At 69.1% G+C, this 115,343-nt stretch carries 100 protein-coding genes, 1 tRNA gene and 1 riboswitch (2 of these 102 running past the window's edge); of the genes, 41 read left to right on the top strand and 60 right to left on the bottom strand.

Annotated features, from left to right (window positions below):
* From egtD to ACIHAO_RS25140, 5 genes are all read right to left on the bottom strand, one after another.
* A protein-coding gene (gene egtD / locus ACIHAO_RS25120; RefSeq protein ID WP_396561662.1) for an L-histidine N(alpha)-methyltransferase crosses the window boundary here: on the bottom strand, positions 1-479 show its 5' end (the start). The gene continues 499 nt to the left of window position 1, outside the view; the window shows 479 of its 978 coding nt (coding positions 1-479); its start codon is at positions 477-479; its stop codon lies off the left edge, out of view.
* A complete protein-coding gene (gene egtC / locus ACIHAO_RS25125; protein WP_396561664.1) occupies positions 476-1,258 on the bottom strand; it encodes an ergothioneine biosynthesis protein EgtC in 783 nt (260 codons plus the stop codon). Before egtC ends, egtD begins: the two co-directional genes overlap by 4 nt.
* A gap of 5 nt (positions 1,259-1,263) precedes the next feature.
* Positions 1,264-2,613 (bottom strand): ergothioneine biosynthesis protein EgtB, encoded by a 1,350-nt coding sequence (gene egtB, locus ACIHAO_RS25130; protein ID WP_396561666.1) that lies wholly within the window; start codon positions 2,611-2,613, stop codon positions 1,264-1,266.
* Positions 2,610-3,872: a glutamate-cysteine ligase family protein gene (locus ACIHAO_RS25135; protein ID WP_396561668.1), complete on the bottom strand. Its 1,263-nt coding sequence runs from the start codon at positions 3,870-3,872 to the stop codon at positions 2,610-2,612. The genes egtB and ACIHAO_RS25135 overlap by 4 nt, the downstream gene beginning before the upstream one ends.
* A gap of 129 nt (positions 3,873-4,001) precedes the next feature.
* Positions 4,002-4,925, bottom strand: a complete 924-nt coding sequence (locus ACIHAO_RS25140) for a LysR family transcriptional regulator (protein WP_396561670.1) — start codon at positions 4,923-4,925, stop codon at positions 4,002-4,004.
* A gap of 162 nt (positions 4,926-5,087) precedes the next feature.
* Here ACIHAO_RS25140 and ACIHAO_RS25145 point away from each other — a divergent pair, with 162 nt between their 5' ends.
* Positions 5,088-6,278 (top strand): Glu/Leu/Phe/Val dehydrogenase dimerization domain-containing protein, encoded by a 1,191-nt coding sequence (locus ACIHAO_RS25145; protein WP_396561672.1) that lies wholly within the window; start codon positions 5,088-5,090, stop codon positions 6,276-6,278.
* A gap of 67 nt (positions 6,279-6,345) precedes the next feature.
* On the opposite strand, the gene pip is transcribed toward ACIHAO_RS25145, so the two are convergent.
* The 5 genes from pip to ACIHAO_RS25170 all read right to left on the bottom strand — a co-directional run bounded on the left by pip (position 6,346) and on the right by ACIHAO_RS25170 (position 10,555).
* The gene (gene pip, locus ACIHAO_RS25150) at positions 6,346-7,293 is read right to left on the bottom strand and encodes a prolyl aminopeptidase (RefSeq protein ID WP_396561674.1); all 948 of its coding nucleotides are present in this window, start codon (positions 7,291-7,293) and stop codon (positions 6,346-6,348) included.
* A 141-nt stretch (positions 7,294-7,434) separates the two neighbouring features.
* A complete protein-coding gene (locus ACIHAO_RS25155) occupies positions 7,435-8,166 on the bottom strand; it encodes an ESX secretion-associated protein EspG (RefSeq protein WP_396561864.1) in 732 nt (243 codons plus the stop codon).
* Between the two features lie 24 nt (positions 8,167-8,190).
* A complete protein-coding gene (locus tag ACIHAO_RS25160; protein WP_396561676.1) occupies positions 8,191-9,531 on the bottom strand; it encodes a hypothetical protein in 1,341 nt (446 codons plus the stop codon).
* Positions 9,528-10,154: a DUF3558 domain-containing protein gene (locus ACIHAO_RS25165; protein ID WP_396561678.1), complete on the bottom strand. Its 627-nt coding sequence runs from the start codon at positions 10,152-10,154 to the stop codon at positions 9,528-9,530. Before ACIHAO_RS25165 ends, ACIHAO_RS25160 begins: the two co-directional genes overlap by 4 nt.
* Positions 10,155-10,156: 2 nt before the next feature.
* Positions 10,157-10,555, bottom strand: coding sequence for a hypothetical protein (locus ACIHAO_RS25170; protein WP_396561680.1), 399 nt, complete (start codon positions 10,553-10,555; stop codon positions 10,157-10,159).
* 201 nt (positions 10,556-10,756) lie between these two features.
* Between ACIHAO_RS25170 and ACIHAO_RS25175 the strand changes: the two genes are divergently transcribed.
* The 5 genes from ACIHAO_RS25175 (at position 10,757) to ACIHAO_RS25195 (ending at position 15,585) form a co-directional block, all read left to right on the top strand.
* Positions 10,757-11,353, top strand: coding sequence for a TetR/AcrR family transcriptional regulator (locus tag ACIHAO_RS25175; RefSeq protein ID WP_125678272.1), 597 nt, complete (start codon positions 10,757-10,759; stop codon positions 11,351-11,353).
* 157 nt (positions 11,354-11,510) lie between these two features.
* Positions 11,511-12,857 carry a hemolysin family protein gene (locus ACIHAO_RS25180; protein WP_396561683.1) on the top strand — a complete coding sequence of 449 codons (1,347 nt, stop codon included), beginning with the start codon at positions 11,511-11,513 and terminating at the stop codon, positions 12,855-12,857.
* On the top strand, positions 12,854-13,897 hold the full coding sequence (locus ACIHAO_RS25185; RefSeq protein WP_396561685.1) for a hemolysin family protein: 1,044 nt from the start codon (positions 12,854-12,856) through the stop codon (positions 13,895-13,897). The genes ACIHAO_RS25180 and ACIHAO_RS25185 overlap by 4 nt, the downstream gene beginning before the upstream one ends.
* A complete protein-coding gene (locus ACIHAO_RS25190; RefSeq protein WP_396561687.1) occupies positions 13,894-14,805 on the top strand; it encodes a 3-methyladenine DNA glycosylase in 912 nt (303 codons plus the stop codon). Before ACIHAO_RS25185 ends, ACIHAO_RS25190 begins: the two co-directional genes overlap by 4 nt.
* A 93-nt stretch (positions 14,806-14,898) precedes the next feature.
* A complete protein-coding gene (locus ACIHAO_RS25195; protein WP_396561689.1) occupies positions 14,899-15,585 on the top strand; it encodes a hypothetical protein in 687 nt (228 codons plus the stop codon).
* A gap of 340 nt (positions 15,586-15,925) precedes the next feature.
* Here ACIHAO_RS25195 and ACIHAO_RS25200 read toward each other — a convergent pair whose 3' ends face one another.
* On the bottom strand, positions 15,926-16,750 hold the full coding sequence (locus tag ACIHAO_RS25200) for an aldo/keto reductase (protein WP_396561691.1): 825 nt from the start codon (positions 16,748-16,750) through the stop codon (positions 15,926-15,928).
* Positions 16,751-16,798: 48 nt separating this feature from the next.
* Complete coding sequence (locus ACIHAO_RS25205; RefSeq protein WP_396561866.1) at positions 16,799-17,626, bottom strand: helix-turn-helix domain-containing protein; 828 nt, start codon at positions 17,624-17,626, stop codon at positions 16,799-16,801.
* Between the two features lie 114 nt (positions 17,627-17,740).
* Here ACIHAO_RS25205 and ACIHAO_RS25210 point away from each other — a divergent pair, with 114 nt between their 5' ends.
* Complete coding sequence (locus tag ACIHAO_RS25210) at positions 17,741-18,103, top strand: nuclear transport factor 2 family protein (RefSeq protein WP_396561693.1); 363 nt, start codon at positions 17,741-17,743, stop codon at positions 18,101-18,103.
* 3 nt (positions 18,104-18,106) lie between these two features.
* Here ACIHAO_RS25210 and gcvP read toward each other — a convergent pair whose 3' ends face one another.
* Positions 18,107-20,986: an aminomethyl-transferring glycine dehydrogenase gene (gene gcvP / locus ACIHAO_RS25215; RefSeq protein WP_396561695.1), complete on the bottom strand. Its 2,880-nt coding sequence runs from the start codon at positions 20,984-20,986 to the stop codon at positions 18,107-18,109.
* A gap of 171 nt (positions 20,987-21,157) precedes the next feature.
* Positions 21,158-21,259: riboswitch (glycine riboswitch) on the bottom strand.
* 46 nt (positions 21,260-21,305) lie between these two features.
* Complete coding sequence (locus tag ACIHAO_RS25220) at positions 21,306-21,887, bottom strand: MerR family transcriptional regulator (protein WP_125794182.1); 582 nt, start codon at positions 21,885-21,887, stop codon at positions 21,306-21,308.
* A 297-nt stretch (positions 21,888-22,184) separates the two neighbouring features.
* Here ACIHAO_RS25220 and ACIHAO_RS25225 point away from each other — a divergent pair, with 297 nt between their 5' ends.
* Positions 22,185-22,799 carry a TetR/AcrR family transcriptional regulator gene (locus ACIHAO_RS25225; protein ID WP_396561697.1) on the top strand — a complete coding sequence of 205 codons (615 nt, stop codon included), beginning with the start codon at positions 22,185-22,187 and terminating at the stop codon, positions 22,797-22,799.
* A gap of 92 nt (positions 22,800-22,891) precedes the next feature.
* Here the strand turns inward: ACIHAO_RS25225 and ACIHAO_RS25230 are convergent, their stop codons facing one another.
* From ACIHAO_RS25230 to ACIHAO_RS25260, 7 genes are all read right to left on the bottom strand, one after another.
* Positions 22,892-23,365: a bifunctional nuclease family protein gene (locus ACIHAO_RS25230; RefSeq protein WP_005150031.1), complete on the bottom strand. Its 474-nt coding sequence runs from the start codon at positions 23,363-23,365 to the stop codon at positions 22,892-22,894.
* 221 nt (positions 23,366-23,586) lie between these two features.
* The gene (locus ACIHAO_RS25235; protein WP_192744475.1) at positions 23,587-24,357 is read right to left on the bottom strand and encodes a MerR family transcriptional regulator; all 771 of its coding nucleotides are present in this window, start codon (positions 24,355-24,357) and stop codon (positions 23,587-23,589) included.
* Positions 24,354-24,821, bottom strand: a complete 468-nt coding sequence (garA, locus tag ACIHAO_RS25240) for a glycogen accumulation regulator GarA (RefSeq protein WP_005150023.1) — start codon at positions 24,819-24,821, stop codon at positions 24,354-24,356. The genes ACIHAO_RS25235 and garA overlap by 4 nt, the downstream gene beginning before the upstream one ends.
* Positions 24,822-24,946: 125 nt before the next feature.
* Positions 24,947-25,330: a glycine cleavage system protein GcvH gene (gcvH, locus tag ACIHAO_RS25245; protein ID WP_396561701.1), complete on the bottom strand. Its 384-nt coding sequence runs from the start codon at positions 25,328-25,330 to the stop codon at positions 24,947-24,949.
* Between the two features lie 63 nt (positions 25,331-25,393).
* Positions 25,394-26,029, bottom strand: a complete 636-nt coding sequence (locus tag ACIHAO_RS25250) for a CDP-alcohol phosphatidyltransferase family protein (RefSeq protein ID WP_396561703.1) — start codon at positions 26,027-26,029, stop codon at positions 25,394-25,396.
* 75 nt (positions 26,030-26,104) lie between these two features.
* Entirely contained in the window at positions 26,105-26,389 is a 285-nt protein-coding gene (locus ACIHAO_RS25255) for a hypothetical protein (RefSeq protein ID WP_396561705.1), read from the bottom strand.
* 238 nt (positions 26,390-26,627) lie between these two features.
* Positions 26,628-26,996: a hypothetical protein gene (locus ACIHAO_RS25260; RefSeq protein WP_396561707.1), complete on the bottom strand. Its 369-nt coding sequence runs from the start codon at positions 26,994-26,996 to the stop codon at positions 26,628-26,630.
* Between ACIHAO_RS25260 and ACIHAO_RS25265 the strand changes: the two genes are divergently transcribed.
* Together ACIHAO_RS25265 and ACIHAO_RS25270 are read left to right on the top strand one after the other, a co-directional pair.
* Complete coding sequence (locus ACIHAO_RS25265) at positions 26,989-27,207, top strand: hypothetical protein (RefSeq protein ID WP_396561709.1); 219 nt, start codon at positions 26,989-26,991, stop codon at positions 27,205-27,207. The two genes, ACIHAO_RS25260 and ACIHAO_RS25265, sit on opposite strands and share 8 nt — an antisense overlap.
* Before the next feature lie 23 nt (positions 27,208-27,230).
* Positions 27,231-27,608, top strand: a complete 378-nt coding sequence (locus ACIHAO_RS25270) for a hypothetical protein (RefSeq protein WP_396561711.1) — start codon at positions 27,231-27,233, stop codon at positions 27,606-27,608.
* Positions 27,609-27,923: 315 nt separating this feature from the next.
* Here the strand turns inward: ACIHAO_RS25270 and ACIHAO_RS25275 are convergent, their stop codons facing one another.
* Together ACIHAO_RS25275 and ACIHAO_RS25280 are read right to left on the bottom strand one after the other, a co-directional pair.
* On the bottom strand, positions 27,924-28,106 hold the full coding sequence (locus ACIHAO_RS25275) for a hypothetical protein (RefSeq protein ID WP_396561713.1): 183 nt from the start codon (positions 28,104-28,106) through the stop codon (positions 27,924-27,926).
* Positions 28,107-28,232: 126 nt separating this feature from the next.
* On the bottom strand, positions 28,233-29,168 hold the full coding sequence (locus ACIHAO_RS25280) for a hypothetical protein (protein ID WP_396561715.1): 936 nt from the start codon (positions 29,166-29,168) through the stop codon (positions 28,233-28,235).
* A gap of 109 nt (positions 29,169-29,277) precedes the next feature.
* Here ACIHAO_RS25280 and ACIHAO_RS25285 point away from each other — a divergent pair, with 109 nt between their 5' ends.
* From ACIHAO_RS25285 to ACIHAO_RS25300, 4 genes are read left to right on the top strand one after another with little or no spacing between them, the layout of a single operon-like run.
* Positions 29,278-30,246, top strand: a complete 969-nt coding sequence (locus ACIHAO_RS25285; protein ID WP_396561717.1) for an adenylate cyclase — start codon at positions 29,278-29,280, stop codon at positions 30,244-30,246.
* Positions 30,247-30,248: 2 nt separating this feature from the next.
* Positions 30,249-31,223 carry a hypothetical protein gene (locus tag ACIHAO_RS25290; protein ID WP_396561719.1) on the top strand — a complete coding sequence of 325 codons (975 nt, stop codon included), beginning with the start codon at positions 30,249-30,251 and terminating at the stop codon, positions 31,221-31,223.
* Positions 31,220-32,413, top strand: coding sequence for an adenylosuccinate synthetase (locus ACIHAO_RS25295; RefSeq protein WP_396561721.1), 1,194 nt, complete (start codon positions 31,220-31,222; stop codon positions 32,411-32,413). Before ACIHAO_RS25290 ends, ACIHAO_RS25295 begins: the two co-directional genes overlap by 4 nt.
* Positions 32,410-33,042, top strand: coding sequence for an NUDIX domain-containing protein (locus tag ACIHAO_RS25300; protein WP_125678304.1), 633 nt, complete (start codon positions 32,410-32,412; stop codon positions 33,040-33,042). The genes ACIHAO_RS25295 and ACIHAO_RS25300 overlap by 4 nt, the downstream gene beginning before the upstream one ends.
* Positions 33,043-33,047: 5 nt before the next feature.
* On the opposite strand, the gene ACIHAO_RS25305 is transcribed toward ACIHAO_RS25300, so the two are convergent.
* The 3 genes from ACIHAO_RS25305 to ACIHAO_RS25315 form a co-directional block, all read right to left on the bottom strand.
* Positions 33,048-33,806, bottom strand: a complete 759-nt coding sequence (locus tag ACIHAO_RS25305; protein WP_396561723.1) for a D-Ala-D-Ala carboxypeptidase family metallohydrolase — start codon at positions 33,804-33,806, stop codon at positions 33,048-33,050.
* Between the two features lie 215 nt (positions 33,807-34,021).
* Positions 34,022-35,725: an AMP-binding protein gene (locus ACIHAO_RS25310; RefSeq protein ID WP_396561725.1), complete on the bottom strand. Its 1,704-nt coding sequence runs from the start codon at positions 35,723-35,725 to the stop codon at positions 34,022-34,024.
* Between the two features lie 37 nt (positions 35,726-35,762).
* Positions 35,763-36,605: a crotonase/enoyl-CoA hydratase family protein gene (locus tag ACIHAO_RS25315; protein WP_396561727.1), complete on the bottom strand. Its 843-nt coding sequence runs from the start codon at positions 36,603-36,605 to the stop codon at positions 35,763-35,765.
* Positions 36,606-36,734: 129 nt separating this feature from the next.
* Between ACIHAO_RS25315 and ACIHAO_RS25320 the strand changes: the two genes are divergently transcribed.
* Together ACIHAO_RS25320 and ACIHAO_RS25325 are read left to right on the top strand one after the other, a co-directional pair.
* Positions 36,735-37,622, top strand: a complete 888-nt coding sequence (locus tag ACIHAO_RS25320) for an alpha/beta fold hydrolase (RefSeq protein WP_396561729.1) — start codon at positions 36,735-36,737, stop codon at positions 37,620-37,622.
* A complete protein-coding gene (locus tag ACIHAO_RS25325) occupies positions 37,612-38,172 on the top strand; it encodes a GNAT family N-acetyltransferase (RefSeq protein ID WP_396561731.1) in 561 nt (186 codons plus the stop codon). The genes ACIHAO_RS25320 and ACIHAO_RS25325 overlap by 11 nt, the downstream gene beginning before the upstream one ends.
* Here the strand turns inward: ACIHAO_RS25325 and cobA are convergent.
* From cobA to rpmB, 6 genes are all read right to left on the bottom strand, one after another.
* On the bottom strand, positions 38,160-39,377 hold the full coding sequence (gene cobA / locus ACIHAO_RS25330; protein WP_396561733.1) for a uroporphyrinogen-III C-methyltransferase: 1,218 nt from the start codon (positions 39,375-39,377) through the stop codon (positions 38,160-38,162). The two genes, ACIHAO_RS25325 and cobA, sit on opposite strands and share 13 nt — an antisense overlap.
* 54 nt (positions 39,378-39,431) lie before the next feature.
* Entirely contained in the window at positions 39,432-39,839 is a 408-nt protein-coding gene (locus tag ACIHAO_RS25335) for an ankyrin repeat domain-containing protein (RefSeq protein ID WP_396561735.1), read from the bottom strand.
* 64 nt (positions 39,840-39,903) lie between these two features.
* On the bottom strand, positions 39,904-40,152 hold the full coding sequence (gene rpsR / locus ACIHAO_RS25340) for a 30S ribosomal protein S18 (protein ID WP_396561737.1): 249 nt from the start codon (positions 40,150-40,152) through the stop codon (positions 39,904-39,906).
* Positions 40,149-40,454, bottom strand: a complete 306-nt coding sequence (gene rpsN, locus ACIHAO_RS25345; protein WP_125784181.1) for a 30S ribosomal protein S14 — start codon at positions 40,452-40,454, stop codon at positions 40,149-40,151. Before rpsN ends, rpsR begins: the two co-directional genes overlap by 4 nt.
* The gene (gene rpmG, locus ACIHAO_RS25350) at positions 40,454-40,621 is read right to left on the bottom strand and encodes a 50S ribosomal protein L33 (protein WP_005149953.1); all 168 of its coding nucleotides are present in this window, start codon (positions 40,619-40,621) and stop codon (positions 40,454-40,456) included. Before rpmG ends, rpsN begins: the two co-directional genes overlap by 1 nt.
* Positions 40,621-40,857, bottom strand: a complete 237-nt coding sequence (rpmB, locus tag ACIHAO_RS25355; protein WP_005149951.1) for a 50S ribosomal protein L28 — start codon at positions 40,855-40,857, stop codon at positions 40,621-40,623. The genes rpmG and rpmB overlap by 1 nt, the downstream gene beginning before the upstream one ends.
* An 84-nt stretch (positions 40,858-40,941) precedes the next feature.
* Between rpmB and mrf the strand changes: the two genes are divergently transcribed.
* From mrf to ACIHAO_RS25375, 4 genes are read left to right on the top strand one after another with little or no spacing between them, the layout of a single operon-like run.
* Positions 40,942-42,195, top strand: a complete 1,254-nt coding sequence (gene mrf, locus ACIHAO_RS25360) for a ribosome hibernation factor-recruiting GTPase MRF (protein WP_125800753.1) — start codon at positions 40,942-40,944, stop codon at positions 42,193-42,195.
* Positions 42,192-42,449: a type B 50S ribosomal protein L31 gene (locus ACIHAO_RS25365; RefSeq protein ID WP_007032638.1), complete on the top strand. Its 258-nt coding sequence runs from the start codon at positions 42,192-42,194 to the stop codon at positions 42,447-42,449. Before mrf ends, ACIHAO_RS25365 begins: the two co-directional genes overlap by 4 nt.
* Positions 42,449-42,622 (top strand): 50S ribosomal protein L32, encoded by a 174-nt coding sequence (gene rpmF / locus ACIHAO_RS25370; protein WP_396561741.1) that lies wholly within the window; start codon positions 42,449-42,451, stop codon positions 42,620-42,622. Before ACIHAO_RS25365 ends, rpmF begins: the two co-directional genes overlap by 1 nt.
* Complete coding sequence (locus ACIHAO_RS25375) at positions 42,619-43,719, top strand: GTP-binding protein (RefSeq protein ID WP_396561743.1); 1,101 nt, start codon at positions 42,619-42,621, stop codon at positions 43,717-43,719. The genes rpmF and ACIHAO_RS25375 overlap by 4 nt, the downstream gene beginning before the upstream one ends.
* A 298-nt stretch (positions 43,720-44,017) precedes the next feature.
* Here ACIHAO_RS25375 and ACIHAO_RS25380 read toward each other — a convergent pair whose 3' ends face one another.
* The 13 genes from ACIHAO_RS25380 to ACIHAO_RS25440 all read right to left on the bottom strand — a co-directional run bounded on the left by ACIHAO_RS25380 (position 44,018) and on the right by ACIHAO_RS25440 (position 56,564).
* Complete coding sequence (locus ACIHAO_RS25380; protein WP_396561873.1) at positions 44,018-44,167, bottom strand: hypothetical protein; 150 nt, start codon at positions 44,165-44,167, stop codon at positions 44,018-44,020.
* A 53-nt stretch (positions 44,168-44,220) separates the two neighbouring features.
* Positions 44,221-45,072: an LLM class flavin-dependent oxidoreductase gene (locus ACIHAO_RS25385; protein ID WP_396561745.1), complete on the bottom strand. Its 852-nt coding sequence runs from the start codon at positions 45,070-45,072 to the stop codon at positions 44,221-44,223.
* Positions 45,073-45,122: 50 nt separating this feature from the next.
* Positions 45,123-46,544, bottom strand: a complete 1,422-nt coding sequence (locus tag ACIHAO_RS25390) for a class I adenylate-forming enzyme family protein (RefSeq protein ID WP_396561747.1) — start codon at positions 46,542-46,544, stop codon at positions 45,123-45,125.
* Between the two features lie 21 nt (positions 46,545-46,565).
* Complete coding sequence (locus ACIHAO_RS25395) at positions 46,566-47,258, bottom strand: DUF899 domain-containing protein (RefSeq protein WP_396561749.1); 693 nt, start codon at positions 47,256-47,258, stop codon at positions 46,566-46,568.
* On the bottom strand, positions 47,255-47,704 hold the full coding sequence (locus tag ACIHAO_RS25400; RefSeq protein ID WP_396561751.1) for an SRPBCC domain-containing protein: 450 nt from the start codon (positions 47,702-47,704) through the stop codon (positions 47,255-47,257). Before ACIHAO_RS25400 ends, ACIHAO_RS25395 begins: the two co-directional genes overlap by 4 nt.
* Entirely contained in the window at positions 47,701-48,036 is a 336-nt protein-coding gene (locus ACIHAO_RS25405; RefSeq protein WP_125784199.1) for a helix-turn-helix transcriptional regulator, read from the bottom strand. Before ACIHAO_RS25405 ends, ACIHAO_RS25400 begins: the two co-directional genes overlap by 4 nt.
* On the bottom strand, positions 48,026-48,457 hold the full coding sequence (locus ACIHAO_RS25410) for an SRPBCC domain-containing protein (RefSeq protein ID WP_396561753.1): 432 nt from the start codon (positions 48,455-48,457) through the stop codon (positions 48,026-48,028). The genes ACIHAO_RS25405 and ACIHAO_RS25410 overlap by 11 nt, the downstream gene beginning before the upstream one ends.
* Before the next feature lie 75 nt (positions 48,458-48,532).
* Positions 48,533-49,933 carry a pyridoxal phosphate-dependent decarboxylase family protein gene (locus ACIHAO_RS25415; RefSeq protein WP_396561755.1) on the bottom strand — a complete coding sequence of 467 codons (1,401 nt, stop codon included), beginning with the start codon at positions 49,931-49,933 and terminating at the stop codon, positions 48,533-48,535.
* Positions 49,930-51,234: an MFS transporter gene (locus ACIHAO_RS25420; RefSeq protein ID WP_396561757.1), complete on the bottom strand. Its 1,305-nt coding sequence runs from the start codon at positions 51,232-51,234 to the stop codon at positions 49,930-49,932. Before ACIHAO_RS25420 ends, ACIHAO_RS25415 begins: the two co-directional genes overlap by 4 nt.
* A gap of 34 nt (positions 51,235-51,268) precedes the next feature.
* A complete protein-coding gene (locus ACIHAO_RS25425) occupies positions 51,269-52,228 on the bottom strand; it encodes a sphingomyelin phosphodiesterase (protein ID WP_396561759.1) in 960 nt (319 codons plus the stop codon).
* Positions 52,229-52,245: 17 nt separating this feature from the next.
* Positions 52,246-54,261, bottom strand: coding sequence for a neutral/alkaline ceramidase (locus tag ACIHAO_RS25430; protein WP_396561761.1), 2,016 nt, complete (start codon positions 54,259-54,261; stop codon positions 52,246-52,248).
* Between the two features lie 192 nt (positions 54,262-54,453).
* Positions 54,454-55,479 (bottom strand): LLM class F420-dependent oxidoreductase, encoded by a 1,026-nt coding sequence (locus ACIHAO_RS25435; protein WP_396561763.1) that lies wholly within the window; start codon positions 55,477-55,479, stop codon positions 54,454-54,456.
* A 164-nt stretch (positions 55,480-55,643) separates the two neighbouring features.
* Positions 55,644-56,564 carry an oxygenase MpaB family protein gene (locus ACIHAO_RS25440; protein WP_396561765.1) on the bottom strand — a complete coding sequence of 307 codons (921 nt, stop codon included), beginning with the start codon at positions 56,562-56,564 and terminating at the stop codon, positions 55,644-55,646.
* Positions 56,565-56,654: 90 nt separating this feature from the next.
* Here ACIHAO_RS25440 and ACIHAO_RS25445 point away from each other — a divergent pair, with 90 nt between their 5' ends.
* A complete protein-coding gene (locus tag ACIHAO_RS25445; RefSeq protein ID WP_396561767.1) occupies positions 56,655-57,248 on the top strand; it encodes a TetR/AcrR family transcriptional regulator in 594 nt (197 codons plus the stop codon).
* On the opposite strand, the gene dmpG is transcribed toward ACIHAO_RS25445, so the two are convergent.
* Positions 57,239-58,273, bottom strand: a complete 1,035-nt coding sequence (gene dmpG / locus ACIHAO_RS25450; RefSeq protein ID WP_396561769.1) for a 4-hydroxy-2-oxovalerate aldolase — start codon at positions 58,271-58,273, stop codon at positions 57,239-57,241. The genes ACIHAO_RS25445 and dmpG overlap by 10 nt on opposite strands.
* Complete coding sequence (locus tag ACIHAO_RS25455) at positions 58,270-59,172, bottom strand: acetaldehyde dehydrogenase (acetylating) (protein WP_038514145.1); 903 nt, start codon at positions 59,170-59,172, stop codon at positions 58,270-58,272. Before ACIHAO_RS25455 ends, dmpG begins: the two co-directional genes overlap by 4 nt.
* Before the next feature lie 41 nt (positions 59,173-59,213).
* On the opposite strand from ACIHAO_RS25455, the gene ACIHAO_RS25460 reads away from it, so the two are divergent.
* Entirely contained in the window at positions 59,214-59,981 is a 768-nt protein-coding gene (locus ACIHAO_RS25460; protein WP_125678361.1) for an IclR family transcriptional regulator, read from the top strand.
* A gap of 3 nt (positions 59,982-59,984) precedes the next feature.
* On the opposite strand, the gene ACIHAO_RS25465 is transcribed toward ACIHAO_RS25460, so the two are convergent.
* From ACIHAO_RS25465 to ACIHAO_RS25475, 3 genes are all read right to left on the bottom strand, one after another.
* Entirely contained in the window at positions 59,985-61,088 is a 1,104-nt protein-coding gene (locus ACIHAO_RS25465) for an LLM class flavin-dependent oxidoreductase (protein WP_396561772.1), read from the bottom strand.
* An 89-nt stretch (positions 61,089-61,177) separates the two neighbouring features.
* Complete coding sequence (locus ACIHAO_RS25470) at positions 61,178-61,888, bottom strand: MBL fold metallo-hydrolase (RefSeq protein ID WP_396561774.1); 711 nt, start codon at positions 61,886-61,888, stop codon at positions 61,178-61,180.
* Positions 61,889-61,905: 17 nt separating this feature from the next.
* On the bottom strand, positions 61,906-62,430 hold the full coding sequence (locus ACIHAO_RS25475) for a DinB family protein (RefSeq protein ID WP_396561776.1): 525 nt from the start codon (positions 62,428-62,430) through the stop codon (positions 61,906-61,908).
* A 134-nt stretch (positions 62,431-62,564) separates the two neighbouring features.
* On the opposite strand from ACIHAO_RS25475, the gene ACIHAO_RS25480 reads away from it, so the two are divergent.
* On the top strand, positions 62,565-63,416 hold the full coding sequence (locus ACIHAO_RS25480; RefSeq protein ID WP_396561778.1) for a hypothetical protein: 852 nt from the start codon (positions 62,565-62,567) through the stop codon (positions 63,414-63,416).
* Here ACIHAO_RS25480 and ACIHAO_RS25485 read toward each other — a convergent pair.
* Complete coding sequence (locus ACIHAO_RS25485; RefSeq protein WP_396561780.1) at positions 63,397-64,434, bottom strand: FecCD family ABC transporter permease; 1,038 nt, start codon at positions 64,432-64,434, stop codon at positions 63,397-63,399. The two genes, ACIHAO_RS25480 and ACIHAO_RS25485, sit on opposite strands and share 20 nt — an antisense overlap.
* 23 nt (positions 64,435-64,457) lie before the next feature.
* On the bottom strand, positions 64,458-65,504 hold the full coding sequence (locus tag ACIHAO_RS25490; RefSeq protein ID WP_396561782.1) for a FecCD family ABC transporter permease: 1,047 nt from the start codon (positions 65,502-65,504) through the stop codon (positions 64,458-64,460).
* Positions 65,505-65,608: 104 nt separating this feature from the next.
* Here ACIHAO_RS25490 and ACIHAO_RS25495 point away from each other — a divergent pair, with 104 nt between their 5' ends.
* The 3 genes from ACIHAO_RS25495 (at position 65,609) to ACIHAO_RS25505 (ending at position 70,247) form a co-directional block, all read left to right on the top strand.
* Complete coding sequence (locus tag ACIHAO_RS25495) at positions 65,609-67,294, top strand: ABC transporter ATP-binding protein (protein ID WP_396561784.1); 1,686 nt, start codon at positions 65,609-65,611, stop codon at positions 67,292-67,294.
* A complete protein-coding gene (locus ACIHAO_RS25500) occupies positions 67,291-69,048 on the top strand; it encodes an ABC transporter ATP-binding protein (protein WP_396561787.1) in 1,758 nt (585 codons plus the stop codon). The genes ACIHAO_RS25495 and ACIHAO_RS25500 overlap by 4 nt, the downstream gene beginning before the upstream one ends.
* 113 nt (positions 69,049-69,161) lie before the next feature.
* Complete coding sequence (locus ACIHAO_RS25505) at positions 69,162-70,247, top strand: ABC transporter substrate-binding protein (RefSeq protein WP_396561789.1); 1,086 nt, start codon at positions 69,162-69,164, stop codon at positions 70,245-70,247.
* A 102-nt stretch (positions 70,248-70,349) separates the two neighbouring features.
* Here ACIHAO_RS25505 and ACIHAO_RS25510 read toward each other — a convergent pair whose 3' ends face one another.
* From ACIHAO_RS25510 to ACIHAO_RS25525, 4 genes are all read right to left on the bottom strand, one after another.
* On the bottom strand, positions 70,350-71,381 hold the full coding sequence (locus ACIHAO_RS25510) for a metallophosphoesterase family protein (protein WP_396561791.1): 1,032 nt from the start codon (positions 71,379-71,381) through the stop codon (positions 70,350-70,352).
* A gap of 121 nt (positions 71,382-71,502) precedes the next feature.
* Positions 71,503-71,712, bottom strand: coding sequence for an MbtH family protein (locus ACIHAO_RS25515; RefSeq protein WP_007029404.1), 210 nt, complete (start codon positions 71,710-71,712; stop codon positions 71,503-71,505).
* Positions 71,709-93,935: a non-ribosomal peptide synthase/polyketide synthase gene (locus ACIHAO_RS25520; RefSeq protein ID WP_396561793.1), complete on the bottom strand. Its 22,227-nt coding sequence runs from the start codon at positions 93,933-93,935 to the stop codon at positions 71,709-71,711. The genes ACIHAO_RS25515 and ACIHAO_RS25520 overlap by 4 nt, the downstream gene beginning before the upstream one ends.
* Positions 93,936-93,983: 48 nt before the next feature.
* A complete protein-coding gene (locus ACIHAO_RS25525; RefSeq protein WP_396561795.1) occupies positions 93,984-95,327 on the bottom strand; it encodes a lysine N(6)-hydroxylase/L-ornithine N(5)-oxygenase family protein in 1,344 nt (447 codons plus the stop codon).
* Between the two features lie 137 nt (positions 95,328-95,464).
* On the opposite strand from ACIHAO_RS25525, the gene ACIHAO_RS25530 reads away from it, so the two are divergent.
* From ACIHAO_RS25530 to ACIHAO_RS25560, 7 genes are all read left to right on the top strand, one after another.
* The gene (locus tag ACIHAO_RS25530) at positions 95,465-96,412 is read left to right on the top strand and encodes a methionyl-tRNA formyltransferase (protein WP_125784236.1); all 948 of its coding nucleotides are present in this window, start codon (positions 95,465-95,467) and stop codon (positions 96,410-96,412) included.
* A 100-nt stretch (positions 96,413-96,512) separates the two neighbouring features.
* Positions 96,513-97,475, top strand: a complete 963-nt coding sequence (locus ACIHAO_RS25535) for an RNA polymerase subunit sigma-70 (protein WP_396561798.1) — start codon at positions 96,513-96,515, stop codon at positions 97,473-97,475.
* A 4-nt stretch (positions 97,476-97,479) separates the two neighbouring features.
* Positions 97,480-97,917, top strand: a complete 438-nt coding sequence (locus ACIHAO_RS25540; RefSeq protein ID WP_396561800.1) for a PPOX class F420-dependent oxidoreductase — start codon at positions 97,480-97,482, stop codon at positions 97,915-97,917.
* Between the two features lie 186 nt (positions 97,918-98,103).
* Positions 98,104-100,209, top strand: a complete 2,106-nt coding sequence (locus ACIHAO_RS25545; RefSeq protein WP_396561802.1) for an alpha-galactosidase — start codon at positions 98,104-98,106, stop codon at positions 100,207-100,209.
* Between the two features lie 125 nt (positions 100,210-100,334).
* On the top strand, positions 100,335-101,603 hold the full coding sequence (locus ACIHAO_RS25550; RefSeq protein ID WP_396561804.1) for an extracellular solute-binding protein: 1,269 nt from the start codon (positions 100,335-100,337) through the stop codon (positions 101,601-101,603).
* Between the two features lie 7 nt (positions 101,604-101,610).
* Entirely contained in the window at positions 101,611-102,498 is an 888-nt protein-coding gene (locus tag ACIHAO_RS25555; protein WP_396561806.1) for a carbohydrate ABC transporter permease, read from the top strand.
* On the top strand, positions 102,495-103,325 hold the full coding sequence (locus ACIHAO_RS25560) for a carbohydrate ABC transporter permease (protein ID WP_125784247.1): 831 nt from the start codon (positions 102,495-102,497) through the stop codon (positions 103,323-103,325). Before ACIHAO_RS25555 ends, ACIHAO_RS25560 begins: the two co-directional genes overlap by 4 nt.
* Before the next feature lie 52 nt (positions 103,326-103,377).
* On the opposite strand, the gene ACIHAO_RS25565 is transcribed toward ACIHAO_RS25560, so the two are convergent.
* Positions 103,378-105,015 (bottom strand): ABC-F family ATP-binding cassette domain-containing protein, encoded by a 1,638-nt coding sequence (locus ACIHAO_RS25565; RefSeq protein ID WP_396561808.1) that lies wholly within the window; start codon positions 105,013-105,015, stop codon positions 103,378-103,380.
* 147 nt (positions 105,016-105,162) lie between these two features.
* On the opposite strand from ACIHAO_RS25565, the gene ACIHAO_RS25570 reads away from it, so the two are divergent.
* Both ACIHAO_RS25570 and ACIHAO_RS25575 read left to right on the top strand, forming a co-directional pair.
* On the top strand, positions 105,163-106,053 hold the full coding sequence (locus ACIHAO_RS25570) for a PaaX family transcriptional regulator C-terminal domain-containing protein (protein ID WP_396561810.1): 891 nt from the start codon (positions 105,163-105,165) through the stop codon (positions 106,051-106,053).
* 35 nt (positions 106,054-106,088) lie between these two features.
* Positions 106,089-106,868 (top strand): enoyl-CoA hydratase/isomerase family protein, encoded by a 780-nt coding sequence (locus tag ACIHAO_RS25575; protein ID WP_396561812.1) that lies wholly within the window; start codon positions 106,089-106,091, stop codon positions 106,866-106,868.
* 4 nt (positions 106,869-106,872) lie between these two features.
* Here the strand turns inward: ACIHAO_RS25575 and ACIHAO_RS25580 are convergent, their stop codons facing one another.
* Both ACIHAO_RS25580 and ACIHAO_RS25585 read right to left on the bottom strand, forming a co-directional pair.
* Entirely contained in the window at positions 106,873-107,778 is a 906-nt protein-coding gene (locus ACIHAO_RS25580; RefSeq protein ID WP_396561814.1) for a CU044_5270 family protein, read from the bottom strand.
* Positions 107,771-108,373 (bottom strand): RNA polymerase sigma factor, encoded by a 603-nt coding sequence (locus ACIHAO_RS25585; protein WP_396561816.1) that lies wholly within the window; start codon positions 108,371-108,373, stop codon positions 107,771-107,773. Before ACIHAO_RS25585 ends, ACIHAO_RS25580 begins: the two co-directional genes overlap by 8 nt.
* Before the next feature lie 221 nt (positions 108,374-108,594).
* Between ACIHAO_RS25585 and ACIHAO_RS25590 the strand changes: the two genes are divergently transcribed.
* The 6 genes from ACIHAO_RS25590 to ACIHAO_RS25615 all read left to right on the top strand — a co-directional run bounded on the left by ACIHAO_RS25590 (position 108,595) and on the right by ACIHAO_RS25615 (position 114,470).
* On the top strand, positions 108,595-110,811 hold the full coding sequence (locus ACIHAO_RS25590) for a glycosyl hydrolase family 18 protein (protein ID WP_396561868.1): 2,217 nt from the start codon (positions 108,595-108,597) through the stop codon (positions 110,809-110,811).
* A gap of 179 nt (positions 110,812-110,990) precedes the next feature.
* A complete protein-coding gene (locus tag ACIHAO_RS25595; protein WP_396561818.1) occupies positions 110,991-112,160 on the top strand; it encodes an alginate lyase family protein in 1,170 nt (389 codons plus the stop codon).
* Positions 112,161-112,299: 139 nt separating this feature from the next.
* Positions 112,300-112,373 (top strand) — tRNA-Pro (locus ACIHAO_RS25600).
* Positions 112,374-112,447: 74 nt separating this feature from the next.
* The gene (locus tag ACIHAO_RS25605; protein WP_396561820.1) at positions 112,448-112,924 is read left to right on the top strand and encodes a GNAT family N-acetyltransferase; all 477 of its coding nucleotides are present in this window, start codon (positions 112,448-112,450) and stop codon (positions 112,922-112,924) included.
* Between the two features lie 92 nt (positions 112,925-113,016).
* Positions 113,017-113,157, top strand: coding sequence for a hypothetical protein (locus tag ACIHAO_RS25610; RefSeq protein WP_396561822.1), 141 nt, complete (start codon positions 113,017-113,019; stop codon positions 113,155-113,157).
* Between the two features lie 233 nt (positions 113,158-113,390).
* Complete coding sequence (locus ACIHAO_RS25615) at positions 113,391-114,470, top strand: sugar ABC transporter substrate-binding protein (RefSeq protein WP_396561824.1); 1,080 nt, start codon at positions 113,391-113,393, stop codon at positions 114,468-114,470.
* A gap of 117 nt (positions 114,471-114,587) precedes the next feature.
* Here the strand turns inward: ACIHAO_RS25615 and ACIHAO_RS25620 are convergent, their stop codons facing one another.
* A protein-coding gene (locus ACIHAO_RS25620) for a hypothetical protein (protein ID WP_396561826.1) crosses the window boundary here: on the bottom strand, positions 114,588-115,343 show its 3' portion. It continues 21 nt past the right edge of the window; only the last 756 of its 777 coding nucleotides appear in the window; its start codon lies off the right edge, out of view; it ends in the stop codon at positions 114,588-114,590.

The following is a 115,343-nucleotide window of genomic DNA, read 5'->3' on the forward strand; positions in this document are numbered from 1 at the left end:
AAGACCACCAGCCGCGGCCGGTCACCCGGCAGCAGGTCGAGATGCCGCGTGAAGTCGCCGACCACGCCACGGACTTCGAGGGACGGGTAGTCGGCCGTGATGGCTTCCGCGGCTTCGGCGAGCGCGGTTTCGGAGACGTCGAGCGGGACGAACTCCTTCAAGGTGCCGTGGTTCGTCAGCGCGTCGAGCAGGAGCCTGGTCTTCTCACTCGATCCGGAGCCGAGTTCGACCAGGGTGTGCGCGCCCGAGCTTTCGGCTATCTCACCACCGCGCGCGGCGAGCACCTCCCGTTCGCTGCGGGTCGGGTAGTACTCGGGAAGGGCGGTGATCTTCTCGAACAGTTCGCTGCCGCGCGCGTCGTAGAACCATTTGGGCGACAGCCATTTCTGGTCCGCTTCCAGGCCGGCGCGGACGTCCGCGCGCAGCTGCTCGGTGATGTCCGATTCGCTGTGGTGTACGTCGAGGTCGACTTCGGTCATCGTGCCTCAGGGCTCCGATCGGCTTCGAGGGCGGCGTTTTCTTGAAGGGCGATGATGTCCACGCCCGCGCCGGTCACCCGGACGGCGTGGTGGTCGGGAACGGGAATCCAGCCGGGATCGTCGTCACACGGTTCCGACGCGACGAGCACACCGTCGCCGGTGTCCAGATAGCACAGGGAATGCGTCCACGCGGTACCGATGAGCGTCCGGCCGTCGGTCAGCAGGAGGTTGAGCCGTGAACCCGGCCCCGCCTCCTCGACCACTTCGGTCAGCCAGGTGACGGCCGCGAGCGGGTCTTCACCCGCCTCGAGCCGCTCACGCAGCAAAGCCCACAGCAGTACCGAATCCGTGGTCGCCTCCAGGGTCAGCAGGCGGGTGATCGGTAGTTTCGCGGCGAGCTCGGCCACCGAATCCGGCCAGCCCCTCACCAGCCCGTTGTGGCTGAAGAGGTAGCCGCCGCCGGTGAACGGCGCGTTCGCCGCCTCGACGACGGGCATCCCCGTCGTACCGTTCCGGACCGCGGCCATGAAGGCGTGCGACCGGACCGATCCGGCCAGCGCGGGCAGGTCACCGTCCGTCCACAAGGGAGCGGACCGGCGCAGCCGCAGCGGTTCGGGACCTTCGGCGTACCAGCCGAGGCCGTACCCGTCCGCGTTGACGGAGCCGCCGCCCCGCATGTCATCGGGGGCGTAGGACTGCACGAGCAGTGAATGAGGGGCGTGAAAGAGCGTCTCGGCGGGCGAACGCGGCTCGCCGAGATACGCGAGGTGACGGCACATGCCGCTCAGGCCACCTCGCTCGGCCGCGCGTCCCGGGCACAGCGGAACCCGGAGAAGATCTGCCGCCGGATCGGGTGATCCCAGTTGCGGAACGTGCCGCGGATGGCCGCCGCGTCCGTGCCGAACGAGCCACCGCGCAGGACCCGGTAGTCCCCGCCGAAGAACACCTCCGAATACTCCTTGTACGGGAACGCGGAGAATCCCGGATACGCCTCGAACCCGCTGCTGGTCCACTCCCAGACGTCGCCGATCAGCTGGTGCACACCCAGCGGCGAGGCCCCCGCCGGATATGCGCCTGCCTCCGCGGGCCGCAGGTGCCGCTGCCCGAGGTTGGCGTGGTCGGGGCCGGGTTCCTCGTCGCCCCAGGGGAACCGGCGCGAACGGCCGGTCACCGGGTCGAACCGGGCGGCCTTCTCCCACTCCGGTTCCGTCGGCAGCCGCCGTCCGGCCCAGGCGGCGTACGCCTCGGCCTCGTGGAAGGAGACGTGGACGACGGGTTCCGCCGCGGGCGCTTTCTCGTAGACGCCGAACCGCGTCCGCCACCAGCCGTCCTGTTCCCGCTTCCAGAAGCGAGGCGCGTCGATGCCGTGCTCGCTGCGGTACGCCCAGCCTCGTTGACTCCACCACTTCGGGTCTTGGTAGCCCCCGGAGTCGAGGAACTCGGCGTACGCCCCGCAGGTGACCGGAGTGGTGTCGATGAAGAACGCCTCCACCGCGACCTCGTGCGCGGGGCGCTCGTTGTCCAGCGCCCACGGTTCGGCTGAGGTGCCCATGGTGAAAGCGCCACCGGGCACGAACACCTCCGCGGGCAACGGCCCCGACCTCGACGGTGGCGGGGCGGGCGCGTGCAGCACCGGATCACCCTTGCGAAGCTGGTGCGTGGCCAGCATCGTCTCGTCGTGCTGCTGCTCGTGCTGGGTGATCATGCCGAAGGCGAAAGCGTCCTCGGTGAGCCGCCTGCCTTGCAGTGGAACGGTTTCCAGGATGTCGAAGGACTTCTCCCTGACCTCGCGGACGTATTTGCGGGCTTCCTCCGGGCCCAGCAGCGGCAGCGCCGGACGATCCGCGCGGGCGTGCTGGAACGCGTCGTAGATGTCGTCGATGTCGGGCCGGAGCGCCTCGCGGCCGCCGACGTCGCGCACCAGCCAGAGTTCCTCCTGGCTGCCGATGTGCGCGAGGTCCCAGACCAGCGGCGACATCAGTTTCGAATGCTGGCGGACCAGCTCTTCGTCATCGACGTCCGTCAACGCGACACTGCGCTCGCGGGCCCTGGTGAGCGCCTCGGCCGCGTGGGCCCGCAGGTCTTGCGGGCTCAGCGCGCGAAGCGGGTTGGTCTCGGTGCTTTCCACGCTCATGACTGGTGGCTCCTCGAACCGCGCACGAGGGACTGCACGCCCTCGCTGATCTCTGTGATGGTCTCCGGCGGCAGACCGGTCACGCCGAGTTCGGCACAGCCGAGGTCCACCACCTCGCTCGCCACGGCGGCGATCGCCCGGTCGGCAAGGCCGAACCGGGCCGCGCATTCCCATCGGCCCGCGACCGGTTCGCACAGTTCGAGCACTCTGTCCACTGTGGACGGGCGGGCGAGAAGTGCGGCCAGCAGCGCCACCGGATGCAGCCACTTGGCGGCGGGCTGGGCGTCCAGGTAGCGGATCTCCAGATACCCCTGTGGGCGGACCGGGGTGAAGAAGGTCGTCAGGTGATAGGCGAGGTCGTCCTCGGTCGGCCTGCCGAGACGGGCCGCTTCGCCCCGTCCGTCGATCCAGTCGGCGAAGGTCAGGGAATCCGGCGCGTCCCAGTGGCCGTCACGGCCGGGCAGGACCATCAGCGGGGTGTCCAGGATCCTGCGTGCCCACTCCCCCGCCGGATCCATCGTCGGCTCCGCCGAGCGGGTGCGGACGTTTTCCGTTTCCATCACGGCCAGCCAGCGCGCGGACGCGTGGCCGGTGTCGCGTCCGGCATGGACCCGGGAGTTGGCGAAGGTGGCCAGCAAGGGCGGACCCAGCGCGTGGACGGCGGCCCACCGGTCGGCGAGGTCGCCTGCTTCACCGGTGTCCACGCAGACCTGCAGGCCGGCGGTGCTGCACATCATCGTCGCGCCCCCGGTGCCCATGGGGGCGAAGCGGCGTTCCATCGCGGCGTAGCGCGGTGTGCCCAGTTTGCGGACAGGGGCGCGATGCCTGTCTATCCCGGAATCACCCAGGCACAGGCCTCGGGCGGCGAGAAGATTTTCGAGGTGGGCCAGATCGGCCGAGACGACGGCGTCCAGGTGGCGCAGCGTGGTCTGTGGTTGAGCGGAGATCTCCACCTGACATCCGGGCTCGAGGCTCAGCGGCGAACCTGCCGGAAGCGGGAGGGCGGGGCTGTCGGGGCTCAGTGTCCGCGGGGTGTGCGGGCCGAGCGCGGTGGCGAGATCGTCGGGGTCGAGAGGCCGGGCGGGCTCGTCGGCGTAGTGCACGGTGAATTCCAGCTCCACGCCGAGAAGTCTCGGTGGCCCGTGCTTGAAGCACACGGAAGCCACATACGCCTCGCCCTCGGCGCGGTCCGAGAGGACCTTCGCCGTCGCGTTCGACGCGCTCCCGGACTTCTCGGGGAAATCATGAACAGTAGTCATCTTTCCGCCGTCCAGTCGGTTGTCCGATCAGTGAGAAAACCTTGACTTCGGACGCTACACGCGAGGTCCGACAAAATCAGTCCGGTTCTCGCCGGGCAGGATCGGCGGCCCAGCTCAGGACGGGATGAATCAGGGCAAAGCGGGCTCGGTGCCCAGGCCCAGCGCCGCGGCCGCGGCGCGGACCGCCTCGATCACCAGCTGCAAGGCGGGCCGCCGTTTCGAAGTCGTCCGGTAGGCGATCGAAACCGTCCGGAGCAACGGTGTCGTCAACGCGACGACGTCGATCCCCGGCGGCCGGAGGCGGAGCCCGAGATCCGAAACGAGGGTCACCCCGAGTCCGGCGCGGACCATCGCCATCGCCGTGGACTGTTCTTCGACCTCGTGGTTGATCTTGGGTTCGAACCCGTGGCGATGGCAGGCGGTGCGCACGGCACGGCCGAAGTGGCTCTTCGGGCTGGCGAGGATCCACGGATGTTCGGCCAGTTCGAGCAGGGACGCGCTGCCGGTGGGAACGGCGCCGGCGGGCACCGCGGCGTGCAGCCGTTCGACCGCGATCACCGCGCGTTCCAGACCCGCGTCCCATGGCATCGGCGCGTCGGAGTAGTCGATCACGAACGACAGGTCCAGCTCGCCGTCCCGCACCGCGTCGGCGGTGTCCTCGGGCGCCAGCTCGCGGGTCCGGACCTGGATCCCCGGATGCTCGCCCGCGAGCGCGGTCAGCGCGTGCGGCAGCAGGCCCGAAGCGACCGACGCCCACACCCCGGCCATGAGCCGGACGGAAACGGTCTCCTGCGCCTCTTCCAGCGCCAGCGTCGCCCGCTCGACCGAACTCAAGATCTCCTCGGCGTGCTCGGTGAGCAGCAACCCCAGTTCCGTCAGCTGCACCCGCCTGCCGAACCGTTCGAACAGCTTCGCGCCCACGTCCCGCTCCAACTGCGCCAACTGCTGCGACACCGCCGAAGCGGTGTAATGCAGCGAAGCAGCGGCCGCCGTGACTGTGCCGCGCCTGCTCAACTCGCGGAGCATCCTCAGGCGGTGCAACGAAAGCTCCATGAGCCCAACGTAATCGGGTGCGGTCGTGCATGCCGGGTGACGCGTTACACCAGTTTCTCTGCACGTCATCGTTCAGATTCGGTAAATGGACGCCCGTGCCCGGCAGGGCGCACCCTCGGAAGTGGCGCAGGACGACCCCGAATCCCCGAAGGAGGTGGCCGCATGGCCGCGAGGAACGCCGAACCGCTGATGAGGCTGATCTGGACCGACCCCGTCACCGGTGCCACCGGCTACCTCGTTGTGCACACCCTGGTCTCCGGTATCGCGACCGGCGGGACCCGGATGCGCGCGGGCTGCACGATGTCCGAGGTCGAGGACCTGGCGAGGGGGATGGCGAACAAGACCGCGACCTTCGGCCTGCCGGTCGGCGGGGCCAAGGGCGGCATCGACTTCGATCCGAAGGACGAACGCGCTTTCGGTGTGCTGGAACGGTTCTGCTCGTTCCTGCGGCCGTGGATCGACAACCACTGGGTGACCGCCGAGGATCTCGGCGTCCCGCAGCACCTGATCGACGAGGTGTTCGCGAAACTGGGGCTGGAGCAGTCGTACCACGCCGCGATCCGTCGTTCGGCCGATCCGGCGCACACCCTTCGCCGCGTTCAGGCCGGGTTGAACACCCCGGTCCCCGGCGGACTCCTGCTCGGCGACGTGATCGGCGGCTACGGTGTCGCACAGTCCTGTCTTGGCGTCGCCGACGCGTGGGAGTGGCCGGTCGCGAAGACCACGGTCGCCGTCCAGGGCATCGGCACGATGGGCGGGGGCGCGGCCTGGTACCTGCACGAAGCCGGCATGACCGTCGTCGCGGTCGCCGACGCCGCCGGGACGCTGTACCGGCCCGGAGGCCTCGACATCCCGGCGCTGCTGGAGCTGCGCGACTCCTACGGCGAGATCGACCGCGGCCGGCTCCCCGCCGACGTCCAACTGCTCCCCCGTGAAGAGATCGTGTCGACGGAGGCCGACATCTTCGTCCCGGCGGCGATCTCCTACGCGCTGCGTGCCGGGAACCAGGGCCTGGTCAAGGCGAAGGTCGTCATCGAGGCGGCCAACGCGGCGACCACACCCGACGCCGAAGCCGGTCTGGCGGCCCGTGGCATCCCGGTGATCCCGGACTTCGTCGCCAACGCCGGCGCGGCCGCGTGGGCCTGGTGGCTGTTGCTCGGCGAGGTCGGCGCCGATCCCGCCGACTCGTTCCTGCGGCTGCGCACCGAAATGCGGGCGAAGGTGGCGCTGCTGCTGAGTTCCTGGAACCTCGACCGGATCGCCCCGCGCACCACCGGCCTGCGGCTCGCCGAAACCACCCGTTCGGACGCCTTCGCCACCCCTGAAGCCACCCCTGCCCTGGTGATCCCCTGACAATGCGCGTGAAGGCCCCTTCCCTCGGCTGAGCCGAGGGAAGGGGCCTTCACGCGCGATCAGCGACTCAGGAGGCGAAGCGGTCCGTCGCGCCGACGAGGACCTCGCGCATCGGCTCGTCCTGGGTGCTGTGGCCGACCTCGTCGACGACCACCAGCTCACTGCCCGGCCACGCGTGCGCCAGTTCCCACGGGGTACCGACGAGATTGCTCAAGTCGAGGCTCCCTTCGGCGAGCACGGCTGGGATGTGGGCCAGTTTCCCGGCCTCCCGCAGGACAACACCTTCGTCCAAAAAGGACCCTTGGCTCCAGTAGTGCGTCACCAGCCTCGCGAACGCGAGCCGGAACTCCGGCGTCTCGAAGCTCTTGTACGGCGGGGAAGTCGGGATGATCGCGTCCTCCCAGGTACACCAGTCGGCCGCCGCCTTGCCGTGCACCGCCGGATCCGGGTCCATCAGCAACTTGAGATACGCCGCGGCCAGGTCGCCGTCGCGGTCCTCTTCGGGGACGCCGTCGCGGAACTTGGCCCAGGCTTCGGGGAAGACGCCGCCGAGGCCGCGGGTGAGCAGGTCGGTCTCGCTCCGGCGCCCGGTGGCCAAGCCCATGAGGACCATCTCCGAGACCCGGTCCGGATACCGTTCGGCGTAGACCAGCGCGAGCACCGAACCCCAGGAACCGCCGAAGAGCAGCCACTTCTCGATGCCCAGATGCTCGCGAAGCCGTTCCATGTCGGCGAGCAGGTGGTCGGTGGTGTTGGCGGAGAGGTCGGCCTCGGGCTCGCCCGCGTGTGGCGTGCTCCGGCCGCAGCCACGCTGGTCGAACAGCACGACGCGGTACTTGGCCGGGTCGAAGTAGCGGCGCAGACCGGCGCTGCAGCCCGTCCCCGGGCCGCCGTGCAGCGTGACGGCGGGTTTGCCGCCGGGATTTCCGCAGACCTCCCAGTACACGAGGTGCCCGTCGCCGACGTCGAGCATCCCGTGGTCGTACGGTTCGATTTCCGGATACAGCCGTGTCACTTCTCGTCCTCCCAGACCCCGCCCGGAATACAACAGTGCTGTCACAATAACCGGGTCCGGTGCCTGGGGGCGCGTGCTTTGAGTACATGAAGGCCCCCTTCCTTGCGTCTGGCGCGAGGAAGGGGGCCTTCATGTACTTGCCTAGCCGGGCAGGGTCCCGGAGACGTGCCGGAGCGCGTCGGCCAGTTCCGGCGGACCGGCCGGTCCGATGTGGACCACCGCGTCCTTGCCTTGCCCGATCGTGTAGCTGAGGTACCGGCCCCAGTCGGTGTCGGCGAAGTGGAGCGGATCCTCGACCGCGACGTGCCTGCCGACTTCGTCCCGTTTGCCGACGTAAAGCTCGCCGCTTCCCTCGACCGGCCGCTGCACCAGGCTCACGATGTCCGCGACCACCGGCGGCAGCGAATGCGTGTCCGGATTGCGCCGTGCCGCCTCTTCGAGCTCGTACGCGCGGACCGTGCGAAGCCTGCCGCCACCCGCGGGAACGGGCGGCAACTGCTCGATCAGCGTTTCGGGCAGCCGACGGCGGTCGATCTCCTGGAGTCCGACCCAGTCGCCGGACGCCACCGCCAGGACCGCTTGCAGTCCCAGCGAGGCGGCGAGAACGCCGTAGGTCTCGCCGCCGGTGTTCACCCAGCCGTAGTACTCGATGGCCGGTTTCGTGAGCACCGGAAGCCAGTCCAGGAAGTCGACCGACGCGCGGCCGCTCGAATCCAGCAGCCCGGCCTGCGCCAACGCCGCTTGCACTCGCTTGTCCGCCTCCGCGCGGGCCGTCCTGGACAGCCAGCGCGGCTCGGGGCGCAGCGTGATGTGCAGGTCGCCGACGCGTTCGCGTTCGGCGAGCACCGCCAAGGCTTCGACCGGGACGTCCACCCGGCCTGTTCTGACGGTCATCCGCTACTCGCCGATGACCGGCGGACTGGTCCGCTGGTCGGTGCCGAAGATCGCGTCGGGGTCGGCCTCGATCAGGTAGTCGGGACGCTGGTGCTCGTCGTCCTCGTCACCGTCGGCACGCCTGCCGCCTGCCCCCATCGGGCCCATCTGACCGGCGCCACCGCGGCCGGCGCCACCACGACCACCGGCCACGTCGGCGCCACCCAAGCCGCCGAGACCGCCCATGCCGGAGCCCCTGCCCGCGCCAAGTCCGCCGGAACCCGGTCCACCGGGACCACCCGCGCGGCCACCGGTGCCACCCTCGCCACCGAGGAGCCTGCCCGCCGCGCTGTTGGGCCCGGGAACGTTGCGTCCGCTGGTGCCGCCGGGCGGGTTCTGCCCGGGGCCACCGCCCGGGTTGTAGTTCTGGCCCGGCCCGTTCGGGAGGCCGATGACGTTGTCCGGGTCACCGGGTCCGCGGCCGGGGTTCCTGCCCGGGATCTCGGTCGTCGGCCCCGGCTTGCCCCGGCCGCCACCTGACGGCAGCGTCGTGTCCCCGGTACCCGGCTTCCGCGTCGGCGTCGTGATGTTGGTGTCGCCGCCCGGCTTGTCCCTCGGGTTCACCGGACGATCGTCGGTCGAGCCCGGCTTGGTCTGGTTCTGATCGGTGCCCGGCTTGTTCTGGTTCTGGTTGGTGCCGTTGTCGTCCGTGCCGCTGGTGTCGGTGCCGTCGTTGTCGTCCCCGCCGCCGTTCCTGCCGGGCTTCACCGGGATGACCGGCGGCGGCTTGATCGGGGGCGGACCGTCATCGACCTTGATGCTGACGTTCGCACCGTCGTTCTTCAGCACGCCGTAATCGGTGGGCAGGCTGGAACTCGTGCTGCTGGTGACCGAGTCGTACTGGTCCATCACGCGGACGTTGTTCTGGTTCGCCGCCTCGTGCTTCGCGACGCCCTCTTGGTAGTTCTTGATGTCGTTGTTGACCATGAACGGCCCGGCGAACGGAATCGCGCCCTTCAGGCCGGTGGTCCAGGGGTTGGGCTTGTCCGGCTTCGGCGGCACGGGGACGACGGACGACCCCGAATCGTCGAAGCTGTCGGCCTGCATGGTGACCGAAGCCTTCGTGGTGAACAGCGGGTCCGCCGTCTCCTTGAAAGCTTGCTCGAGCGGGCCGGCCCCGGCGTTCGCGGCGTCGGCGCCGGACCCCGTCCAGGAGGACGCCATCCGCGTCTGCAGCGATTTGATGGCCATACCGCGCTCGACATACGCGTCGGAAAGCTCCGCGACACGATCGGCCGCGCTACGCAGGTTGCGGGTGTCGCCCTGAGTGAAGTTCTCGTAGATCTGTTTGCCGTCCACCCTCATGCCCCCTTGAGTGTCTTGATCACGGCCGACGCGAATTTCCGCGCGGTTCCGCACGAATCCTGTTCGTTGTCAAAGCCTTTGGCGAGGGTGCTGATCGTCAGATCGTCGGCGACGCCCACCGCAAGATCGCAGTTACCGCTCGCTCGCCGGTCCTGCAGGCCGAAATAGACGGTCGGATAGCCATCGACGTCAGGGCCGGGCTCCAGGAACCGCAACTGCCCGGCATTCTTCGCCTTGTGCAGACCGGCAAGACCGCCCATGCCCTTTTCACGGTTACCGCTGCCGAGGATGAGCTGCAGACCGTCCGCCTTGCCTCGAATATGCCAGCTGCAAGCGGGGTTGCTGGTGTCGTTGCTCGCCTCGCCGGGTTCTGTGAACCCCAGTTCCGCGGCAGCGGCCGGTGGAAGCAGCTTGCAGGCGTCACCGACGTACGCCGAGGCGTCCAGCGGATCCGCCACCTTCGGGACGTTCGGGTCCTCCGGCGCGGTCGACGAAGCCGACGACGGCACCGTTCCCGGGGTCGGCGTCGGCGTACCTGGTGTCTCCCCCGTGCAACCGGCGACCGCGACGGAAACGAGCACGAGCACCGCCACCGCGGCGCGATTCCTCAACACGTTCGGCATCCTCAGGTCGTGCGCATGGTGTTGGCCGCGTCGGTCGCCATGGTCTTCGAACGCGCGAGCTCGAGCTTGGCGATGTAGCCCTCGATGTAGGCCTTCATCGAGTCGTTCTGCTTCTGCAGGGACAGCAGGGAGTCGATACCGGAGTTCACATAGCTTGAGCTGGCTTCGTCCTGCCCCGGCGGCATCAGGTCTTGCATGATCCGCTCGATCTTGTCGCCGTCTTTCACGACCTTCTCCAGCTCGTCCTGCCACAGCCCGATGACGGTCTTCAGCTCCTCGGGGCTCATCTCGAACCCGCCGCCACCGCCGCCGCCACCGCCGTAAACGGTCGGCTCCTTCGGCGTGGTGAGGTCACCCCAGACGGCCTTGATCGCGCTCGCGGCGTCTTCGATGATGTTCACGCCCGCACCTTCCCCTCAGCATTCACGCACCGTGACGGACAAAGCGTAGCCAAGCGACGGACGGCGTGTCAGCCGATCCGGCCGAGTAGTCGGACGTGTTGCGAAACCGTCCGGTTCCCCGGCCGGCCGGGGAACCCGCGAACTGGTCACAGTACGTACGTACGGATTGCTTAACCGGGTTCCCGGTGACAGGATTCCAGGATGCCACGGGTCAGCCAGGATCACCTCGACGCACGCCGGCGCCAGATCCTCGACGGCTCCCGCGTGTGCTTCGCACGTTATGGCTACGAGGGTGCCACCGTCCGGCGGTTGGAGGAAGCCACCGGCCTTTCCCGCGGTGCGATCTTCCACCATTTCCGCGACAAGGAGTCCCTCTTCCTCGCTTTGGCGGAGGACGACGCGGTCCGCATGGCCGACATCGTCGCCGAGCAGGGTCTCGTCCAGGTGATGCGTGAGCTGCTGACGAACCGCAGCGAGCATCCCGCCGACTGGCTCGGCACGCGGCTGGAGGTCTCCCGGCGGCTGCGCACCGACCCCGAGTTCCGTGCCCGCTGGGCCGAGCGGTCCCATCAGCTGACCGCCGCGACCCGGCGCCGTCTGCTGCGCCAGCGCGACGCCGGGATCCTGCGCGACGACGTCGACGTCGACGTCCTGACCGCGTATCTCGAGCTCGTCCTCGAAGGACTCGTCTCGCACCTCGCGATGGGCCAGCCGGGTGACGATCTCGGTCCGGTGCTCGACCTGGTGGAGGAGAGCGTGCGGCGGCACCGCGCCCACGCGGCCGGGGGAACGCGTTAAGATTGTCCTATCGCCGCAGTACAGCGGCGGTATTCGTTGGTTTCGATCGAGGAGTGACTCTTTTCGTGCGCGACGCGCAGTCACCTGGTGACAGTATCGAGCCGGGTGGCACACCCGGCTGTTCCGCGGACTTTCCCGCCGACCCCGTCGGCAGGAAATGATGGAAGTCCTGCTCGCCGTTCTCGGCATTCTCCTGTTCCTCCTGCTGACGGTCGGCACCGGCCTCGCCGTCGCGGCCGAGTTCTCCCTCACCGCGCTCGAGCGCAGCACGGTCGACGCGAACGTCCGCCAGGTCGGCGACCGGCGCGCGCACACCGTGCAGAAGGCGCACCGCACGCTCTCGTTCCAGCTCTCCGGCGCGCAGGTGGCGATCACCATCACCACCCTGATCACCGGTTATCTCGCGGAACCGGTGATCGGTGACCTGCTGCATCCGCTGTTCACCGCCGTCGGCTTCTCCGAAGGCGTGGCGAACGGCGTGTCGCTGGCCGTCGCGCTGATCCTGGCGACGTCGCTGTCGATGATCCTCGGCGAAATGATGCCGAAGAACCTCGCGATCGCCCGGCCGCTGCAGACCGCGCGGGCCGTCGCGGGGTACCACTCGCGGTTCTCGTCTCTGTTCCGCTGGCTCATCACGCTGATGAACAACAGCGCCAACTTCCTCGTCCGCAAGTTCGGCGTCGAGCCGCAGGAAGAACTGCGCTCGGCCCGTTCTCCGCAGGAGCTGGGCTCGATCGTGCGCTCCAGCGCGGAAAGCGGCACGCTCGACACGTCGACCGCCGAACTGCTGGACAAGTCGCTGCGCTTCGGCGAGCGGACGGCGGACGAGCTGATGACCCCGCGCGTGCAGCTCGAGTCGCTGACCGTGGACGACACGATCTCCGATCTCATCGAGATCTCGCGCCGCACCGGCTTCTCGCGTTTCCCGGTCTACACCGAGGATCTCGACGACGTGCAGGGTGCGGTGCACATCAAGCAGGCGTTCACCGTCCCGGCCGCCCAGCGTGCCACGGTGCGGATCGGTTCGGTCATGCGGCCGATCCCGACAGTGCCCGAATCCCTGCCGGGCGACTCGCTGCTCAACCGGTTGCGTGATTCCCGGTTCCAGCTCGCGATCGTCGTCGACGAATACGGCGGCACCGCGGGGTTGGTGACGCTGGAGGACGTGGTCGAGGAGATCATCGGCGACGTCCGCGATGAGCACGACGAGCGAGAAGCGCCGTCCTCGCAGCAGGTCGGCACCGACAACTGGCTCGTTTCGGGACAGCTTCGCGCCGACGAGGTCACCGACGAGACCGGATTCCGGATGCCCGACGGCGACTACGAGACCATCGCCGGCCTGATCCTCGAGCGGCTCGGCCGGATCCCCTCCCCCGGCGACGCCACCGAGCTCGACGCCTGGCGGCTCACGGTGACCAAAATGGACCGTCTCCGCATCGCCGAGGTCGAAGTCCGCCGGGTCAGCGAGACCGCCACCTCCGCCGAGCAGGAGCCCGCCCGATGAGCGACTGGTTCAACATCTTCCTCGTCGTGGTCCTGCTGCTGGCCAACGCGTTCTTCGTCGGTGCCGAATTCGCGCTGATCTCTTCGCGGCGCGACAGGCTGGAAGCCTTGCTGGAGCAGGGAAAGACGCGTGCCCGGATCGTCATCAACGCGAGCAAGAACGTCTCGCTGATGCTCGCGGGCGCGCAGCTCGGCATCACGATCTGCTCGCTGCTGCTGGGGCGGCTCGGTGAGCCCGCCATCGCACACCAGCTGGCCGGATTCTTCGAACTGTTCGGGATTCCGGAGGTGCTGCTGCACCCGATCTCGTTCGCGATCGCGCTGGCGTTCATCACCGTCCTGCACGTCCTCGTCGGCGAGATGGTGCCGAAGAACCTGGCGATCGCCGAGCCCGAACGGCTGGCGCTGTGGCTGGTCCCGATCCACGTGGCCTGGGTGAAGCTCGCCAACCCGTTCATCTGGCTGCTGAACTTCGTGGCGAACTCGCTGCTGCGGCTGTTCAAGGTCGAGCCGAAGGACGAGCTCGAAACCGCCTACACCTCCGACGAACTCGCCGAACTGCTCAGCGAGTCGCGGCGCGAAGGACTGTTGGAGCACTCCGAGCACCAGCGGCTGAGCAAGACGCTCTCTTCGGTGGAGAAGACCGTGGCGGACGTCCTGGTCCCGACTGCGCAACTGACCACGCTGCCCTGCTCGCCCACGCTGGGCGACGTCGAGCGCGCGGTGTCCTCCACCGGGTTCTCGCGCTTCCCGGTGTGCACCGACGACGGGACGCTGACCGGCTACATCCACGTGAAGGACATTCTCGACCTCGTGGGCGAGGACCCAGGCACCGTGGTGCCGCCGGACAAGACGCGGACGCTGACCGAACTGCACGCCGACGCCCGGCTGGACGAGGCGCTTTCGGCGATGCGCAAGGAAGGCAGTCACCTGGCGCGGGCGCTGAGCCCGGCGGGGGCCACCGTGGGCGTCGTCACGCTGGAGGACCTCGTCGAGGAATACGTGGGAACTGTCCGCGACGGTACCCACGTCATGTCATGACCGGTCCGATCGTTCTTCCCGAGCCCGTCTGGCGGGCTCGGGAAGACGGCCACGTCACGCGGATGCGGCGCTGGACGACACCGCACCAGCGCCGCCGCTCCCGGGGCGAAAAGCATCCGGTGCTCGACTTCCTCTTCACCTACTACTCGCACCGGCCCGGGCATGTCGAGCGCTGGCAGCCGGGCGCGGGTGTCCTGCTCGAAGGCGCGTCCGCGCGCCGGTTCCTGGAGCGGAAGGGTTATCTGGAGACGCCGGACGGAGTCATGCTCGATCCGGCGGGCTTCACCGATGGCCGGGCCAAGACCGCCGAATTCGTCCTCGGACTGCTTTCCGCGACGGCGTCCCGCTCGCCGAGACTCAGTTGTTTCGGGCTTCACGAATGGGCAATGGTTTACCGGGAATCGGCGGATGAGGTTCGTCACTCACAACTTCCGCTCCGGCTCGGTTCGGCGGGAACGGACGGCGTCGTCGAGTCGCTGGAGATCCGGTGCGGACATTTCGACGCTTTTCGGTTCTTCACCGAACCCGCCCGGCCGCGCAACACGCTGCGGCCGGAGCGGGAGAACCAGATCGAGTTCGAGCAGCCGGGCTGCCTGCACGCCAACATGGACCTGTTCAAGTGGGCGTACAAACTCGACCCGTTCGTGCCCGCCGAGCTGGTCGGGGACTGCTTCGAACTGGCGGCGGACATCCGTGAGCTGGACATGCGGGCCAGCCCGTACGATCTGGCGTCGTTCGGGTACTCGCCCGTGCGGATCGAGACCCCGGAGGGCCGGGCCGAGTACGCCCGCGCGCAGGCCGGTTTCGCCCGCCGGGCCGCGCCGCTGCGTGAGCACCTGATAGCGCATTGCCAACGGCTCCTGACCGAGTTAAAGAAGGCGCCCGCGACACGCGGAAAACAACTGTGAGTTGCCGCATTCCCCGTAACATCCTCCCCTGTTAGAGTGATAACGGTTTGATTGCATACGCAGCGCGAGCGCGCACGTTTCGAAAGGACAACGATGGGGCGACACAGCGTGGCCGAAGAGCCGGTGCCGCATCCCCTCGACCCGCCGAAGCGGCCCCAGGGTCGCGGTGAGGCGACCGGTTCGCACCGGATCGTCGGGAAGAAGGCCCCGCGGCGGCGGATCGCCAAGTGGCCCATCGCCTGCCTGGTCCTCCTGGTCCTGGTCGCGATCGGCGTCTTCGGCTGGAACTGGGCGGACGGGGAGCTCAACACCCGCGCCGAAGCCCAGGCCAAGGCCTGCAGCGCCGGCGACACCCCGATGCGGGTCATCGTCACCCCCAGCATCGAGAAGCCGGTCCGGGCGGCGGCCGAGCGGTGGAACAACGCCGCGACCGTGGTCCGCGACCACTGTGTGATCATCCAGATCGACGCGCTGTCCTCCGCGTCCGTGCTCGACGGCCTCGTCGGACGGACGAACCTGGACGCGATCGGCGGTCTCCCCGCCGCCTGGATCCCCGAGTCCACCTACTGGGTGACCGAGCTGAACACCGCCAAGCCCGAACTGGTCGGTTCGCCCGCCCAGTCGGTCGCGACGGCGCGTTCGGCCGATTACCCGCTCGTCGGGCTCGCCGGGAAGAACATCGACGAGGTCCAGATGCGTGCCTCACAGACGTTCCGGCAGTTCCTGCAGCAGCCCGCCCAGCAGGCCGACTTCGCCGCCGCGGGAATCAAGGCCACCTGAGCCTCGGACTTACGGGAAAGGCCCCTTCACCGCTCGGGAAGGGGCCTTTCCCGTATCTCAGGTCTCGTGAATGGTAGGGACAGTTAGAGCCAAGGGTGGCTTAGGTACCTGCGTGGATTCCGGCTCCGGTTGATGCCAGGCCCGGTCCGTGAAGGCCTCCTTGAGGGACTCTGGGTCCCTCAAGGAGGCCTTCACGGACTCGATCGTCACCACATTCGCCCCACAGGCACCACCAGCCACAGCGGCTGCGCGTGAAGGCCCCTTCCCTCGGCTCAGCCGAAGAAACTCGGCCTTCACACGTTGCCGAGGGCAAGGGCACCGGTACCGAGCCGGTCAAGCCTCACGAGCCGAACGTGTCCGGGTCGGGGCCGGTGCGGGTGCCGTCGTCGAATTCGGCGAGGGCCGCGAGGTCGTCTTCGGCCAGTTCGAAGTCGAAAATGGCGAAGTTCTCACGGATCCGGGACGGGGTCACGGATTTCGGGATGGCCACGGTGCCGAGCTGGAGGTGCCAGCGCAGCACCAGCTGCGCCGGGCTCTTGCCGTATTTGGCCGCGAGGGCGGTCAGCGTCGGGTCCGAGAGCAGCGAACCCTGCGCGAGCGGGCTCCACGCCTCGGTGACGATGCCGTGCTCGGCGTGGAATTCCCGCAGCGCCTTCTGCTGGAGCTTGGGGTGCAGCTCGACCTGGTTGACCGCGGGCACGATCCCGGTCTCGTCGAACAGCCGCCGCAGGTGCGGGACGTGGAAGTTCGACACCCCGATGGCCCGTGTCCGGCCGTCCTCGTACAGCTTTTCCAACGCCCGCCAGGTTTCGACGTACTTCCCGCGGGACGGCATCGGCCAGTGGATCAGGTACAGGTCGACGCGGTCCAGGCCGAGCTCCGCGAGACTCGCGTCGAACGCCCGGAGCGCCTCGTCGTAGCCGTGGCCCGGATTCGGCAGCTTCGTGGTGATGAACAGTTCGTCGCGCGGTACCCCGGCGGAGCGGATCGCTTCGCCGACACCGGCTTCGTTCCCGTACGACGCGGCGGTGTCGATGCTGCGGTACCCGGCCTCGATGGCGGTCCGGACGACCTTGGCCGTGTCGCCGGCGGGTACCTGCCAGACGCCGAAACCGAGTTGGGGGATGGCTACCTCGTTGTTCAGGACGACGGAAGGCACGGCCATGGAAGGGGAATCCTCACTGGGGTCTGCGGCAGGACTTCTCGCCCCGCATCATTCCACCCCGCGCGCGGCATACGCGCGCAAATACTCCGCCGTGTCCGCGTCGGCGGGGAAGAAGGATTCGATCACCAGCTCGGCGACCGTGATGTCCAACGGTGTCCCGAACGTGGAGACCGTGCTGAAGAAGGTGAGTTCGCTGCCCTCGTGCCGCAGCCGCAACGGGACGAAGATGTCGCCCGGTCCGGGGACCTCGACTTCGGGGACGGGATCCGCGCACGGATAGGTGAGCAGTTCCTCGAGCAGATCGGTGAGGACCGGATCAGCCGTCTGGGTCACCTGACGCCGCAGCCTGCCCAGCAGATGAGCGCGCCACTCCCCCAGGTTCAGCACGTGCGGCGCCATCCCCTCCGGATGCAGCGTCACGCGCAGGACGTTGACCGGTGGCGTCAGCAAGGCGGGCGAGACCAGGCCGGTCATGATCGAGATGCTCGAGTTGGCGTCGACCAGGTTCCACCAGCGGTCGGCGACGGCGGCCGGATACGGCTCGTGTCCGGTCATCAGCTGCCGGACCGCCTTGCGGACCGCCGCCATTTCCGGGGCGCCGAGACCGCTTTCGGCGTACGCGGGGGCGTAACCCGCGGCCAGTAACAGCTGATTGCGTTCCCGCAAGGGCACCTCCAGATGTTCGCCGAGCCGCAGCACCATGTCGCGGCTGGGCTTGGAGCGGCCGGTCTCCACGAAGCTCAGGTGCCGGGTGGAGATGTCCGCCGAGATGGCGAGATCCAGCTGGCTGATCCGGCGGCGGTCGCGCCATTCGCGGAGGAGTTCGCCGACGGGGCGGCCCGCGCGGCTCACGGTCACTGTGGTCGTCACGATCACGAACCTACGGCCACGCACGACGGGCCGCCATTACCTCCCGCGTAATCGACGGGCCCCACCCGCAGCCGACATTGTTGCGGCATCGGACAACCCCCGAGAAAACGAGGAGACACCATGTCGGACATCCAGCGCGTCGCCGAGCAGTACATCGCCGTGTGGAACGAGACCGACGCGGACAAGCGCCGCGCGCTCATCGCCGAAGTGTTCACCGAGGACACCACCTACACCGACCCGCTCGGCGCCGTCACCGGCCACGACGGTGTCGACGGCTTCATCACCGGCGCGCAGGCGCAGTTCGCGGGTCTGAGGTTCAGCCTGCCGTCCGCTCCCGACGCGCACCACGACATCGCACGGTTCCAGTGGTACCTCGCGCCGGAAGGCGCGGAAGAACCGCTGGCGATCGGCTTCGATGTCATCACCGTCGAGGACGGGCGGATCAAGCAGGTGCTGGGCTTTCTCGACAAGATGCCCGGTTAAGGCTCAGGCGAAGGCCTCCGGTGGCGGGCAGGAGCAGACGAGGTTGCGGTCGCCCGCGGCCCCGTCGATCCGCCGCACCGGAGGCCAGATCTTCGCGGCGGTGAAACCGGCGGGGAAAACCGCGATCTCCCTGCTGTACGGGCGATCCCACTCACCCGCGAGACAGCGTGCGGTGTGCGGGGCGTTGCGCAGCGGGCTTTCGGCCACCGGCCACTCCCCCGCGGCGACCTTCTCGATCTCGCCGCGGATCGCGATCATCGCGTCGCAGAACCGGTCGAGTTCGCCGAGGTCTTCGCTCTCGGTGGGCTCGACCATGAGCGTTCCCGCGACAGGGAACGACATCGTCGGCGCGTGGAGGCCGTAGTCGGCCAGCCGTTTGGCCACGTCGTCGACCGTGACGCCGGTCCGTTTGGTGATCGCGCGGAGATCGAGGATGCATTCGTGCGCCACGAGTCCCTCGTGCCCGGAGTACAGCACCGGATAGTGCCCGGCGAGACGTTTCGCGACGTAGTTGGCGTTCGCGACCGCGGTCAGGGTCGCCCGCCGCAGACCGTCGGCTCCCATCATCCGGACGTAGGCCCAGGAGATCGGCAGGATCGACGCGCTCCCCCACGGCGCGGCACTGATCGGGCCCACACCGGTGGCCGGGCCCGCCTCCGGTTGCAGCGGGTGGTTCGGCAGGTACGGCGCCAGATGCGCGCGGACGCCGATCGGCCCGATACCCGGCCCGCCGCCACCGTGCGGGATGCAGAAGGTCTTGTGCAGGTTGAGATGGGAGACGTCGGCGCCGAACTTCCCGTACTGCGCCACCCCGATCAGCGCGTTCAGGTTCGCGCCGTCGACGTACACCTGGCCGCCCGCGTCGTGCACCAGCGCGCAGACCTCGCGGACGGTGTCCTCGTAGACACCGTGCGTCGAGGGGTAGGTGATCATGATCGCGGCGAGGTCGTCCGCGTGCTCGTCCACAGTGGACCTGAGGTGGCCGAGGTCGATGTTGCCCTCGTCGTCGCATTTCACGACGACCACGCGCATTCCCGCCATGACCGCGCTGGCCGCGTTCGTCCCGTGCGCGCTGGACGGGATCAGGCAGACGTCACGTGCCGCGTTCCCGCGTTCGCGGTGGTAGGCGCGGATCGCCAGCAGCCCGGCGAACTCGCCCTGGCTTCCGGCGTTCGGCTGCAGGGAGACCGCGTCGTAGCCGGTGATGCCGGCGAGCCACTGCTCCAGATCCTTCACGACGGTGAGCAGCCCTGCCGCGTCCCCGGCGGGCGCGAACGGGTGCAGACCGGCGAACTCGGGCCAGGTGATCGGCTCCATTTCGGCCGTGGCGTTGAGTTTCATCGTGCAGGAGCCGAGCGGGATCATGCTCCTGTCGAGCGCGACGTCCTTGTCGGACAACGCCCTCAGGTACCGGAGCAGCGCCGTCTCCGAGCGGTGCGCGTGGAAGACCGGATGCGTCAGGTACGCGCTGGTGCGGCGCAGATCCGGCGGGAAGCCGTCGGCGGTGTCCGCGTCGAGCGAGTCCACATCGGACACCGCGACCCCGAACGCCTTCCACACCAGGGAAAGGTGCTCACGGGTCGTCGTCTCGTCGCAGGCGATGGCGACGTGGTCCGCGTCCGCGAGCCGTAGGTTGACCCCGAGTTCCCTGGCGGTGGCGACGATCCCGGTCGCGCGGCCGGGGACGGCGACCATGACGGTGTCGAAGAACTCGCAGTGCACGACGTCGACACCGCTTTCGGCGAGTCCCGCCGCGAGCACGGTGGCCATCCGGTGCGCGCGGTTCGCGATGGCACGCAAGCCTTCGGGGCCGTGGTACACCGCGTACATCGAGGCGATCACCGCCAGCAGCACCTGGGCGGTGCAGATGTTGCTCGTCGCCTTCTCGCGGCGGATGTGCTGCTCGCGGGTCTGCAACGCGAGCCGGTACGCGGGCGCGCCGTCGGCGTCCTTCGACACCCCGACCAGCCTGCCGGGCAGCTGCCGTTCGAGCCCTTGCCGGACGGCGAGGTACGCCGCGTGTGGCCCGCCGAAGCCCATCGGGACGCCGAACCGCTGCGTGGACCCGACCGCGACGTCGGCGCCGAGCTCACCGGGCGACCGCAGCAGCGTCAGTGCCAGCGGATCCGCGGCCATCACCACCGCCGCGCCCAGCGCCTTGGCCTCGGCGATGGTGTGGTCCCATTCGCGGACGACGCCCGACGCGCCCGGATAGGACAGCAGCACGCCGAAGAAGTCGCCGCCGAGCCCCAGCCCGGTGATGCCCTGGGACAGATCCGCGGTCACCAGCTCGATGCCGAGCGGTTCGGCGCGGGTGCGCAGGACCTCGATCGTCTGCGGAAGGGTGTCCTCGTCGACGACGAACCGGGCCGATTTCGCCTTGCCCGCCCGGCGGACCAGCGTCATCGCCTCCGCCGCGGCGGTCGCCTCGTCCAGCATCGACGCGTTGGCGATCGGCAGGCCGGTCAGATCGGCGACCATGGTCTGGAAGTTGAGCAGCGCTTCGAGGCGGCCCTGCGAGATCTCCGGCTGATACGGCGTATACGCGGTGTACCAGGCCGGGCTCTCCAGCACGTTCCGGCGGATCACCGGCGGGGTCACGGTGTCGTGGTAGCCGAGGCCGATCATCTGGACCATCGGCCGGTTGCGCGCGGCCAGCGCGCGGAGTTCGGCGAGCGCGCCGGTCTCGGTGGCGGGCGGCGGGAGCTCCAGCGGTGTCGCGGATTCCCGCAGTGACGCGGGAACGGCCCGCTCGGCGAGCTCGTCCAGCGAGGCGACTCCGACGACGTCGAGGATGCGCGCGAGCTCTTCGGTGCCGGGGCCGATGTGCCGGTCCGCGAAGGGGGTTCCGGATTCGAGAGCGGCCAGTGAAACAGGCTCCATCGGGGACCTCCCAAGACGCGGGGGTGGGGCCGGGACGGATTGTCCTGGCCCTCCCCACTCTGTCCGTACCCCCGTGGGGGCGCCTGAGAGTTTCGCCCGAGTGTTGAGCCGGGCTTGCACCGTCGGCGGGGCCGCCAGGCTGTGACCTGGCGAACCACTTTCCAGAGGCGTCTCTTCCGCGCGGTCCAGGGTGCCTGAGAGGTTCCGGGGAGGACTTGCTCCTTCGGCGCCGAGCTCAACGGTTATCGGCTCGGTCTCTCCCGCGCGGATTCGTCGACCGCGGAAGTGAGCCTACCCTGCCGCCCCCGCGGCTTCATGATCAGCCGGTGCGACGTGCGTTACGGCGCTGCGTGAGCTCGTCCGGCGTGACCGTTTCGATCACGCCGCCGTCGGCCCGCTCGGCCTGGAACTCGTGGATGGTGCCGCTGATCTCCTGCATCGCACCGCTGACGGCGATGCCGAAAACGCCCTGGCCACCTTGCAGTAAATCGACGATCTCTTCGGGCGAGGTGCACTCGTAGACGGTGGTGCCGTCGGAGAACAGGGTGACCCTGGCGAGGTCGCGGACACCGCGCAGGCGCAAGTGGTCGACGGCGACGCGGATGTTCTGGAGCGAGACGCCGGTGTCCAGCAGCCGCTTGACGACCTTCAGGACGAGGATGTCCTTGAACGAGTAGAGCCGCTGCGAACCGGAACCGTGCGCGGTGCGGATGCTCGGCGCGACCAGCTTCGTCCTGGCCCAGTAGTCGAGCTGCCGGTAGGTGATCCCGGCGATCTGGCAGGCTGCGGGACCGCGGTAACCGACGAGTTCGTCCGGGAGGGAAGAGTCGGGGAACAGCTCGCCCTGCTCGCCGTCAGCGACCGGAACGAGCGGCTCTTGAGGGCTACCAGCCTCGACCACGCCATGCCTCCCCTCGCCCGACCTGGCGGCCGGCGAACAAAGCCGCGCGGACCCACGTGAGCCCGCACCGGAGTTCATCGTCAAGACGAATGCCCCAGACATCCGAATCACACCTTGGCGATTCACCCTCATTGACGGTAAGCGCGTCCGGCAAACCGGTCAACGCGACGCGCGGTCGGCCTCAAGCTCTTCTTGAGGCTTGTCGAGCACCGTCCCCCGTTCGGCCGCACGCTTGCCACTTTTACTCAGCCGTGTTAATTTTTACTCATGCAAGTAACTCCCTCCACCCAAAGTGCCATGCAAGAGGTTCAGGCGGAGCTGGGGCTGTCGGTCACCGAGGCGGCCCGGCGGGCCCAGATCATCGGGGCCACGATCGCGACGATCTCCGACCTCGGCTACCACAAGACGTCGTTCGCGAAGATCAAGGAGCGCGCCGGGCTCTCCAGCACCCGGATCATCTCGTACCACTTCACCAACAAGGCAGGCCTGATGCAGGCCGTGGTCACCACCGCGACCGGGATGAAGGACAAGTTCCTCGAAGAGCGGATCCAGGGCACGACCGACCGGGCCGGGCTGCTGCGCGGTTACATCGAGTCGGAGATCGCGTTCCTCGGCTCGTACCCGGAACTGGTGCGGGTCATGGTCGAGATGGCTTCGAGCGGCTCGGACGCCGAAGGCTGGTTCATGTCGGCGCCGATCGTCGAGGAGTTCCGGACCGGCCGGCTCGAACGCCAGCTGCGGCAGGGCCAGCGGGAAGGCGCTTTCGGCGAGTTCGCGCCGGACGTGATGGCGCTGTCGATCGCGCAGGCCATCGACGGTGTCGCGGCGAAGTTCGCGGCCGACCGGAAGCTGGACCTGGAGCGGTACGGGCGGGAGCTGGCGGACCTGTTCGTCAAAGCGACCGCCGCTTGACCGCCGCGAACCGCATTCAGAGGACTAAACGCACGCACGACGAAGGGGCGGCGCCAGTGGCGCCGCCCCTTCGTACGAGATCCAGGATGTGCTCAGGTGTCCGCGCCGCGGAAGTCCTCCGGCGAGACCGAGTCGAGGAACTCGCGGAACTTCTCGACCTCGTCCTCCTGCTCGTCGGGGATGATGAGACCCGCTTCCTCCAGCACCGCGTCGACGGCGTGGATCGGGACCCCCACCCGCAGCGCCAGCGCCACCGAATCACTCGGCCGCGCCGAAACCCGGATGTCCCCGTCGAAGACCAGTTCCGCGAAGAACGTGCCTTCCTTCAAGTCGGTGATGACGACCTGCTCCAGTTCACGGCCCAGCGCCCCGATGACCTCCTTGAGCAGGTCATGGGTGAGCGGACGGGCCGGGCGGACTCCCTGCTGCTCCAAGGCGATGGCGGTGGCCTCGACCGAGCCGATCCAGATCGGCAGGTAACGCTCGCCTTCGGTTTCCCGTAGCAACAAGATCGGCTGATTCGCGGGTAGCTCCACCCGCACGCCGACGACGCGCATCTCGCTCATCGGGCTTCGCCTCCCTCTCGTGCGCACGGGCTGCAACGCTTGTCTCGACGACCAAGCGACGGCAATCCCGACGCTACCCGTCTTCCGAGCGCTGTGCTCGCTGTCTCCGACATTCTCGGTTCGCCCGTGGCAAACCCAACTCTCACGGTACGGCATAGGGTGCCGAACATTCAGTCATTGACAAGTGGCCTCACAACGGCTCCCGGCCCCCCTGGAGCGGTTCAACCGCCTGTGACTGCCCGTATTCCGGCCTTCACCAAGAGCGTGTGCAACGCCACGGTCAACGCGGCGAGCTCCCGGACGACCTCGTCGCCCCTCGCCTGGGCGTCCTCGTCACGATGCCGATACACCGGGGTCACGATCTGCTCCAGCAGGCCGACCTCGCGGTCGGCCGCGGCCCGGAAGGCACGCAGATGTCTCGGCTCTATACCGAATTCGGTCATCGCTTTCACGGTCTTCGCCACGAGGACCGCGTCGGGATCGAAGAAGCCCGCCGCGCCTGGGCGGACGAGACCGTATTGTCGCAGCTCAGCCAGGGTGGCGGCGTCGATGCCCGCCTGGCGGAGCAGATCTTCCTCGGTCAGCCTGATCTCTCGATCGGTCTCGAAATCCCCGGGGGACGGCAGTCCGCCGTTCTCCCCCGGGGCGTCGAGTGAAACGAGTTTCCGCGGCAGCCGCGGCATCGCCGCGGTGTGCTCGGCGGACGCGGCGCCCTGATCCGCCGCGTCGAGCTGTTCCTTGATGACCTTCAGCGGGAGGTAGTGATCCCGTTGGGCGGACAGGACGAATCGCAGGCGCTCCACGTCCGCCGGAGCGAACTGCCGGTACCCCGACGGGGTCCGGCCCGGCTGGACCAGACCCTCCGCCTCGAGGAACCGGATCTTGGAGATGGTGACATCGGGGAAGTCGCCGCGCAGCTGTGCCAGCACGGCCCCGATGCTCAACCCATCGCGCTGCGACGCATCCCGATCAGGCCGCCCGGCCGCCGTCACCGTGCCCCCTGGCCCCCGTGACCCGGGCCGGTCAGGAAGACCAGGCGGAACTTGCCGATCTGGACCTCGTCGCCACCGGCGAGGACGGCCTGGTCGACCGGCTCGCGGTTGACGTAGGTGCCGTTGAGGCTGCCGACGTCGATGACGACGAACTCGCCACCCTCACGGCGGAACTCGGCGTGCCGCCGGGAGACCGTGACGTCGTCGAGGAAGATGTCGCTGTCCGGGTGCCGTCCCGCACTGGTGGTGTCGCGGTCCAGCAGGAAGCGCGAACCCGCGTTCGGGCCCCGCTTGACGACCAGGAGCGCGGAACCCGCGGGCAGCGCGTCCACACCCTGGACAGGGGCCTCGGCAGCCGGAGGAGCCTCAGTGCCTTCGACGTCGGCCAGGAAGTCGGCCCGGAAGACAGAAGTCCGCTCCGGAGACTGCTCCGGGGGAACGCCGGGCCCGTCGTTCGTGCTCACCTGAGCTCTCCTAACGCATGTGTGTTGCCACTACTCAAGAACGTGTGGAGGTCAAACGTACCGTGCCTGATCGAATCTCCGGCCCGCGGCTCCCCCTACTCTTCCCGAAGGGCCGCGGCCTGCGGCTATTCCTTGATCAGCGCCTGGTACGCCTCGGCCTCCAGCAGGGATTCCACCGAGCTCGCGTCGTCGAGACGGAGCTCGATCAGCCAGCCCTCGCCGTAGGGGTCGCTGTTGATCAGCTCGGGCGACTCGGTCACCGCGTCGTTGACCGCGACCACCTCGCCGTCGAGCGGGGCGAACAGCTCGGAAACGCTCTTGGTCGACTCGACCTCGCCGAACGTGTCCCCCGAGCCGAGCTGCTTGCCGACCTCGGGGAGTTCGACGAACACCACGTCACCGAGCTGGTCCTGGGCGTACTCCGTGATGCCCACGCGCACGAGCCCGCCGTCGCGCACGGAGACCCACTCGTGCTCCTCGGTGTACCGCAGTTCTTCTGGAGTGGACAACGCCGCTCCCCTTTCTCAAGCCCTCACTCGAAACCGACGCGCGCAGTTTCGCATCCCGCCGGGTCACGCGCCCGCCGCCTCCCGCAACTCGCCGGGTTCGGCCGTTCGCAGTGCCCGCACGGTCTGGATGACGTACAAGACGCCCGAATAGACGTACAGGACCGCGCCCCACGCCGTGAAGGCGTATCCGATCGGCCGGGCGAACGCGGCGATGTCGGATCCGCCCTGGGTGAGCAGCAGGAACGGGAAGGCGTACATCAAGACGAAAGTGGCGCCCTTGCCGATGTAGGTGACCTCCGGCGGGGCGAAGCCGCGGTGCCGGAGCAGCAGCACGCAGACGCCCAGCACGGCCTCGCGGACGACCAGCGGGACCACCAGCCACCAGGGGACGATGTCGCGGATCAGGAACGCGATGAGGGTCGCGAGGATGTAGAGCCGGTCTGCGGCGGGGTCGAGCAGCTGGCCGAGCCGGGACATCTGGTTGAGCCAGCGGGCGAGTTTGCCGTCGAGCCAGTCGGTGAGCGCGCTGAACACGAGCAACGCGAGCGCCCAGCCGTCCTCCTTCGGGCCGAGGAGCAGCCAAAGGAAGACCGGCACCCCGGCGAGCCGGAGGATCGAAAGCATGTTGGGAACGTTCAGGGCCTGCCGCAAGAGGGAAGGCTCTTCGCTGGTCACGCTCGGTTCGGGGGGCGTACTCACCCGCTCAGCCTAGGCTGCGTCTCTCAAAGCGTGCTTTCGGATCTCCGCAGCCGGGCCGCGGCATCAGCTGGTCACTCACCCAGCCGTATCAGCGGCCCGCCTCCGCACATCCGAGGCCTCCGGCCGAAAAGAAACCCGAGTATGTGTCCAGCCGCGGCGTTGCAGGTCCGCGCTGGTCAGCGCCACGGGCCTGCCCCGGTGATCGGTGCCGACCCACCGGTTGTGGCCGGCGGAGCTTTCGAGAACGTACGGGCGGCCGCCACACCAGACGACGGTGCACGGTGCCGTCGGTGGCAGCTCCGTGCTCGCCGGTGCGGTGGCCTGGGGTGACGCGGGGTCGGTCTGTTCGTCGGTCTTCATCACTCTCACGGTTTCGTGACGGGGACTGGGACACGCCGGAGCGCTACCTGTGTTTTCGGCAGAACGGGGCCGCGCGTTAACGGATCCGGCGTGGATTCGTCCGATCGGTTCGCAACGACAGCGGGGTGTTGTCGCGCTGTGAACGGCATGTTAATCGTCCACAATGGACAGTGATTGAGCGGTCCGCGCGTACCGCGGCACCCGAGGTCGCGATAGCCTCCCGCGAATCGAACGTGGCTCAATGCCACGGCTTCGGGCCCGGCCGGGTCAGAATGGGCCGGCCACGACCGGCCGACGAAAGGATCGCCTTGCCCGTCTCGACGACCACGGGAACGTGGCGGCGCCTGTTCGCGGCCTGCGCCGTCGCCGGAACGCTCGCCGCCTGTTCGGGCGACGATCCGCCACCGCCTGTCACCTCGATGTCGGTCTCGCCGCCCTCGCTCCCCGCGAGTGTGTCCAGCGTGCCGGTCCCGCCGATCCCGTCGCAGACCGCGCCGAGTCCCTCCGCTGCCCCGAATCCCGCCACCAGACCGAAACCCGCTGAACCGGTACAGGGTTCGTGCGGCACCGTCACCGCGGCCAGCGGGCTGACCCTGCAGGTGCTCAACGGGCCCGGGGTCTCCTGCGCGGACGCGACCGGGATCGTCGGCTCGTTCCACAAGAGGATCGCCGGACGCCAGTCCGCGGGCTCGGACGAACCCGTCAGCGAGACCGTGGACGGCTGGCTGTGCGTCTCCGGTGCTCCCGCCGCGCAAGGCGGCACCAGTTGCGGCAAGGGCGATCAGAACGTGTTCGCCGCCGTCGTCCCCGTCGAATGAACCATCCCCGAGAAGAAGGGCCCATGAAGAGCCTCGCCGTACTTCCCGCCGCGTTCGCCGTCGTCCTGCTGAGCGGTTGCGGAGCCGATCCGGCTCCCGCCGCCGCGCCGGCGCCGTCCTCCCCCGCCGCCACCTCGGCGCCCGCCGGGACGCCCTGTGGCGAGGTCGCCGGGCTCCAAGGCGCGAAGAACAAGGTGGTCGCACACGGGAAGACCGACTGCGCCGAAGCGATTCAGGTGCTCACGGACTACTTCACCAAGCTGACCCCCGCCGAAGCCGCGTCGCCGCAGGGGCCCGGTCCCGTGGTGATCGGTGCCTGGACGTGCGGGAGCGGACCGAACGATCCGGTGACGAGTTGCTCGACCGAGGACGAGCGCCAGATCGAAGCGACCCGCTCCTGAGCCTCAGTCGCCCCAGATGATCGGGGTCTTGCGGTAGACGTCCTTCGGCGTGTCCGATGCGGCGAAGGACGCCTACACCCTTGGTCTGCGGTGCGAGCCCGTTCGTCCCGGGGGCGGGCGGGTGGAGCGGTAGCGAGAAGGGGTTTTCGCTACGGCGGGACTGTTGCTGAGACCCATGGTCGAGATGCGTCGCGAAAGCCACTTTCGCGACGCCTGGGGTCGCGAAAGTGGCTTTCGCGGCACGGTCGCCCCACGGCCGCGAGTGAAACCCCGCGACCCGACACCTTTGCGTTACCTCCCAACAGAACGCTCTTATCACTCACGACCGGACCAACCCGCGCGACGCCGCTTGCCGACGTCCAACCGGTACAGGACGACGCCCACGATCACCATGCCGGCGAGAAAAAGACCCAGCGCACCGCCTGCCGAGACCTTCCAGATCAACGGCGATCGCGTCCGGTAGGCGAATCCGTCACCGACGAAGACCCTGTCCCCCACCGAAATCTCCTCACCCAGGATCCGGCCGCCTCCGGAAGATCAGCAGAAAAGGGAGAACGGTCGAAAGCACCGAGGAAAGAACTCCGGGCTTCCGCGCGTTTTCCGGCACTGGCGCCCTCTCGTCGATCATTGGAGCTTCAGCAGGACTTCCCGTTCGAGCTTGCCGACGAGAAGGTACTCGGGCCGGTATCCGGGCGGGACCACGAAACAGACGAGACCCGTGGTGCCGTCGAAAGCGCCGGGAGCGCCCGCGCAGTCCTTGACCCGTTCCGGCGCACCGTGTTCGTCGGCCGACAACTCCAGCGGCGTGTCGCCGAGGCGGGACGCCTCGATCCGCAGAGTGAGAACGTGGAATCCGCTCAACCACGCCTCGGCTCCCTCGGGCGGTCCGGGCCTGCTGTCGAGCACACGCACGGCCGCCTCTCCGGAGACGGCGGTCTGTCCACGGGCGAACACCGGCGGCGGTCCCCATAGGTCGCGCCGGAGTTCCCAGAAATTCGGGACCGGGTCGGCCGCCTCGCCGTAGGCCGTCCCGCCGAACCCGACCGGCGTCAGCACGACGAACGCGGCGAAGGCCAGCCCGGCGAGGAACGGCGGCACCTTCCGCGCGATCCCCGGTCTCGCCACTTTGACCAGCACGACGGCCGCGAGCACCAGGAGTGCCCAGCCGAGGGACATCGCCGTGATCTTCTCCCACGGATGGTGGGCTTCCACGACGTCGGCGGCCCCTCGCACGGACAGTACCCGGTCCGTCACCGACGAAAGCCGGGCGACCACCGGATCAGCGAGGCCGAACGTGTCCCGTGTCGGCAGTTCGATCGTGCGGCCGTCTTCGGCGATCGCCAGGACGTCGTAGCCGGTACGCGGGCCGTGCTGTCCTTCGCTGGTCGTGGAGTTCCACTCGGAGATCACCGCGCGCACGTTGTAGGTGCCGGCCAGCCCTTCGACGGTCCACCGCCCGGCGAAGGCCGCGACGGTTCCCCAGACGATCCCGCTCACGAACGCGGTGATCATCGTGTTCGCGCGCTGCCTGTCTTTCCGATCCGGTTCGCGGACGACCACCAACACCCCCTTTTCGGCTCTCCCAGCTTATTGGCCGAAGTCGCCGCACGGCACGGGATTTGTACCTACCCCCTTGCGAACCGAAGTAAGAGTCGTCTAGACTCAAACTATGCTCACCAGGGAAGACGCCGTAGCGATGATCGAGAACACGGTCGACGCGGCCGCTCTGTTCGCCCGCCATCGCTACCGCGAACTGGCGGCCGTGCTCCACCCCGACCGCAACCCCGGAGACGACCGCACCCACCGGGCCGCCGCCACCCTCAACCACCTCCACGACGAGTGGAAACGCGCCCGGCGCCAGACGGTCACCACCGCGACCTCGGCGTACACCCTCACCGAGCCGCACGCGGTGGGCAGTGTCGCGACGACCTACCGGACCACCGGCCCTCATCTGGTCAAACTCGTCCGCGACCCGGCGCTCAACCCGCTGATCCACGCCGAGTGGGCGGCGTTGCGCACGCTCGACGGCTTCACCGAACGGCACCGATGGCTGCGCCCCTACTACCCGCGACTGCTCGACACCTCGGGTCCGGTGGCGCGCGGTGACCGCGCCTTCAGCGTCCTGGATCCGCTCGTCGACGGCTTCGTCACCCTCGCCGACATCGGGAAAGCCTTCCCCGGCGGGCTCGACGGCCGCGACTACGCCTGGATGCACCGGCGCCTGCTGCGCGCCGTGGCGGGCGCGCACCGCGCGGGTGTCGTCCACGGCCACCTCACCGCGGACAACGTGCTCGTCCATCCGGGACAGCACGGGATCGTCCTCGCCGGCTGGTCCTTCGCCGTCGAAGACGGTGTGCTCCCGCTGGCGACGGACAAGTCCGTCCGGTACCCACCGGAAGTCCACAAAGGACTTCCGGTGACCGCGGCGACGGACGTCCACATGCTCCACCACATGATGCTGGAACTACTGGCACCGAACGAGACCCGCCAACGCGAATTCGCGACGTGGTGCACCCAGGACGTCCCGGCGCAACGACCCGAAGCCGCCGATCTGCTCGACGAGTACGACGAACTGCTCGACGACCTGTACGGCCCCCGCACCTTCCGACCCTTCACCATCCCCGAGACAGGAGCCTGACCATGGGACACGGACACTGGGACGACAACGCCTACGCCGCCGCGAGGACCTTCCGCGCGGCCAAGGGCGAGGACGATTTCGGCTACACCGCCGATCTCCGCTCCAAACCCGCGAAAGAGTGGAAGGTCGCGCCCGCGCTCGACCCGCTGAACGCCGTCCGGGAATGCCGGGATTCGGCCGACCACACCGATTCGACGCCGATCGCGGTGCTGTTCGACGTCACCGGCTCGATGCGCCGGGTGCCGCGGATCATGCAGGGCAAGCTCGGCAAACTGCACGGTCTGCTCAAGCGCCGGGGTTACCTGGCCGACCCGCAGGTGCTGTTCGGTGCGATCGGCGACGCCGACAGCGACCGGGTCCCGTTGCAGATCGGGCAGTTCGAATCGGACAACCGGATGGACGAGCAGCTGCGCACGATCTTCCTCGAAGGCGGTGGCGGCGGGCAGAAGAGCGAATCCTACGAACTGGCCGCCTACTTCATGGCCAGGCACGTCATCACCGACGCTTGGCAGAACCGCGGCCGCAAGGGCTATCTGTTCATCATCGGCGACGAGCTGAACAAGCCCGCGCTGGAGGCCCGCCACATCCGTCACGTGATCGGGGACGACGTGCGGGAGGACATCGACCCGGCGTCGGTGTACCGGGAGCTGGCCCGTAAGTGGAACGTCTACTTCGTGCTGCCGAACCAGTCGTCGTACTACAACGACCCGCAGATCGGCGAGCACTGGAGCGGTCTGCTCGGCCAGAACTTCCTCAAGCTCGACGACCCCGGCGCGGTATGCGAACTGATCGCGGCCACCATCGGGCTGGAGGAACGGGTCGTCGACGTCGACCGGGCGCTCGCCGACCTCGCGGACGTCGGCTCGGTCGCCGAAAGCAAGGCGGTCGGCAAGGCGCTGGCGAAACTGGGCACCAAATCGGTCGTCACCTCGGCGGTGCCCGACGCCGACGGCCCGAGCGACGTGGTGCTGCGATGAGTCTGCTGGACGGCCACGTGGTGGTGGTCGGGCTCGGCTTCGGCGACGAAGGCAAGGGCGCCGTGGTCGACGCCCTGTGCGCCGCCCGGCCCACCACCGCCGTCGTCCGCTTCAACGGGGGCGCGCAGGCCGCGCACAACGTCGTCGCGGACGGGCGGCACCACACCTTCAGCCAGTTCGGGGCGGGCACGTTCGCCGGCGTGCCCACCCATCTGTCGCGGTTCGTGCTGGTCGAGCCGTTCGCGCTGGCCGCCGAAGCACGGCGGCTCGAAGCGGCGGGCGTCCGGAATCCGCTTTCGCTGCTGAGCGTGGACGGGAGTGCCTTGCTCACGACCCCGTTCCACGTCCACGCCAACCGGGCCAGGGAGGAGGCCCGGGGCGCGAACCGGCACGGCTCGTGCGGGAAGGGGATCGGCGAGACCGTCTGGTACTCGCTGCTCGCGGGGGCCGCGCCGGGCGAGGTGGTGGAGAACCAGGAGGTGATCGGGACGCCGGGGGAAGCGCCCACGGTCGCCGACTGCGCCAGCCCATCGGTGTTGCGGCGCAAACTGGACGCGCTCGCGCGGTTCTACGCACCGCTCGCCACGCCACCGCACACCGTGGACGAACTGGTGGCGCTGTACCGCGATTTCGCGGACGCGGTGCGGATCACCGACGGCGGCGAGACAGGGCGGCTCGCGGACTCCGGACGGCTGGTTTTCGAGGGAGCGCAGGGGGTTCTCCTCGACCAGCACCACGGTTTCCACCCGCATACGACCTGGTCGACCACCACCCCGCACAACGCCCGCGCCTTGCTGGCCGGGCGCCCGCACGCGGTACTGGGTGTCACGCGTACCTATCTCACCCGGCACGGCGCGGGGCCGCTGCCGACCGAATCCGCCGCCGTGCTCGCCCGTTTTCCGGAGGCGCACAACGAAACCGGCGACTTCCAGGGCGCGTGGCGGGCGGGCCATCTCGACGCGGCCCTGCTCGATTACGCGATCGCGGCCTGCGACGGCGTGGACGCGCTCGCGGTGACCCACCTCGACGCGACCGGGCTGAAGGTCGTCCCCGAGGACGGCTCCCCCGCCGTCGACCTGGCGGATCCGCTGGCGTGGTTCAGCGAGCGACTGCCGGTGGCCGTCGCCGGGTACGCCCCGGACAGGGCCGGTTACCGGGTCACCGAGGCAAGGTCGACAATCAACGCGTGATCGAGTCGACGCCGGTGTCCGTTGACGTGCTCGTGGTGCGGTTCGCGCCCGGCACCAGGAAAGTGCTGCTGGGAATCGCGCCGCGAGCCGCCGAGCCGTTCGCGGGGGAACTCGCGCTGCCCGGGGTGCTGCTCGGGCTCGGGGAACGGCTGAGGGAAGCGGCGCACCGGGCGGTGGTCGGCAAACTCGGCCTGCCGTCCGACGCGCTCTCGGCGACGGGACAGCTCGCCACCTTCGACGAGCCGAACCGTGACCCCCGCGGTCCCACGCTTTCCATCGCCTTGTGGGCCACGGTGGATCCCGCGCTCGACGAGCCGGGGAACGTGGTGTGGGCTCCGCTGGACGAAGTCCCGCCGCTGGCGTTCGACCACGACCGGATCGTGGCGGACTGCCGCCCCATGCTGGCCGAACGGCTGTGGCGGGACGTCGCGTTCACCGCCGGGCTGCTTGGCCCGATCTTCACGACGGCCCAGGCGCTGGACGCGACCGAAGCGCTGACCGGGGACCGCCCCTATCCGGCCAATCTCGGCCGGACCATGGAGCGGGTCCCCGGGCTGCGGCGCACCACCGAACACGCGGCCGCCCTCCCCAAGGGAGGACGGCCGCCGTCGTTGTGGCGCTGGGAGTGACGAGGTCAGATCCCGCAGGAGGACGCCGACCAGAACCGGGTGGACCGGTGCGCCACGTGCGTGTGATCGTTGTGCCCGGGGTAGCCCGGGCCGAGGATCTCACTGAACCCGTGGTTGCGGGCCTGCTTCGCCAGCCCGCAGAAACCCTGCGAACCCGCCCCGAGGTCGACCGCGTCGCCGTAGAGGTGACGGCTGTTGGTCGCCCCGCCGACGGCGTTGTTGCAGGCGACGCTGCGGAAGCCGCCGTTGACGTCGATCGGCCGGTCGCCCATGGCGTGCCGCATCGCCTGCAGCTTCCACATCGAGACCAGCGCGTTGGCCTTCGCCGTCGCCGCTGAGACGTTGCCGCCCGACCAGTCGGAGTTGCACCGGTTCAGTTCGGCGTAGGTGAAGTTGACCGGCGTGCAGTCGTCGTCCTGCAACGCGTAGAGCTTGGTGAACGTGGCCGATCCGGCGATGCCGTCCGCGCCCAGCCCGTACGCCTGCTGGAAACGGGTGACCGCGGCCTTGGTGCCCGCGCCGAACTGGCCGTCGATGGCGAGCACGCCACCGTAACCGGGATATCCGGCGACCCGGATCTGCAGTTGCCGGACGTCCTCACCGGACGCGCCCTCGGACAACGTGCGTCCCCAGGAATAACAGGCGTCGGCGACGGACACTTCGCCCGCCGCCACCGGACCTGGATCGGCGGCCGCCGGGGTGGCGACCGCGGTACCGAGCCCGGCCACGAGGGCGAGCATCGGCAGGAGGAAACGAATGCGCATGACAGGAACACCTTTCAAGACAGGGAAGGTGAGACCCGTGACCCCCACGGGTTGTCAACGATTCACTGCACCGGATGCTAACGCGGTTCCGGTTACCGCACTGTGGGTCGTTCGACCCACACGCCTGCCGAAGTCCGTGAAGGCCTCCTTGAGGGACTCTGGGTCCCTCAAGGAGGCCTTCACGGACAGGGAACGCACTTCAAGGCAGCGGGCGGTCAGCCCTTCAGCTGCGGGAAGTCCTCTTCGCGGAACTCGCCCGCCGGCCGTTCGGCGGCGTCGTTCTCGCGTCCCCGGAGTTCGACGCGGCGAATCTTGCCGGAGATCGTCTTCGGCAGCTCGGCGAACTCCAGCCGCCGGATGCGCTTGTACGGAGCCAAATGTTCCCGGCAGAAGGCCAGGATGGACAGCGCGGTGCCGGCCGTGGGCTGGTGTCCGTTGGTGAGGACGACGTACGCCTTCGGCACCGCGAGCCGGATCGGGTCGGGCGCGGGGACGACGGCCGCTTCGGCGACTGCTTCGTGTTCCAGCAGGACACTTTCCAGTTCGAACGGGGAGATCCGGTAGTCCGAAGCCTTGAAGACGTCGTCTGTCCGGCCCACGTAGGTGATGTAGCCGCGTTCGTCGATCGAGCCGACGTCCCCGGTGTGGTAGAAGCCGTTCGCGAACGCCGCGGCGGACCGTTCCTCATCTTCCGCGTAGCCGGCCATCAACCCGACCGGTCGCTTCTCGAGGTCGAGACAGATCTCGCCCTCCTGCGCCCGTTCGCCGGTGACGGGGTCCACGAGCGCCACGGTGAATCCCGGCAGCGGACGGCCCATCGAGCCCGGCACGACCTCCTGCCCCGGGGTGTTGGCGATCTGGACACTGCTCTCCGTCTGCCCGAAACCGTCGCGAATCGTGACGCCCCAAGCCTTCTCGACCTGGTCGATCACTTCGGGGTTCAGCGGTTCGCCCGCGCCGACCACCTTGCGCGGCGGCGTCTTCAGCACGGACAAGTCAGCTTGGATGAGCATCCGCCACACCGTCGGCGGGGCGCAGAAGCTGGTGATACCGCACCGGTCCATCTGCGCCATCAAGGAGACCGCGTCGAACCGCGCGTAGTTGTAGAGGAACACCGTCGCCTCGGCGTTCCACGGCGCGAAAACGTTGCTCCACGCGTGTTTCGCCCAGCCAGGCGAAGAGATGTTGAGGTGGACGTCGCCCGGTTCGAGCCCGATCCAGTACATTGTGGACAGATGGCCGACCGGATACGAGACCTGCGTGTGCTGCACCAGTTTCGGCTTCGCGGTGGTCCCCGACGTGAAGTACAGCAGGAGCGGGTCTTCCGCCGCCGTCGGGCCGTCGGGCGTGAAAGTGTCCGCTTCCTCGTAGGCATCCACAAAGGACTGCCAGCCCTCGACCGGTTCACCTACGGCGATGCGCGTGTAGTCGCCCTCGACGTTCTCGAACTTGTGCGCGTCGACGGACCGGATCACCACATGTTTCGCGGCGCCCCGCTCGACCCGGTCGGTGAGATCCGCCGGGCCGAGCAGGGTCGAAGCCGGGATGATGACCGCGCCCAGTTTGATCGCGGCGAGGATCGTCTGCCACAGCTCGCCCTGGTTGCCGAGCATCAGGATCAGCCGGTCGCCCCTGGCCACGCCGAGCGAACGCAGCCAGTTCGCGACCTGGTCGGACCGCCGCGCCATTTCCGGATAGGTCCAGCGGTTCTCGATGCCGTCCTCTTCGACGATCCACAACGCGTAGCGGTCCTGGTTGGCCGGGTCGGCCGCGACGACGTCGAACCAGTCCAGCGCCCAGTTGAACTCGGCGGGCTGGGGCCAGGTGAAGTCCCGATAGGCGGTTTCGTAGTCCTCGCGATGGGCCTGCAGATAGTCCCGTGCCTCGCGGAACGTGCGGTATGCCTCCGAAGCGCTCACGATCGTCCTCCTGGTCCTGATTGGCCGCCGGTTCTTTCTACTCTCCCTTGAACTCGGGCGCGCGGCGCTCGAGGAAGGCCTGGACGGCCTCGCCGAGGTCCTTGCTGGGCAGGAACGCCGCGTTCCAGGCCGAGACGTAGCGCAGGCCGTCCGCGACCTGGCGTTCGGTGTTGGCCGACAGGACGTTCTTGGTGCCCTGCACGACCAGCGGCGGGTTCGCGGCGATCTCGGCCGCCAGCTTGCGGGCTTCCGCCAGCAGGGTGTCCTGATCGGCGTAGACGTCGTTGACCAGGCCGATCTTCTCCGCACGGGCGGCGTCGACGTCCTTGCCGGTCAGGGCCAGTTCGCGCAGGTGCCCCTCGCCGATGATCGGCGCGAGCCGCTGCAGGCTGCCGAGGTCGGCCACGATCGCGACCTTGACCTCGCGCACGCTGAACTTCGCGTCGGCGCTCGCCAGGCGGATGTCCGCGGCCGCGATCACGTCGACACCGCCGCCGATGCACCAGCCGGAAATGGCCGCGATGACCGGTTTGCGGCATTCCGCGATCGAGGACACGCTGGCCTGGAGGGTCTTGACCTCGTCGAGGAACTTCGTGCGCGGACCGGCCAGCGCGTCGCCGCCGAGCATTTCGCCCCAGCTGGGCATCATGGCGGGCAGGTCGAGCCCATAGGAGAAGTGCTTGCCGCTTCCGGTCAGGACGACCGCCCTGACCTGCGGGTCCGCGTCGAGCGCACGGAAGACGATCGGCAGCTCTCGCCAGAAATCGGGGCCCATCGCGTTGCCCTTGGACGGACCGAGCAGCGTCACTTCGGCGACGTGCCCGTCGATGTCCACCTTGAGCGAAACGAGATCGGGAAGACTGTCAGCTGTAGCGGTCATGAGGTCATCTTGACTCATGTGATTGACAAGCTGCCAACGGCCACTGTGCCACGGTGGCCACGAGATGCTTTCCTAATACCGACGAGTACTACCGGTGAGTACCCGACGATCGACGAAGGACGGTGGGACATGAGCCCGGCCAGCAGCGCCACCGCGGTCGCCGACCTGCCCGCTCCGAGCACCGCGCGCGGGCGCGAACGATCCTCCCGCCCGATCGAGCTGTCGGGATCCTTCACCCATGAGGGTCACCGGCTCGCCTACACCGAGTTCGGCTCCGGCGACCGGGTGGTCGTACTCACCCACGGCATCATGCTGACGAGGCGGATGCACGCCCCGCTCGCCCGCAGGCTGGCCAGGGCCGGTTTCCGCGCGGTGACCCTCGACTTGCTCGGTCACGGCGACTCGGACCGGCCCACCGACTCGTGGCTGTACTCGATGCCCGCGTTCGCGGAGCAGACCGTCGCGCTGCTCGACCATCTGGAGATCGACGCCGCCGTCATCGGCGGGACGTCGCTGGGCGCCAACGTCGCGCTCGAAGTGGGCGTCGCCGCGCCGGACCGCGCGCTCGGGCTGGTCGTCGAGATGCCCGTGCTGGACAACGCGATCGTCGCGGGGCTGATCACGTTCGCACCGCTGCTCATGGCCGCCCGGTTCCTGCCGGTGACCGTGCAGGGGGTGGCGCTGGCGGCGAAACTCGTGCCGCACGGCAACCAGTGGGTCGACGTCGTCACCGACACGCTGTCCCAGGAGCCCGCGCCGATGGCCGCGCTCCTGCATGGCGTGCTCTTCGGCCGGATCGCGCCGCCCAAGTCGATCCGGCGGAAGATCGAGACCCCGGCGCTGGTCATCGGGCACGAGCGCGACCCGATTCATCCCTTCGGCGACGCCGACACGCTGGCCGCGGACATGCCCGCGGCCGAGTTCGTCCAGGCCCGCAGCCCGGTCGAGTTGCGTTTCGACCCGACCCGCCTGACCGAGGCCATCGTGGACTTCTCCGCGCGCTGCCATGACCGCTGAGCCGGCGCCGACCCGGGACGCGGCCGCCGAAGAACTGCGGACCGGGCGGCTGTTCCTGAGCCGCCCCGGCCCCGAAGACCTCGACGCGATCTTCGCCCTCCACACCGATCCGGAGGCTTGTGCGCACAATCCCTCGGACATGCTGGAGACGCGGAAAGACGCGGAACTGCTGCTGCTCCGCTGGTCGCACCAGTGGAACCGGTACGGCTTCGGGTACTGGACAGTCAGGTCGCACGGGTCACCGGAGGTGCTGGGGTTCTGCGGGGTGAAGATCGTCGGCTTCAGGCGCCAGGCGGTCCTGAACCTCTTCTACCGGTTCTTCCCCTCTTCCTGGGGTGCCGGGTTCGCCAGCGAGGCCGCCGCCGAGGCGGTGGCCTGGGCCCGCGTCCACCGGCCGGACGACCTCGTGATCGCCCGTGTCCGGCCGGAGAACGTGGCGTCGCAGCGGGTGGCGCTGCGGGCCGGCCTCGTCCGGGCGGAGCATCTCGACTCGTCCGGCGACGACGGGACCGACTGGTTCTACGTCTCGAACCCCGGCTACGAAGGCTGAGCCAGCCCCGCCACCGGGCCGAAGACGATCACCGCGGGCGGCCGGACCCCGGCCGCGGCGGCGTCGTCGACCACTTTGTCCAAAGTGGAGCGAAGTACCCGCTGCGTGCGCATGGTGCCGTCCTCGACGATCGCCACCGGCGTGTCGCCGGGCCGCCCCGCCTGGAGCGCCTTCGCGAACTGCGGGAGCCGCTCGACGCCCATCATCAACACGATCGTGCCACGCATCCGCGCCAGCAGATCCCAGTCCACCAGCGACTTCTCGTCGTCCGGCGCGACGTGGCCGGACACCACGACGACCTCGTGGGCGACGCCGCGGTGGGTCACCGGGACGTCCGCCGCGGCGGGCACGGAGAACGCGCTCGTGATGCCGGGGACCATCGTCACCGGGATGCCCGCTTCGGCGCAGGCGAGGACCTCTTCGAAGCCGCGGCCGAAGAGGTACGGGTCGCCGCCCTTGAGCCGCACGACGAACTTGCCGGCCTTGGCCCGGTCGATCAGCGTGGAATTGATCACGTCTTGGCTGGCGGCGCGGCCGTACGGGATCTTCGCGGCGTCGACGATCTCGACGTGGGGCGCGAGTTCGTCGAGCAGTTCGCGCGGAGCCAGCCTGTCGGCGACGACGACGTCGGCCCTGGCGAGGAGACGGCGGCCGCGGACGGTGATCAGTTCCGGGTCACCCGGGCCACCGCCCACGAGGGCGACGCCGGGCAGCTCGTCGTGGGCGTCCGGCACGCGGCCGTCGGCGACGGTGCCGGCGCGGAGGCCGTCGAGGATGCTGTCCCGTACGGTGGCCGACCGCAGCGGCTCACCACCGGAAAGAACGCCGACCAGCAGGCCGCCGTGCCTGCCCGAAGCCGGGGTGACCGCGCTGCCGAGGTCGCCGTCGTCGGCGCGGACGCAGAACACCCGCGCGCGTTCCGCCTCGGCACAGACGGCGGCGTTGACCTCGGGGTCGTTCGTGCACGCCAGCGCGTACCAGGCGTCGGCGAGGTCGCCCTCCGTGTAGCGGCGCTCATGCCAGACGATCTCCCCGGCGTCGGCCATGGCGCTCACCGACGGCGTGGTGTGCGGTGAGACCAGTTCGACCCGCGCGCCGGCGCCGATCAACCGCGGCAGGCGGCGCTGGGCGACCGTCCCCCCACCGATCATCACGACACGACGGCCGGCCAGGTCGAGGCCGGAGAGGTAATGCGGGTCATCCATGCGGGGCAGTGTAAGGATTCAGTGGCCCGGACCGCGATCCGAGTGAGAACCGCCTCAGCTCTCCAGCAGCGCCAGCAGCTCGGTGTTGCCGAACATCCTGGCCGCGTCGATCGCCGACGGCTCCCCCGCCGTCGCGTCCGCGCCGCCCTTGAGGAGGGCCTTCACGACCTCGGGTTCGTTCTTGAAGACCGCGCCGGCGAGCGGGCTCTGGCCACGATCGTTCTCGCGGTTCGGATCGGCGCCGCGTTCGATCAACGCCGCGACGGTCTCCGCGTGACCGTGATAGGCGGCGAGCATGACCAGCGTGTCACCCCGGTCGTTGGTCAGGTTCGCCGAAACGCCCGCGTCGACGTACGCGGCGAGCTCCGCGGTCGCGCCCGCACGGGCGAAGCCGAAGACCTTCGCCCACAGCTCCAGCAGTTCGGGATCGAATTCCTCGGCCTGTCCGGGGTTCTCCGTCATGGACCCGATTCTCCCACAACGGTCGCGGTCCGGGCGGTGTGTCGCACCGCCCGGACCGGTGGCGTCAGCGCCCCGCGTTGGGGTAGGGCAGCAACGCCATCTCGCGGGCGTTCTTGATCGCCGTGGCGACCTGTTTCTGCTGCTGGGGCGTCAGCCCGGTGACGCGGCGGGCGCGGATCTTGCCGCGGTCGGAGATGAACTTCCGCAGCAGATCGACGTCCTTCCAGTCGACCTCGGTGATCTTGTTGGCGCGCAACAGGTTCATCTTGCGCTTGAAGGGGCGGTCGCGGTTCGGCTTGCCCATCGCGCTCACCAGCTCGACTTCGTGACGCCGGGCAGTTCGCCGTTGTGTGCCATCTGCCGCATCCGGACCCGCGAGAGCCCGAATTTCCGCAGGTAGCCACGCGGGCGGCCGTCGGCGGTGTCACGATTGCGGATCCGGGTCGCGCTGGCGTCGCGCGGCATCGCCTGCAGGGCCGACACGGCCGCCGCCTTCTCCTCGGGCGACGCGGAGGGCGAGGCGATGGTGGCCTTCAGCTCGCGACGGCGTTCGACGTAGCGCGCGGCGATCACCTTGCGCTGGTCGTTCTTGGCGATCTTCGACTTCTTGGCCATCAGCGCTCCTCCTTGAACTCGACGTGCTTGCGCGCGACCGGGTCGTATTTGCGCAGCACCATGCGGTCCGGGTCGTTCCGGCGGTTCTTCTTGGTGACGTAGGTGTAGCCGGTGCCGGCGGTCGAGCGGAGCTTGATGATCGGCCGGATGTCGGTGCTCTTGGCCATCAGAGCTTCACCCCTTTCGCGCGGAGCTCGGCGACGACGGCCTCGATCCCCCGCTTGTCGATGGTCTTCATGCCCTTCACCGAGACCCGCAGCCGGACCCAGCGTCCTTCGCTCGGCACGAAGTACCGCTTGGCCTGCAGGTTCGGCTCCCAGCGCCGGGACGTGCGCCGATGCGAATGCGACACCTGCTTTCCGTAACCCGGTTTGCGGCCGGTGACCTGGCACACGGCGGACATATACCCTCCCAAGTTGATATCGGTTGTCGTTTTCATTTACTCTACACAGCCGAACCCGAACGCCCTCGACGCCCCGGAGCTTCAGTGACCGACAACCCCCGCGTGCCCCTCGTCCTGATCAGTGGCCTCGCACCGGGACCGAACGCCGACCTCGCCGAGCGGCTGCGCCTCGCCGAACCCGGCACCGCCGTCGTGCACCACGACCTGAGGCAGATTCACTCCGGCGTGGTCAAGCGGCGGATCCGGCTCGGCGACCGCGACCAGTTGACCGTCCTCGAACTCGCGCACGGCTGCGTCTCGTGCACCTTGCGCGAAGACCTGCTGCCGTTGCTGCGCAAGCTCTCCCGGATGCCGCAGGTGCGGCGGATCGTGGTGCGGCTCGACGAGGCCATGGAGCCCGAGCCGGTCAGCTGGGCACTGCACAACGTCCTCGTCGGCGAACGGCCGGTGATCGAGGACGTCGATCTCCGCGCCGTGCTGACCGTCGTCGACTGCACGGGCTGGCTGGCCGACAGCACCGGCGACGACACGCTGGCCGAACGGAACCTGCGGGCCAGCCCCGAGGACGAGCGCACCGTCGCCCAGGTAGCGCTCTCCCAGGTCGAGTTCGCCGACCTGCTGGTCCTCGCCGGAGCGGCGACGGACGCCTGGTCCGCGGCGAAGGCCTCGGCAGTGCTCGACCGGGTCGCGCCGTCGATCCCACGCGTCGAGCTGTCCACTGTGGACGGGAAGACCGTGCTCGACGCCGTCCCCTCCGACGCCCGGCGCGGCGAGGTCACCGACATGCACGGACCGCTGCTGCGCGGCGAGCCGCCGTTGCACACCGACTGCGGCATCGGGCTGCTCACCTTCACCTCGCAGCGCCCGTTCCACCCGGAGCGCCTCCACGACGCGATCGACGTCCTGCTCGACGGCGTCGTCCGCACCCGGGGACGGCTCTGGGTGGCGAGCCAGCCGGACATGGCGCTGTGGATCGAGTCCGCGGGCGGCGGTCTCGGTGTCGGGCACGCCGGGGCGTGGCTCGCCGCCCCCGGCGGACCGGACTGGGCGGACGTCTCCCCCGAGCGGCGCACCCTCGCCTCCCTGCGCTGGGACCCGCTGTTCGGCGACCGCGCGCAGGAACTGGTCGTCGTCACCGATCAGGCCACCCCCGAGGAGATCGAGTCCGCCCTGAACGGGGCGTTGCTGACCGAAGAGGAACTCGCCGCCGGGGAGCAGGAATGGCTCAGCTACCCCGATCCGTTCGGCGAGTGGCACGAAGAACCGTGTGAGGACACGGAAACCGACCCTGAGAAGCACGACGTGAACGTGTCGAACCGAAAGGACGAAACGCAGTGAAACCGGGAATCCACCCCGACTACCACCCTGTGGTGTTCAAGGACCTCTCCACCGGGGACGCCTTCCTGACGCGCTCCACCGCCACCTCGGACCAGACCATCGAGTGGAGCGACGGCAACACCTATCCGGTGGTGAACGTCGAGATCAGCTCGTGGTCGCATCCGTTCTGGACCGGCAACCAGCGGATCATGGACAGCGCGGGCCAGGTGGAGAAGTTCCACCGCCGGTACGGACGCCGCGGAGGGTCGAAGTAATGGCCGTCCCGAAGCGGAAGATGTCGCGTAGCAACACCCGGTCCCGGCGTTCGCAATGGAAGGCGGCCGTGCCCGATCTGGTACCGATCAAGGTGAACGGTGAAACGAAGCTCGTGCCGCGCAAGCTGATGAAGCACTTCTTTAATGAACACGGCCATCAAGGTGGGGCGTGACGACGCCCGTCACGGTGCTGTCCGGATTCCTCGGTGCGGGCAAGACGACCGTGCTCAACCACGTCCTCGCCAACCGCGACGGGCTGCGGGTGGCGGTGATCGTGAACGACATGAGCGAGGTCAACATCGACGCCGCGCTGGTGCGGGACGGGAACAGCCTGTCCCGCACCGAGGAACGGCTCGTCGAGATGACCAACGGCTGCATCTGCTGCACCCTGCGCGACGACCTGCTGGAAGAGGTCTCGCGGCTGTGCGAGGACGGCCGGTTCGACTACCTGCTCATCGAATCGAGCGGCATCTCCGAGCCGATGCCGGTGGCGGCGACGTTCTCGTTCGCGCGTGAGGACGGCGCCACTCTGCTGGACTCGGCGCGGCTCGACACGATGGTGACCGTGGTCGACGCCGTGAACTTCGAGCGGGAACTGGCGGCCGGCGACGCGCTGATCGAACGCGGGCTGGACCAGTACGACGGGGACGAGCGGACGGTCAGCGACCTGCTGATGGACCAGATCGAGTTCGCGGACGTCCTCCTGCTGAACAAGGCGGACCTGGTCCCGGCCGGCTCCCTCGACCGGCTGACGGCGGTGCTGCGGCGGCTCAACCCGGCTGCCGAGGTCGCCGTCTCGACACACGGCAGGGTCCCGCTCGACCGGCTGCTCGGCACCGGGCGCTACGACGTCGAGCGGGCACAGGAAGCACCCGGCTGGGTGGCCGAACTCAACGGGGATCACGTTCCGGAGACGGAGGAGTACGGGATCTCCAGCGTGGTCTTCCGCGCCGAGGCCGCTTTCGATCCGGAGCGGCTGTGGGACTTCGTCGGGCGGCTCGATTCCGGGGAGTTCGGAACGGTCCTGCGGTCGAAGGGGTTCTTCTCGCTGGCGTCGCGGCCCGGGGTGACCGGGCTGTGGTCGCAGGCGGGTTCGGTCGCCCGGTTCGAGCCGCAGGGTGTCGAGGAGGCGCCGCGGCAGGAACTGGTGTTCATCGGGGTGGGACTGGAGGAGGACGCCCTGCTGGACTCGCTCCGGTCGTGCCTGGCCGCCGGTTCGACCGGCGCGGATCCGTTCCCGGAGTGGGAAGAAGCGGTGCACGTCCACTGAGGTAGCGGCCGTAGGCCGAGTGTCCACAAGGGACGCTTCCAGCGACCGGATGCCCGGTTTAGGCACGTATGCACGGTTCTAAAGGGGTTGTGAGTGGTAAAGAGGGTTAGAACGCTCTTTACCACTCACGACCCCCCTCGACAAGTCAGGCAAAGTGCCCAAATCTGGCGCGTCGATCGCGAGAAGTGTCCCTTGTGGATGGTCGAGGACGCCCGTCAGGTCTTGACGAGACTGCTCACCGCTCACGACCACCTCATCTTCGCACTTCCGCCACTGTGGCGGGCAAGCCAGCGCGAGGTCAGTGGTCGTCGTAGTGGTCCCCGTGCGCGGCGTGCCGGTGGCCGTCGTGCAGGTAGTCGACGTGGTCGCCGTGCGGCACCGCGACGTGGCCACAGCCCTCACCGTGTGCGTGCGTATGGCCGGCGTGTTCGGTGTGGGCGGCGGTCATGATCGGGTCCTTCCTGATCGAAAATGCCTGATCAGGCGGACCGTAGCACCGGTCTACCGGCCCAGCAGCGCTCTCACTCGACCGAGTGTCCGCACCTGGTCGGCCCAGCGCGGGCCCGTCAGCCCGACGACGACGTGGGCCGCTCCCGCCGCACGGTAAGCCGACAGCCGTTCGGCGACGGCCTCGGCGGAACCGGTCAGCGGCAGGGAGAGCGCCTGGTCGAGCGGCATCCCGTAGGCGTCGCCGATCCCCTTCGCCAGGTCCTCAACCGGCGGCAGGTCGGCGTCCCCGCCCAGCGCGCCGGTGGCGCCGACCGCGATCACCGGATCCGCGACGCCGAGATCGATCAGCCGTCGCCGTCCGGCGGCGACGGCTTCCGGCGGCAGGAGGGAAGGGAACCACCCGGTGCCGTGTTCGGCGACCCGCTGGAGCACGAGCCTGCCCCGGTTGCCGACCCAGATCGGCGGGACCGCCGCCGGCGGCGCCAGTTCGACGGCGGCGTCGCCGATCCGCACCTCTTTGCCTGCCAGCAGTTCCGGCAGCAGGCGGAGTGCCTCGTCGGTGCGCGGGCCGCGGTCGGCGAACGGCATCCCGGCCGCCGCGAACTGGGCTTCTCCCCCGCCCGAGCCGATGCCGAGGATGAGCCGTTCGCCCGACACCTGCTGCAACGAGGCGATCTGCTTGGCCGCCCACGCCAACGGCCGCATCGCCGGGACGAACACGCTCAGCCCGATCCGGATCCGGGTCGTGACCGCGGCGGCGACCGCCAGCCCGACCGTGCTGTCCAGTGAGGGACGTCCGGTCATCAGGTGATCGCCGAGGAACACACTGTCGAGGCCGGCGTCCTCGGCCTGCCGGGCGGAGACACGGAGATCGCCGGCCGGGAGGATCACACCCAGTTTCATGAACCCATCGTGCGACCTCCACTTGACTGGAGGTCAAGTGCTCTTCACGGTCAGGCGATGTGGCGGCGGTGCCCGGCCCAGAACGGCTCCCGGAGCGCCCGCTTGTCGACCTTGCCGATCGCCGTCAGCGGCAGCGCGTCGGCGAAGTCCACATCGGACGGTACGAAATGTTCCCGCCCGAAGAACTCCCTGGCCTGTGCCCGGACTTCTTCGGCCGACAGCGCTCCTGAAGCGACCGGCACCACCACGGCGTGGACCCGCTCGCCCTCGCCTCCGTCGCCCGGCACCCCGAACACGGCCACGGAACGGATCAGCGGATGCCGCGCGAGCGCGTTCTCGACCACGGTCGAGTACACCTTGGTGCCGTGCTCGCCGGTGATGATGACGTCGTTCGCCCGGTCCAGCAGGTAGAGGTATCCCTCGTCGTCGAACCGCCCGAGGTCACCGGTCCGCAGCCAGCCGTCCCCGATCGGCGCCGACCCGTGGTAACCGACCATCATGGCCAGTCCACGCACCAGGACCTCACCGTCGTCGATCCTGGCTTCCATGCCCGGCACGATCCGGCCCACGGACTCGAGCCGTTCCGGCCGCCCGCCGAGTTCCGCCGCGGAGATGCTCGCGATCATCGGCGCCTCGGTGAGCCCGTATCCCTGTCCGACGACGGGTCCGAACACCTCGAGCGCCTGAGCCAGCCGTCTCGGCGGAAGCGGGGCGGCACCCAGCGAAAGCTGGCGCACACTGCTGACGTCGGTCGACGTCATGGCCGGATGGTCGAGCACCGCGGCCAGGCGCGCGGGGGTGAGGGACAACGTGGTGATCCGGTGTTCCGCGATCGCGTCCAGCACCGTGCCCGCGTCGAAGCCCCGCAGCAGCACGACACTTTCCCGCCGCAGGATCGCGCCGAGCACGGTGGCGTTGCCGGTCATATGCGTCATCGGCGCGATCAGCAGCGTGCGTCCCAGCCCCGCCGGATCCGGCGCGAAGATATGGGCCATCCCGTCGTAGATCCCGCTGTGCCGGATGAGTTTCGGCGCCCCGGTGGTACCCCCGGTGGGAAAGATGGCGGTGACCGACTCCGGCAGGTCCGCCGGATCGGTACCGTCGCGGTCCACCAGGTCGTCGAGCGTGATCACCCGCGTGTCACCGGCGGGCCAGTCCGACGGCTGCTCGGTCACCAGGGTCGTGACCCCGGCCGCCTCGACCGCGGCGAGACGATCCGGCGAACTCGCCGACGCCGCGACGAGCAGCACCGTCGAACCCCGCAGCTGCGCGGCGATCTGCAGGAGGACGGTTTCCGGCCGGTTGCCGGCGTCGATGGCGACCACCCCGTGCTCCGGCAGCCCCGCGTACATCCGGCGTACCAGGTCGAGCGCCTGCCCGTAGCCCGTCTCCAGGCCGTCCTGACTGAACAGCACCTCGTCGCCCCCCGAACGCAGCGCGTCCAGCACCCGGGTCAGGAACAGACTCTCCACCGGCCGGACCCTAACCCAGGGTCAAGATCCCGAGCAGCACCCGCCGCCGGACGAAGCGGAATCCTCGTATGCGTCGTGCCAGTTCCACCACTCGTAAGGCGGCGTCTGCGGATAGCCCTCCGGCGAGTCCTCCCACTCCTCCTGCCGCCCCAGCGCGGTGATGTCGAGGTAGCTCCACGTGCCACCCATCGCTTCGTCGCCGCGGGCGTCGACGAAGTAGGTGCGGAACACCTGGTCGCCTTCGCGGATGAAGGCGTTGGTGCCGTGCCATTCGCCGACCCCGAAGTCGACGTCGAAGTCGCTGGTGATCGTGTACCACGGCATCGTCCAGCCCATCCGCGCCTTCAGCCGCGCGATGTCCGGTTGCGTGCCCCGCGAGGCGAAGGCCAAGGTGGTGTCGCGGGCGTTCAGGTGCGCGACGTGCGCGACCTGATCGGCGATCAGTGAGCAGCCTTTGCAGGCGTGGTCGGGAAAACCCTCCACCCCGGGATCGAAGAAGGCCCGGTAGACGATCAGCTGGCGGCGTCCTTCGAACAGGTCGAGCAGGTTCACCGTCCCGGACGGACCGTCGAACTCGTACGGCTTCTCGATCGCGACCCACGGCATCCGCCGCCGCTCGGCCGCCAGTGCGTCACGGGCGCGGGTCAGTTCCTTTTCCTTCACCAGCAGACGAAGCCGCGCCTCTTCCCATTCCGCCGGCGAGACGATGTTCATCCCGCCAGCTCCGCGGGCAGGACGCTTCGCCGGTTCGGCTGCCCCTCGCCGGTCGTGATCAGCTCGCGCAGGCTGGTGCCGGCGTAGAAGGTCCATGCCTTGTGGCAGACGTCGAAGCATTCGTACTCCGGGACCAGCCCGTGATGGGTGAAGCGCGCTTCGGTCTTGCCGTCCTTCTCGGCGATCTCGAACGTGATCGTGGTGCCGACCCATTCCGACTTGTCGCGTGTGAAGTCGAAGTGGTTCTCGAGGACCAGCCAGGACACCTTGCGGCCCGGCACGGACTCCGTGATCCGCATCCGGCAGCGGTGGAGCTCCTCGTAGTGGTACTCGAACTCGTCGCCGGCGTGCACGATCTCCTCCGACCACCACCCGCGGACGTCGTTGAAGGCGTCGAAGACCTGTTGCGGCGTCTGGTCCACGGTGAAACTCGTCGTGAAGCTCATGATGTTCCCTCCAAATGGTCTTTGAGTGCCGCCAGCGGCCCGTCCCAATCGCGGGCGAGCGCGGCGAGGAATTGCTGGGCGACCTGCATCGGCGCCGAATGCAGCCGATAGCGGACGCGGCGCCGCTCCCCCTGCTCCGGGATCACCAGCCCGGCGTCGGTGAGCAGTGCGAGGTGCTTGGCGATGGCCTGCCGCGTGATCGGCAGCCGGTCGGCGAGGTCGGTCGCCGTGGCCGGGCCGCCCGAGGCGAGGACGGCCAGAATGCTCCGCCTGCTCGGGTCGGCCAGTGCGACGAAGACCTGTTCGGCGATCGCTTCGGTGTCAGACGGCATCGAGGTATTCGATCAGTTCACCCAGTTCGGCCGCCCACCCCTTCGTGTTCCCTTCGAACGCGACACGGTGAGCGTCGTCCGGCAGCTGGGAGAAGCCGGACTCGACGACGGTGAGCCGGGTACCGGCACCGGCCGGTTCGAGGGTGAACTCGACGTAGGTGCGGCGAGGGTCGTCGTCGGGGAGGCCGTAGATGTTCCAGGTGAAGCCGAAGATCTCCGGCTCTTCGACGCGCTCGACGCGCATCTCCGCCTTGTGCCCCTCGTCCCATTTCATCTCTGCCTCACCACCCGGCCGCAGGTCGATGCTCGCCTGGTTCCCGAACCAGGTGCCCAGCCCCTCGGCCGTGGTCAGCGCGGCCCAGACCTTCGCGGGCGGATGGGCGATTTCGACGGTGCGTTCGATCCGGTCGGGGAATCCCACGACGGCCTCCTCAAGTAGCAATCAATCGGTTGCTATAACTTTGTATAGCAACCGGCCGATTGCGTCAAGGGCGGATCAGGAAGCGGTGTACAGCGCGCCGAGGAACTCCAGCAGCAGCCGCTCGCGTAATGGACCGGGCGCGGTGGCCAGCAAGGCGTTGATGACCGCCATCCGGGTGGGCAGGCCCGCGTCGCCGCCGAGACCCGCGGCCGCCAGCAGCCCGGCGAACTGTTCCGGCGTCAACGTCGCGGGGTCCAGCGCGGCGACGAACTCGGCCACCTGTGGGTCGACGACGACCGGCCCGGCCTTCCGGGCGGCCACGACCGCGGCGCCCAGGTCGGCCAGGAAGTCCTTCTCACTCCCCCAGTTCGCGGCCGTCACGGTCAGGTGCAGGTTCGCGGGCGACGACTCGTGGGCGAACTGCGGCTGGACGTACCAGCCGCGCTCCCGCATCTCGTCCGCGACGGTGAACAGGTCGAATCCGGCGCCGTCCGCCACGGTGAACGCGAGCAGGGTCGACACCGGATCACCGAGGACGCGCAATCCATCGAGTGTCTCGATCCCGGCGCGGATCTCCACGGCCGCGGCGCGTGCCGCCGAAGCCAGCTTCGCGTAACCCTCGTCGCCGACGTGCCGCACGACCGCCCACGCCGCGGCGAGCGGACCACCGGACCGCGTGCTCTGCAGCGTGGTGTTCAGCATCGTGTAGCCGGGCCAGTCGGCGCTGGCGAAGTACTGCGGCCGGCGCAGGTCGGCGTTGGCGTGCAGCAGAACCGACACGCCTTTCGGACAGTAGGCGTATTTGTGCAGATCGACAGAGACACTGGTGACGCCGGGAACGTCGAACCCGAACGGGCCGAGCCCCAGGTACGGCAGCACCCAGCCGCCGATGCAGGCGTCGACGTGGAACCGGACGCCGTCGAGCGGTGCGGCGATCTCCGGGATCGGGTCCAGGACGCCGTGGGCGTACGACGGAGCACTCGCGACGACGAGGACCGTGCTGTCGTCGACGGCGGCGGCCATCGCCTCGGGAACGGCACGGAAGGTGACCGGGTCGACCGGCACCGAAACCACGCGGACACCGAAGAAATGCGCCGCCTTGTGGAACGCGGCATGCGCGGTCGTGGGCAGCACGATGCTCGGCGAAGACACGTCCGGACGTGCGTCGCGGGCGGCCAGTACCGCGAGCATGCACGACTCCGTGCCGCCCGAGGTCACCGAGCCGACCGTCGCCGCCGTACCGCCCAGCAGACGCGCGGCGGCGCCGACGAGGTCGTTCTCCATCCGCAGCAGGCTGGGGAAAGCGGTCGGATCCAGCCCGTTGGCCGACGAGGCCAGCGCGTGCGCCGCCGCGCCGAGTTCGTCCACTTCGGACAGACCGCTGTCGTAGACGTACGCGAGCGTCCGGCCTCCGTGCGTGGGCAGGTCGCCCGCGCGCAGTTCCCGGAGCTCCTTCAGGACGTCCTCGGCGGTCACGACCGGCGCTCCAGCACCGACCTGCGCAGCAGCGGGATGCCCAGCACGATCAGCACGGCCGGGAGGATCGACGCGCCGAGCAGGATCGCCGTGAGCGCGCTGTCCGGCTGCGCGGCCTTGGCGTCGAGGCTGGACTGGTACCCGCCGAACTGCAGCACGAGCCCCCACAGGCCCGGTCCGAGGGCGAGCCCCAGCGTCTCCGACGCCGTCCAGACGCCGGCCGCGACCCCGGCCCTGGTCTCGCCGGTCCGCTCCTCCTCGTCGCTGATCAGATCCGGCAGGATCGCCAGCGGGAACACCGAAATCCCCGCGTAGCCGACACCGCAGAAGGCGACGAACACCATCGTGACGGCGAACGGGAACACCTCGGCGCCGAGGAGCCCGAGCAGGCCGATGCCGAACGCGGCGGTGGCGATCCGGAACCCGGCCAGCTTCCCGAGGCTCGCCCCGAGTCGCGGCCACAGCGGCATGGTGAGCAGTGCCGGGCCGACGAAACCGACGAACAGGACCGTCGCGTAGCCCGAGCTGCCGAGGATCCGCTCAGCGAAGTACGGGATCGCCGCCAGCACCGTGCCGATGCCGAGCGCCTGGATGAAGTACACCCCGAGCAGCCAGCGGAACGGCCGCCACTGCGCGAGCGTCCGGAGCAGTTCACGCGGGCTCACCGTGTTCGGCCGGAGCGCACCGACGGGGGCGCCCTTCAGCCCGAAGTACACGCCGAGTGTCGCGAGCAGGATGACCACGGCGATGAACAGGCCCATGACCCGGTAGCCGGCGACACCGCCGATGAGCTCGGTGATCGCGGGCGCGCCGCCGCCGGAGACCAGGATGGCGACCGCGAGGAACCCGATTCGGACGCTGGTCAGCTTCGTGCGCTCTTCGGCCGAGTCCGTCAGCTCGGCGGGCAGCGCGTTGAACGGCACCTGGAAGAACGCGTACGCGGTGGCGCACAACAGGAACACGACGATCACGTAGATCGCGTCGGGTACCGGGCCACCGAGGCCCGGGTGCGCGAACAGGGCCGCGAAGAGAATCGAGACGCCGATGCCGCCGTAGAGCAGGAACCGGCGCCGGCTGCCGGTGCGGACCATGTCCGCGTCCGACAGCCTTCCCGCGATCGGGTTGAAGAGCACGTCCCACGCCTTGGGAACGAACACGATCAAGCCGGCCACGCCCGCCGCGACGCCCATCGTGTCGGTGAGGTACTTGAGCAGGAGCAGGCCGGGAACGGTGCCGAAAGCGCCGGTGACGAACGAGCCGAGCGAGTAGCGGTACCTCGTCCGTGCTGGCAGCGTGGCCATGATCCTCCTCGAGGCGATTCTCCCGATGAAGGCCTCAGTATTGGATCTTGGCCACCACCGGGTAGTGGTCGGAGGGAATCGTGCCACCGTCGTAATGCACGAGCTGTACCGGGCCGACAGCGGCGAGTGGACGGCCGCCCGCGCGTACGGCGCCGACGTAGTCCAGCGAGTCGCGGTAGGTCGCCGGAACGGACTTCGCCGCGTTCGGATTGGTGGCCGCGTCGAAGGTGTACGAGCCTTCGCCCGTCGTGCGGAGGATGCCGCCGAGGAAGGCTTCGCCCTGCTGGACCTGCGTCCGGCCGAGCGAGTCCTTGCGCGTCTGCCCGGCCCAGTACTCGATGTTCAGGTCGCCGGCGACGACGACCGGCTCGGCCGCCGGCGCGTATTTCGTGACCAGATCCCGGATCTCGCCGAGCTGCGCCATCCGGATGTCGTGCGCCTTCGGCAGCGTCTCGGGCCCCTCGTCGGCCTGCATGTGGGTGCCCGCGATCCAGAGCGGCTTCCCGTTGACGACCAGCCGTGCGAGCGCGGCGCCCTTGTTGGACAGGTAATCCGCGGTGCCGGAGTACGAAGTGCGGAAGACCAGCTGATGTTGCTCGGTCACCGGCGCCTTGCTGAGCACGGTGACCCCGCCGTTGACCACGACGGGGGAATTCGAGCAGTTCCCGTTCACCGTGGTCCAGCCCGGCGAGGTGCCGCAGTACTGGCCGACGAGCGGGGTCTGGTGCGGCCAGACGTCCTTCAACCGGTTCCGCAGTTCCTCCGCCTGGGCGCTGAAAGCCTCGTCCAGGACGACGACGTCGGCGTCGTTCGCGCGGATGACCTCCTCCGCCGCGCGAGCCCTTGCCTGTTTGTCCGAAGTGTTCGGACTGGCGATCCAGGGCAGCTGCCAGATGTTGAACGCCATGACCTTCACCGAGACCGCGGCCTGTGCGGGCACGGCGGTTCCGGCGAACATCGCGGCGGCGATGGCGAGTACGGCGAGCTTCCGCACGAAAGATCCTTCCGGGGTCAGGAGACGACGAACGTCCGCGAGGTTCCGCTGAACGCGGAGATCGCCCCGTTCCAGCCGTTCTTCCAGTTGCCGAAGTGGACCACGCGATATTTGCCGATCGGGGCGTTCGCGGGGATCTTCCAGTGGACGACGGCTTTCGATTCGGCGACGAACGTCCGCGCCCAGTGGTACTTCGTGTCCCAGTCGCCGTCGTCGGCGTACCTGATCCACTTGCCGTCGACCAGCCGCTGGATCTCCAGGAACGTGCCACCGCGCCGCAGGTCGTTCTTCGGATGCCCGGTGACGAACTCGACCGCGACCTGTTCGCCGCGCGCGTAGGTGCTCTTCGCGTCGGCCAGGACGTCGCCGAAGCCCTTGAACGCGGGCGCGCTGTCGAACACGACCCCGGGCTGGAAGTTGATCAGCTTGCCGCGCAGATCCCGCGGCGTCGGCCCGTGCGCCACCGTCGTCCCGGCCTTCATCGCGGCCGCGAGCTTGGCGAATTCCTGCTGGTACGCCGGAAGCGTGTAGCGGCCGTACAGGGTCGACGCGCCTTCGTACTGCTGCGAGTCGTACTCCTCGGGCGTGGTGACGTACTGGCTGTACGCGTTCGCGTAACCCTGGACGAGCACGTTCTCCAGCGGGACACCGCATTCGGCGGCGACGGTCCGGCGCAGGCGCAGCCCGGCGACGATGGTCAGCTCGGCGGGCACGGCGACGAGGTGCACCTGTCCGATCCGGACGATCTGCAGCGGCAGGACCTCCGGCGTCCACGGATACGGCTTCATCGCGCCGAACGGCACCGCGATCACCTTCGGCGCGTGTGCGTCGGCGAGTGCCTGCGGGATCGGAGCGTCGATGCCGCCGAGCCAGTCGATGAACGGGTTCTTCACGCCTTCCGGCAGGGGCAGGCCGGGGCCGTCCTCGCGGCTTCCCGCCAGCATCGACACGCCGATCGCGGCCGTGCAGGTGCGCTGGGGCCGCCCGTTCGGCGTGTACTTCGCGTCGACGGCCACGTCGGACATGTCCACGTAGCACATCCGGTGGTCGACACCCCCGGTCACGGCTTCGGCGGCCGCGTCGAAGGCGCTCTTGGCCGCGCGGAACTGAAGGTCGCCGATGGTGCGGGTGTTCTCGAACTCGGTTTCGGGCGTGCCGGGTTCGAGGTTCAGGTTCGGGCTCATGTCGCCGGTGTTGGTCTGCGGGAACGCGGCGACGAACCGCGAGTTCCCGTCGAGGTAGCGCACGCCGGCGTGGTCGTGCTCCCATTCGTAGGCGGCGTAACCCTTGTTGTCGCCGCTGATCAGGTGGTTGCCGTTGCTCATCGACGTGCCGTGCGTGGCGAACCAGCTGATCGCGCCGACGTCGACACCGTTCTGGCTGAACCGCAGCACCGTGACGGCCGGGTCGATAGCCTGCGGGAAGTGGTCCTTGTCCGCCTTCGGGTTCAGGTCGAAGGCCTTGCGGGAGCGGTTGACGCTCGCCTTGGTCAGCTCCGCGCGCCCGAGCCGGATCGTCCCGGGCGCGAGGTTCGCGTGCGCCCGGCTGATCGCCTCGAAGATCCCGTCGACGTGCGCGTCGTACACCTGTTGCTGGAAGCCGAGGATCGCCAGATCGTAAGCGGCGTAATGGGAATCCCCGCCGCACGCGGAATGGGTGTGCGTGGCGTTGAGGAGCACGTTCTGCTCGGTGTACAGGTCGCCATACGCGGCCTGGAGCTTGCGCAGCACGCCTTGATGGACGGATTGGAACAGCGCGCCGAGGTCAGCGGTGACGAAGGCGATCCGCTTGGCGCCGTCGTCGACCACGAAGGCGCGGGCGCGGGTGCGCAGGTGGATGCCCGCGGTCTGCTGCTGCGGCATCGAGTAGCCCATCATGCCGTTCTCGGCCGCCGGGCCGGTGACGTCGGAGATGCCGACGCCGACGCGGAAACCCCGTGATGGCGCCGCTTGTGCTGGTTGGGCGCCGAGCACGCTCGCCGCGACCGGCAACGCCGCAGCGCCCGCCAGAATCCGCCTCCGGCTCACCGTCATGAGTCGTACCTCCCGGCCACGAACATGAACCGACTTCATGTTCGTGGCGGGGACGCTACGTGATGGGCCTCACTGTCGCAACCCACGAACGGCCGGGTTCCGACGACCGGAAATGCCATGAAAGGGTCGTTCAGGACGAAATATGTCCTGAACGACCCTTTCATGACACACGCGCGTTTCTCGACCGAGCAGCTACGAAAGGGACTCCGCGACCTTCGTGAGCGTGGCGGCATCGCCCCGCAGAAGCAGCGTGGTCACCACGGTCTCCTCCCACGCGGCGAGTTCGTCACGGATCTTCTCCGCCGGGCCGATCAGCGAGGTGTCCTCCACGAGCGACGTCGGGATCGCGGCGGTCGCCTCGTCCTTGCGGCCTGCCAGGTACAACTCCTGGACCTTGTCCGCGACGTCCTCGTACCCCATCCGGGCGAAGACGTCGTGGTGGAAATTGACCGATTTCGCGCCCATGCCACCGATGTACAGCGCGAGCGACGGTTTGATCCAGCTCGCGGCCTCTTCGACGTCGTCGTGGACGAGCACCGGGACGGAGGCTGCGACCTCGAAGTCGTCGAAACCATGACGGGCACCGGGGCGCGAGAAACCCTCCTGCAGCGCCGTCCGATAGAAGGCGTCGCTCTTGGGTGAGAAGAACAGCGGGAGCCAGCCGTCGCAGATCTCCGCCGACAGCGCCACGTTCTTCGGCCCCTCGGCCGCCAGGAAGATCGGGATCTCCTTGCGGAACGGGTGCACTGTGGACTTCAGCGCCTTCCCCAGTCCGGTTCCACCTCGCAGCGGCAACTGGAAGTGCTGTCCCTCGTGGGTCACCGGCGCCTCGCGCGCGACGACCTTCCGCACGATGTCGACGTACTCGCGCGTGCGGGCCAGCGGCTTCGGATACGGCTGCCCGTACCAGCCTTCGACCACCTGCGGCCCGGACGCGCCGAGCCCGAGCACGAACCGGCCGCCGGACAGGTGGTCCAGAGTCAGCGCGTGCATGGCCGTCGCGGTCGGGGTGCGCGCCGACATCTGCACGATGTTGGTGCCGAGCTTGATCCGGCTGGTCGACGCACCCCACCAGGCGAGCGGGGTGAACGCGTCCGAGCCGTAGCCCTCGGCGGTCCACACGGAATCGAAGCCGAGTTCTTCGGCCCGCAAGACCGCGTCCAGCGCGCCCTCCGGCGGGCCGGAGGACCAGTAACCGAGGTGGTAACCCAGCTTCATCGAGGCTCCTAGTCAGTGTCCGTACTTGCGGGAAGGAGTGGTCGGGAGCGACTCTTGTCGGACCCCAGGCAGGCCCCCGATGTGGCATTGGGGACGCTCAGTGTCCCCAATGCCACATCGGGGGCATCGGACCGCGGCGAGCCAAGCTCCATCGAGGCTCCTCGTCATACGTTCGGTGAGTAGTGCTCGGGTTTGCCCCGCTCCGAAAGCGGCGGAAGGTTCCTCGCGGGAGTCTCGACCAACGGCGCGTCCGGTGCCAGTTCGCCGCGCTCCCGGCGCCAGCCCGCCCTCGCACGCGGATGGTAACGGCGGTCTCGCGGCACCAGCTTGAACGCCGCGTTGATCAGCTTCCCCACGCGACGATGCCGCCGCTCGTCGCGTTCGGTCCAGGTGTAGCCGAGCCGCTCGCGGATCGGCGGGTCGTACAGCCCGACCGTCAGCCAGACGAAGTTCCGCGCCACCTGCCCGCGGACGAGGTTCCAGGCGAAGCCGGGCAGCCATGGCAGGAAATGCGGTTTGGCGATGTCCTGGATCTCGAGAACGTCGCGAGTCGCCTTGTTGTCCTCCAGGACGTCCTCGCACATGCGCTTCCAGTACAGCTGGAAGTCCTCCCACGACTCCGGCACGGGGCGCATGCTCATGCCGTACATCTCGTACCACTGGACGTGCTCGTCGAACAGCTTCCGCTTCCCGGCCTCGCCGATCCCGCCGCAGAAGTTGTCGGCGATGAGGATCGCGCTCACGAAGAACGTCGAATGCGCCCAGTAGAAGGTGTCCGGGTCGAGCGCGTGATAGCGCCGCCCGTGTTTGTCGACGCCCTTGATCCGATCGTGGTAGCCGCGCACCTCCAGCGCGGTCTGCCGGGCGCGCGGGCCGTCGTAGATCACTCCCCCGATCGGGTACAGCGAGCGGAACAGCCGTTGCCAGCGCTCCTCGAAGAACCGCGAATGCTCCTCGACGCCCGCGCCCAGCCCGGGGTGCATGTTCTGCATGGATCCGGCCCAGAGCGCGATGAGCAGCCCGCGCCAGTCGCCGAAGTACTTCCAGGTCAGCGAATCCGGTCCGAGCGGCCGCGGTGGTGTCATCCCCGGTCTCCTCATTGAGCTGGTTAAATTGACCACAACTGTTGTCAGGTTAAAGTTGACAACGGCCGTAGTCAACAAGAGGAGCCGATCATGGCCGGCCGCAGCTGGGCAGGCACGACCCTGGACGACCGCAAGGCCGCGCGACGGGAACAACTCGTCGACGCGGGCCTCGACCTGCTCGGCACCCAGGGCAGCGCCGGGGTGAGCGTCCGCGCGGTGTGCCGCCACGCCAAGCTGACGGAGCGGTACTTCTACGAGAGCTTCACCGACCGCGAGGAACTGGTCGTCGCGGTCTACGAGCACATCGGCGAGCAGGCGCGGCAGGCACTCGTCGACGCCGTCAGCGACACGGCCGAACCCGCCGAACGGGCGAAGGCCGCCGTGCGCGCCTTCGTCGAATTGATGCTCGACGATCCGCGCAAAGGCCGCGTGCTCCTGCTCGCGCCGATCACCGATCCCGCGCTGACCACACGCGGGATCGCGCTCCTCCCGTCCTTCGCCGAACTGGTCAGCGGGCAGCTGTCCCACGGTGACGCGGCCGAGCGGCAGATGACGTCGATCGGGCTGGTCGGCGCGCTGAGCAACGTGTTCATCGCCTACCTCGACGGCTCGCTCAAGGTGAGCCGTGAGCGCCTGATCGACCACTGCGTCCGCCTCGTACTCGGCGCCGACCGTCAGCCCTGACCGCGTTCGGTGACCAGCTGCAGGGCGATGTCGATGATCATGTCCTCCTGACCGCCCACGTATTTCGCGGCGCCGACGCGGTAGAGGATTTCGTGCGCCGGGACGTCGTAGCGCTCGGCGGCGCGCTCCGCGTGCAGCAGGAAACTCGAGTACACCCCGGCGAATCCCTGCACGATCGACGAGCGGTCCATCACCGGGAGCCGCGTGATGTAGGGCTTCACGACGTTTTCGGCCGCGTCCATCAGCACGTCCTTGTCGACGCCCGTGCGGATCCCGAGCCGCTCGAAGGTCGCCGCGAGGACCTCGGTCGGCGAATTCCCGGCGCCCGCGCCGAGCGCCACGAGCGAACCGTCGATCTGCCGCGCACCCGCCCGGTAGGCGAGGACCGAGTTCGCGACGCCGAAGCTCAGGTTCTGGTGCCCGTGATAGCCGACCTGTGCCTCGTCCCCGAGTTCCGCCACCAGCGCGGCGACGCGTTCACCCGCGTCCTCCAGGATCAGCGCCCCGGCCGAGTCGACGACATAGACACACTGGCATCCGGCGTCGACCATGATCCGGCCCTGTTTCGCCAGCGCCTCGGGCGTGGACATATGGGACAGCATCAGGAAACCGACCGTTTCCAGCCCGAGGTCGCGCGCCGCGCCGAAATGCTGGACCGACACGTCGGCCTCGGTGCAGTGGGTCGCGATCCGGACCGCGCCCGCGCCGAGGTCGGCGGCCACCCGCAGGTCGCCGACCGTGCCGAGGCCGGGCAGCAGCAGCACCGCGATCTTCGCGTGCCGTGCCTCGTTGACCGCCGCGGCGATCAGCTTCCGTTCGTCCACAAGGGAAAAGCCGTAGTTGAACGTCGAGCCGCCGAGGCCGTCGCCGTGGCTGACCTCGATCAGCGAGACCCCGGCGTCGTCCAGCGCCCGGACGGTGTCGCGCACGTTCTTCTCGGTGAACTGATGCGCCATCGCGTGGCTGCCGTCGCGCAGGCTCGTGTCGACCAGCCGGACTTCCCGGCTCACGTCGTCCCAGCTCATGCCGCCACCTCCTGAGTGGCCAGAAGGTCGCCGACCCGGGCGGCCGCGGCCGTCATGATGTCGAGGTTCCCGGCGTATTTCGGCAGGAAGTCCCCGTTGCCGGCGACCTCCAGGAACACCGCGACCCGCGCCTGCCCGCTCCAGCCCGGCCGCGGAGGGTCGTACTGGGGATCCGCCTTGAGCGTGTAACCCGGCACGTAACCCTGGACGGTTTCGACCATGCGGTGGATGGATTCGCTCACCGCGTCGAAGTCCGCGTCCGGGTCGATCGCGCAGAACACCGTGTCACGCATGATCATCGGCGGTTCGACCGGATTGATGATGATGATCGCCTTGCCGCGGCTCGCTCCCCCGACGAGTTCGATCCCGCGCGCCGTCGTCGCGGTGAACTCGTCGATGTTCGCCCGGGTGCCCGGTCCGGCCGAACGCGACGAGACGGACGCGACGATCTCGGCGTAGGGCACCGGCGTCACCCGCGACACCGCGTGCACGATCGGGATCGTGGCCTGGCCGCCGCAGGTGATGAGGTTGACGTTCGGCACGTCCAGCCGTTCGGGCAGCCCCACGGCCGGGCAGGTGAACGGGCCGACCGCGGCCGGGGTCAGGTCGATCGCGCGGATCCCGGCGGTCGCGTAGCGCGGCGCGTTGGCCAGATGCGCCTTCGCCGAGGTCGCTTCGAAGACCAGGTCCGGCAGTTCGTCGCGCGACAGCAGCCAGTCGACGCCGCCGGCGGAAGTCTCCAGCCCCAGCTCGGCGGCCTTGGCCAGCCCGTCCGAGTCCGGGTCCACGCCGACCATGTACCGCACCTCGACGTGCTCGCTGCGCCTGAGCTTCGCGAGCAGGTCGGTGCCGATGTTTCCGGGACCGACGATCGCGGCCACCGCTTTCCGTTGCGCCATGTCAGGTGACGCTCCCCGCTCGGATAGGGCACACTCAACCCATGCGTGCCGCTGGGCGGAACGACGACCCGGAACGAACCGGAGCGGACGGCCTGGTCGCCGCCCGGATCTCCGCGCTGCTGTCGGCCTTCCGTCCCGGCGACGACGCGCTCGGCGTTTCCGAACTGGCGCGGCGGACCGGTCTGGCGAAGTCGACCGTCCACCGGCTCACCGGTCATCTGGTCGCGACCGGACTGCTCGAACGTCAGGACGCGACACTGCGGCTCGGGCTGAAACTGTTCGAAATAGGCCAGCTGGCGGTACGGCGCCGAGGGCTCGTCGAGGCGGCGCGGCCGTATCTGGCCGATCTCCGCGAGGCGACCAGGAACACCGTGCACCTGGCGGTCCTGGAAGGCACCGAGGTCGTCTACCTCGACATCCTGCGGGGGCCCGACGCGCCATCACTGCCGTCCCGGATCGGCGGCCGGTTTCCCGCGCACGCCACCGGCGTCGGCAAGGCGATCCTCGCGTTCTCCCCCGAATCCGTGGTGACACAAGTGATCGACGCCGGGTTGCCGCGCGTCAGCGTGCGGACGATCACCGCCGCCGGCCTGCTTCGCCGTCAGCTCGCCAAGATCCATGGCGAAGGAATCGCGTTCGAGCGCGAGGAATCCGGGGTCGGTGTCGTCTGCGCGGCGAGCCCGCTGCTCGACGCGCAAGGGGTGGCGGTGGCGGCGTTGTCGATCTCCGGCTGGGCGAACCGCATGCACACCAACCGGGTCGCGCCCGCGGTGCGGACCGCCGCTTTGGCGTTGTCGCGCACGCTTTGAGGTCTACGCGACGAGCCCTCGCCGGACCAGTTCCGGCCGCACGCCTTCACCGAACCAGTACGCCTCCTCCAGATGCGGGTAACCGGAGAGGACGAACTCCTCGATGCCGTGCGCGTGGTACTCCTCGATGAGGTCGGCGACCTCCCCGTGACTGCCGACGAGGGCGGTGCCCGCGCCGCCGCGCACCAGACCGATCCCGGCCCACAGGTTCGGGTGTATCTCCAGACCGCGGACGCCGCCGCCGGTCTTCCCGCCGTGCAGTGCCGCCATCCGTTGCTGGCCGACGGATTCGCTGGCGGACAACTGTTTCTGAGTGTGGGCGATCCGTTCGGGATCGATCGCCTCCAGCAGTTTTCCCGCCTCCGCCCAGGCTTCCGCCGACGTGTCACGGGAAAGGGTGTGCAGCCGGATGCCGAACCGGAGCTTCCGTCCCTGCTCCTCGGCGAGGTCACGGACCCTGGCGATCTTTTCGGCGACCTGCGCGGGCGGCTCGCCCCACGTGAGGTAGACGTCGGCGTGCCTCGCCGCGACCGGGAGCGCGGCCGCGGACGACCCGCCGAAGTAGATCGGCGGCACCGGATCGGGTGCCGCCCGGGTGGTCGCGCCCTCGACCTTGAGATGCTCGCCCGCGTAGTCGAACGGCTTGCCGCTCCACACGCCGCGCACGATCCCGAGGAACTCGCCGGTGCGCGCGTACCGCTGGTCGTGATCGTGCCAGTCACCGAAACGGCGCTGTTCGACCGCGTCGCCGCCGGTGACGACGTTGAGCAGCACGCGTCCCCGCGAGATCCGCTGGAACGTCCCGGCCATCTGCGCGGCCAGCGTCGGGGAGATCGTCCCGGGCCGGAACGCGACCAGGAATTTGAGGCTTCTCGTCTCGCGGATGAGCGCGGCCGTCGTCAGCCACGCGTCCTCGCACCAGGTCCCGGTCGGCGTCAGCACGCCTTCGAAACCGTTGGCCTCGGCGGCGCGGGCGACCTGTGCGAGGTAGTCGAGGCTCGGCTCGCGGGCGGCGGACGCCCCGGCGGCGCGGCCGGCGTGGAAGTGCTCGACGATCGTCCGGCCGTCACCGGTGGTGGGCAGGAACCAATGCAGCTTGAGCGTCACGGTCCCGAGCTTCGGCTCCCCGCACCGGGCTGGTCAAACAGCGAGCCTCGCGTCCCGCGATCTGGACGCATTTAGTCCTCTGAATGCGGTCAGCCGCCGAACATCAGCCGCCATTCCTCCAGCGACTTGGGCCGGTACACGAAGTTCGTGTCCTTGACGCGCGAAAGGTTCGCCGACGGCTCGGCGGAGTACTGGTGCCCCGGGTAGACGACCGGATCCCCGTCGAGCCCGGCCAGCCATTGCAGGCTCCGGTAGATCGCCTCCGCGTCACCGCCGGGGAAATCGGTCCGGCCGCAGCCTTCGAGGAACAGCGTGTCGCCGGAGACGAGCCGCCCGTCGACCAGGAAGCACTGGCTGCCGGGCGTGTGTCCCGGCGTGTGCAGCAGCCGGATCGGCACCGCGCCGACCTCCAGCACGTCGTCGTGGTCGTGCGAGCGCAGATCGGTTTCCGAGACGCCGGTGATCCGGCGGACCCATTCGGCTTCGGCGGTGTTGACGTGGATCGGTACCTGGACGCGCTCCAGCAGCTCCGCGATCCCCGGCAGTGAAAAGCCCATCATCTCGCCGCCGACGTGGTCGGGGTGGTGATGCGTCGCGAGCACGCCGCTCAGCCGCATGCCGTCGGCTTCCAGCAGGTCGAGCAGATCGCCGACGGCGTACGCCGGGTCGACGATGACGGCCTCGTTCGTCTCCCGGTCGCCGATCAGATAGGCGAAGTTGAGCATCTGCGTCGCGACCGGGTCCCCCACCGCGAAGTCGCGGCCCGCGAGCAATTGCCGGAAGTACAGCCTGTCAACCATGCGGACACCTTACGGCGCTACTCGCCGGTCGTTCCGTCGGCCAGCTCCCGCAGGATGTCCAGATGCCCGACGTGCCGCGCCGTTTCCTGGACGACGTGGGCGAGCACCCAGCGGACGGTGAACTTCCCCGACCGGCGCGCCCGGTCGTCCGGCGAGACCCCGGCCAGCGACGACTCCGAGAGCGCCCACTCGGCGCGGTACGCCTCGACGACCGAACGCGGGTCGTCGTCCTCGGTCAGGTCCCAGCTCGGATCCGGTGAGCCTTCCCACAGCGAAGGCAGCCCGGCGCCGCCCGCTTCGATCGAGAGCCACCAGCGCTCCACGGCCGTCAGATGCTTGAGCAGCCCCAGCGCGCTCATCCGCGGGGACACCGTCAGCGGTGTCGCGGCCGCCTGCTCCCTGGTCAGCCCGGCGACCTTGTTCACCGCGGTGGCGCGGAGGAAACGCAGGAAGTCCCACTGGATCCCGGCTTCGTCCTCGGCGATCCCGTCCGGCCAGGCTCGCTCCACCGGCTCTGCGGGACTCGAACTCGTGTTCGACATTTCACCACCCTACACAGACGACGATCACCCGTGATCGAAGGCGTAACTCGCGTGATCGAAGGCGTAACTCGTGAGTTACGCGCCCGATCACGTGAGATCTCCGGATGGGCACCGCAGGGCTAGGCTCGTGGTTCATGTGGTGGGGATTGATTTGCGCGTTCTTCGCGGCCGGTGCGTACGGCGTCGCTTCGGTGATGCAGGCGATCGCCGCGAAAGCGACCTCGGGCGCCGAGGACCGCGTCGATCCCCGGCTGCTGGTGCGGGTGTTGCGGCAGTGGAAGTTCGTCGCGGGTCTGGCGCTGGACGTGATCGGGTTCGTCGCCCAGCTCGCCGCCCTGCGCGTGCTGCCGTTGTTCGTGGTCCAGGCGGCGTTGGCGGGAAGCCTCGCCGTGACCGCGGTCGCGGCGAGGACGCTCGGTGTCCGGTTGGGACGTCGCGAGTGGACGGCGGTCGCGGTCGTCTGCGCCGGGCTCGCGCTGCTCGGGATGTCGGCGGAGAGCGAAGGCTCGTCGGCGACCGGGCTGGGTTTCCGGCTGGTGCTGATCGGCGCGGTGGTCGTACTCGGCACGGCCGGGATGTTCGCCGGCCGCGCGCCGCGGCGGATCCGGACGCCGGCGCTGGGCCTGATCGCGGGCCTGTGCTTCGGCGTGGTCGCCCTGTCCGGCCGCGTGCTCACCAGCCTCGCCCCGCTGGATCTGCTGACCGACCCCGCCGTCTACACCTTGGGCGTGGCGGGAGCGCTGGCGATGTTGTTCTACGCCACCGCGTTGCAACGCGGCAGTGTCACCACCTCGACCGCGATGATGGTGATCGGCGAGACCGTCTTCCCTTCCCTGATCGGGGTTCTCGTCCTCGGCGACACCACGCGACCGGGGTTCGCGGCCGTGGCGGCGGTCGGGTTCGTGCTCGCGGTGTCGGCGGCGCTGGCGCTGGCCCGCTTCGGCGAGCCCGCGCCGATCGAGCCGGTCAGCGCGCAGCTCGGCTGACCCCGCGCCGGGACACCAGGAGCCAGGCCAGGTACAGCCCGCCGATCGCCCCGGTCACCAATCCGACGGGCAGGCCGGCGAGGAACTGCTGGGTGATCAGATCACTCGAAACCAGCAGGAGCATGCCCATCAGCGCGGCCGCGGCGAGCCCGGGTCCCGAAGACCGCGTGAGCCGCTTCGCCAGCTGAGGCGCGGCGAGCGCCAGGAACGCGATCGGACCGGCGGCGGCCGTGGCGATCGAACACAGCCCCACACTGACCGCGAGGAGCACGACCCGGCTCCGCTGCACCGGCACACCCAGCCCCTTGGCCGAGTCGTCACCCATCTCCAGCAGGGAAAGCCTTCTGCCGTAGACCAAGGCGGGCGGAAGCAGGACGGCGATGGCGATCGCGACCGGCACGACGTGCTCCCAGCCGCGGCCGTTGAGCCCGCCGACCAGCCATGCCTGGGCCGCGAGGCCGTCCTGCCAGGCGGCCCTGGTGATCAGGTACGAGTTGAACGCGATGAGCATCGCGTTCACGCCGATGCCGACGAGGATCAGCCGGAAGGTGTGCACGCCGCCTTTCAGTGCGAGCAACGCGATCAAGGCCGCGGTGACGACGCCGCCGACCAGCGCACCCAACGACACCTGGAGCATACCGCCGTGCACGACGATGATCGTCAGCAACGCGCCCGCGGCGGCGCCTTCGGTGAAGCCGATGAAATCGGGGCTGCCCAAGGGGTTCCCGGACAGGCTCTGCAGGATCGCGCCACTGACCGCGAGCGCGCCGCCGACCAGCAACGCGGTCAGCAGCCGCGGCAGCCGCAGGGTGGTCACGATGAACTCGGTGCTCCGGTCGCCGAAGCCGAACAGCGTCTGGATGACCTCGCCGACGGACAACGGGTAGTCGCCGGTGGTCATGCTGACCGCGCCGACGAAGAACACGGCGACGGCCAGCAGGGTGACGACGATCGCCGCCCGCGGGGTCACGCGCAGGGACAGTCCGCCGCCCGGGGTGCGCAGGACGCGGGTGCTCATCGGTGGGTGGTCCTTGGTGGTCGTCACAGGCGGGCCAGCTTCCTGCGGCGGCAGAGCGCGATGAACACCGGCGCGCCGAGGAACGCGACGACGATGCCCGCCTGCAGTTCCTCCGGCGGGTTCAGCACGCGGCCGACGACGTCGGCGCCGATCAGCGCGATCGGCGCGAGCAGCATCGAATACGGCAGGACCCAGCGCTGGTCCGGGCCGACCAGCATGCGCGCGGCGTGCGGCACGGCGAGCCCGAGGAACAGGACCGGCCCGATGGCCGCGGTCCCCGCGCCGCAGAGGAGGGTCACCACGATCGCGCCGAGCACGCGGGTGCGGCCGATGTGGGCGCCGAGCGCCTTGCCGGTCTGGTCGCCGAGCGCGAGGATGTTGAGCGGCCGGGCGAGCAGCAGCGCGATGACCGCGCCGACCGCCACGAACGGCGAGATCTGCCAGAACACGTCCCATTTGCGGCCGCTGAGCGAACCGACGTTCCAGAAGCGGAACTGGTTGAACGTCTCGGGCATCAGCAGCAGGATCCCGACGATGTAGGCCTGGAGCACCGCCATCACGGCCGAACCGGCGAGCACGAGCCGGTCCGGGGTGGCGCTGCGGCCCGCCGAGCCGAGGACGTACACCACGATCGACGCGATCGCCGCCCCGGCGAAGGCGAACCAGATGTAGCCGAGCACGCCGGTGACCCCGACGAACGCGATACCCGACACGACCGCGGCCGACGCACCGGTGTTGACGCCGAGCAGGCCGGGGTCGGCGAGCGGGTTCCGGGTGAGCGCCTGCATCACCGCGCCCGCGAGGCCGAGCGCCACGCCGACGACCACGCCCAGAAGGGTCCGCGGGATGCGGAGGTCGTGGATGATCACCGCTTCGGTCGAGCCGTCGTTGTGCCACAGCACCGACCAGGTGGAGGTGAACGGGATGCTCTTCGACCCCACCCAGATACTGAGCAGGAACACGAGCGCCAGCAAGGCGAGCCCGACCACCAGACCGCCCGCGCGGAACGTCCGTGCCGCCGCGCTGGGCGGGGACGCCGCGGCGGCGGGCGCGCGTTCGGTGACGACCACGGAACCTCCCTTGAGTGAGGCGAGGCTAACCGAACGCCGGAGTTCACCTCAACGAGCTACCTACTTAGACTAGCCTTACCTACCCCCGACCCACGGAGGCGCCGGTGTCCGCAACGGCCACCACCAGCCGGAGCGTCCTGCGCCAGGCCATCTCCGGGCAGCGACGTCGAGTCACGCTCGCTTCCGTGCTCGCCGCCGGACACCAAGGCGGTGAAGCACTCGTCCCGGTGATCATCGGGGTGGTGATCGACCAGGCGGTCGCCGGCGGTTCCGCGGGCACGCTCGTGTTCTGGCTCGCCGTGCTCGGCGTGGTCTTCGCGGGACTGTCCTACAGCTACCGGTTCGCCGCGAGAGCGGCCGAAGGCGCCTCGCTGCGGGCGGCACACGACCTCCGCATCGCGATCAGCCGTCGTGTCCTGCATCCCGGCGGTGGGGCCGAAAACGGCAAGCTGGCGGGGGAACTGGTCAACATCGGCACCAGCGACGCGCAGCGGGTCGGCGTGGTGAACGCGGCGTTGCCGTTCGGGATCGCCGCGCTCGCCGGGGTGCTGGTCAGCGCCGTCGCCCTGCTGCGCATCTCACTTCCGCTGGGTCTCCTCGTGCTCTTGGGCACGCCGCCGCTGCTGTACCTCGCGCATCTCATCGGCAAGCCGCTGGAACGCCGCAGTGAGGCCGAACAGGAGCGTTCCGCGCACGCTTCGGGGGTCGCCACCGACCTGGTCTCCGGCCTGCGGGTGCTCAAGGGCATCGGCGCCGAACCCGCCGCCGTCGCCCGTTATCGGGACACCAGCCAGAACTCGCTGAAGGCCACCTTGCGCGCCGCGCGGGCGAAGGCGTGGCACGACGGTGCGGTGCTGGCGCTGACCGGCGTTTTCATCGCGGTCGTCGCGCTGGTCGGCGGACATCTCGCCTCGTCGGGGTCGATCAGCGTCGGCGACCTCGTCGCCGCGGTGGGGCTGGCCCAGTTCCTGCTCACCCCGTTCCTGATCTTCTCGTGGGTCAACGGCGAACTGGCGCAGGGCCGCGCGTCGGCGTCCCGGGTCGCCGACCTGCTGACCACGCCGGTGGCGGTCGAACCGGGCGACGGCGAACTCCCCGCCCCCGCCGGCGGGAACGTCAAGTTCACCCAGGTGTCGTACCGCAGCCTCCGCGGGGTCGACCTCGACATCCCGGCCGGGCAGCTGATCGGCGTCGTCGCGGCCGATCCGGCCGCCGCGACCGATCTGCTCGACTGCCTCGGCCGCGCGGGCGATCCCGCCGAGGGCAAGGTCCACGTCGACGGCGTCGATCTGTCCACTGTGGACCCGGATCGGGTGCGGGAGGTCGTCCTGGTCGCCGCGCACGACGCGGACCTGTTCGAAGGAACGCTGGCGGAGAACGTGCACGCCGATGGCCGCGATTCCGGTGACGCGCTGGCCGCGTCGGCGGCCGACGAGGTCGCGGCGGCGCTGCCGGACGGCACCGCGACCGCGGTCACCGAACGCGGTCGTTCCCTCTCCGGCGGCCAGCGGCAACGGGTCGCGCTCGCCCGCGCGCTCGCCGCGGACGCGCCGGTGCTCGTCGTCCACGACCCGACGACCGCGGTGGACACGGTGACCGAGGCGAAGATCGCCACCGGGCTCGCCCGGCTACGACAAGGACGGACCACGATCCTGGTGACCACGAGCCCCGCCCTGCTCGCCGTGACGGAGCGTGTCGTCGTCCTCGACGGCGGCCGGATCACCGGCGAGGGCGGCCACGCCGAACTCGCCCGCGACCGCGCCGACTACCGCGCGGCGGTGCTGTCATGACCCGCGAACTGCTCCCCACCGCCGACGGCAGGCGGATCCGCGCGGTCCTCGGCGAACTCCTCCGCACCTCGAAGGCCCGTGCCGCCGGCGCGCTGGCGATGCTCGTCTGCGCGACCGCGATCGGGCTGCTCACCGCACGCCTGCTCGGCCACATCGTCGACCTGGTCATCGAAAAACGGCCCGCGACCGAACTGACCACCCCCGTGGTGGCACTGGTGCTGGTCGCCGTCGGGCAGGCGATCGCGACGGCGCTGGGTGTCTCGCTGACCGCGAAGCTCGGCGAAACGCTGCTGGCGGAACTGCGCGAACGGTTCGTCGACCGGGCGCTCGGTCTCCCGCTGGAGCAGGTCGAACGCGCGGGCTCCGGCGACCTGACCGCTCGCGTCACCAACGACGTCACGGTGGTCGCGAGGGCGGTCCGCGAGGCCCTGCCCGAACTGGGCCGCTCGGTGCTCACCATCGTGCTGACCCTCGGCGCGCTCGCCGTCCTCGACTGGCGGTTCCTGCTGGCCGCGTTGCTGGCGACGCCGATCCAGCTGCACACCGTGCGCTGGTACGTCCGCAACGCCGTGCCGTTGTACGCGAAGCAGCGGATCGCGACCGGATCACAGCAACAGCAACTGCTCGACACGATCGGCGGCGCGAAGACCGTCCGCGCGTTCCGGCTCGCCGACGCCCACGTGGAGCGGGTCCGGCAGCGGTCCGAGGGCGCGATGGACCTGATGCTGCGCGGCGTCCGGCTGATGACGAAGTTCTTCGCCCGGCTGAACCTGGCCGAGTTCGTGGGCCTCTCGGCCGTGCTCGCGGCCGGTTTCCTGCTCGTGGGCGCCGACGCGGTGACCGTCGGCGCGGCGACGGCGGCGGCGTTGTACTTCCACAGCCTGTTCGGTCCGATCAACAGCGCGCTGGCGCTGGTGGACGACGCCCAAGCGGCCGCCGCGAGCCTCGCCAGGCTGATCGGTGTCGCCGACCTGCCCGCCCCGCGCGAACCCGAACTGCCCGCGAAACCCGTTGACGCGTCGGTGAAGGCGGCCGGACTCTGTCATTCCTATGTGGACGGACATCCGGTGCTGCGGGACGTCGACCTCAGCCTCTCCCCCGGCGAACGGGTCGCGCTGGTGGGCGCGAGCGGAGCCGGGAAGACGACGCTGGCCAAACTGATCGCCGGGATCCACACCCCGGACTCCGGGACGATCGCCGTCGGCGGCGTTCCGCTCGACGAGCTCGGGCCGTCCGCCACCCGGCAGGCCGTCGCGCTGATCAGCCAGGAGGTCCACGTCTTCGCCGGTTCGCTGGCGGACGACCTCAGGCTCGCCCGCCCCGGTGCGACCGACGCGGAGTTACTGGCGGCCTTGGAAAAAGTCGGCGCGCGCGGCTGGGCCGAGGCACTGGACGAAGGTCTCGCGACCGTCGTCGGCGAAGGCGGGCACCAGCTGACCGTCACCCAATCCCAGCAACTGGCGCTGGCCAGGCTGGTTCTCGCGGACCCGCCGATCGCGATCCTCGACGAGGCCACCGCCGAAGCCGGGAGCGCGGGCGCGAAAACCCTCGAAGCCGCCGCGGCCGCCGCACTGGAAGGCCGGACCGGTCTCGTCGTCGCGCACCGGCTGACCCAGGCCGCGGCGTCGGACCGCGTCGTCGTGCTCGAAGCGGGCGCGATCGTCGAAAGCGGGACACACGACGAACTCGTGGCCTCCGATGGTCAGTACGCAACGCTTTGGGCGGCCTGGTCGGACAACCGTTCACGGACGTGACCCGGGCCGCACCGTCACCGGTTGCAATCGAGCGGTCCGCGTCTTAGGTTAGCCAAACCTGATCCTCGATTAATCCGGCATTCCGCCGGACAGCCGATCACGAAGGACGGATGATGGCCCGAATCCCCACCCTCTCCGCCGTGCGCGGGCGCCTGAAGACCGCCGGCCTGCTGGCGTCCACCCTGGTGCTGGCCGCCTCGCTCACCGCGTGCGGAGGAGGCGGCGAGTCGGCCACCCCGGCCGCGCAGAACTCCGCCGGCTCCGCGGTGGACGCGAACGCGTTCCCGACGACGATCGAGCACAAGTACGGCAGCACCACCATCACGCAGGAGCCCAAGCGTGTCGTCACGGTCGGCCTGACCGAGCAGGACGCGCTGCTCGCCCTCGGCGTGGTCCCGGTCGGTGTCACCGACTGGCTCGGCAAGTTCCCCGGCACCATCGGCCCGTGGGCGACCGACAAGCTCGGCGGCGCCGCGCTGCCCGAGGTCCTCAAGGACGTGGACGGGCCGCAGTACGAGAAGATCGCCGCGCTGAAGCCGGATCTGATCATCGCGCTGTACTCCGGGCTCACCAAGGAGCAGTACGACAAGCTGAGCCAGATCGGCGTCCCGGTCGTCGCGCAGCCCAAGGAGTACAACGACTACGGCATTCCCTGGCACGAGGCGACCAAGAAGGTCGGCCAGGCCGTCGGTCGCGCCACCAAGGCGAACGAACTGGTCAAGGGCGTCGAGGACAAGTTCGCCCAGGTCCGCAAGGAGCACCCGGAGTTCGCGGGCAAGTCGGCCCTGATGGCCTCGACCTACGAGGGCTATTTCGTCTACGGCAGCCAGGACGGACGTTCGCACATCCTCGAATCGCTCGGTTTCAAGCTGCCCGCCGACCTCGACGCCGCCATCGGTGACAAGTTCGGCAAGAGCCTCAGCGCCGAGCGGACCGACCTGCTCGACCGCGACGCGCTCGTGTGGCTCATCGACACCCCGGCCAAGGCGCAGGAGATCCTCGGCAAGGACGCGCTGTACAGCGGGCTGAAGGTGTCGAAGGAAAAGCGTGAGGTCTTCATCGAGAACGAAGGCACCTATGGCAGCGCGGTCTCCTTCGTGACCGTGCTGAGCCTGCCGTACGTGATCGACCGAATCGTCCCGCAGCTCGCCGCCGCGGTCGACGGTGACCCGAAGACCGAGGTCAAACCGGCCAACTGAGCCGTTTCCTCTTGAGTACATGACCGAAGTCCGTGAAGGCCTCCTTGAGGGACTCTGGGTCCCTCAAGGAGGCCTTCACGGACCGGCCTGGGTCCTTAAAACTCAGGAGACCCAGGAGTTGTGCAGTGGAATGGTGATCTGCTTCAGCCAGGTCTTCGTGGTGAAGTCCCGGGCCTTGATGACCACCGAGCCCGGCGAGACCTCGACCTGCAGCCCCTGGTTGAACGCGCCGCCGAGGGACACTTCCCCGCCTTTGCCGTCGTCCGTCCAGCCGGTCTGCACGGCGGCGGTGTTGACGACGGTGAACCCTTCGAGATTCCCGGTGCCCGGCACCACGCGGCGGACCACCCAGTCCGACAGGTTCAGGTCCCAGTGCGTGTGCCCGGAGAACAGGAACACGTCCCGGTGGCGGCCGAGGATCGAAAGCAGCCTGTCGGGCTGGAGGTAGTCGGACCGGTAGAGCTTGTTGTGCGTACCGGAAACGGTGTTGGGCAGCGGATGATGCGTCAGCACCATCACCGGGCTGCGCCGGTTCGACCAGTACCGGAGGCGCTGTTCGAGCCAGGTGAACTGCCGGTCGCTCATCCACACCTCGTCCCACAGTTTGGGGTCGTGGTACTTCGCGTACTGCTCGGTTCCGAGGCAGAGCACCGGAACGCCGCCGAACGAGGTCTCGGAGTAGACGGTGTTGCGGCCCGCGAACCGGTAGAAGCTGCGGAAAAGCGAATCCTCGGTCGTCCCGTTGGGCCAGGTCTCCTGGGCGAGGGTGTCGGGATCGCGCCACTTCGGGACGTAGAACTCGTGGTTGCCGATGGCCCACGCGACCTCCCGCGGATGCGGGTGCTTGTCGAAGGTCGAGCGAAGCTGGGCGTACTCGAAGTCGTAGCCGCGCGGGGTGAGATCCCCCGCGATACCGAGTCCCGCGCTGCCGGGGTTGATCGCGTGCAGGTCGTCGAGCGCCTTGCCGAAGTCGGCGAGATCCCCCTGGATGTCACTGAGGATGTTGAAGCGGACGACCGGCCAGTGCGGTCCCCACTTCGCTTGCCCCTGCGGTTGCGCCTCCGCCTCACCCGGCAGCATCGCTGCCCCTGCCGCCGCGCCACCGGCGGCCACCATGAACGCTCTTCGATCCATAACCCGAACGCTACTCACGTTTTATGGACGAATTCGGTCGCGATTCTGAACAACGCAAGTCCGTGAAGGCCTCCTTGAGGGACTCTGGGTCCCTCAAGGAGGCCTTCACGGAACGAAGCGGTCAGGACTCCATGGCCTTGACGAGCGAAGCGGGACGGAGGTCGGTCCAGTTGGTCTCGACGTACTCCAGGCACTCCGGACGCGAGGCCGGGCCGAACTTCGTGGTCCAGCCCGCCGGGACCTCGACGAACTCGGGCCACAGGCTGTGCTGGCCCTCGTCGTTGACCAGCACGAGGTATGTGCCGTCGGGGTTCTCGAACGGGTTCGTCATTCCTTGTTCTCCTTCTGTACAGCCGGTGAATCAGCCCGGCGGGTGAGCGCGTGGAGCGCGAGGAACCAGCCTTCCGCCAGTTCCCGCACCGACTCTTCGGTCAGCACGGCCTCCGGCCATGACCAGTGTGCGGCCAGTTCGGGGCCGCCGGGGCGGTCCTCGGCCAGGACGTTGATCGTCAGCGCGTGCGAGACGGGCATCCCGTCGTCCGCGCCGAGTTCGGCGGCTTCGGCCTCCGCCGCGTACGACCAGTCGGTCGTCTCGGGGACGCCGATCCGGCCCAGGTAGTTGAACTCGATCTGCGGCTTCGCGAACTTGGCGAGTTCAGGACCGGTGCGCGGGTCGAGATACCGGAGCAGACCGTGCCCGATGCCGCCGTCCGGCAGCCCGTCGAGGTGCGCCCGGACCCGCTCGAGCGCGATACCGGCGGCGGCTCCGCCCGCGAACGCGTCGTCCAGGTCGAGGTCGCCGAGGTCGAGGCATACCGGCACGACTGAGGTGAACCAGCCGACCGTCCGCGAAAGATCCGCGCCACGGGCGAGTTCCTCCTCGCGGCCGTGCCCCTCGACGTCGACCAGCACCGCGTGTCCCCCGTCCCCGCGCCACCGTGTGACGGCCAGCGCGAGGCCGGTGAGCAGGACGTCGTTGATGGTCGCGCGGGACAGGAGCGGGGCCGTCCGCTCGGCGGGCAGGGTCAGCGACACCTTCTTCACGGTTCCCTGCACGTCCCGCGCGGGGTCGAGTGGCCGGTCCAGCGGGATCGGATCCCCGCCACCCAGCACGGCTTTCCACCGGCCCAGTTCGCCCTGACGGTCCTGTGTGGACAGTACTTGCGACCATCGCCGGAACGAAGTGTCCACCGGGGACAGTTCGGGCGTCCGGCCGAGGGCGACCGCGTCCCAGGCGGAAACGAGATCCGGCAACAGGATCCGCCATGAGACACCGTCGACCGCCAGGTGATGAATCATCAGCAGCAACCGGCCCGGCCCCGACGATCCCGCGTCGAACCACGTAGCGCTCACCATCACGCCGGCGTCCGGGTCGAGCCTCGCGCGAGTCGGCTCCGCGTGCCGCTCGATCAGAGCGAACAGATCACCTTCGACTTCGACGCGTTCGATGCGGACATCGACGGATTCGGCTACGCGGAGCGCCCAGCCGTCCACCGACCGGTCGAGCCGCGCGCGCAGCATGTCGTGCCGTGCGACGACGGCGCCGAGCACGGCCTTCAGCTGCTCACCGGTCATCCCGGACGGCGTCTGGAGCAACGCCGCCTGGTGATAACCGTCGATCGGCCCGCCCAGTTCGCGCAGCGCGTGCATGATCGGCGTCGGCACGACGACGTCGTCGGCCGTCAGGCTTTCGGCGACCTCGGCCAGCGCCGCGACGGTCCGGCGCGCGAACACCTCGTGCGGCGTGATCTTCAGCCCGGCCGCGCGAGCCCGGCTGACCAGCCGCATCGCGACGATGCTGTCCCCGCCGAGCGCGAAGAAGTCGTCGTCGGCGCCGAGTTCCGGCACGTCGAGCACTTCCGCGAAGAGCCCGCACAACGTCTTCTCCAGCGGGGTCTCCGGCGCCCGGCCACCGGCCAGCTCCGAGTAGTCCGGCGCCGGCAGCGCCTTGCGGTCCAGTTTCCCGTTGGACAACACGGGAAGCGCGTCGAGCGCGACGAACGCCGCCGGGACCAGGTACTCCGGCAACGTCTCGGCCGCGAACCGCCGCAGGTCCGCGAGATCCACAGTGGACACCACGTACGCCACCAGCTGCTTGACCCGCGGACGATCCTCACGCACGAGGACGACGGCCTGTGCGACGTCGTCGTGCCGCTCGAGCACGGCTTCGATCTCGCCGGGTTCCACCCGGAAGCCGCGGATCTTCGCCTGGTCGTCGGCGCGGCCGCCGAAGTCCAGCCGCCCGTCCGCGGTCCACCGGGCGAGGTCGCCGGTGCGGTACATCCGGGCGCCCGCGGGGCCGAACGGATCCGCCACGAACCGCTCCGACGTCAGCGCCGCCCGCCCGAGGTAGCCCCGGGCCAGACCGGAGCCGGCGAGGTACAGCTCGCCGGTGACCCCTGGCGGCACCGGCCGCAGCGCCGCGTCCAGCACGTAGGCGCGGGTGTTCGCGACCGGACGGCCGACCAGCGGCTTCTCGCTGTCACCGATCCGCGCGACCAGCGCGTCCACTGTGGACTCCGTCGGCCCGTACAGATTGAAGGTCTCGGTGCCGTCCAAAGTGGCCAGACGGCGCCACAGGCTCTCGGGCACCGCTTCGCCGCCGACACCGACCACGGCCAGCGGGCACCGGTCGCCGTCGAGCAGTCCGGCTTCCGCCATCTGCGCGAAGAACGACGGCGTGACCTCGATGAAGTCGAAGCCGTCCCGGGAGATCATCGCGGCCAGGAGCTCCGGGTCGCGCCGGGTCTCCTCGTCGACGATGTGCACGGCGTGCCCGTCGAGCAGCCACAACTGCGGCTGCCAGGAGGCGTCGAAGGAGAACGACCACGCGTGCCCGACCCGCAGGTGCGGCTTGCCGGTGGCCTCGACCGCGGGCCGGTGCAACGTCGCCCGGTGGCTGTGGAACAGGTTCACCACACCGCGATGCGGGACGACGACCCCCTTGGGCGTCCCCGTCGAACCCGACGTGTAGATCACGTACGCCGGATGCTCCGGGCTGAGCGGCCGGACCCGGTCCCGATCGGTCAGGTCGTGCGCCTGCCGATCCTCGGTGACGAGCGCGCACAGCGCCAGCGTCTCGATCTCGGTCCGGGGCAACGACTCCAGCAGCTCGGGTTCGGTCAGGACCACCTTGGGCCGCGCGTCGGCGAGCATCGCGGCCAGCCGTTCGACGGGGTAGTCCGGGTCGAGCGGCAGGTACGCCGCCCCCGCCTTGTGGACCGCGAGGATCGCCAGCAGCACGTCCGCCGAACGCGGCAGCGCCAAGGCGACGAAGTCCTCCGGGCCGACGCCGTGGGCGACCAGCGCCCTGGCAAGCCGGTTGGCACGCTCGTTCAGCTCGGTGAAGGTCAAGAAGACCTCACCGGACACCACCGCCGTCGCGTCGGGTGAACGCCGTACCTGTGCTTCGAACAGGCCGGCCACAGTGGACGGTTCGACGGCGAGCGCCGTCCCGTTCCACTCGCGCACGATCAGGTCGAGGTCGGCCTCTGTCAGGATGTCGACCCTGCCGACCGGGGCGTCCACATCGGACACCATGGCGGCGAGCACCCGCTCCATCGCGGCCGGAAGCCGTTCCGGCAGGCCCGCGTCGAACAGGTCGGAGCGGTATTCGGCCGTGAGCTTCAGCCGCGCGCCGGGTTCCACCGCCCAGGTGAGCGGATAGTGCGTCGAGTCGTCGTGGCGCACGATCTCTCCGCGCAGCCCGGCACCGGTTTCGTCCTCGTCCGCGCCCGGGTAGCTCTCGAACACCATCAGCGTGTCGAACAGCTCCCCCAGCCCGGCGCCGCGCTGGATGTCGGCGAGCCCGAAGTGCTGGTGCGCCAGCAATCCGGACTGTTCGTCCTGGACCCGGTCGAGGAGGGCGCCCAGCTTCTCGGCCGGGTCGAGCACGATCCGCACCGGGATCGTATTGATGAACAGGCCGAGCATCCGCTCGACCCCGGCCAGTTCCGGCGGGCGTCCGGCGACCGTCGCGCCGAACACGACGTCCGACCGGCCGGTCAGCCTGCCGAGCACGATGCTCCACGCGGTCTGGACCAGCGTGTTCAGCGTCAGGCCACGCGAGCGGGCCAGGACGGCCAGCGCCGCGGTCGCCTGCTCCGGCAGTTCCAGCGACAACCGGTCCGGCAGGGCCGGTGTCCGCTGCGGGTCGTGCGGGACGAGGTGCGTCGGCTCGGTCAGCCCGTCGAGCGCCTGCCGCCAAGCGGCTTCCGCCGCCTCCCGGTCCTGCTCACCGAGCCAGCAGAGATGGTCGCGGTACTGCCGTGACGGCGCCGCGTCGGCACCGGCGCAGAGCTGGGACAGCTCGGCGAACAGCTGCGGGACCGACCAGCCGTCGAGCAGGACGTGCTGGTGGGTGAACACCAGCCGATGCCGCCCGTCCGGCAACGCCAGGAGCAGGAACCGCAGGAGCGGCGCGGCTGCCGGATCGAAGCGGCGCCGGTCATGTGCCATCGCCGTTTCGAAGTCGCCCGCCGAGTCCACGAAACGCCAGGGAACCGTGACCGAACGCGCCACCAACGCGACCGGACGGCCGGAAGCGAGGTAGCGGTAGCCCGTGCGCAGGACGGCGTGCCGGTCGACGAGGGACTGGGCGGCCTCGCGCAGCCGCACCGGATCGAGCGGTCCTTCGAGATCAAAGGACACCTGGACGGTGTAGACGTCGGGTCCGTCTCCGTCCATCGTCGCGTGGAAGAGCAGCCCTGCCTGCAACGGCGTCAGCGGCCACACCTCGGCCGTGTCCGGCGCGACGTCGAGGATCTCGGCGCGTTCGCCCGCTTCGAGCTCCACCAAGTGCTTGCGGTTCGCCGGCGCGGGCGCGTCGAGCCGCACCGCACTGACCTCGGCCAGCGCCGCGACGGTCCGGTGCCGGAAGACGTCACGCGGGCTGAGCAGCAGCCCGGCGCTCCGCACCCGGCCGACCAGCTGCATCGCGACGATGCTGTCACCGCCGAGGCGGAAGAAGTCGTCGTGGACGCCGACCTTCTCCAGCCCGAGCACACCGGCGACGAGCGACGCCAGCAGTTCTTCGCGCGGAGTGCGCGGTGCGTCGCCGGTGACCGCGACGGCGAAGTCCGGCGCGGGCAGCGCCTTGCGGTCGAGCTTCCCGTTGGGGGTCAACGGGAACTCGTCCAGCACCACGAACGCCGACGGCACCATGTACTCCGGCAAAGCGGCCTCGGCCAGCCGCCGGGTCTCTTCGACGTCGGCCGCGCCGGTCAGGTAGGCGACGAGCCTGCCCTCCCGCAGCACCACCCGTGCGGAGAGCACGGACTCGATCTCGCCCAGCTCGATCCGGAACCCGCGCAGCTTGACCTGATCGTCGGCACGGCCGAGGTACTCGAGCGCGCCGTCGGCACGCCATCGCGCGAGGTCGCCCGTGCGGTACATGCGCTCCCCCGCGGCGAACGGGTTCGCCACGAACCGCTCGGCGGTCAGCCCGGCCCGGCCGAGGTAGCCGCGCGCGAGCTGCGCACCCGCGAGGTACAGCTCGCCCGCCACGCCCGGCGGAACCGGCCGGAGCCTGGCGTCCAGCACATGGACGCGGGTGTTCCACACCGGACGTCCAATGGGAACAGAGCCACCGACGTCATCGACGACCTCCCACGAGGTCACGTCCACCGATGCTTCGGTCGGGCCGTAGAGGTTGTGCAGCGGGACGTCGACTCGGGCGGCCAGTTCCGGCGGCAGTGCCTCGCCACTGCACAGGACCCGGCGGACGCCGTGCCATCCCGGCTCTTCGGCGAGGAAAGCTTCCAGCATCGACGGGACGAAGTGCAGGGTCGTGATCCGCTGATCCCGGATCAGCGCTTCGAGATACGCCGGATCGCGATGACCGTCCGGTTTGGCGACCACCAGTGTCGCGCCGGTGATGAGCGGCCAGAAGAACTCCCACACCGACACATCGAAACTCGACGGCGTCTTCTGCAACACCCGATCATCCGCCGCAAGACCGTACTCGTCCTGCATCCACAACAGACGGTTCACGATCCCGGAATGCGGCACCACCGCACCCTTGGGACGACCCGTCGAACCCGACGTATAGATCACGTACGCCGGAGACGACGGATCCACCACCCTGCCCAAGTTTTCAACGGAGTAGCCATCGAGGTCAGGCAAGGTGTCAAGCACGACCGTGGGTGACGCGTCGTCGAGCATGAACGCCAGCCGGTCGGCCGGATAGTCCGTGTCGAGCGGCAGATACGCCGCCCCAGCCTTGTGCACGGCATACAGCGCGACGACCAGGTCGATCGACCGCGGCAGCGACACCGCCACCACCGACTCCGCACCCACACCCTGCTCGACCAACCACCACGCCAGCCGATTCGCACGCGCATTGAACTCCGCGTACGAAAGCTCGGTGTCCTCGAACACCACGGCAGGAGCGTCCGGCGTCCGCACCACCTGCGCCTCGAACAACTCCGGCAACGTCACCGGCGGAACGTCGCGCGCGGTGTCGTTCCAACGCTCGATCAGCGTGCGCTCATCCTCACCGAGGACGTCGAGTTCGCCGACCGGGATCGCCGGATCGGCGGCCACCTGCTCCAGAACGGCGACCAGCCGCCGCGCGAACGACTCCGCCGTGGCGTGGTCGAACAGATCGGCGCTGTACTCGATCGCGCCCGAGATCCCGTCACTGTTCTCCAGGAACCCGAATTCGAGGTCGAACTTCGCCACGCCCTGCGCGAAGTCCTCCTGGACCGCACGAAGACCGGACAGTTCCAGCTCGTCGCCCGATTCGGGCAGGTAGACCACCATCACCTGGAACAACGGGTGCCTGGCCAGCGAGCGTTCCGGGTTGACCGCGTCGACCAGGCGCTCGAATGGCAGGTCCTGGTGTTCGAAGGCGGCGAGATCCGTCGCACGCACCCGGGCGAGCAGGTCGCCGAACGCCGGGTCGCCGGACAGGTCGGTGCGCAGCACGAGCGAGTTCACGAAGAAGCCGATCAGCGGCTCCAGTCGTTCGTCGACGCGGCCGGAACTCGGCGCGCCGAGCGGGATGTCGTCCCCGGCGCCGAGCCGGTGCAGCAGTGCCGCGACGGCGGCCTGCGCCAGCATGAACATGCTGACGTCGTGCCGCCGGGCGACCTCTCGCAGGCGCTCGGTGAGCCCACCGTCGATCGGGAAGGTGACGAGACCGCCGCGGTGGCTCGACTCGGCCGGCCGTGGCCGGTCCGCGGGCAGGGCCAGTTCGTCGGGCAGACCGGCCAGTGCTTCCTGCCAGAACTCGAGGTGCCCGGACGCCGTCGAGGCGAGCAGTTCGCGTTGCCACAGCGCATAATCCGCGTACTGGACCGGAAGTTCTGTCCACTGTGGAGCTACTCCGGCCAGACGCGCCTCGTAGGCCGTGGCCAGGTCTGCCATCAGCGGTCCGTGTGACCACTCGTCCGTCGCCACATGATGGAGCACCAGCAGCAGGACGTGTTCGCGCGCGGACACGGTGAAGATCGCGGCCCGGATCGGGAGTTCCGCGTCGAGGGCGAATCCGCGGCCGGCTCCGGCGGACAACTGCGCCGAGAGGTCACCCGCGTCCTCGAAGCGAACCTCCGGACGTGCGTCGGCCAGGATCCGCTGCGCCGCGACGCCTCCCTCCTCGGCGAACACGGTCCGCAGCGGTTCGTGCCGCTCGACGAGGTCGCCGATCGCCGCGCGCAGCGCCTCCGCGTCCAGCTCGCCGTGCAGACGCCAGGCGAGCGGGATGTTGTAGGTGGGCGTGACTCCTTCGAGCTGGTACAGGAACCACAGCCGTTGCTGGGCGGGCGAAAGCGGCAACACTTCCGGCCGGTTCCCGGCGCTCAAGGCCGGCCGGTCCGAGGGGTCGGCGAGCCGTTCCGCCAGCGCCGCGACGGTGGAGGCGTCGAAGACGTCACGGACCGACACGGTGGCGTCCAGGGTGGCCGAGATCCGGCTGACCAGGCGCATCACCAGCAGCGAATGCCCGCCAAGCGCGAAAAACCCGTCGTCGATCCCGACCTGCTCGACGCCGAGCACATCGGCGAACAACACGCACAGGGCTTCTTCCCGGGCGTTCCGCGGTGCACGGCCTTCGGTGGCCGCGAACTCGGGCGCTGGGAGTGCTTTGCGGTCGAGTTTGCCGTTCGGGGTCAGCGGGATCTCGTCGAGGACGACGAACGCCGACGGCACCATGTGCTCCGGCAGCTTCGTCGCCACCGCCTCACGAAGCCCGTCCGCCGAACCGACGACGTAGGCCACCAGCCGGTCTTCCCTGGCGACGACCACGGCACGCGTTACGGACCCGGACGCGGTCAGCGCCGCCTCGACCTCGCCGAGTTCGACCCGGAAGCCGCGGATCTTGACCTGGTCGTCGACCCGGCCCAGGAACTCGAGAACGCCGTCGGCGGACCAGCGCGCGAGGTCCCCGGTGCGGTACATGCGCTCCCCCGGGCCACCGAACGGGTCGGCGACGAACCGCTCGGCGGTCAGCCCCGGCCTCGCCAGGTACCCGCGAGCGAGCTGCACACCGGCGAGGTACAGCTCGCCGGGGACACCCGGCGGAACCGGGTACAGCCGGGCGTCCAGCACGTAGGTCCGCGTGTTCCACACCGGACGTCCGATCGGGACGGTCGGCGTCGTCTCCGCACCGGCCTGCCAGGCCGTCACGTCGACGGACGCTTCGGTCGGGCCGTAGAGGTTGTACAGCGGGACGTCCACGCGGGCGGCCAGTTCGGACGGCAGCGCCTCGCCACTGCAGATCACCCGGCGCAACCCGGTGCACTCCGCGGTCTCCAGGAACAGCGCGAGCATCGACGGGACGAAGTGGACGGTGGTGATCCCGGCGGTGCGGATCAGCTCCGCGAGGTACGCCGGGTCCTTGTGTCCCTCGGGTTTGGCGACCACCAGCGTGGCGCCGGTGATCAGCGGCCAGAAGAACTCCCACACCGACACATCGAAACTCGACGGCGTCTTCTGCAACACCCGATCATCCGCCGCAAGACCGTACTCGTCCTGCATCCACAACAGACGGTTCACGATCCCGGAATGCGGCACCACCACACCCTTGGGACGACCCGTCGAACCCGACGTATAGATCACGTACGCCGGAGACGACGCATCGACCACCCGGCCCAAGTTTTCAACGGAGTAGCCGTCCAGAACGGGCAGTTCGTCGAGGACGACAGCGGGGGCCGCGTCTTCGAGCATGAACGCGACGCGGTCCGCCGGATAGTCGCGGTCGACCGGCAGGTAAGCGCCACCGGCCTTGTGCACCGCATACAGCGCGACGACCAGATCGATCGACCGCGGCAGCGACACCGCCACCACCGACTCCGCACCCATACCCTGCTCGACCAACCACCACGCCAGCCGATTCGCACGCGCATTGAACTCCGCGTACGAAAGCTCGGTGTCCTCGAACACCACGGCAGGAGCGTCCGGCGTCCGCACCACCTGCGCCTCGAACAACTCCGGCAGGGTCGCGACCGGGACCTCACGAGCCGTGCGGTTCCACTCGGTCACCCGCGCGAGCTCATCGCCGACGAGGACGTCGAGCGCCGCGACGGGCCGGTCCGGTGCGGCTGTGACCTGCTCCAGCAGCGACGTGAGGCGGGTGAGCAGCCGCTCGGCCGTCGACTCGTCGGCGAGATCCTCGGCGTACTCCAGCATCAGCGTGGCGGTGTCCCCGCCGTCGACCATCGTGAAGTGCAGGTCGAACTTCGCCATGCCGGTGTCCATCTCGAACCACTCGGCGGGCAGCCCGAGCACGTCGTGCGCGTCGCTCTGCCGGTGGTAGCCCACCATCACCTGGAACAGCGGGTTGCGGCCCGGCACCCGGGGCGGGTTCAGCTCCTCGACGACCCGCTCGAACGGCAGGTCGCCGTGCGAGAACGCGGCGAGATCAGCCTCGCGCACCCTGTCGAGCAACGCGGCGAACGTCGGCTCGCCCGACAGGTCGGTCCGCAACACCAGCGTGTTCACGAAGAACCCGACGAGCTGCTCCAGTCGTTCGTCAGTTCGTCCCGCGATCGGGGCGCCGAGCGGGATGTCGTCCCCGGCGCCGGTCCGGTGCAGCAGTGCGGCCACCGCCGCTTGGAGCACCATGAACGGGCTCGCCCCGGCTTTCGCCGCCAGGTCTCGCACGGCGGCCGACAGCTCGCCGGACAGCCGGGACTTGACCTTCCCGCCCCGTCCGGTCGGCCGGAGTGGACGCGGACGGTCCAGCGGCAGCGTCAGCTCGTCCGGCGCGCCGATCAAGGAGCCGGCCCAGAAGGTGACCTGTGCGGCGCCGCGCTGTTCGAGGAAGTCCTTCTGCCACAAGGCGAAGTCGGCGTACTGAACCGGAAGGTCCGTCCACATGGGACTCTCGCCGCCGAGCCGGGCTTCATACGCCGAGGTCAGGTCGCTCAGGAACGGCCGGTCGGACCATTCGTCGGTCGCGCTGTGGTGCAGGACCAGCGAGATCACCTGGTCACCCTCACCGAGCCGCAACACCCTCAGCCTGACCGGGATTTCCCGTGCCAGGTCGAACGGTGTCCGCGAGAGCTCGGCGATGCGGGCCTCCAATCCGGCCTCGTCGCACTCCTCCACGGCGAACGGGGTCTCGGGCGCGTCGAGAACGCGCTGGTAGGGCTCCCCGTCGTGCTCGACGAACACGGTCCGCAAGACTTCGTGCCTGCCGAGGACGTCGCCCAGCGCCAGCCGGAGTGAGTCGAGATCGAGGTCGCCCCGCAACCGGAAGGTCAGCGGGAAGTTGTATGCGACGGCGTTCGCTTCCATCCGGTCGACCAGCCAAAGGCTGCGCTGGGCCGCCGAAAGCGGGACGCGTTCCGGGCGCTCGGCACGGACCACCGCCGGCCGCGCCGGTTCACCGGCACCCGCGCGAGCGGCCAGCTCGGCGACCGTCGGCGCCTCGAACAGGTCACGGATGGCCAGTTCCGCGCCGAGTTCGGTCCTGGCGCGGCTGATCAACCGGGTGGCGAGCAGCGAATGCCCGCCGAGGTCGAAGAAGTTGTCCTCGACACCCACCCCGTCCAGTCCGAGGACCTCGGCGAAGAGCGCGCACAGCGTCTCTTCTTCGGCGGTCTCGGCCGGGCGGCTTTCGGCGAGGCGCACCGTCTGGTCGGCGTCCGGGAGCGCCCGCGTGTTGAGCTTGCCGTTGTCGGTCAGCGGCAGCGAGCCCAGCGTGACGAACGCGGCCGGGACCATGTAGTCCGGCAGTTCCGTCTTGAGCCGATCGCGCAGGCGTTGCACCAGTTCGCCGCCACCGCGGGCCGCGGTCGGGCTCGTGGCGTACTTGGCCAGGTTCGTGCCGACCGAAACGGGCTGATGCACCCCGGTGACCAGCGAGTCCGGCTGTCCCTTGTGGACGAACACCGCCTCGAAAGCGCCGTCCGCGGACCAGGTGCAGTACACCCGGAACCCGAGCCGGTCACCGAGTTCGTGCACGTCCTCCGGTTCGATCCCGTCGTCACCGCGGAACAACGCGAGGACGTCGATGAGCGGTACACCGGCGTCCAGGGCGCGTGTCGCCTCGACCTCCGGAACCTGCCGGGCGTCCGGGATCCGGCTCACGCGCAGCGTTTCGGTACCGGCGAGCTGCTCTTCCAGGACCGAGAGGGAGCCCACCTCGTCCCAGAACAGACGTGGCGCCTGGGCGACCGAAAGGGTCGGTGCTGCCTTGACCAGGACCGCGTCATAGCGGTACCGGCTCAGCTCGTTGTGCAGCCGGGCCCGTTTGATCCGGACCTGCGCGGCGACGTCCGGAAGCCGCCGTGCGAGCGCGGTGAAGTAGTCCGGGTCGATCAGCAGTTCCTTCTCCAGCGCGGCACCGCGTTCGATCGCGCGCCGCACCTGGGCGACGTCGGAGGTCGCGTCGGCGCGGGTGAGCTGGATCGCGGTGTGGAACGCGCGGGCGAGGCGCAGGTTCCGGACGTCGCCGACGAACAGCGCGCCGCCGGGCGCGAGCAGGCCGATCGCCTTCGTGATGACGTCGGTCAGGTAGTCGACGCTCGGGAAGTACTGGATGACGGAGTTGATCACGATGGTGTCGAACCGGCCGCCGGGCAGGCCGTCGAACACGTGCGCCGGCTGGGCGCGCAGGTTCACCTTGGCCGCCAGCTCCGGATCCCGTTCCAGTTCGCGGTTCAGCTTCGCGATCACCGGCGCGGCGAGGTCGGTGCCCCAGTACTCCCGCGCCATCGGGGCGATCTGCCCCATCAGCAGCCCGGTGCCGACGCCGATCTCCAGCACCCGTTCCGGCTTCAGTTCGGCGATCCGGTCGACGGTCGCCTGCCGCCATTCCCGCATGTGCTCCAGCGGGATCGGCGCACCGTCGTAGCTGGAATCCCAGCCAGCGAAGTCCTCGGTGAACAGGGCCGTCGGGATCTCGGTGTACTCGTCGGAGTAGATCTGCTGCCATTCGCCGACCTGGTCGGCCTCCGCCTCCGCCCGCGCGTCCCCGCTCAGCTCGGCCGGGACGACGTAGCCGATGAGCCGCTGCAGGCCGGGCGCAGACGGATCGGGCCGCGCGAGGACGGCGGCCTGCGCGACCTCGGGGTATCGGCTGAGCGCGGTCTCGATCTCACCTAGTTCGACGCGATAGCCGCGAATCTTCACCTGGTCGTCGGTACGGCCGAGGAAGTCGATGTTCCCGTCCGGACGGCGGCGCACCAGGTCACCGGTGCGGTACATGCGCCCGCCCCCTGACACGAACGGGTCGGCGACGAACCGTTCGGCGGTCAGGCCGGGACGCCCGAGGTAGCCGCGGGCCAATCCCTCACCCGCGATGTAGAGCTCGCCCGCGACCCCGTCCCGGACCGGCCGGAGCCAGGCGTCGACGATGTAGGCGCGGGTGTTCCAAATCGGTTTGCCGACGGTCGGGGTGTCGCTGTCGGTCGTGCCGCCGCCGAGCGTGTTGATCGTGTATTCGGTGGGGCCGTACAGGTTGTAGCCGTAGGTGCCGTCGGTGTCCCGCAGCCGGTTCCACACCGACTCCGACACCGCCTCGCCGCCGAGCAGCACGAGCGCCGGCCGGTGTCCCTCCAGCAGCCCTTCCTCGATCAGCAGGTGGGCGTACGTCGGCGTCACGTTGACGACGTCGACCTCGTGCTCGTCGCAGTACGCCACGAGCGCCCGCGCGTCCCGCCGCAGTTCCTCGTCGCAGACGTGGACCTCGTGCCCTTCGACGAGCCACAACAGCTCTTCCCAGGACATGTCGAAGGCGAACGACACGGTGTGGGCGATCCGCAACCGCCGTCCGCCCGCCGACGCGATGGCCGGGGCGAAGATGGCGCCCTGGTGGTTGAGCTGCATGTTCGTCAGGCCGCGGTACGGCGTGACGACGCCCTTGGGTTTGCCCGTGGAGCCCGAGGTGTAGATGACGTACGCCGGATGCTCCATGCGGTCCGCGCGGCCGCGCGCGAACAGCGGGCGCTCGGCGTCGGAGATCGGGCCGCCGCCGAACGCCCTGTCTTCGTGGTCGTCGACCAGGACCCGCGACGTGTCGCCGGGGAGTGTCGCCGAGACGTCCTTTGTGGACACAAGGCACAGCGGCCTCGCGTCCTCCAGCATCACCGCGAGCCGGTCGGCCGGGTAGTCGAGTTCCAGCGGCAGGTACGCCGCGCCGGTGCGCAGCACGGCGAACAGCGCGACGACCATGTCGATCGACCGGGGCAGGCCTAGCGCGATCACCTGCTCCGGCGCGGCCCCCTTCGCCAGCAGCAGCCGGGCCATCCGGTTGATACGCGCATCCAGTTCCGCGTACGTCAGACGTTCTTCGCCGAACACCAAGGCGATCGAGTCCGGCGTCCGTTCCGCTTGAACCGCCAGCAGGTCGGCGATCGTGTTCTCGATGACCGGGTGCTCGGCTTCGGCCCAGCCCGCCTCCAGCGCGGCGCGGTCCTCAATGGACACCGTGGCCAGCGCGCCGACCGGTTTCGCCGGGTCGTCGACGATCTGCTCGACCAGTGAGGTGAAGCGGCCCAGCACCGAGGCGGCCGCATCTGCGTCGATCACGTCGTCCCGATAGGACAGTGTGATCCGGATTTCCTCGCCCGGCGTGACCACCAGGGTCAGCGGGTAGTGCGTGGCGTCGATGTTGAGCAGACCGGTGATGCCGTGCCGGTGACGGAGTCCGTCGCGCCGTTCGTCACCGTCGGCGTTGCGCAGCACGAAGAGCGTGTCGAACAGGACGCGGTGCCCGGCCTCCCGCTGCAGGACACCGAGGCTCATGAACTCGTACGGGGTCAAGTCCATGCGCTCGGACTGCAAGCGCCGCACCAGGTCCAGAACCGACTCGGCCGCGTCGAGCCGCACCCGGGTGGGCACGGTGTTGAGGAACAGGCCGATGGTGTTCTCGATGTCGGGCACCGCCGCGGGCCTGCCCGCGACCGCGGCGCCGAACACGACGTCGTGCCGTCCGGTCATCGTCGAGAGGACCAGGCCCCAAGCCGCGTTGAGCACGGAGTTGACGGTCAGTCCGTGCCGCCTGGCCTGCTCACGCAATCCGCGGCTCAGACCGGACGGGAGCACGGTGTCCAGGTTGACCGGGGTGGCAGGCACCAGGTCCCGGCCCTCCGGACCGATGACGGTCGGCTCCGCCAGCCCGGACAGCGCCTCGCGCCACGCTCCCGTGGCTGCCTCGATGTCCTGCCGGTCGAGCCAGCGCAGGAAGTCCACATAAGATCCCGCCGCGGGCAGCGTGCGGTCGTCCCCGCCGAGGTCGTAGAGCGCGAACAGCTGCTCGATGAAGAGCCAGGCGGACCAGCCGTCCCAGAGCAGCAGATGCCGGTTCAACACCACCCGGTCGCGCCCGTCCCCGAGCCGGACCAGTTTCAGGCGGAACAGCGGCGGCGCGCCGAGGTCGAACCGCGTCGCGCGGTCCTCGGCCATCAGGCCGTCGAGCCGCTCCCGCCGTTCGTCTTCGGACAGCGCCGAAAGGTCCACTTCGGACACCGGCGGCTCGACGCCGGCCGCCACGAACTGCACCGGCCCTCGCAGCCCCTCACTGGTGAAACCGGCGCCGAGACTCGGGATCCGGCGCAGCAGCGCGGACACCGCCGAGCGCAACCTCCCGGCGTCCAGGCGGTGATCGAAGTCGATCGCCTCCTGGATCGTGTAGATGTCGACGCGGTCGGAGTTGTAGCTGGAGTGGAAGAACAGGCCTTCTTGGAGCGGGGACAGCGGCCAGACGTCGGCGACCGGCAGCGGGCTGAACCGCTCGACGCGCGTGATCTCCTCCTGGGTCAGCGACACCAGTTCGAGGTCGGACGGCGTGAGCCCCACCGGCACGTCCGTGTCCACCGCCGCGAGCTCCCGCAAGGCGGCGACCCAGCGGTCCGCGAGCGTTCCGGCCGGGCCGGCGAACGTCGCCGTCAGCCTCGGCCCGTCCTCGGTCTCCTCGCAGGCGACGCCGATCCGCAGGACGTGGTCACCCGCCGGGGGCGCCGCCGCGTGCCCGGCGACCTGCCACTCCCCCTGCCCGGCCGGGATCCGGCCGTCGTAGCGCAGGGCGATCGACGGTTTCGCGAGCCCGGCGAGCAGCGGCCCGGTCTGGGCGTTGAGGTAACGCAGCGAGCCGTAGCCGCCGGGTGTCTTCCGGACCGTCTCCTTGACGGCCTTGAGCATCGCGAGCGGTTCGCCGGTCGCGGTGATCCGCACCGGGCGGACCGACGTCAACGCGCCGACGGTGCCTGGCGCCTCTACGCGACCGTGAAGGTCGACGAGGAGATCGCCGTCGACGGCGGCCTTCAACGCCGTCAGAAGAACGTCGGTCACGTCTCCGTGCACAGTGGACGGCAGCGAGTCGACGAGCGTCCGGGTGTCCTCGATGGACAGCGTGACGCGGCGTTCGGCGACGTCGCCGGAAATCGCGGCGGAGCCGGGCGCCAGAGTCTCGGCCCAGTGCTCGATTTCGCCGAGCAGCGCCGGATCCTGTGCGCTTTCGGTGATCCGGCGGGCGATGGTCCGCAGCGAACTCGTCACCGGCGTGAACACCGGCGGATGGCCGCCGGTCACGGCTTGCCAGGCGATCGCGAGATCGGCTGCCAGCGTTGTCCAGCTCCGCGCGTCCAGCACCGCGGGATGCGCCACCAGAAGCAATCTGCCCGGCTCGTCGAACCAGACGGCTTGCAGCAGGTTGTCCGTGAGCCTATCCACGGCGTCCCGGTACTCGTCTTCGAGCGGCCCGGCCCCGTGGCGAAGCAGATCGGTCGCCAGAACCGTCCCTTGTGGACGGATTTCGAGCGACCACAGCACCGATGCGACTTTCGAGAGTTCGAGCCGCAGGCCGTCGTGGTGGTCGAGGACGAGTTGCAGGGCCGCGGCGAGTGTCTCGACGTCGGCGCCGGTCGGCAGGGTCAGCAGCACCGATTCCGGCTGGACCGCGTCGCCCAGCTCACGCAACCGAAGCATTTCGGGCAGGAGTGGGAGCGGGCCGATACCGTCGGCGTCGGCCACCGGTTCGACCGGCGTCGCGGCAGCGGCGAGCGCGGCCGGGGTCCGGAGTTCGAAAACGTCCTTGGGGCTCAGTTCGAATCCGGCCCGCCGGGCACGGCTCGACACGGCGATCGACGAGATGCTGTCGCCGCCCAGCAGGAAGAAGTCCCCGTGGGCGCCGACGGTGTCCAGGCTGAGGACGTCCGCGAAGATCCGCGCCAGGGCGCGTTCCTGGTCGTTCTCGGGCGCGGCCACGGACACGCCGACCTCGGGCGCGGGCAAGGCGCGGACGTCGAGCTTTCCGCTGGGGGTCAACGGGAACTTGTCGAGGACGACGAACGCCCGCGGAACCATCGGGGCGGGCAAGGCCTCGCTGACGGCGGCCCGTAGCCGTTCCGGATCCGCTCCGCCGGCGACGTAGCCGACGAGCGCGCCGTCCTTCGCCACCACCGTGGCGGCCGTGACCTCCGGCTGCGCCGCGAGCACGGCCTCGATCTCGCCGAGTTCGATCCGGTTACCGCGGATCTTCACCTGACGGTCGGTGCGGCCGAGATATTCGAGTTCGCCGTCGGCGCGGCGGCGGACCAGGTCACCGGTCCGGTACAGCCGCTGTCCCGGTTCGCCGAACGGGTCGGCGACGAAGCGTTCGGCGGTCAGACCGGGCCGCCCGTGGTAGCCGCGGGCCAGCTGGACACCGGCGAGGTACAGCTCGCCCGCCACGCCGTCGGGCACCGGGCGGAGGCAGCCGTCGAGGACGTGCGCCCGCGTGTTCCACACCGGACGTCCGATGGGGACGGACGCGCCTTCGAAACCCGTGGCGTCGAAGAAGGTCACGTCCACCGCGGCCTCGGTCGGGCCGTAGAGGTTGTGCAGCGGGACGCCGGTGAGCGAGCGCCAGCGCGCGGCGATCTCGCCGGTCAAGGCCTCGCCGCTGGAGAACACCTGATGCAACGAGCCCAGGTCGCCGGTGACCTCGTCGCTGCCCAGGAACGCGGCGAGCATGGACGGGACGAAGTGCAGGGTGGTGATCTCCCGTTCCCGGATCACCCTGGCGAGATACGCCGGGTCGCGGTGGCCGTCCGGTTCGGCCATCACCACGGTCGCGCCTTCGCACAGCGCCCAGAAGAACTCCCATACGGACACGTCGAAACTCGACGGCGTCTTCTGCAGCACCCGGTCCGAGGCCGTGAGGCCGTACTCGTGCTGCGTCCACGCGAGCCGGTTGACGATCGCGCGATGTGTGACGGCCACGCCCTTCGGCCGCCCCGTCGACCCGGAGGTGTAGATCAGGTACGCGGTGTTGTCCGGTCCCGCGGGCACACCCGGGACATCGCCTGCGGCGGGTTCGCCGGTCACGGAAACCTGTGTCAGCCCGGCGACGGCAGGGATCCGCGCGGCCGTTCCTGGTTCGGAGAGCACGAGCCGCGCGCCGGAATCGGCCAGCATGTATTCGAGCCGGTCGGCCGGGTAGTCCAGGTCGACCGGCAGGTACGCGGCCCCGGCTTTCAGGACACCCAGCAGGGCGACCATCAGCTCGGCCGACCTCGGCACCGCGACGGCGACGACCTCTTCGGGACCGGCGCCCAGTGAACGCAGCCTGCGGGCCAGGTTCTCCGCCTGGGCGTCGAGGTCCGCATAGGACAGTTCGGTGTCCTTGAACAGCACGGCCGTCGCGGACGGCGTCCTGGCCGTCTGCTCGGCGATGGCCTCGGCCAGCGTGCGCTCGGGCACCGGATGCGAGGTCGCGTTGAGTTCGGCCAGGCGGCCGCGTTCGGCGGGCGAGAGGAGGTCGAGGGCGGCGACCGGCAGACCCGGGTTCGCGGTCAGCGTCTCCAGCAGCCGGGCGAACCGTTCCGCGAGCTGCCCTGCCGCGACCGCGTCGATCCGGGCGGCGTCGAATTTGAGGCTGAACCCCAGGTCTTCGCCCGGGGTCGCGATCACCGCGACCGGGAAGTGCACCGCGTCGGTGACCTCCACGCCGGTGAGGCGCACGGGTCCGGACGCGCGCTCGTCATCACGCGGGAAGTTCTCGACGACCACGAGCGTGTCGAACAGCTCTTCCTGCCCGGCACCGGCGATCCGCTGCAATTCACCGAGGCCGAGATGCTGGTGCTCAAGCAAGGCCGCTTGCTCGTCCTGCAATCGCCGCAGCACGGCGGCGACGGTTTCGGACGCGGACCAGCGCAGCCGCACCGGCACCGTGTTGATGTACAGGCCGACCGCCGACTCGAGGCCGGCGGCACCGCTGTCGCGGCCGGAGACGGTGCTGCCGAACAGCACGTCGTCCCGGCCGGTGAGCCCGCCGAGCAGGAGTCCCCAGGCGCCGTGCAGGACGGTGCCGAGGGTGAGCCCGTGCGCGCGTGCCATGGCGGACAGCTCCGCCGTCGCCCGCTCGCCGAGGCTCAGGTGCAGCCGCGACGGTCGTCGCCCGGCCGTGTCCCGGCCTTCGATCAGCCGGGTGGGTTCGTCCACTCCGGACAACGCCGTCCGCCAGGCTTCGCGCGCGGCATCGTGATCGCGCGCCGCGAGCCGCCGCAGGTGGTCCGCGCGCGTGCCGGGTTCCGGGAGCGGAGTGCCCGCGTGTCCCGCCAGCAGTTCGCGGAGCAGCACCACGACGGACCAGCCGTCGGCGATGATGTGGTGGAAGGTGAGCGCCAGCTTGGCGCGATCTTCCCCGAGCCGCGTGAAGGTCGCCCGCAGCAGCGGCGGCCGGGCGAAGTCGAACCGGCGCGTGCGGTCCGCCTCGAAGGCTTCCGCGGCGTCATCGGCGGCCACCTCGCGCCAGGGCAGTTCGGCGTGCCGGGTCACCGTCTGGACCACCTGGCCGCCGTCGAGCTGCCGGAAGCCCGACCGTAGCGATGAGTACCGGTCCAGCAGCGCCTGGGCCGATCGGCGCAGCGCACCGGCGTCGACGTCCCCTTCGAGGTCGAGCACCTCCTGCACGGTGTAGATGTCGGCGGCCGTGCCGCCTTCGAACTCCGCGTGGAAGAAGAACCCTTCCTGCAGCGGCGTGACCGGCAGGACGTCGGCGTACTCGGCGAGCGCCGCGCGTTCGGCACCGGTCAGCTCCAGCAGCGGCAGCTCGTCCACAGTGGACTCAGCGGTGGACACGGCGTCCGCGCGGGCGGCGAGTGCCTCGGGAGTCCGGTGCTGGAACACCTGGCGCGGCGTGATGGCGAGGCCATGTTCCGCCGCGCCCAGCACCAGCCGGATCGACAGGATGCTGTCGCCACCGAGGGAGAAGAAGTCGTCATCCGCGCCCGCCGAGTCCAGCCCGAGGACCCGCGCGACGACGCCGCACAGGATCCGTTCCCGCTCGGTGCGCGGCGCGCGACCGGTGGCGGCGGCGCCGAAGCCGGGCAGGGGCAGCGAGGTGCGGTCCAGTTTGCCGTTCGGCATGATCGGAAGCCGGTCGAGTTCCACGAACGCCGACGGCACCATGTAGTGCGGCAGCGCCGATTCCGCGTGCCCGCGCAACTCCTTGAGCAGCGACGGCGACGCGTCCGCCTCGGGGACGACATACGCCACCAGGCGCCGGTCCCCCGGCTTGACCTCGCGCGGCACGACGGCGATCCGCTCGACCCCGGCGTATCCGGCGAGCGCGGACTCGATCTCCCCCGGTTCGATCCGGAATCCGCGGATCTTGACCTGGTGATCAGTGCGGCCGAGGAAGTCCAGGTTCCCGTCCGCGCGCCAGCGGACGCGGTCACCGGTGCGGTACATGCGCTCGCCGCCGCCCGCGAAGGGATCCGCGACGAAGCGTTCCGCCGTCAGCCCCGGACGTCCGGCGTATCCCCGCGCGAGACCGCGGCCACCGACGTACAACTCCCCCTCGACGCCGACCGGGACCGGCCGCAACGCGGTGTCGAGAACGTAGCAGCGGGTGTTCGGATCCGGTCCGCCGATCGGGATCGGCCCGGTCCAACCCGGCTCGGCCGCCCACAACGTCGAGTTCACCGTCGCCTCGGTCAGCCCGTACGCGGCGACGACGTTCAGGTCTTCCGCCCAGCGCGCGATCAGTTCCGGCGGCACGGTCTCGGTGCCGACGATCAGCACCGCGCCCTTCGGCAGTTCACACTCCGGCGGCAAGGCCGCGACCAGCGACGGCGGCAGGATCATGTGCGTCGCCGCGTTGCCGGCGATGTAGCCGGTCAGTTCGACGCCCGCGACCCGGCGGTGCGACGGCACCACGATCAGCGTTCCGCCGACGCACAGCGACATGACCAGATCCCAGACCGTCACGTCGAATCCGGTCGAGGCGAACTGCACCACCCGGCTGTCCTCGCCGATGCCGATCCGTTCGGTCGCCGTGCTGATCAGGCTGCCGATCCCGTCGTGCGACAGGACCACGCCCTTCGGCTTCCCCGTCGAACCCGACGTGTAGATGACGTACGCGGCCTGGTTCAGCGAGATCCCGCTCACGTCCACAGTGGACGCGTCCAGTGCGGCGAGTTCGGCGGTGATCGCCGGATCGTCGAGAAGGACCCGCTCGACGTCCACACCGGACGGCAGCTGGGCGGACTCGTCCTTTGTGGACACGACAATTCTCGCGCCGGCGTGGTGGAGCATGTACGCGAGGCGATCCTCGGGATGGTCGAGGTCGAGCGGGAGATACGCGGCCCCGGCCTTCATGACGGCGAGGAGCGCGACGATGAGATCGGCCGAACGCGGCATCGCCACGGCGACGACGTCCTCGTCACCGACGCCACGTCGCCTCAGCAGCCGGGCGAGACGGTTGGCGGCGGCGTCGACCTCGGCGTAGGTCAGCCGGACGTCCTCGCAGACGACGGCCTCGGCCTCCGGTTTCCGTGCCACGACCCGGTCGAACGCTTCGGGCCAGGACACCTCCGGCGAGTCCGCGACCGCGGTCCCGAGCTCCAGCACCCCGGCCCGTTCCTCCACCGAGAGCAGGTCGATCGCGGCCAGCGGCAGGTCCGGGCCCGCCACCAGGGCGTCCAGCACCGCGGCGAACCGGCGGCGGTGTTCGGCGAGTTCGTCGTCGGACGAGACATTCGCGTCCGCGTCGAAGTCGAAGCGCAGCCCTCGTCCCTCACCCGCGTCGTAGACGGCGATGGCGACGTCGCTGATCGGGCCGAGTTCGAGGTTGTGCACGGTGGCGCTCGCGTCGCCGAACGCGAGTTCGCCGTCCACAGCCATGTAGTTCACGCTCAGCCCGACGAGTTCGTGCACCCCGCCGCTCGCACCGAGTTCGCGGGCGAGGTCCTCACCGCGGTACCGGCTGTGCTCCAGCAGCGCGGAAACCTTCTCCGCGACCTGCGCGACCAGCCGCGCCGGCGTCGTCTCGGGTCGCACGCTCAACCGCAGCGGCAGGACGTTGGACACCATGCCCGGCTGCTCGCGCAGGGCGCGGGTGGTGCGTGCGGTGACCGGCAGGCCGAGGACGAGGTCTTCGGCACCGGTCACCCGGTGGGCGTAGGCCGCCACCGCGGCGATCGCGACGCGGGACAGCCTCGTTCCGGCGTCGAGCGCGAACTTCCGCACCGTCCCGGACTTCGCCGCGGGCAGCTCCCACGAATGCCGTCGCAGCCGGATCCGCCCGGACGACGCGCGGCCGAGCAGCCGCACCGGGTTCGGCCTCCCCGCGAGTTCGCCGAGCCAATAGGCGCGGTCGGCCTGCTCGTCATGGTCCGCCTCGACGAACCCCGAGAGCGGCCAGGAAACCTCGTCGGCGGTGCCCGAATAGAGCTCCGCGGCGCGGCGGGTCAGGACCGCCTGCCCGTACGCGTCCATCACCAGATGGTGGTAGCGCTGGAACCAGCGGACCCGGTCCGCGGCCAGCACCAGCAGCGTGTGCGCGGTCAGCGGCCCTCGGGTGAGATCGGCGACCACGGCCAGTTCGGCTCGCGCCCACTCGTCGGCCGCGCGCTCCGGATCCGGTTCGGCGGTGAAGTCGAGGACGGTGACATCACCGGGAGTGGCCGGACGCTGGACCGGCGTGTCGCCTTCCAGCCCGACCGTGACGTGCAGGCACTCCGCCTCCGCGACCGCCCGCCGAACGGCCTCACCCAACCGGGCGAGGTCGACGTCTCCGCGAAGCTCCGTGACCCAGCCGATCGTGTAGACCGGATCGGCCGGGTCGAGCTGCTGGGCGAGCCAGATCCCCCGCTGTGCCGGGGTCAGGGGAAAGCCGCGGTTCATCGGGGTTTTGCCTCCACCGTTCAAGAGCGTGAAACGTCGTACAGCGGGTCAGACGGGCCCGGTCCCGCTGACCGCGTACTCGGGCCGGGACACGCCGGCGGCTCGCCTGTCCACAATGGACTGGAGAATCTCCCCGACCCGGACCGCGGTGTTGGACAGCAGCGACGACGTGATGCCGTGCGTGTGCTCCGTGCCGCCCTGCAGGTAGATCCCGCCGTCCAGCGGCGGTTCGGTGACGATCCGGTAGTCGCGTTCGACGCGGAGCCTGCCCTCGTCGTCACGCGTGCAGGCGGAGGCGAGCTCACCGAGCAACGGCGTCGGGTCCGCCGGGCTGTACCCGGTGGCGTACACGACGAAATCGGCGTCGATGCTGGTCCGCTCCCCGGTCTCCAGCGCCTCGATGGTCACCCGCACTTCGGAGCCGGTGTCGGTGACCTCGGTGGGACGGGAGACGTTGATCAGCTTCAGCCGCTCGATCCCCTGCACCTTCTCGCGATAGACGCGGCGGTAAAGCTCGTCGATGAGTTCGATGTCGACCGCCGAATAGTTGGTCGCGCCGTGGTAGCGCATCAGGCGCTCCTTGACCGCTTCCGGCGCCTCGTAGAACCGCCCGACCGCCTCGGGGTCGAAGATGCGGTTGGCGAACGCGCTGTCGTCGGCCGGGCTGTAGCCGTACCGCGCGAACACCGCGCACACCTCGGCCCGGGGGAAGCGGTCGTGCAGCAGCGCGCTGACCTCGGCCGCGCTCTGGCCGGCGCCGACGACGACGAACCGGCGCGGCTCTTCGGCGGCCATGCCCTCGATCCGGTGCAGCAGTTCGCTGTTGTGCCAGATCCGTGTGCCCGGTGTCACACCTTCGGGGAGGTTCGGCCGCAGTCCGGTGCTCATCACCAGATTGCGGGCGCGCAGGTTCACCAGTTCGCCGTCGGTGCGGGCGTGGACGTCGAAGAACACGATCTCGTCACCGTCGAAGACCGGCGTCACAGAAAGCACTTCGGTGCCGTAGGAAACCAGGTCGTCGACCTTTTCCGCCGCCCATTCGAAGTAGTCGTGGAACTCGATCCGCAACGGGAACAGGTTCTTGTGGTTGATGAAATCGACCAGCCGGTCCTTGCTGTGCAGATACGACAGGAAGCTGAACGAACTCGTCGGGTTCCGCATCGTCGCCAGGTCCTTGAGGAAGGAGACCTGCATCGTGGCGTTGTCGATCAACATCCCGCGATGCCAGCCGAACCGGGGCTGCCGCTCGAGGAAGTGGGCGGTGACCGTCTCCGTTCCGGACGCGCCGTTGTGCTCGGTGACGGCGATGGCGAGCGCCAGGTTGGAAGGCCCGAACCCGACCCCGACCACGTCGTAGACCGGAACTCGTTCACCGACCACTGCTCGTGCCATCTTGAACCCCTAGCGCGGCTCAGCCGCATCTCGGTACTTCGCAACAAAGACCAGGGAACCCTAACCTAAGTTAGGTGAGGCTCAACTAGTACTTTCAGTGGTGATGTTCATCCCTCGACCAGGAGGAGGCCGGTCCCATGCGGGTCGCCATGTTCGGATACCAGACCTGGGGACACCGCACCCTGCGGGCGTTGATCGACGCGGGGCACGATGTCGCCCTCGTCGTCACCCACCCGAAGAGTGACCACGCCTACGAGAAGATCTGGTCCGACTCGGTCGCGGACCTCGCCGAGGCCAACGGGATCCGCGCGCTGCTGCGCCAGCGTCCCGACGACGCCGAGCTGCTGGCGGAGCTGAAGGAAGCCGATCTCGACCTGATCGTCGCCAACAACTGGCGCACCTGGCTGCCGCCCGAGATCTTCGAGATGCCACGCCACGGCACGCTGAACGTCCACGACTCGCTGCTGCCCGCGTACGCCGGCTTCTCGCCGCTGATCTGGGCGCTCATCAACGGCGAGAAGGAAGTGGGCCTGACCGCCCACATGATGGACGCCGACCTCGACGCGGGCGACATCGTGCTGCAGCGGTCGGTCCAGGTCGGCCCGAAGGACACGACGACGGACCTCTTCCACCGGACGGTCGACCTCATCGCCCCGATCACCACCGAGGCGATCGAACTCATCGCGAGCGGGGACTACACACCGGTCAAACAGGACAGGTCGAAGGCCAGCTTCTTCCACAAGCGCGCCCTCGAAGACAGTCTCATCGACTGGTCCTGGCCCGCCGACGAGATCGAGCGGCTCGTGCGCGCGCAGTCCGACCCGTACCCCAACGCCTTCACCTACCACCGTGGCAAGCAACTGCGCGTCGTCCGCTCCTCGGTGTCGGTGGGTCACTACGGCGGAACCCCCGGGCGGATCTTCATCCGTGAGGGTGAAGGTGTCGTCATCGTCGCCGGACCGGAAGCGCGCCGCGGCCGTTCGCACGGTCTCGTCATCGAGCGGGTCCGGACCGAGGACGGCACCGAACTGGCCGCGAACGACTACTTCCGCACCATGGGCGGATACCTCACCACCCGGCCCTGACCTGCCGTTTGACCGTCCCGCGAAAAAAGTCATCGCGGGACCGATGAGTTCCCGCGGAGGGCGCCGTTACATCGGGTAAGAACACTCGATGGGAGGCGCCATGACCGACACGATCGCCGCGGCGAAGGCGGGCGACGAAACCGCCTTCGCCGCGCTCACCGGACGGCACCGGCGGGAACTGCACGTCCACTGCTACCGGATGCTCGGCTCGTTCGACGAGGCGGAGGACGTCGTCCAGGAAACGCTGCTCAACGCGTGGCGCGGGCTGGATACGTTCGACGGCGGCAACTTCCGCGCGTGGCTGTACCGGATCGCCACCAACGCCTGCCTCGACGCGATCCGCAAGAGTGAGCGACGGCTGCCGTCGCTGCGATCGTTCGCCGAAGTCCCGTGGATCCAGCCGTATCCGGACCGGCTGCTGGACGAGATCGCGCCGCCCGAGGCCGAACCGGACGCGCTCGCCGTCGCCAGGGAGACCATCGAACTCGCCTTCCTCGCGGCCTTACAGCTGCTGCCGCCGCAGCAGCGCGCGGTGCTGATTCTGCGCGACGTGCTCGGCTGGCGAGCCGCCGAAACCGCGACCCTGCTCGGCCTCTCCGTCCCGGCCGCGAACAGCGCCCTGCAACGCGGCCGCGCCACCCTGCGCGAACGCCTCCCGCAGCAACGCGGGGAATGGTCCGCCGCCGCGCCGTCCGACGAGGAACGGGCGCTGGTCCGGCGGCTCATCGAGGCCCACGACAGCGGCGACTTCGGCACGCTGGGCAGCCTGGTCCGCGACGACGTCCGCGTGACCATGCCGCCGGAACCGCAGTGCTACATCGGGCTCGAACACCTCGCCCGGCTCGGCGGGATCGCCGAGGAGATGGGCGAATGGCGCTCCGTCGCGGTCGACGCCAACCGCATGCCCGCGTTCGCCTCGTACCTCCGGCGTCCCGGCGACACCGTCTTCCGCGCGTTCAAACTCGATCTTGTCCGCGTCGTCGAGGGCAAGGCGGCGGAGTTCACCACGTTCGACAGTCACCTGTTCCCGGCCTTCGGCCTGGACGCCATCCTGGAGGGATGAAGCGATGCCGGAGAAGATGACCGACGAGCAGCGCCGCGCCTTTCTCACCGAAGGCACCCGTAACGCCGTCTTCGCGACGGTCCGCCCGGACGGCAGGCCGCACGCGGTCCCGGTCTGGTTCGCTCTCGACGGGGACGACATCCTGGTCAACCTGGGCGCCGACACTGTCAAAGGCAAGGCGCTCAAGGAGAATCCGCGTGTTTCGGTGGTCGTCGAGGACCCCGCCCCGCCCTACTCGTTCGTGAGCGTGGAGGGCGTCGCGGAGATCGTTCCGGATCCTGAGGAGGTCCGGCAGGGTTCGGCCCTGATCGCTCAGCGGTATCTCGGGGAGGCCGGGCAGGAGGCGATCGAGGGCTGGCTGGCCTACGCGACGTCACCGGGGAAGGTGATCGTGCGCGTGCGGCCCGAGAACATCGTGGCGATCGCGAAGGTCGGCGGCTGACGGTTCAGTCACGCGTGTCGTCCGTCGGATCACACGCGCCGTCCATCCAGTCACGCGAACCCGCCGGTTTGGCACCAGGAGCACCACTTCCTCAAGTACTTCAAAGCAGTCACGACGCCCACCGCCCGATGTACCGCCGAGCGGGAGCCACTGGCCGCCGCCCCCGTTCGGCGTCAGGATGACCCGGTGACCGAGATCGTTTTCGACGCCAGCACCCGTTCCTGGCTCATCCGCACGGCGGCCACGAGCTACGCGCTCAGACTGGCCGAGGACGACACCCCCGCCCACGTCTACTGGGGCCCCGCGCTCACCCCGGACCAGGTCGCCGACCTCCTCCCCCGGACCCTGACGCGCTGGGACTCCTTCAACGATCCCAACGAGGGCCTGGACGAACTCGCCGCCGACGGCGGCACCCGGTACTGGACCCCCGCCCTCCAGGTCCGGTTCGCCGACGGGACCCGCGCCCTCGAATGGCGGTACGTCTCCCACGACATCGACGGCGGACGCCTGCTGGTCCATTTCCGCGATCGTCACTATCCGTTGCGCATCACGCTCGGCTATCGCGTCCCGGACGGCACCGACGTCGTCGAACGCTGGACCGAACTCACCCACGACGGCACCGAGGGCCCGATCGAGATCATCCGCGCCGACTCGGCGACGTGGGCCGTGCCGATCCGGCCGGATTACCGGATCAGCCATGTCGTCGGCGGTTGGGCCGCGGAGAGCCGGTTGCTCCGGGAGCCGGTGCCCCACGGCGAAACGACGTTCGGCAGCAGGCGCGGCATCACCAGCCACCATGCCAACCCGTGGGTGATGCTCGACGACGGCGAAGCGACCGAGAGGCACGGCGAGGTCTACAGCGCGGCGCTCGCGTGGAGCGGTTCGTGGCGGATCACCACCACCCGCTCGTCCGCCGGCCGCGTCACCGTGACCGGCGGCTCCGGCCAGGACGGCGTCGTCCCCCGGCTCGCACCCGGCGACACGCTCACCACGCCGGTCTTCGCCGGGTTGTACACCGAGGGCGGATTCGGCGCCGCGAGCCGAGCCTGGCACGCGTACACGCTCGGCCATATCCTCCCGTATCCCGGCGAACTCCGGCCGGTGCTCTACAACTCCTGGGAAGCCACGGGTTTCGACGTCACCGAAGACGGACAGCGGAAGCTGGCCGAGAAGGCGGCGGCCCTCGGGGTGGAACTTTTCGTGATGGACGACGGCTGGTTCGGTGCCCGGAACGGCGATCACGCCGGTCTCGGCGACTGGCACGTCAACCGCGACAAGTTCCCGAACGGCCTTGAACCGCTGGTCGGCGAAGTGCACCGACTCGGGATGAAGTTCGGGCTCTGGGTCGAACCCGAAATGGTCAATCCGGACAGCGACCTGTACCGCGCGCATCCGGACTGGGTCCTGCACCATCCACAAAGGACACGCTCGGAGCTGCGGAACCAGCTGGTGCTCAATTTCGCCCGCCCGGACGTCGCCGAGTGGGCGTTCGGCATGCTCGACTCGCTCGTCGGCGAGCACGGGATCGACTTCCTGAAATGGGACATGAATCGCCCGTTCAGCGAAGCGGGCTGGCCCGCCGACGCTGATCCGGATCGACTGTGGGTGGAGCACACTCACGCGGTCTACGCGATCATGGATCGCCTGCGCGCCCGCCACCCCGGGCTGCGGATCGAAGCGTGCAGCGGCGGTGGCGGCCGGATCGATCTCGGGATCATGGCCAGGGCGGATCAGGTCTGGACCTCCGACAACACCGACGCGCTCGACAGGCTCGTCATCCAGCACGGCTACGGCCAGGTGTATCCGGCGCGCGCGATGTCGGCGTGGGTCACCGACGACCCCAACTTCGTCACCCACCGATCCACGCCGCCGCGCTTCCGGTTCCACGTCGCGATGGCCGGTGTGCTCGGCATCGGCGGCGACATCGTCGCATGGCCCGAGGAGGAACTCGAGTACGCGCGCGGACAGATCGCGCTGTACAAGGAGATCCGGCCGGTCGTCCAGCACGGCGAGCTCTACCGTCTCGCGCCGCCGACCGGTGACGGCGTCTCCGCTCTGCAGTACGTGGCGGCCGGCGGTGAGCGTGCGGTCGTGTTCGTGTTCCGGCAAGCGGCACATTTCCACACTCCCGAACGACCGGTCCGGCTCGACGGCCTCGACCCCGCCGCCCGCTACCGCGACGAGGACACCGGGAAGGTGTGGCACGGTGCCCCGCTCCTGGCACACGGCCTGTTCCCTGGTCTGCCGGACGGCGACTTCGCCAGTGTGGTGATCCGGCTGACCAAGCTGTGAGCGCCCGAGAGATCAGATGTATCGCGCATTTTGGGCACCGAAAGGCGGCGATGGCCGCTTGACATCCCCCTAGACATCCGATCGAATGCCCGTCGTATGTGAGCCGCGAGAAGGGTGGCTGGGGCATGAGAAGGTCCTTCGCGTTGGGAGCGGCGCTGCTCCTCGCCGCGAGCCTCACCGGCTGCACCGTGGGCGGCACGGGCGGTTCTGGCAGCGAGATCTCGTTCCTGACCTTCGAGACGCCGAACCTTCCACCGTCCTATTGGGACTCCGCCATCAAACGCGTCACGGACCGCAATCCCGGCCTCAGCGTGAAGAAACTGGTCGCCCCGTCGACCGACCGCACCGGCTACGCCAAGCAACTGCTGCAGTCCGGCCAGTTCCCCGACGTGGCGATCGCCGTCGACTCGGCCGGTTTCGCCGAATCGGGCAACCTCTACGCGTGGACACCCGAGGAACTCAAGGACTTCCAGTTCCCCGGCGCCAACCCGATCAAGGGCGGGCACCACCAGCTTCCCGCCAACACCCAGACCATCCCGCCGATCTACTACAACAAGAAGCTCTTCACCGACGCCGGGATCACGTCGCCGCCGAAGACCTGGTCGGAACTGCTTGCCGCGTCGGAGAAGCTGAAGGCGAAGGGCATCAAGCCGTTCACCATCGGCGGCGGCAAGGAAGGCTTCCCGTCCGCGATGCTGCTGGACGGCCTGGTCAGCGTCGAGGTCTACGGCAAGACACCGGACTGGCTTTCCCAGCGGCGGGCAGGCAAGGTCAAGTTCAGCGACCCGGCCTTCCAGCAGGCGTTCGGCAAGTTCGCCGATCTGGTGGCCAAGGGGTACATCGACAAGACACAGGTCTCGCGGGACTATTCGGCGACCGAGGCGGCCTTCCTCGACGGCGAAGGCGCGATGTACCCGATGGGCAACTGGTTCGCCGCCAGTGCCGATGCCAAGAAGCCTTCCTTCGAGATCGGTGTCTTCAACTTCCCTTCCGAGGACGGGAAACTCGTCGTGCCCGCCTATACCGGTGGCGGCATCGTCGTCAACGCGAAGTCGCCGAACCTCGACGCGGCAAGGAAGTTCGCGCTCGCGTTCCAACTCGACAAGCAACAGATCGATGCCTCGGTCAAGGCCGACGGACTGTTCCCCGCGATCAAGGGCTACACGCCGCCCTCCGACGTCGGCCCGGTCTTCAAGGCGGGCTACGAGCTCTACCAGGAAGCCGTCGCGAAGAACGCCGTCGTCAACGCCTTCAGCTGGGAAACCGCCGACGACGGGCTCCTGCCGGGGATGAAGGACAAGGTCTACCAGGCCGCGCAGGACGTCATCATCGGCCGCAAGACGGTGTCCGACGCGTGCGCGTTCCTGGACACCGAGTGGGCGAAGGCGCGCTGACACCACGATGGGGAGGAAACCGATCCTGCCACGGGTGTGGCATTTCGCCTCGTTCGGCGCACCCGGTGTCGTCATCTATCTCTGCTTCGTCATGGCGCCGATCCTCATCAGCTTCGGCTACAGCCTGACGAACCACAACCCGTTCGATCCGCCCGCGGAATTCGTGGGTCTCGAGAACTACCGGCTGCTGTTCGAGGACGAGCAGTTCCTGACCGCGCTCCGGGTCACCACGATCCTGACCGTGATCGTCGTGCTCGTGCCGAACGTGCTCGGGCTCGGCGTCGCCCTGCTGCTCGACCGGAAAGGCTGGCTGTACAACGCTTTGCGGAGCGTGTTCTTCACGCCCGTGATCCTCAGCTCGGTCGTGGTCAGCATCATCTGGACGAAGCTGCTCGACGACCGGGGACCGGTCAACGACGCGCTCCGCGCCCTCGGCGTCGCACATCCGCCTGGCTGGCTTTCAGATCCGGACCTCGCGCTGTACTCGCTGGCTTCGATCGTGTGCTGGCAGATGCTGGGGTTCTGCGTGGTCGTGTACCTCGCAGGCCTGCAAGGCGTGCCCGCCGAACTGCTGGAGGCGGCGGAGATCGACGGCGCCGGACCGGTCCGGCGGTTCCGCGCGGTGACCTGGCCGCTGCTCGCGCCGTCCTTGACCATCAACACCGTCGTCCTGCTGATCTCGGCGTTCAAGACCTACGACCACGTCAAGGTGGTCACCAACGGCGGGCCGGGTTCGGGGACCACCGCCACCATCGCGTTCGACGTCCTCGCCACCGGCCTCGACGCGAACCACGTCGGCTACGCGTCCGCGATGGCCGTGGTGATGCTGGTGATCGTGGCGACGCTGACCACGATCGTGCTGCGGTTCCTGCGGCGGCGGGAGGTCGACCTGTGACCACAAAGGACGGTTCGTGGCTACGGCCCGCCTCGGCGATCCTGGTGAGCGCGATCTTCTTCGTGCCGCTGTACTACGTGCTCGTCAACGTGTTCAAACCCGGCGACCGGATCGCCGAGGAGCCGGCGTCGGTCCCGCTGCCACCGACGCCGGCCAACATCCACGCCGTGCTCACCCGGCCCGACGGCCTGTTCTGGGTGAGCCTGGCGAACAGCATGCTCGTCACCCTGCTGTCGATCCTGGTGCTGACCGTGCTTTCGGCGATGCTCGGGCACTACCTCGCGCGCTCGGACCGGCGGTGGACCAAGGTGCTCACGCTGATCCTGTTGGCGGGTTTGATGATCCCTCCCCAGGTGATCCTGATCCCGGTCACCGAGGTGCTGCGGCTGACCGGGTTGATGGCGACGCTGCAGGGCTTGGTGCTGTTCAACGTCGGCTACTACGTGCCGTTCGGCGTTTTCGTGTTCACCGGGTTCATCCGCGGGGTGCCGGTGGAACTCGAGGAGGCCGCCCGGCTCGACGGGGCGAGCCGCGCACAGGTGTTCTGGCGGATCGTGTTCCCGCTGCTGCGCCCGGCGACGGCGAGTGTGCTGATCTTCCTCGGGGTGTGGATCTGGAACGACTTCATCGATCCGTTGATCATCCTCGGGCCCAGCCAGGGCACCACGATCACCACCGGGATCTACCGCTCGATCGGCCAGTACCAGACGGATCTCGGCAGCGTGTTCGCGCTGATGTTCCTGGCCACGCTGCCGGTGCTGATCTTCTACCTGGCCCTGCAGAAGCAGTTCGTGAAGGGGCTCACCGGCGGCGCCACCAAGGGCTGACCCCTGCCGCGTTCAGTCCTCTGAATGCGCTGAGCATTCAGAGGACTAATGCTCAGAGTTCCGTGACCTTCCCGTCGGCGACTTCCAGCCGCCGCGTCGTCGCCACCGCGTCGAGCATCCGCCGGTCGTGTGTCACCAGCAGCAGCGTCCCCGGATACTCCGACAGCGCCGACTCCAACTGCTCGATCGCGGGCAGGTCGAGGTGGTTCGTCGGCTCGTCGAGCACCAGCAGGTTCACCCCGCGCGCCTGCAGCAGCGCCAGCGCCGACCGGGTCCGCTCCCCCGGCGACAGCGTGGCCGCCGACCGCAGGACGTGGGCGGCCTTGAGCCCGAACTTCGCCAGCAGTGTCCGGACGTCGGCGTCGGCGAGTTCCGGGACCTCACGGGCGAACGCCTCGACGAGCGGAAGGTCGCCGAGGAACAGCTTCCGTGCCTGGTCGACCTCGCCGACCACGACACCGGAGCCGAGCGACGCGGCGCCTTCGTCCACCGGGACCCGCCCGAGCAGGGCGGCGAGCAGCGTCGACTTCCCGGCGCCGTTGGCCCCGGTGATCGCGACCTTGTCCGCCCAGTCGATCTGCAGGTCCACCGGACCGAGGGTGAATTCACCCCGCCGCACCACCGCGCCGCGCAAGGTCGCCACGACCGCGCCCGCCCGGGGCGCCGCGGCGATCTCCATCCGCAGTTCCCATTCCTTGCGCGGCTCCTCGACGACGTCGAGCCGCTCGATCATGCGGTCGGTCTGCCGGGCCTTCGACGCCTGCTTCTCCGTCGCCTCGCTCCGGAACTTGCGGCCCACCTTGTCGTTGTCGGTGGCCTTGCGGCGGGCGTTCTTTACGCCCTTCTCCATCCACGAACGCTGCATCGAGCCCCGCGCTTCGAGCGAGGCCTTGGTGTTCGCGAACTCCTCGTACTCCTCACGGGCGTGCCGCCGCGCGACGGCGCGTTCCTCCAGATAGGACTCGTAACCGCCGCCGTAGGTCCGCACCTGCTGCTGCGCGTAGTCGAGTTCGACGACGCGGTCCACGGTGCGGGCGAGGAACTCCCGGTCGTGGCTGACCAGCACGGTCCCGGCGCGCAGCCCGGTCACGAACCGCTCGAGCCGGTCCAGGCCGTCGAGGTCGAGGTCGTTGGTCGGCTCGTCGAGCAGGAAGATGTCGTACCGGCTCAGCAGCAGCGAGGCCATCCCCGCCCGGGCCGCCTGCCCGCCGGACAGCGACATCATCGGCTGGTCGAGGTTCACGGTGAGCCCGAGATCCGCGACGACCTCGCCCGCCCGCTCGTCCAGGTCGGCGCCGCCGAGCGCGAGCCAGCGGTCGAGGGCCAGACCGTAGGCGTCGTCCGCGCCGGGTTCCCCCGCGGTGAGCGCTTCGGTGGCGGCGTCGAGTTCGGCTTGGGCGGCGGTGACGCCGGTACGGCGCGAGAGGAACGCACGGACGGACTCACCCTCACGGCGTTCCGGCTCCTGCGGGAGGTGACCGACGGTGGCCGTCGGCGGGTTCAGCCGGACGCTGCCCTCTTCCGGCGGTACGAGGCCGCCGAGGGTCTTCAGCAGGGTCGACTTGCCCGCGCCGTTGACGCCGACGAGACCGATCACTTCGCCCGGGGCGACGACCAGGTCGAGACCGGAGAACAGCAGACGGTCGCCGTGGCCGGCGGCGAGATCCTTGGCAACGAGTGTGGCGCTCATGAGATCGGTAAGTCTACGGGGACCGATTGAACAGCTCGTGGTCCCTCGGAAGAGTGGCAAGTATCCAAGCGATCACGGAACGTGGGTAACCTGGTTGTTCTTCTGGACCCGAACGAACCCCCTGAGTATTGAGGTCGGTGACAGCAAATGGCGGATTCCGCCACCCAGGTCCCCGTCGTCCACCAGCAGAAAGGCGGTACCCGTAGGCCGACGTTGAGCAGGCGGCGGGAAGTCAGTCACGCCAGCGCGCGGTCCCTGTTGATGACGATCCTCGGCGAATACGTCCTGCCCCGCGACCGGCCCATCTGGACATCGACGCTGGTCGAGGCGCTGCACGTGCTCGACATCGAGGAAAAGTCCGCACGGCAGGCGCTCGCCCGTTCTTCCGCCGAGGGCTGGGTCGTCTCCGAACGCGTCGGACGAAGAGTGCGCTGGTCGCTCACTCCACCAGGCAGGCGACTCCTGACCGAAGGTGCCGAACGGATCTACGCCTTCGGCAACGAGGAGAAGGCATGGGACGGCCGCTGGCTGATGTTGATCGTGTCGGTCCCAGAAGCGAAGAGGGACCTCCGGCACCGGCTGCGCACGCGCCTGACCTGGGCCGGATTCGGCTCACCGGTGGCGGGCGTCTGGGTCAGCCCGGATCTCAGCCGCCAGCGGGAAGCCCAGCAGATCGTGCAGGAACTCGGCCTCGACGCACAGGCGATGTCGTTCACCGCCGCCTATGGCGACGTCGGTGACCAGGAAACGATGGTCGCGCGGTCCTGGGATCTGAGCGAACTGAAGGACCGCTACGAAGACTTCATCGACCGCTTCACCGGTTTGCGGCCTTCGGGTGAGCGTGGCGTCCTGCGCGCGCAGACCGAACTCGTCCACGAATGGCGCAGCTTCCCGTTCCTCGATCCGCGTCTTCCGCTGAAACTCCTTCCCGACGGTTGGAGTGGCGTGCGCGCGGCGGACCTCTTCCACCGCAAGCACGTCGAATGGCGACCAGAAGCACAGGCGCAATGGGACGAACTCGCGGACTCCTCCGGCTAGGGTCACGGAAAACGATCTAGCGGAGGGACTTCGTCTTGGCCACCTCGATCCGCCTCGACCGCGAGGGCGACATCGCCGTCCTGACCATCGCTTCGCCGCCGCTGAATCTTTACACCGCGGAACTCCAGCAGGAACTGGGCGAGGCGATCGGCGAACTGGAGGCCACGCCGCCGCGCGCGGCGCTGATCCGGGCCGAGGGGAAGATCGTCAGCGGCGGCGTCGACGTCTCCCTGTTCGACGCCCAGGCGAGCGCGGCCGAAGCGAAGGTGCTCTTCGACGAGATGCTGGCGATCCCCGACCGGATCGCCGCCCTCCCCTTCCCCACCGTGTTCGCCGCCCACGGCCTGTGCCTGACCTGGGCCTTCGAGGTGGCTGTCGCCTGCGACATCATTCTCGCCAGTGAAAAGGCCAAGTTCGGCCTGGTCGAACGCGTCGTCGGCCTGACGCCGACCATGGGCGGCACACAGCGGCTCGCCGCCCGCGCCGGCGTCGGCCGCGCCAAGGAGTTCGTGATGACCGGTGCGACCTACGACGCCGCGACACTCGAACGCTGGAACGTGGTGAACCGGGTGTTCCCGATCGACGGCTTCGACGAGGCCGTGCGCGCCTTCACGACCGACCTCGCGCAGGGGCCGACAAAGGCGCACGCGGCCACCAAGAAGGTCCTCGAGCACTACGAGCACGGCGGCGTCGCCGAGGCGAACGAGCACATCACGACGATCGCCGCCGGGCTCTTCGACACCGAGGACCTGCGCGGCGCGGTGAAGTCGTTCCTCGCCGACGGCCCGGGCAAGGCGACCTTCACCGGCCGCTGATTCGCTAAGGCCGCTGACCGACCGCGTCCACCACGCCGGACGCGGTCACCGCGGTCGAATTCGTGCCCAGGTACAGGAACGTGTCCGCGGCGAAGACGATCACCATCGGCTCCGCATCCGGACCGTCACTGGGCTTCAACGGCCACGTGATCCCGACTCCGGGCCTTCCGGCGGCGTCGTGGGCGGTCTTCAGGACCCGAAGCCTGGGCACCTTCGCCGCGGCTTCGAACAGGGCGGCGCGGGTCCCAGGCGAGAGGTAGTACCCGCTCGCCAGCTCCTGGATGTCCTTGCCCATCGCGTTGTAGTCGCCGTCCTCACCGGAGTGGTGGGCGTTGAGGTACGCGAACATCGCATCGGGGTCGGTGGGGAGGTCGCGGCGATCGTGGACGGTCGGCACGCATGGCTCGGTGCGCCCCTCCACCGGCTCCCCGCCCTTGTACACCTGCGCTTTCCCGTCCCGGCAGCCCGGGAGCCGCAGGAGCGATCCGTCCGCCATCTTGATCACGCCGTCCCGGGTGCCGTCGGCCGAGAACCACGATTCCCGTTCGCCATCGGGAGCCTTGGTCTTGGTGTAGAGGAATTGGTCGGGCCTCGGCGGCGTGGCGGGAGACTTCAGCGCGGCCGCGGCGGCGTTGCGGAGCACCGTCACGGGATCCGCGGCGGCCGCGGGCGGTTCGAGACCGACCTGCTCGACGGGCGCCAGCGCGACGACGGCGGTGATGGCCGCGGCCAGCCCGACCGCGGCCGCCCCGGTCCAGACCCAGCGCCGTCGTTTCCTCAGTGGTGCCACGGTTTTCGTTTCGGCGGCGGCGATCTCGGCCATCAAGCGCGCCCGGGCCAGGCCGAGTGCGCCGGATTCCGCGAGCGGCACCGTGCCGGTCCGCTCGGCGATCAACTGCAGCTCATCCATGAGTGGAGATCTCCTTCGAAGTCGTGGTCTCCGGGCGCCCCAGCGCCTCGCGGACCTTGCGGCGGGCGCGGTTGAGCCGCGAGCGGACGGTGCCGAGCGGAATGCCCAGCGCCGAGGCCACTTCCTCGTAGCTCAGGCCTTCTCCGGCGAACAACGTGAGCGCGTCCCGGTCTCCGTCGTTCAATTCCGCCAGCGCGGCGTCCAGCAGCTTCCCCATCGCCTCGGCGGTCACCTGCTCCGCGACGCGCTCGGCGTGCCCTTCTTCGTGAGAAGGCGGGCCGAGGGCTTCCCGCAGCTTCAGCTCCTTGGCCTCCTCACGACGCCGCTGCGCCACGAGGTTGGTGGCGATCCCGTAGAGCCATGGCCGGGCGTCGCGGCGCTCGGTGTCGTAGCCCTCGCGTTTGCGGAAGGCCACCAGGAACGCCTCCCCCAGCGCGTCCTCGGCGGCGGCCGGCCCGATGCGCCTGACCAGGTAACGGTGGATGTGCGCGGCATGCCGGTCGAAGATCGCGGAGAACCAGTCCGGCCTGGTCACCGATCTCGCGATCAACTCCGCGTCTTCGAGATCGTCCGGATCCGCCCCAGATGAGCTCATGAACCGCCCTTCGCCGTTCGTCAGTGTCATCTGCTATCCGCGGCCGGGGCCGAACGGGTTCACGAGAGCCGAATCGGTCTAGACCTTTTATGCTTCCCGCGCTACATTCAAGTGTGGTCTAGACCACACGCGCCATTTTTCAGAGCAGGTCAGTCTCGCCGCCTCTTTTGGAGAGAACCGCCATGAGACGCACCGGAAAACGACTACTCAGCGCATTCACCGTGACACTCCTCGCCGCCGGGCTCTTGGTAGCCGCGGGCAGTCCGGCACTGGCGGCGGGCCGCCTCCGCGCCGCCTTCACCTTGACCGGAACCAACGGTGAGTACACCGTCACCAATCCCAGCAGCGAAACCGTCGCCGACTGGACCATCACCTTCACCGTCCCCGCCGGCGTGACCGCCACCAGCGGCTCCAACGGCACGGTTTCCCAAACGGGCAACCAGGTCACCCTCACCCCGGCGTACTACATCAAATCGCTCGCGCCGGGCCGTTCGACCTACCCCTACAGCCCGTCCTTCCGGCTCAGTTCGGCCGTCAACCCGACCACGTGCCGGATCGACGACGCGAACTGCGACGGTTCGGGCGACACGCCGCCGTCGACCCCGGCCAACCTGCGACTCGTGGCGAAGACGACCACGACCGCCGCGCTGGCCTGGACCGCGTCGGCACCGGGCTCGCTGCCCGTCGCCGGCTACGACGTCTACCAGGGCACCACGCTGGCGACCTCGGTCACCGGCACCGAAGCGAGGATCACCGGGCTGACGCCGAACACGGCCTACAGCTTCACCGTCGTCGCCAAGGACAGGAAGGACGCCAAGTCGCCGCCCACCCCGGCGCTCGCGGTGACCACCAACAACCCGGGCGACGACACCCAGGCGCCGACCGCGCCGTCGAACCTCCGCTCGACCGCGGTCACGTCGGGCTCCGTCGCGCTGGCGTGGAACGCGTCGACGGACAACACCGGCGTCGTTTCCTACGACGTCTACCGCGGTACGACCCTCGCCACGACGGTGACCGGGACGACCGCGACGGTCAGCGGGCTTTCACCGTCCACTTCGTACTCTTTCACGGTCAAAGCCCGCGACGGGTACGACAACGTCTCCGCGGCGAGCGCGGCCGTCAGCGCTCGCACCGGCGACATCGTGAACGGGTACGCCCGGGTCGGCTACTTCGTCCAGTGGGGCATCTACGGCCGCCAGTTCTTCGTGAAGAACATGGTGACCAATGGATCGGCCGCCAAGCTGACCCATCTGCTGTACGCCTTCGGGAACATCGACCCGGTCAACCACACCTGCCTTTCGGGTGTCACCAAGGGAACGACGTCCAATCCGCAGGACCCGAACCAGGGTGACGGCGCGGGCGACGCGGAAGCCGACTACTCGCGGCCGATGTCCGCCGCCCAGTCCGTCGACGGTGTCGGCGACACCGGCTGGGAAACGCTGCGCGGCAACTTCAACCAGCTGAAGAAGCTCAAAGTCAAGTACCCCAACATGAAGATCCTCATCTCGCTGGGCGGCTGGACCTACTCGAAGTACTTCTCCGACGTCGCGGCCACCGCCGCGTCGCGGCAGAAGTTCGTCGCGTCGTGCATCGACACGTACCTGAAGGGCAACATCAAGGCGTACGGCGGTGCGGGCGGCCCAGGAACGGCCGCGGGCATCTTCGACGGCATCGACATCGACTGGGAATGGCCGGGCAGCCCCGACGGGCACCCCGGGAACCACTGGAGCGCCAACGACAAGACGAACCTGACGGCCCTGCTGGCCGAGTTCCGCACGCAGATGGACGCCTATGGCGCGACCACCGGCAAGCGGTACGAACTGCAGGCGTTCACCCCCGCCGACCCGGCGAAGGTCAAGGGCGGCTGGGAGATCCCGAAGATCTTCGACTACCTCGACGTCGCGAACGTGCAGGGTTACGACTTCCACGGCTCGGGCAGCGACAACTCGTGGGAGCCGAACCGCACCGGCCATCAGGGCAACCTCTACGCCGACGCGGACGATCCGTACAACTTCAAGTTCAGTGTCGAATCAGCGATCAACGCCTACACCGAGGCCGGAGCCAATCCACGGAAACTGACCCTCGGGCTCGCGTTCTACGGGAGAGGCTGGCAAGGGGTCGCGGACGGCGGCAAGAAGGGCGAGTGGCAGAGCGCGACAGGAGCCGCGCCGGGCCAGTTCGCCGAGGAAGCAGGTACTCGTGGCTACGCGAATCTCTTGGCCAGTGTCCCCAATTGCGCCGTCCAGCACGACACCGCGGCAGTGGCCACGTCGTGCTACACCGGCAACGGCGGGCAATGGTGGACCTTCGATGACGCCTGGTCCATCCAGCAGAAGGTCGCCTGGCTCAAGACCAGAGGACTGCTGGGAGTCATGGCCTGGGAGATGTCGGGTGACACCGGATCCCTCATGACCACAGTGGACAATTCGCTGAAGTGACGGTTCCCGGGGGTGCCGGTGTTCGTCACCGGCACCCCCGGGACCGTTCGTTCAGCCCGCTGAACAGCACCGGGCTCTTTCTTTTCGAGGCGAACAAAGGTCTTGACGCGCCTGGTTCAGACCATGACACTGAATCGCGCGCCGCCGGTGACCTGGCTCACATCCGCCCGAGGAGAACCATGTCCCTACCGAGGAAACTGCTCGCCCTGACCACCCTCGTCCCCTTGGCGCTAGGCCTTTTCAGCGCCCCTTCCCAGGCCGCGCCCGCCACCTTCACCCATCCCGGCGTGCTGGTCAGCCGCCCGCAACTGGACTTCGTCCGCGCCAAGGTCCAGACAGGCGCGCAACCGTGGAAACAAGCTTACGACGCGATGATGTCGCATTCGTACGTGTCGCTGTCCCGATCACCGAAACCACGCGCCATCGTCGAATGCGGTTCGTATTCGAATCCGAACATCGGCTGTACCGATGAGCGGCAAGACGCGATCGCCGCGTATTCCCTTTCGCTGGCGTGGTATATCACGCGCGACGCGAAATACGCGACCAAGGCGATCGAGATCATGGACGCCTGGTCCGCGGTACTGAAGGATCACACGAACAGCAACGCTCCCCTGCAGTCGGCGTGGTCGGCCTCCTCGTGGCCGCGCGCCGCGGAGATCATCAAGCACACCTACACGAGCTGGCCGAACTCCGGCCGCTTCGGCATCATGCTCCGGAACGTGTACCTGCCCGAGGTGATCAACGGCAGTCACAGCAACGGAAACTGGGAACTCAGCATGACCGAAGCCGCGATCGGCATCGCCGTGTTCCTCGACGACAAGGCGGCCTACGACAAGGCCGTCGCGAAGTTCCGCACCCGCGTCCCCGCCTACCTCTACCTGACCAGCGACGGCGCGCTTCCGAAGACCGCGCCCGGCAGCGGCCTGGACACCCGCGACAAGATCGTGAAGTACTGGCAAGGTCAGACGACGTTCGTCAACGGCCTCTCCCAGGAGACGTGCCGCGACTTCACCCACACCGGCTACGGCCTCGCCGCCATCGCGAACTTCGCCGAGACCACCCGCATCCAGGGCCAGGGCCTCTACCCCGAGATCGCCGACCGCCTCCGCGAAGGCCTCGGCTTCCACGCGAAGTACCAGATGGGCGCGGCCGTCCCGTCGTGGCTCTGCGGCGGCAACCTGAAGCTCGGCCTCGGCCCGATCACCGAGGTCGGCTACAACCACCTCCACACCCGCCTCGGGCACACCATGAGCAACACCGAGGCCCTCACCCTGCGCCAGCGCCCGGCCGGCACCAACAACCTCTTCGTCTCCTGGCAGACCCTCACCCACGCCGGCAACCCACAGTGACCCCGTGCGGGCCGCCCGCATGCGGCAGGGCGGCCCTCACGGTCCGTTTTCGCAGCTCAGACACACAGTGACCCCTGGTTGCAAGCGCCTGTTCGGGACCCGCTAAAGTACTCACATCGCACTCCACGGAGCGCGGGTCCGGGCTGTGGCGCAGTTTGGTAGCGCACTTGACTGGGGGTCAAGGGGTCGCAGGTTCGAATCCTGTCAGCCCGACGGACAGAAGAGCCGCTTGATTTGGACGAAAGTCCGGGTCAGGCGGTTTTTTCGTTTCACCGGCGGAGGTGGAAATGAGCGCAGCCATGGAACGCGACCAAGTCCCCGTCCCGGACATCACTATCCGGGATGCACTGACCACGGACGGGCCCCTGCTGGCTCAGGTCGACTCGGCGGCCGTGGCCGGGAACTTCGGCAGGAGCGCCGAGATCCAGCACTGGGTGACCACCGCCGACACCCGGATCGCGCACTCCCGGGGGCAGGTGACCGGCTACTGCGTCACCGAATACACCTTTTTCGGCCAAGCCTTCGTCACGATGCTCATGGTCGCCGAGAACACACGCGGCCTCGGAGTCGGCGCCCGCCTGCTGCTGGACGCACAACAACGCCGGAACACCCCCAAGTTGTTCACCTCCACGAACCTGTCCAACCAGCCCATGCAAAGGCTCCTCACCCGCCTTGGCTGGCAATCGGCCGGAATCGTCTACGGCCTCGACGACGGAGACCCCGAACTGTTCTTCCTCGCCCCCGCAGACACCCAGCTACCGTGAAGCTTCTCGTTCACACCGGCGGAGATGGCCGCTACACGCGGAGGCTGAGCGGCGACATATCCGGTACCAGGAAGACGGGGAGGTGCCACCGGATGAGGTCTGATCGCGTGATCCAGCTGCGCCGAGCGCGGACAGTAGCGATCGACGACGCCGACCGCCGCCCAGAGAAGCCGACCTACCCCGGGCTCGTCTTCCACCACCGCCGCGGCGGCCTCCTCGTCGACAAGGTCTGACTGCGACCACCGCGGTCCTTGCCCTCGGCTCAGGACTGCTGCCGGCGGGGAACCCTGTCGAGAGGTTCTGCAACTGTTCGCCGGCCTCGGCGTCGTCGCGGCCGACCAGCACTGCGTTGCTGCGAACACGCCATCTCTCTGTCTCTGGCACCCTGTCGTCCTCGAGCACATAATCGGTGTCAGTGGGGGCATGTCGGCTCCTCGCGGTTTCATCGGCCCGGGAGGACTCCACGATGAAGTTGCCGGACCGCGATCGCACTCCGATACGGTTCGCCGTCCTCACCTCTGTCACCGGTGGTCTCATTCTCGCCGGGGTTCTCGCGATGATCCGTAGCGACGTGCTGATCGCGAAGGTGCCCGCATGGACCCTTCTGGTCGCAGGAGTGCTGGCCGCAGCTCCTCTGCTGCGGCGGGTGCCATCGACCAGACGCACACGTCAGGCATTCCTGGTGACGTCGGCCTTCCGGCAGAAGTACTGGATCGCGGGCTTGGTGCAACGCCTGCACTGCACGCTGGACCGCGCCAACATCGATCTGGTGCTCAAGGTGCCCGACCTGGACTACGATTCCGCCGCGCAAGCGCACCATCTACGCAGGGTCCTGGCCGCGCGCCACCGCTACATCGGCGGAATCATCGTCGCGACCGAAGTACACCGGCTCCGGCCGGATCTGGTCGAGTTCTGCTCCGACCTGACCTTGCCGGTGGTTTTCACCGACATCGAACCGTTCGACGACGAGGACCACTACCCGGGCAACGCCGCCTTCGTCGGCTACCTCAGTTCGGACCTCGGGACCCTCGCCGGCCGCTGGCTGGTAGCCCACCTACGCAAAAACGACAGACAGCCGCCACACGTGCTGATCGTGGCCAGCAGGCAACATCAGGCCCGGCAAAGCCACTGCGCGGCTGTCCTCCAGGCCGACTTGCCCGGCGTTTCGATCACCATCAACGAGACGTGCGCCTTCCATCGCGCACGCGCCTACGACGCCGTGCTGTCCCACACCCGCCTGCTCACCTCACGACACGGTCGCCTGGACGCCGTTTTCTGCACCAACGACGAAATGGCACTGGGCGCCGTCGACGCCCTCCGAACGATCACCTCCCCTGTCACGACGGACACCGTGGTCATCGGCGTAGACGGAACCACCGAGGCAAGGACTCTGATCGACGCCGGCACGAGCCCCCTGCGAGCCACCGTCGTCCAGGACTCCCACCGCCTTGCCGAGAGTGTCGTCGATGTCCTGGAGAAGATGCACAAGCGCCGCAAGACAACGAAACGCACCATCCTTGATCCCGAGGTCTATGAAACGAAATAACCGTCGCGTCGCATACAGGAGAACGGCAAGCCTGATTCCAGATGTCCTGTGGCCGAACTTGTCGGAGTGTGGCGCCGCTGGCCTGCCTTCCGTCGCTTAATCCGGACGTGCTCGCTGTCAACTCGGTGAGATCCGCCGGGTTTCGACGACCTTGGCGTTGTAGTGGGCACCGTTCACGACCGTAGTCTCGAGGAGTACCTCGAAATGCTTCATCTTCTTCATCCTGCGGAGAAACTTCCGGTCTCCGAGCTTCTCCGCCGCAGCCGCGGTGCCATGTTCCCAGTACCCCGCCACAATGACGATCTCCGACGTATCCGGAGCCAGCGGGTTCGACGTCCGGATGATCAAGGCATAGTCACTGACCGGATACCCTGACTCGTCGTACCGCGGTGCAAGCACACGGCCGGTGCGCACATCACGCACCACAGCCGCCCCATGCTCCAGATCCTCGGCGAAACCGTAGGAGACCACTCCGTTCAGCTTCGCCAACATCGTCCTCGTCACCGCATTCGCCACCGGACCGCCGATCAGGACCAGGTCCGAACTCAGCTCACGCGGCGACAACTGCTTCGACTCCGCGATCCTGCCTGCGAAACCCAGCCCGCGAAGCTGGGCCTCGACGTCCACCAGCGCTCCGATGTCGCCCATGCCCACCACACCGGCTCTGGCCCACCGCCGATGCAGCTCGAAGTCATGAGCTCCCAGGACGATCAACGGGTGTCGGCCACCCAAAGCCCGCCAGAACCTCCTTGCGCGGACCAGCCTGAGACGCCGTCTCACAGTCGTCGACAACCAGACCAGCACACCCCCGATGGCGGCCGCGATCAGATTGCGGGAGATATCGGGTAACGCGTGGAGCAGCCAACCGCCGAC

This window comes from Amycolatopsis sp. NPDC052450, from assembly GCF_044547565.1.
Lineage (GTDB): Bacteria > Actinomycetota > Actinomycetes > Mycobacteriales > Pseudonocardiaceae > Amycolatopsis.

Bases quoted from the DNA above. Each gene is read 5' to 3' on its own strand.
- egtC (WP_396561664.1), bottom strand. From the start codon at position 1,258: ATGTGCCGTCACCTCGCGTATCTCGGCGAGCCGCGTTCGCCCGCCGAG.
- egtB (WP_396561666.1), bottom strand. From the start codon at position 2,613: ATGAGCGTGGAAAGCACCGAGACCAACCCGCTTCGCGCGCTGAGCCCG.
- ACIHAO_RS25135 (WP_396561668.1), bottom strand. From the start codon at position 3,872: ATGACTACTGTTCATGATTTCCCCGAGAAGTCCGGGAGCGCGTCGAAC.
- ACIHAO_RS25140 (WP_396561670.1), bottom strand. From the start codon at position 4,925: ATGGAGCTTTCGTTGCACCGCCTGAGGATGCTCCGCGAGTTGAGCAGG.
- ACIHAO_RS25145 (WP_396561672.1), top strand. From the start codon at position 5,088: ATGGCCGCGAGGAACGCCGAACCGCTGATGAGGCTGATCTGGACCGAC.
- ACIHAO_RS25160 (WP_396561676.1), bottom strand. From the start codon at position 9,531: ATGAGGGTGGACGGCAAACAGATCTACGAGAACTTCACTCAGGGCGAC.
- ACIHAO_RS25165 (WP_396561678.1), bottom strand. From the start codon at position 10,154: ATGCCGAACGTGTTGAGGAATCGCGCCGCGGTGGCGGTGCTCGTGCTC.
- ACIHAO_RS25175 (WP_125678272.1), top strand. From the start codon at position 10,757: ATGCCACGGGTCAGCCAGGATCACCTCGACGCACGCCGGCGCCAGATC.
- ACIHAO_RS25180 (WP_396561683.1), top strand. From the start codon at position 11,511: ATGATGGAAGTCCTGCTCGCCGTTCTCGGCATTCTCCTGTTCCTCCTG.
- ACIHAO_RS25185 (WP_396561685.1), top strand. From the start codon at position 12,854: ATGAGCGACTGGTTCAACATCTTCCTCGTCGTGGTCCTGCTGCTGGCC.
- ACIHAO_RS25190 (WP_396561687.1), top strand. From the start codon at position 13,894: ATGACCGGTCCGATCGTTCTTCCCGAGCCCGTCTGGCGGGCTCGGGAA.
- ACIHAO_RS25195 (WP_396561689.1), top strand. From the start codon at position 14,899: ATGGGGCGACACAGCGTGGCCGAAGAGCCGGTGCCGCATCCCCTCGAC.
- ACIHAO_RS25200 (WP_396561691.1), bottom strand. From the start codon at position 16,750: ATGGCCGTGCCTTCCGTCGTCCTGAACAACGAGGTAGCCATCCCCCAA.
- ACIHAO_RS25210 (WP_396561693.1), top strand. From the start codon at position 17,741: ATGTCGGACATCCAGCGCGTCGCCGAGCAGTACATCGCCGTGTGGAAC.
- gcvP (WP_396561695.1), bottom strand. From the start codon at position 20,986: ATGGAGCCTGTTTCACTGGCCGCTCTCGAATCCGGAACCCCCTTCGCG.
- ACIHAO_RS25225 (WP_396561697.1), top strand. From the start codon at position 22,185: ATGCAAGAGGTTCAGGCGGAGCTGGGGCTGTCGGTCACCGAGGCGGCC.
- ACIHAO_RS25230 (WP_005150031.1), bottom strand. From the start codon at position 23,365: ATGAGCGAGATGCGCGTCGTCGGCGTGCGGGTGGAGCTACCCGCGAAT.
- ACIHAO_RS25255 (WP_396561705.1), bottom strand. From the start codon at position 26,389: ATGAAGACCGACGAACAGACCGACCCCGCGTCACCCCAGGCCACCGCA.
- ACIHAO_RS25270 (WP_396561711.1), top strand. From the start codon at position 27,231: ATGAAGAGCCTCGCCGTACTTCCCGCCGCGTTCGCCGTCGTCCTGCTG.
- ACIHAO_RS25285 (WP_396561717.1), top strand. From the start codon at position 29,278: ATGCTCACCAGGGAAGACGCCGTAGCGATGATCGAGAACACGGTCGAC.
- ACIHAO_RS25290 (WP_396561719.1), top strand. From the start codon at position 30,249: ATGGGACACGGACACTGGGACGACAACGCCTACGCCGCCGCGAGGACC.
- ACIHAO_RS25295 (WP_396561721.1), top strand. From the start codon at position 31,220: ATGAGTCTGCTGGACGGCCACGTGGTGGTGGTCGGGCTCGGCTTCGGC.
- ACIHAO_RS25305 (WP_396561723.1), bottom strand. From the start codon at position 33,806: ATGCGCATTCGTTTCCTCCTGCCGATGCTCGCCCTCGTGGCCGGGCTC.
- ACIHAO_RS25315 (WP_396561727.1), bottom strand. From the start codon at position 36,605: ATGACCGCTACAGCTGACAGTCTTCCCGATCTCGTTTCGCTCAAGGTG.
- ACIHAO_RS25320 (WP_396561729.1), top strand. From the start codon at position 36,735: ATGAGCCCGGCCAGCAGCGCCACCGCGGTCGCCGACCTGCCCGCTCCG.
- ACIHAO_RS25325 (WP_396561731.1), top strand. From the start codon at position 37,612: ATGACCGCTGAGCCGGCGCCGACCCGGGACGCGGCCGCCGAAGAACTG.
- cobA (WP_396561733.1), bottom strand. From the start codon at position 39,377: ATGGATGACCCGCATTACCTCTCCGGCCTCGACCTGGCCGGCCGTCGT.
- ACIHAO_RS25335 (WP_396561735.1), bottom strand. From the start codon at position 39,839: ATGACGGAGAACCCCGGACAGGCCGAGGAATTCGATCCCGAACTGCTG.
- rpsN (WP_125784181.1), bottom strand. From the start codon at position 40,454: ATGGCCAAGAAGTCGAAGATCGCCAAGAACGACCAGCGCAAGGTGATC.
- rpmG (WP_005149953.1), bottom strand. From the start codon at position 40,621: ATGGCCAAGAGCACCGACATCCGGCCGATCATCAAGCTCCGCTCGACC.
- rpmB (WP_005149951.1), bottom strand. From the start codon at position 40,857: ATGTCCGCCGTGTGCCAGGTCACCGGCCGCAAACCGGGTTACGGAAAG.
- rpmF (WP_396561741.1), top strand. From the start codon at position 42,449: ATGGCCGTCCCGAAGCGGAAGATGTCGCGTAGCAACACCCGGTCCCGG.
- ACIHAO_RS25380 (WP_396561873.1), bottom strand. From the start codon at position 44,167: ATGACCGCCGCCCACACCGAACACGCCGGCCATACGCACGCACACGGT.
- ACIHAO_RS25385 (WP_396561745.1), bottom strand. From the start codon at position 45,072: ATGAAACTGGGTGTGATCCTCCCGGCCGGCGATCTCCGTGTCTCCGCC.
- ACIHAO_RS25395 (WP_396561749.1), bottom strand. From the start codon at position 47,258: ATGAACATCGTCTCGCCGGCGGAATGGGAAGAGGCGCGGCTTCGTCTG.
- ACIHAO_RS25400 (WP_396561751.1), bottom strand. From the start codon at position 47,704: ATGAGCTTCACGACGAGTTTCACCGTGGACCAGACGCCGCAACAGGTC.
- ACIHAO_RS25405 (WP_125784199.1), bottom strand. From the start codon at position 48,036: ATGCCGTCTGACACCGAAGCGATCGCCGAACAGGTCTTCGTCGCACTG.
- ACIHAO_RS25420 (WP_396561757.1), bottom strand. From the start codon at position 51,234: ATGGCCACGCTGCCAGCACGGACGAGGTACCGCTACTCGCTCGGCTCG.
- ACIHAO_RS25430 (WP_396561761.1), bottom strand. From the start codon at position 54,261: ATGACGGTGAGCCGGAGGCGGATTCTGGCGGGCGCTGCGGCGTTGCCG.
- ACIHAO_RS25435 (WP_396561763.1), bottom strand. From the start codon at position 55,479: ATGAAGCTGGGTTACCACCTCGGTTACTGGTCCTCCGGCCCGCCGGAG.
- ACIHAO_RS25440 (WP_396561765.1), bottom strand. From the start codon at position 56,564: ATGACACCACCGCGGCCGCTCGGACCGGATTCGCTGACCTGGAAGTAC.
- ACIHAO_RS25445 (WP_396561767.1), top strand. From the start codon at position 56,655: ATGGCCGGCCGCAGCTGGGCAGGCACGACCCTGGACGACCGCAAGGCC.
- dmpG (WP_396561769.1), bottom strand. From the start codon at position 58,273: ATGAGCTGGGACGACGTGAGCCGGGAAGTCCGGCTGGTCGACACGAGC.
- ACIHAO_RS25455 (WP_038514145.1), bottom strand. From the start codon at position 59,172: ATGGCGCAACGGAAAGCGGTGGCCGCGATCGTCGGTCCCGGAAACATC.
- ACIHAO_RS25460 (WP_125678361.1), top strand. From the start codon at position 59,214: ATGCGTGCCGCTGGGCGGAACGACGACCCGGAACGAACCGGAGCGGAC.
- ACIHAO_RS25470 (WP_396561774.1), bottom strand. From the start codon at position 61,888: ATGGTTGACAGGCTGTACTTCCGGCAATTGCTCGCGGGCCGCGACTTC.
- ACIHAO_RS25475 (WP_396561776.1), bottom strand. From the start codon at position 62,430: ATGTCGAACACGAGTTCGAGTCCCGCAGAGCCGGTGGAGCGAGCCTGG.
- ACIHAO_RS25480 (WP_396561778.1), top strand. From the start codon at position 62,565: ATGTGGTGGGGATTGATTTGCGCGTTCTTCGCGGCCGGTGCGTACGGC.
- ACIHAO_RS25485 (WP_396561780.1), bottom strand. From the start codon at position 64,434: ATGAGCACCCGCGTCCTGCGCACCCCGGGCGGCGGACTGTCCCTGCGC.
- ACIHAO_RS25500 (WP_396561787.1), top strand. From the start codon at position 67,291: ATGACCCGCGAACTGCTCCCCACCGCCGACGGCAGGCGGATCCGCGCG.
- ACIHAO_RS25505 (WP_396561789.1), top strand. From the start codon at position 69,162: ATGGCCCGAATCCCCACCCTCTCCGCCGTGCGCGGGCGCCTGAAGACC.
- ACIHAO_RS25510 (WP_396561791.1), bottom strand. From the start codon at position 71,381: ATGGATCGAAGAGCGTTCATGGTGGCCGCCGGTGGCGCGGCGGCAGGG.
- ACIHAO_RS25515 (WP_007029404.1), bottom strand. From the start codon at position 71,712: ATGACGAACCCGTTCGAGAACCCCGACGGCACATACCTCGTGCTGGTC.
- ACIHAO_RS25520 (WP_396561793.1), bottom strand. From the start codon at position 93,935: ATGAACCGCGGCTTTCCCCTGACCCCGGCACAGCGGGGGATCTGGCTC.
- ACIHAO_RS25525 (WP_396561795.1), bottom strand. From the start codon at position 95,327: ATGGCACGAGCAGTGGTCGGTGAACGAGTTCCGGTCTACGACGTGGTC.
- ACIHAO_RS25530 (WP_125784236.1), top strand. From the start codon at position 95,465: ATGCGGGTCGCCATGTTCGGATACCAGACCTGGGGACACCGCACCCTG.
- ACIHAO_RS25535 (WP_396561798.1), top strand. From the start codon at position 96,513: ATGACCGACACGATCGCCGCGGCGAAGGCGGGCGACGAAACCGCCTTC.
- ACIHAO_RS25540 (WP_396561800.1), top strand. From the start codon at position 97,480: ATGCCGGAGAAGATGACCGACGAGCAGCGCCGCGCCTTTCTCACCGAA.
- ACIHAO_RS25550 (WP_396561804.1), top strand. From the start codon at position 100,335: ATGAGAAGGTCCTTCGCGTTGGGAGCGGCGCTGCTCCTCGCCGCGAGC.
- ACIHAO_RS25555 (WP_396561806.1), top strand. From the start codon at position 101,611: ATGGGGAGGAAACCGATCCTGCCACGGGTGTGGCATTTCGCCTCGTTC.
- ACIHAO_RS25565 (WP_396561808.1), bottom strand. From the start codon at position 105,015: ATGAGCGCCACACTCGTTGCCAAGGATCTCGCCGCCGGCCACGGCGAC.
- ACIHAO_RS25570 (WP_396561810.1), top strand. From the start codon at position 105,163: ATGGCGGATTCCGCCACCCAGGTCCCCGTCGTCCACCAGCAGAAAGGC.
- ACIHAO_RS25580 (WP_396561814.1), bottom strand. From the start codon at position 107,778: ATGGATGAGCTGCAGTTGATCGCCGAGCGGACCGGCACGGTGCCGCTC.
- ACIHAO_RS25585 (WP_396561816.1), bottom strand. From the start codon at position 108,373: ATGAGCTCATCTGGGGCGGATCCGGACGATCTCGAAGACGCGGAGTTG.
- ACIHAO_RS25595 (WP_396561818.1), top strand. From the start codon at position 110,991: ATGTCCCTACCGAGGAAACTGCTCGCCCTGACCACCCTCGTCCCCTTG.
- ACIHAO_RS25605 (WP_396561820.1), top strand. From the start codon at position 112,448: ATGAGCGCAGCCATGGAACGCGACCAAGTCCCCGTCCCGGACATCACT.
- ACIHAO_RS25610 (WP_396561822.1), top strand. From the start codon at position 113,017: ATGAGGTCTGATCGCGTGATCCAGCTGCGCCGAGCGCGGACAGTAGCG.
- ACIHAO_RS25615 (WP_396561824.1), top strand. From the start codon at position 113,391: ATGAAGTTGCCGGACCGCGATCGCACTCCGATACGGTTCGCCGTCCTC.